The organism is Streptomyces sp. NPDC001351 (assembly GCF_042896045.1).
Lineage (GTDB): Bacteria > Actinomycetota > Actinomycetes > Streptomycetales > Streptomycetaceae > Streptomyces.
Genome location: NZ_JBIAWS010000001.1, coordinates 939,114 through 1,051,056 on the forward strand (window position 1 = coordinate 939,114; position 111,943 = coordinate 1,051,056).

At 70.4% G+C, this 111,943-nt stretch carries 109 protein-coding genes and 2 pseudogenes (2 of these 111 only partly in view); 69 read left to right on the top strand and 42 right to left on the bottom strand.

Features of this window, described 5'->3' with window-relative positions; translation table 11 throughout:
* Together ACFY1U_RS04290 and ACFY1U_RS04295 are read left to right on the top strand one after the other, a co-directional pair.
* A protein-coding gene (locus tag ACFY1U_RS04290; RefSeq protein ID WP_390692603.1) for an aspartate/glutamate racemase family protein crosses the window boundary here: on the top strand, positions 1-496 show its 3' portion. It extends 251 nt beyond the left edge of the window; the window shows 496 of its 747 coding nt (coding positions 252-747); the start codon falls outside the window, past its left edge; it ends in the stop codon at positions 494-496.
* Between the two features lie 5 nt (positions 497-501).
* Entirely contained in the window at positions 502-1,473 is a 972-nt protein-coding gene (locus ACFY1U_RS04295; RefSeq protein ID WP_390692604.1) for an MBL fold metallo-hydrolase, read from the top strand.
* A 22-nt stretch (positions 1,474-1,495) separates the two neighbouring features.
* Here ACFY1U_RS04295 and ACFY1U_RS04300 read toward each other — a convergent pair whose 3' ends face one another.
* The 6 genes from ACFY1U_RS04300 to ACFY1U_RS04325 all read right to left on the bottom strand — a co-directional run bounded on the left by ACFY1U_RS04300 (position 1,496) and on the right by ACFY1U_RS04325 (position 5,145).
* On the bottom strand, positions 1,496-1,945 hold the full coding sequence (locus ACFY1U_RS04300) for a GNAT family N-acetyltransferase (protein WP_390692605.1): 450 nt from the start codon (positions 1,943-1,945) through the stop codon (positions 1,496-1,498).
* 32 nt (positions 1,946-1,977) lie between these two features.
* Positions 1,978-2,577 carry a gamma carbonic anhydrase family protein gene (locus ACFY1U_RS04305; RefSeq protein ID WP_390692606.1) on the bottom strand — a complete coding sequence of 200 codons (600 nt, stop codon included), beginning with the start codon at positions 2,575-2,577 and terminating at the stop codon, positions 1,978-1,980.
* Between the two features lie 8 nt (positions 2,578-2,585).
* Positions 2,586-3,002, bottom strand: coding sequence for a RidA family protein (locus ACFY1U_RS04310; RefSeq protein WP_390692843.1), 417 nt, complete (start codon positions 3,000-3,002; stop codon positions 2,586-2,588).
* Between the two features lie 182 nt (positions 3,003-3,184).
* Positions 3,185-3,409, bottom strand: coding sequence for a translation initiation factor IF-1 (gene infA / locus ACFY1U_RS04315; protein WP_010981942.1), 225 nt, complete (start codon positions 3,407-3,409; stop codon positions 3,185-3,187).
* Positions 3,406-4,197, bottom strand: coding sequence for a GNAT family N-acetyltransferase (locus ACFY1U_RS04320; RefSeq protein WP_390692607.1), 792 nt, complete (start codon positions 4,195-4,197; stop codon positions 3,406-3,408). The genes infA and ACFY1U_RS04320 overlap by 4 nt, the downstream gene beginning before the upstream one ends.
* Positions 4,198-4,371: 174 nt before the next feature.
* Entirely contained in the window at positions 4,372-5,145 is a 774-nt protein-coding gene (locus tag ACFY1U_RS04325) for a class I SAM-dependent methyltransferase (RefSeq protein WP_390692608.1), read from the bottom strand.
* Here ACFY1U_RS04325 and ACFY1U_RS04330 point away from each other — a divergent pair.
* The 4 genes from ACFY1U_RS04330 (at position 5,144) to ACFY1U_RS04345 (ending at position 10,294) form a co-directional block, all read left to right on the top strand.
* Positions 5,144-5,932, top strand: a complete 789-nt coding sequence (locus ACFY1U_RS04330) for a nucleotidyltransferase domain-containing protein (RefSeq protein ID WP_390692609.1) — start codon at positions 5,144-5,146, stop codon at positions 5,930-5,932. The two genes, ACFY1U_RS04325 and ACFY1U_RS04330, sit on opposite strands and share 2 nt — an antisense overlap.
* Before the next feature lie 41 nt (positions 5,933-5,973).
* Positions 5,974-6,705, top strand: a complete 732-nt coding sequence (locus ACFY1U_RS04335; RefSeq protein ID WP_390692610.1) for a hypothetical protein — start codon at positions 5,974-5,976, stop codon at positions 6,703-6,705.
* Between the two features lie 591 nt (positions 6,706-7,296).
* Entirely contained in the window at positions 7,297-9,198 is a 1,902-nt protein-coding gene (locus ACFY1U_RS04340; RefSeq protein ID WP_390692611.1) for an FUSC family protein, read from the top strand.
* A 112-nt stretch (positions 9,199-9,310) separates the two neighbouring features.
* Positions 9,311-10,294, top strand: a complete 984-nt coding sequence (locus ACFY1U_RS04345; RefSeq protein WP_390692612.1) for an SMP-30/gluconolactonase/LRE family protein — start codon at positions 9,311-9,313, stop codon at positions 10,292-10,294.
* A gap of 48 nt (positions 10,295-10,342) precedes the next feature.
* Here the strand turns inward: ACFY1U_RS04345 and ACFY1U_RS04350 are convergent, their stop codons facing one another.
* Entirely contained in the window at positions 10,343-11,296 is a 954-nt protein-coding gene (locus ACFY1U_RS04350; RefSeq protein ID WP_390692613.1) for an endonuclease/exonuclease/phosphatase family protein, read from the bottom strand.
* Between the two features lie 137 nt (positions 11,297-11,433).
* Between ACFY1U_RS04350 and ACFY1U_RS04355 the strand changes: the two are divergent.
* The 4 genes and pseudogenes from ACFY1U_RS04355 (at position 11,434) to ACFY1U_RS04370 (ending at position 14,711) form a co-directional block, all read left to right on the top strand.
* Positions 11,434-12,786: pseudogene (locus tag ACFY1U_RS04355) on the top strand (amidohydrolase).
* Between the two features lie 125 nt (positions 12,787-12,911).
* Positions 12,912-13,124, top strand: a complete 213-nt coding sequence (locus tag ACFY1U_RS04360; RefSeq protein WP_390692614.1) for a hypothetical protein — start codon at positions 12,912-12,914, stop codon at positions 13,122-13,124.
* Between the two features lie 36 nt (positions 13,125-13,160).
* Positions 13,161-14,360: a cytochrome P450 gene (locus tag ACFY1U_RS04365; RefSeq protein WP_390692616.1), complete on the top strand. Its 1,200-nt coding sequence runs from the start codon at positions 13,161-13,163 to the stop codon at positions 14,358-14,360.
* A 165-nt stretch (positions 14,361-14,525) separates the two neighbouring features.
* On the top strand, positions 14,526-14,711 hold the full coding sequence (locus tag ACFY1U_RS04370; protein WP_344403929.1) for a hypothetical protein: 186 nt from the start codon (positions 14,526-14,528) through the stop codon (positions 14,709-14,711).
* Between the two features lie 21 nt (positions 14,712-14,732).
* Here the strand turns inward: ACFY1U_RS04370 and ACFY1U_RS04375 are convergent, their stop codons facing one another.
* The 3 genes from ACFY1U_RS04375 to ACFY1U_RS04385 all read right to left on the bottom strand — a co-directional run bounded on the left by ACFY1U_RS04375 (position 14,733) and on the right by ACFY1U_RS04385 (position 17,953).
* Entirely contained in the window at positions 14,733-16,589 is a 1,857-nt protein-coding gene (locus tag ACFY1U_RS04375; RefSeq protein ID WP_390692844.1) for an ABC transporter ATP-binding protein, read from the bottom strand.
* 273 nt (positions 16,590-16,862) lie between these two features.
* Positions 16,863-17,303 carry a hypothetical protein gene (locus tag ACFY1U_RS04380; RefSeq protein WP_390692617.1) on the bottom strand — a complete coding sequence of 147 codons (441 nt, stop codon included), beginning with the start codon at positions 17,301-17,303 and terminating at the stop codon, positions 16,863-16,865.
* Positions 17,294-17,953, bottom strand: coding sequence for an ATP-binding protein (locus tag ACFY1U_RS04385; protein ID WP_390692618.1), 660 nt, complete (start codon positions 17,951-17,953; stop codon positions 17,294-17,296). The genes ACFY1U_RS04380 and ACFY1U_RS04385 overlap by 10 nt, the downstream gene beginning before the upstream one ends.
* A gap of 228 nt (positions 17,954-18,181) precedes the next feature.
* Between ACFY1U_RS04385 and ACFY1U_RS04390 the strand changes: the two genes are divergently transcribed.
* The 3 genes and pseudogenes from ACFY1U_RS04390 to ACFY1U_RS04400 form a co-directional block, all read left to right on the top strand.
* Positions 18,182-19,042 (top strand): helix-turn-helix domain-containing protein, encoded by an 861-nt coding sequence (locus ACFY1U_RS04390; RefSeq protein WP_390692619.1) that lies wholly within the window; start codon positions 18,182-18,184, stop codon positions 19,040-19,042.
* Entirely contained in the window at positions 19,043-19,297 is a 255-nt protein-coding gene (locus ACFY1U_RS04395; RefSeq protein WP_351469421.1) for a DUF397 domain-containing protein, read from the top strand. It abuts the gene before it with no gap.
* Between the two features lie 77 nt (positions 19,298-19,374).
* Positions 19,375-19,599: pseudogene (locus ACFY1U_RS04400) on the top strand (SAM-dependent methyltransferase); the annotation flags it as partial.
* Between the two features lie 117 nt (positions 19,600-19,716).
* Here the strand turns inward: ACFY1U_RS04400 and ACFY1U_RS04405 are convergent.
* Positions 19,717-21,162, bottom strand: coding sequence for a PLP-dependent aminotransferase family protein (locus ACFY1U_RS04405; RefSeq protein ID WP_390692620.1), 1,446 nt, complete (start codon positions 21,160-21,162; stop codon positions 19,717-19,719).
* Positions 21,163-21,209: 47 nt separating this feature from the next.
* On the opposite strand from ACFY1U_RS04405, the gene ACFY1U_RS04410 reads away from it, so the two are divergent.
* Entirely contained in the window at positions 21,210-21,689 is a 480-nt protein-coding gene (locus ACFY1U_RS04410; protein WP_390692621.1) for a carboxymuconolactone decarboxylase family protein, read from the top strand.
* A 7-nt stretch (positions 21,690-21,696) separates the two neighbouring features.
* Here ACFY1U_RS04410 and ACFY1U_RS04415 read toward each other — a convergent pair whose 3' ends face one another.
* The 3 genes from ACFY1U_RS04415 to ACFY1U_RS04425 form a co-directional block, all read right to left on the bottom strand.
* Positions 21,697-23,184 (bottom strand): glutamate synthase subunit beta, encoded by a 1,488-nt coding sequence (locus tag ACFY1U_RS04415; RefSeq protein WP_390692622.1) that lies wholly within the window; start codon positions 23,182-23,184, stop codon positions 21,697-21,699.
* 139 nt (positions 23,185-23,323) lie between these two features.
* Positions 23,324-23,803 carry a DUF1772 domain-containing protein gene (locus ACFY1U_RS04420; RefSeq protein ID WP_390692623.1) on the bottom strand — a complete coding sequence of 160 codons (480 nt, stop codon included), beginning with the start codon at positions 23,801-23,803 and terminating at the stop codon, positions 23,324-23,326.
* Positions 23,804-23,978: 175 nt separating this feature from the next.
* On the bottom strand, positions 23,979-24,674 hold the full coding sequence (locus tag ACFY1U_RS04425; protein WP_390692624.1) for a DUF2293 domain-containing protein: 696 nt from the start codon (positions 24,672-24,674) through the stop codon (positions 23,979-23,981).
* A gap of 132 nt (positions 24,675-24,806) precedes the next feature.
* On the opposite strand from ACFY1U_RS04425, the gene ACFY1U_RS04430 reads away from it, so the two are divergent.
* From ACFY1U_RS04430 to ACFY1U_RS04440, 3 genes are all read left to right on the top strand, one after another.
* Entirely contained in the window at positions 24,807-25,448 is a 642-nt protein-coding gene (locus tag ACFY1U_RS04430; protein ID WP_185124001.1) for a uridine kinase, read from the top strand.
* Between the two features lie 64 nt (positions 25,449-25,512).
* Complete coding sequence (locus ACFY1U_RS04435; RefSeq protein ID WP_390692625.1) at positions 25,513-25,926, top strand: PPOX class F420-dependent oxidoreductase; 414 nt, start codon at positions 25,513-25,515, stop codon at positions 25,924-25,926.
* 143 nt (positions 25,927-26,069) lie between these two features.
* Positions 26,070-26,498: a CBS domain-containing protein gene (locus tag ACFY1U_RS04440; RefSeq protein WP_390692626.1), complete on the top strand. Its 429-nt coding sequence runs from the start codon at positions 26,070-26,072 to the stop codon at positions 26,496-26,498.
* An 18-nt stretch (positions 26,499-26,516) separates the two neighbouring features.
* Here ACFY1U_RS04440 and corA read toward each other — a convergent pair whose 3' ends face one another.
* Positions 26,517-27,644, bottom strand: a complete 1,128-nt coding sequence (gene corA, locus ACFY1U_RS04445; protein ID WP_390692627.1) for a magnesium/cobalt transporter CorA — start codon at positions 27,642-27,644, stop codon at positions 26,517-26,519.
* 252 nt (positions 27,645-27,896) lie between these two features.
* Between corA and ACFY1U_RS04450 the strand changes: the two genes are divergently transcribed.
* On the top strand, positions 27,897-28,691 hold the full coding sequence (locus ACFY1U_RS04450; protein ID WP_390692628.1) for a methyltransferase domain-containing protein: 795 nt from the start codon (positions 27,897-27,899) through the stop codon (positions 28,689-28,691).
* A gap of 66 nt (positions 28,692-28,757) precedes the next feature.
* Positions 28,758-29,186 carry a VOC family protein gene (locus ACFY1U_RS04455; RefSeq protein WP_390692629.1) on the top strand — a complete coding sequence of 143 codons (429 nt, stop codon included), beginning with the start codon at positions 28,758-28,760 and terminating at the stop codon, positions 29,184-29,186.
* Positions 29,187-29,278: 92 nt separating this feature from the next.
* Here ACFY1U_RS04455 and ACFY1U_RS04460 read toward each other — a convergent pair whose 3' ends face one another.
* Both ACFY1U_RS04460 and ACFY1U_RS04465 read right to left on the bottom strand, forming a co-directional pair.
* Positions 29,279-29,833 (bottom strand): methylated-DNA--[protein]-cysteine S-methyltransferase, encoded by a 555-nt coding sequence (locus ACFY1U_RS04460; protein WP_390692630.1) that lies wholly within the window; start codon positions 29,831-29,833, stop codon positions 29,279-29,281.
* A gap of 46 nt (positions 29,834-29,879) precedes the next feature.
* Entirely contained in the window at positions 29,880-30,755 is an 876-nt protein-coding gene (locus tag ACFY1U_RS04465; protein WP_390692632.1) for a glycerophosphodiester phosphodiesterase, read from the bottom strand.
* 280 nt (positions 30,756-31,035) lie between these two features.
* Between ACFY1U_RS04465 and ACFY1U_RS04470 the strand changes: the two genes are divergently transcribed.
* The 7 genes from ACFY1U_RS04470 (at position 31,036) to ACFY1U_RS04500 (ending at position 39,729) form a co-directional block, all read left to right on the top strand.
* Positions 31,036-31,902, top strand: a complete 867-nt coding sequence (locus ACFY1U_RS04470) for an MHYT domain-containing protein (protein WP_390692633.1) — start codon at positions 31,036-31,038, stop codon at positions 31,900-31,902.
* Positions 31,903-31,942: 40 nt separating this feature from the next.
* On the top strand, positions 31,943-34,081 hold the full coding sequence (gene uvrB / locus ACFY1U_RS04475; protein WP_390692634.1) for an excinuclease ABC subunit UvrB: 2,139 nt from the start codon (positions 31,943-31,945) through the stop codon (positions 34,079-34,081).
* 159 nt (positions 34,082-34,240) lie between these two features.
* Positions 34,241-34,819 carry a TerD family protein gene (locus ACFY1U_RS04480; RefSeq protein WP_115908810.1) on the top strand — a complete coding sequence of 193 codons (579 nt, stop codon included), beginning with the start codon at positions 34,241-34,243 and terminating at the stop codon, positions 34,817-34,819.
* An 84-nt stretch (positions 34,820-34,903) separates the two neighbouring features.
* A complete protein-coding gene (locus tag ACFY1U_RS04485; RefSeq protein ID WP_390692635.1) occupies positions 34,904-36,898 on the top strand; it encodes a TerD family protein in 1,995 nt (664 codons plus the stop codon).
* 227 nt (positions 36,899-37,125) lie between these two features.
* A complete protein-coding gene (locus ACFY1U_RS04490; protein WP_389083228.1) occupies positions 37,126-38,127 on the top strand; it encodes a TerC/Alx family metal homeostasis membrane protein in 1,002 nt (333 codons plus the stop codon).
* A 126-nt stretch (positions 38,128-38,253) separates the two neighbouring features.
* Complete coding sequence (locus ACFY1U_RS04495; protein WP_390692636.1) at positions 38,254-38,568, top strand: hypothetical protein; 315 nt, start codon at positions 38,254-38,256, stop codon at positions 38,566-38,568.
* 60 nt (positions 38,569-38,628) lie between these two features.
* Positions 38,629-39,729, top strand: a complete 1,101-nt coding sequence (locus tag ACFY1U_RS04500) for a calcium:proton antiporter (RefSeq protein ID WP_390692637.1) — start codon at positions 38,629-38,631, stop codon at positions 39,727-39,729.
* Here ACFY1U_RS04500 and ACFY1U_RS04505 read toward each other — a convergent pair.
* Entirely contained in the window at positions 39,719-40,990 is a 1,272-nt protein-coding gene (locus ACFY1U_RS04505; protein WP_390692638.1) for an MFS transporter, read from the bottom strand. The two genes, ACFY1U_RS04500 and ACFY1U_RS04505, sit on opposite strands and share 11 nt — an antisense overlap.
* A 227-nt stretch (positions 40,991-41,217) precedes the next feature.
* Between ACFY1U_RS04505 and aroQ the strand changes: the two genes are divergently transcribed.
* On the top strand, positions 41,218-41,691 hold the full coding sequence (gene aroQ, locus ACFY1U_RS04510; RefSeq protein WP_383587474.1) for a type II 3-dehydroquinate dehydratase: 474 nt from the start codon (positions 41,218-41,220) through the stop codon (positions 41,689-41,691).
* A gap of 25 nt (positions 41,692-41,716) precedes the next feature.
* Here aroQ and ACFY1U_RS04515 read toward each other — a convergent pair whose 3' ends face one another.
* From ACFY1U_RS04515 to ACFY1U_RS04535, 5 genes are all read right to left on the bottom strand, one after another.
* Positions 41,717-42,469, bottom strand: coding sequence for an amino acid ABC transporter ATP-binding protein (locus tag ACFY1U_RS04515; RefSeq protein WP_390692639.1), 753 nt, complete (start codon positions 42,467-42,469; stop codon positions 41,717-41,719).
* The gene (locus ACFY1U_RS04520; RefSeq protein ID WP_115908817.1) at positions 42,466-43,368 is read right to left on the bottom strand and encodes an amino acid ABC transporter permease; all 903 of its coding nucleotides are present in this window, start codon (positions 43,366-43,368) and stop codon (positions 42,466-42,468) included. The genes ACFY1U_RS04515 and ACFY1U_RS04520 overlap by 4 nt, the downstream gene beginning before the upstream one ends.
* Positions 43,365-44,249, bottom strand: a complete 885-nt coding sequence (locus ACFY1U_RS04525; RefSeq protein WP_390692845.1) for an ABC transporter substrate-binding protein — start codon at positions 44,247-44,249, stop codon at positions 43,365-43,367. The genes ACFY1U_RS04520 and ACFY1U_RS04525 overlap by 4 nt, the downstream gene beginning before the upstream one ends.
* A gap of 505 nt (positions 44,250-44,754) precedes the next feature.
* Positions 44,755-45,411, bottom strand: coding sequence for an MBL fold metallo-hydrolase (locus tag ACFY1U_RS04530; RefSeq protein WP_390692640.1), 657 nt, complete (start codon positions 45,409-45,411; stop codon positions 44,755-44,757).
* 55 nt (positions 45,412-45,466) lie between these two features.
* Positions 45,467-46,153, bottom strand: a complete 687-nt coding sequence (locus ACFY1U_RS04535; RefSeq protein WP_390692641.1) for a maleylpyruvate isomerase family mycothiol-dependent enzyme — start codon at positions 46,151-46,153, stop codon at positions 45,467-45,469.
* Between the two features lie 229 nt (positions 46,154-46,382).
* On the opposite strand from ACFY1U_RS04535, the gene uvrA reads away from it, so the two are divergent.
* The gene (gene uvrA, locus ACFY1U_RS04540) at positions 46,383-49,412 is read left to right on the top strand and encodes an excinuclease ABC subunit UvrA (RefSeq protein ID WP_390692642.1); all 3,030 of its coding nucleotides are present in this window, start codon (positions 46,383-46,385) and stop codon (positions 49,410-49,412) included.
* 91 nt (positions 49,413-49,503) lie between these two features.
* Here the strand turns inward: uvrA and ACFY1U_RS04545 are convergent, their stop codons facing one another.
* From ACFY1U_RS04545 to ACFY1U_RS04555, 3 genes are all read right to left on the bottom strand, one after another.
* Positions 49,504-50,415: a carbohydrate kinase gene (locus ACFY1U_RS04545; RefSeq protein WP_390692643.1), complete on the bottom strand. Its 912-nt coding sequence runs from the start codon at positions 50,413-50,415 to the stop codon at positions 49,504-49,506.
* A complete protein-coding gene (locus tag ACFY1U_RS04550; protein ID WP_390692644.1) occupies positions 50,412-51,515 on the bottom strand; it encodes a LacI family DNA-binding transcriptional regulator in 1,104 nt (367 codons plus the stop codon). Before ACFY1U_RS04550 ends, ACFY1U_RS04545 begins: the two co-directional genes overlap by 4 nt.
* 224 nt (positions 51,516-51,739) lie before the next feature.
* A complete protein-coding gene (locus tag ACFY1U_RS04555) occupies positions 51,740-52,696 on the bottom strand; it encodes a hypothetical protein (protein WP_390692645.1) in 957 nt (318 codons plus the stop codon).
* A 328-nt stretch (positions 52,697-53,024) separates the two neighbouring features.
* Here ACFY1U_RS04555 and uvrC point away from each other — a divergent pair, with 328 nt between their 5' ends.
* The 12 genes from uvrC to pgi all read left to right on the top strand — a co-directional run bounded on the left by uvrC (position 53,025) and on the right by pgi (position 68,525).
* Complete coding sequence (gene uvrC, locus ACFY1U_RS04560) at positions 53,025-55,055, top strand: excinuclease ABC subunit UvrC (protein ID WP_390692646.1); 2,031 nt, start codon at positions 53,025-53,027, stop codon at positions 55,053-55,055.
* Positions 55,052-56,008: an RNase adapter RapZ gene (gene rapZ / locus ACFY1U_RS04565; RefSeq protein WP_390692647.1), complete on the top strand. Its 957-nt coding sequence runs from the start codon at positions 55,052-55,054 to the stop codon at positions 56,006-56,008. The genes uvrC and rapZ overlap by 4 nt, the downstream gene beginning before the upstream one ends.
* Positions 56,005-57,072 (top strand): uridine diphosphate-N-acetylglucosamine-binding protein YvcK, encoded by a 1,068-nt coding sequence (yvcK, locus tag ACFY1U_RS04570; protein ID WP_390692648.1) that lies wholly within the window; start codon positions 56,005-56,007, stop codon positions 57,070-57,072. Before rapZ ends, yvcK begins: the two co-directional genes overlap by 4 nt.
* On the top strand, positions 57,063-58,052 hold the full coding sequence (gene whiA, locus ACFY1U_RS04575) for a DNA-binding protein WhiA (protein ID WP_030933313.1): 990 nt from the start codon (positions 57,063-57,065) through the stop codon (positions 58,050-58,052). The genes yvcK and whiA overlap by 10 nt, the downstream gene beginning before the upstream one ends.
* A gap of 149 nt (positions 58,053-58,201) precedes the next feature.
* A complete protein-coding gene (locus tag ACFY1U_RS04580) occupies positions 58,202-61,156 on the top strand; it encodes a M14 family zinc carboxypeptidase (RefSeq protein WP_390692649.1) in 2,955 nt (984 codons plus the stop codon).
* Between the two features lie 228 nt (positions 61,157-61,384).
* Positions 61,385-62,395, top strand: a complete 1,011-nt coding sequence (gap, locus tag ACFY1U_RS04585) for a type I glyceraldehyde-3-phosphate dehydrogenase (RefSeq protein WP_057618359.1) — start codon at positions 61,385-61,387, stop codon at positions 62,393-62,395.
* 131 nt (positions 62,396-62,526) lie between these two features.
* Positions 62,527-63,738, top strand: coding sequence for a phosphoglycerate kinase (locus ACFY1U_RS04590; protein WP_344403890.1), 1,212 nt, complete (start codon positions 62,527-62,529; stop codon positions 63,736-63,738).
* A gap of 5 nt (positions 63,739-63,743) precedes the next feature.
* Complete coding sequence (gene tpiA, locus ACFY1U_RS04595; protein WP_390692650.1) at positions 63,744-64,520, top strand: triose-phosphate isomerase; 777 nt, start codon at positions 63,744-63,746, stop codon at positions 64,518-64,520.
* Between the two features lie 114 nt (positions 64,521-64,634).
* A complete protein-coding gene (gene secG, locus ACFY1U_RS04600) occupies positions 64,635-64,865 on the top strand; it encodes a preprotein translocase subunit SecG (RefSeq protein WP_207228689.1) in 231 nt (76 codons plus the stop codon).
* Positions 64,866-65,076: 211 nt separating this feature from the next.
* Complete coding sequence (locus ACFY1U_RS04605) at positions 65,077-65,412, top strand: RNA polymerase-binding protein RbpA (protein WP_003976875.1); 336 nt, start codon at positions 65,077-65,079, stop codon at positions 65,410-65,412.
* Between the two features lie 132 nt (positions 65,413-65,544).
* Entirely contained in the window at positions 65,545-66,813 is a 1,269-nt protein-coding gene (locus tag ACFY1U_RS04610) for an MFS transporter (protein WP_390692651.1), read from the top strand.
* Between the two features lie 56 nt (positions 66,814-66,869).
* Positions 66,870-68,525, top strand: coding sequence for a glucose-6-phosphate isomerase (pgi, locus tag ACFY1U_RS04615; RefSeq protein WP_390692652.1), 1,656 nt, complete (start codon positions 66,870-66,872; stop codon positions 68,523-68,525).
* Between the two features lie 105 nt (positions 68,526-68,630).
* Here pgi and ACFY1U_RS04620 read toward each other — a convergent pair whose 3' ends face one another.
* Genes ACFY1U_RS04620 through ACFY1U_RS04630 form a run of 3 tightly spaced genes read right to left on the bottom strand, consistent with a single transcriptional unit; the run spans position 68,631 to position 72,328 of the window.
* Entirely contained in the window at positions 68,631-71,024 is a 2,394-nt protein-coding gene (locus ACFY1U_RS04620; RefSeq protein WP_390692653.1) for an ABC transporter permease, read from the bottom strand.
* A 39-nt stretch (positions 71,025-71,063) separates the two neighbouring features.
* On the bottom strand, positions 71,064-71,816 hold the full coding sequence (locus ACFY1U_RS04625) for an ABC transporter ATP-binding protein (RefSeq protein WP_390692654.1): 753 nt from the start codon (positions 71,814-71,816) through the stop codon (positions 71,064-71,066).
* Positions 71,813-72,328, bottom strand: a complete 516-nt coding sequence (locus ACFY1U_RS04630; RefSeq protein WP_030933343.1) for a PadR family transcriptional regulator — start codon at positions 72,326-72,328, stop codon at positions 71,813-71,815. The genes ACFY1U_RS04625 and ACFY1U_RS04630 overlap by 4 nt, the downstream gene beginning before the upstream one ends.
* A 121-nt stretch (positions 72,329-72,449) precedes the next feature.
* Here ACFY1U_RS04630 and ACFY1U_RS04635 point away from each other — a divergent pair, with 121 nt between their 5' ends.
* The 5 genes from ACFY1U_RS04635 (at position 72,450) to ACFY1U_RS04655 (ending at position 79,078) form a co-directional block, all read left to right on the top strand.
* Positions 72,450-73,721: an ABC transporter substrate-binding protein gene (locus ACFY1U_RS04635; RefSeq protein WP_390692655.1), complete on the top strand. Its 1,272-nt coding sequence runs from the start codon at positions 72,450-72,452 to the stop codon at positions 73,719-73,721.
* Between the two features lie 135 nt (positions 73,722-73,856).
* Positions 73,857-75,482: a glycoside hydrolase family 13 protein gene (locus ACFY1U_RS04640; RefSeq protein ID WP_390692656.1), complete on the top strand. Its 1,626-nt coding sequence runs from the start codon at positions 73,857-73,859 to the stop codon at positions 75,480-75,482.
* Positions 75,483-75,545: 63 nt separating this feature from the next.
* Positions 75,546-76,874 carry an ABC transporter substrate-binding protein gene (locus ACFY1U_RS04645; RefSeq protein WP_390692657.1) on the top strand — a complete coding sequence of 443 codons (1,329 nt, stop codon included), beginning with the start codon at positions 75,546-75,548 and terminating at the stop codon, positions 76,872-76,874.
* 6 nt (positions 76,875-76,880) lie between these two features.
* Positions 76,881-78,242: a carbohydrate ABC transporter permease gene (locus ACFY1U_RS04650; RefSeq protein ID WP_390692658.1), complete on the top strand. Its 1,362-nt coding sequence runs from the start codon at positions 76,881-76,883 to the stop codon at positions 78,240-78,242.
* Complete coding sequence (locus ACFY1U_RS04655) at positions 78,239-79,078, top strand: carbohydrate ABC transporter permease (RefSeq protein WP_390692659.1); 840 nt, start codon at positions 78,239-78,241, stop codon at positions 79,076-79,078. Before ACFY1U_RS04650 ends, ACFY1U_RS04655 begins: the two co-directional genes overlap by 4 nt.
* Positions 79,079-79,253: 175 nt before the next feature.
* Here ACFY1U_RS04655 and pgl read toward each other — a convergent pair whose 3' ends face one another.
* Genes pgl through tkt form a run of 5 tightly spaced genes read right to left on the bottom strand, consistent with a single transcriptional unit; the run spans position 79,254 to position 85,897 of the window.
* Positions 79,254-80,036 carry a 6-phosphogluconolactonase gene (pgl, locus tag ACFY1U_RS04660; protein WP_390692660.1) on the bottom strand — a complete coding sequence of 261 codons (783 nt, stop codon included), beginning with the start codon at positions 80,034-80,036 and terminating at the stop codon, positions 79,254-79,256.
* The gene (gene opcA / locus ACFY1U_RS04665) at positions 80,033-81,133 is read right to left on the bottom strand and encodes a glucose-6-phosphate dehydrogenase assembly protein OpcA (protein WP_390692661.1); all 1,101 of its coding nucleotides are present in this window, start codon (positions 81,131-81,133) and stop codon (positions 80,033-80,035) included. The genes pgl and opcA overlap by 4 nt, the downstream gene beginning before the upstream one ends.
* A complete protein-coding gene (gene zwf, locus ACFY1U_RS04670; RefSeq protein WP_390692662.1) occupies positions 81,130-82,653 on the bottom strand; it encodes a glucose-6-phosphate dehydrogenase in 1,524 nt (507 codons plus the stop codon). The genes opcA and zwf overlap by 4 nt, the downstream gene beginning before the upstream one ends.
* A 4-nt stretch (positions 82,654-82,657) precedes the next feature.
* Positions 82,658-83,776 (bottom strand): transaldolase, encoded by a 1,119-nt coding sequence (tal, locus tag ACFY1U_RS04675; protein ID WP_390692663.1) that lies wholly within the window; start codon positions 83,774-83,776, stop codon positions 82,658-82,660.
* Positions 83,777-83,809: 33 nt separating this feature from the next.
* Complete coding sequence (gene tkt / locus ACFY1U_RS04680) at positions 83,810-85,897, bottom strand: transketolase (protein ID WP_390692664.1); 2,088 nt, start codon at positions 85,895-85,897, stop codon at positions 83,810-83,812.
* Positions 85,898-86,253: 356 nt separating this feature from the next.
* Here tkt and ACFY1U_RS04685 point away from each other — a divergent pair, with 356 nt between their 5' ends.
* The 3 genes from ACFY1U_RS04685 (at position 86,254) to ACFY1U_RS04695 (ending at position 88,791) form a co-directional block, all read left to right on the top strand.
* Positions 86,254-87,207, top strand: coding sequence for a heme o synthase (locus tag ACFY1U_RS04685; protein ID WP_390692665.1), 954 nt, complete (start codon positions 86,254-86,256; stop codon positions 87,205-87,207).
* Positions 87,208-87,291: 84 nt separating this feature from the next.
* Positions 87,292-87,624, top strand: coding sequence for a hypothetical protein (locus ACFY1U_RS04690; protein ID WP_390692666.1), 333 nt, complete (start codon positions 87,292-87,294; stop codon positions 87,622-87,624).
* Between the two features lie 60 nt (positions 87,625-87,684).
* On the top strand, positions 87,685-88,791 hold the full coding sequence (locus tag ACFY1U_RS04695) for an amidohydrolase family protein (protein WP_390692667.1): 1,107 nt from the start codon (positions 87,685-87,687) through the stop codon (positions 88,789-88,791).
* A 22-nt stretch (positions 88,792-88,813) separates the two neighbouring features.
* Here the strand turns inward: ACFY1U_RS04695 and ACFY1U_RS04700 are convergent, their stop codons facing one another.
* The 4 genes from ACFY1U_RS04700 to ACFY1U_RS04715 all read right to left on the bottom strand — a co-directional run bounded on the left by ACFY1U_RS04700 (position 88,814) and on the right by ACFY1U_RS04715 (position 92,558).
* Positions 88,814-89,806 carry a heme A synthase gene (locus ACFY1U_RS04700; RefSeq protein ID WP_390692846.1) on the bottom strand — a complete coding sequence of 331 codons (993 nt, stop codon included), beginning with the start codon at positions 89,804-89,806 and terminating at the stop codon, positions 88,814-88,816.
* A 95-nt stretch (positions 89,807-89,901) separates the two neighbouring features.
* Positions 89,902-90,618 carry an ABC transporter permease gene (locus ACFY1U_RS04705; protein ID WP_390692847.1) on the bottom strand — a complete coding sequence of 239 codons (717 nt, stop codon included), beginning with the start codon at positions 90,616-90,618 and terminating at the stop codon, positions 89,902-89,904.
* Between the two features lie 145 nt (positions 90,619-90,763).
* A complete protein-coding gene (locus ACFY1U_RS04710; RefSeq protein WP_390692668.1) occupies positions 90,764-91,687 on the bottom strand; it encodes an ABC transporter ATP-binding protein in 924 nt (307 codons plus the stop codon).
* A 10-nt stretch (positions 91,688-91,697) separates the two neighbouring features.
* Complete coding sequence (locus ACFY1U_RS04715; RefSeq protein ID WP_390692669.1) at positions 91,698-92,558, bottom strand: aminoglycoside N(3)-acetyltransferase; 861 nt, start codon at positions 92,556-92,558, stop codon at positions 91,698-91,700.
* A 172-nt stretch (positions 92,559-92,730) separates the two neighbouring features.
* On the opposite strand from ACFY1U_RS04715, the gene ACFY1U_RS04720 reads away from it, so the two are divergent.
* Genes ACFY1U_RS04720 through ACFY1U_RS04755 form a run of 8 tightly spaced genes read left to right on the top strand, consistent with a single transcriptional unit; the run spans position 92,731 to position 99,294 of the window.
* Positions 92,731-93,483 (top strand): helix-turn-helix transcriptional regulator, encoded by a 753-nt coding sequence (locus ACFY1U_RS04720; RefSeq protein ID WP_390692670.1) that lies wholly within the window; start codon positions 92,731-92,733, stop codon positions 93,481-93,483.
* The gene (sufB, locus tag ACFY1U_RS04725; RefSeq protein ID WP_344403868.1) at positions 93,480-94,901 is read left to right on the top strand and encodes a Fe-S cluster assembly protein SufB; all 1,422 of its coding nucleotides are present in this window, start codon (positions 93,480-93,482) and stop codon (positions 94,899-94,901) included. Before ACFY1U_RS04720 ends, sufB begins: the two co-directional genes overlap by 4 nt.
* 54 nt (positions 94,902-94,955) lie before the next feature.
* Positions 94,956-96,137 carry a Fe-S cluster assembly protein SufD gene (gene sufD, locus ACFY1U_RS04730; protein ID WP_390692671.1) on the top strand — a complete coding sequence of 394 codons (1,182 nt, stop codon included), beginning with the start codon at positions 94,956-94,958 and terminating at the stop codon, positions 96,135-96,137.
* Positions 96,137-96,454: a bifunctional 3-phenylpropionate/cinnamic acid dioxygenase ferredoxin subunit gene (locus ACFY1U_RS04735; RefSeq protein ID WP_099927980.1), complete on the top strand. Its 318-nt coding sequence runs from the start codon at positions 96,137-96,139 to the stop codon at positions 96,452-96,454. The genes sufD and ACFY1U_RS04735 overlap by 1 nt, the downstream gene beginning before the upstream one ends.
* Positions 96,455-96,461: 7 nt before the next feature.
* Entirely contained in the window at positions 96,462-97,226 is a 765-nt protein-coding gene (gene sufC, locus ACFY1U_RS04740; RefSeq protein ID WP_390692672.1) for a Fe-S cluster assembly ATPase SufC, read from the top strand.
* Positions 97,223-98,479, top strand: a complete 1,257-nt coding sequence (locus tag ACFY1U_RS04745; RefSeq protein ID WP_390692673.1) for a cysteine desulfurase — start codon at positions 97,223-97,225, stop codon at positions 98,477-98,479. Before sufC ends, ACFY1U_RS04745 begins: the two co-directional genes overlap by 4 nt.
* 18 nt (positions 98,480-98,497) lie before the next feature.
* On the top strand, positions 98,498-98,965 hold the full coding sequence (gene sufU / locus ACFY1U_RS04750; protein WP_351469244.1) for a Fe-S cluster assembly sulfur transfer protein SufU: 468 nt from the start codon (positions 98,498-98,500) through the stop codon (positions 98,963-98,965).
* Positions 98,962-99,294, top strand: a complete 333-nt coding sequence (locus ACFY1U_RS04755) for a metal-sulfur cluster assembly factor (protein ID WP_132854537.1) — start codon at positions 98,962-98,964, stop codon at positions 99,292-99,294. The genes sufU and ACFY1U_RS04755 overlap by 4 nt, the downstream gene beginning before the upstream one ends.
* A gap of 89 nt (positions 99,295-99,383) precedes the next feature.
* On the opposite strand, the gene ACFY1U_RS04760 is transcribed toward ACFY1U_RS04755, so the two are convergent.
* Entirely contained in the window at positions 99,384-100,214 is an 831-nt protein-coding gene (locus ACFY1U_RS04760; RefSeq protein ID WP_390692674.1) for an AbfB domain-containing protein, read from the bottom strand.
* Positions 100,215-100,438: 224 nt separating this feature from the next.
* Between ACFY1U_RS04760 and ACFY1U_RS04765 the strand changes: the two genes are divergently transcribed.
* Together ACFY1U_RS04765 and ACFY1U_RS04770 are read left to right on the top strand one after the other, a co-directional pair.
* Positions 100,439-100,759, top strand: coding sequence for a DMT family transporter (locus ACFY1U_RS04765; RefSeq protein WP_390692675.1), 321 nt, complete (start codon positions 100,439-100,441; stop codon positions 100,757-100,759).
* Entirely contained in the window at positions 100,759-101,307 is a 549-nt protein-coding gene (locus ACFY1U_RS04770; protein WP_390692676.1) for a TetR/AcrR family transcriptional regulator, read from the top strand. Before ACFY1U_RS04765 ends, ACFY1U_RS04770 begins: the two co-directional genes overlap by 1 nt.
* Positions 101,308-101,323: 16 nt before the next feature.
* Here the strand turns inward: ACFY1U_RS04770 and ACFY1U_RS04775 are convergent, their stop codons facing one another.
* Positions 101,324-102,211, bottom strand: a complete 888-nt coding sequence (locus ACFY1U_RS04775) for a winged helix-turn-helix transcriptional regulator (protein WP_390692677.1) — start codon at positions 102,209-102,211, stop codon at positions 101,324-101,326.
* Positions 102,212-102,312: 101 nt separating this feature from the next.
* On the opposite strand from ACFY1U_RS04775, the gene ACFY1U_RS04780 reads away from it, so the two are divergent.
* The 3 genes from ACFY1U_RS04780 to ACFY1U_RS04790 all read left to right on the top strand — a co-directional run bounded on the left by ACFY1U_RS04780 (position 102,313) and on the right by ACFY1U_RS04790 (position 105,526).
* The gene (locus ACFY1U_RS04780) at positions 102,313-103,587 is read left to right on the top strand and encodes an MFS transporter (protein WP_390692848.1); all 1,275 of its coding nucleotides are present in this window, start codon (positions 102,313-102,315) and stop codon (positions 103,585-103,587) included.
* Between the two features lie 172 nt (positions 103,588-103,759).
* Complete coding sequence (gene dapD, locus ACFY1U_RS04785; RefSeq protein ID WP_390692678.1) at positions 103,760-104,749, top strand: 2,3,4,5-tetrahydropyridine-2,6-dicarboxylate N-succinyltransferase; 990 nt, start codon at positions 103,760-103,762, stop codon at positions 104,747-104,749.
* Between the two features lie 348 nt (positions 104,750-105,097).
* A complete protein-coding gene (locus ACFY1U_RS04790; protein WP_390692679.1) occupies positions 105,098-105,526 on the top strand; it encodes a hypothetical protein in 429 nt (142 codons plus the stop codon).
* Positions 105,527-105,577: 51 nt separating this feature from the next.
* Here ACFY1U_RS04790 and ACFY1U_RS04795 read toward each other — a convergent pair whose 3' ends face one another.
* Positions 105,578-106,081 (bottom strand): hypothetical protein, encoded by a 504-nt coding sequence (locus tag ACFY1U_RS04795; protein WP_390692680.1) that lies wholly within the window; start codon positions 106,079-106,081, stop codon positions 105,578-105,580.
* 116 nt (positions 106,082-106,197) lie between these two features.
* Here ACFY1U_RS04795 and ACFY1U_RS04800 point away from each other — a divergent pair, with 116 nt between their 5' ends.
* Both ACFY1U_RS04800 and ACFY1U_RS04805 read left to right on the top strand, forming a co-directional pair.
* Positions 106,198-106,767, top strand: a complete 570-nt coding sequence (locus tag ACFY1U_RS04800) for a SigE family RNA polymerase sigma factor (protein WP_390692681.1) — start codon at positions 106,198-106,200, stop codon at positions 106,765-106,767.
* Positions 106,764-107,984 (top strand): WD40 repeat domain-containing protein, encoded by a 1,221-nt coding sequence (locus ACFY1U_RS04805; RefSeq protein ID WP_390692682.1) that lies wholly within the window; start codon positions 106,764-106,766, stop codon positions 107,982-107,984. Before ACFY1U_RS04800 ends, ACFY1U_RS04805 begins: the two co-directional genes overlap by 4 nt.
* Positions 107,985-107,987: 3 nt before the next feature.
* Here ACFY1U_RS04805 and dapA read toward each other — a convergent pair whose 3' ends face one another.
* Complete coding sequence (dapA, locus tag ACFY1U_RS04810) at positions 107,988-108,878, bottom strand: 4-hydroxy-tetrahydrodipicolinate synthase (protein WP_390692683.1); 891 nt, start codon at positions 108,876-108,878, stop codon at positions 107,988-107,990.
* A 176-nt stretch (positions 108,879-109,054) separates the two neighbouring features.
* On the opposite strand from dapA, the gene ACFY1U_RS04815 reads away from it, so the two are divergent.
* From ACFY1U_RS04815 to ACFY1U_RS04840, 6 genes are all read left to right on the top strand, one after another.
* Positions 109,055-109,189, top strand: coding sequence for a hypothetical protein (locus ACFY1U_RS04815; protein ID WP_390692684.1), 135 nt, complete (start codon positions 109,055-109,057; stop codon positions 109,187-109,189).
* On the top strand, positions 109,186-109,878 hold the full coding sequence (locus tag ACFY1U_RS04820) for a hypothetical protein (RefSeq protein WP_390692685.1): 693 nt from the start codon (positions 109,186-109,188) through the stop codon (positions 109,876-109,878). The genes ACFY1U_RS04815 and ACFY1U_RS04820 overlap by 4 nt, the downstream gene beginning before the upstream one ends.
* Before the next feature lie 72 nt (positions 109,879-109,950).
* Positions 109,951-110,370, top strand: coding sequence for a phage holin family protein (locus ACFY1U_RS04825; protein WP_390692686.1), 420 nt, complete (start codon positions 109,951-109,953; stop codon positions 110,368-110,370).
* Positions 110,367-110,891 (top strand): DUF3618 domain-containing protein, encoded by a 525-nt coding sequence (locus tag ACFY1U_RS04830; RefSeq protein ID WP_390692687.1) that lies wholly within the window; start codon positions 110,367-110,369, stop codon positions 110,889-110,891. The genes ACFY1U_RS04825 and ACFY1U_RS04830 overlap by 4 nt, the downstream gene beginning before the upstream one ends.
* Before the next feature lie 89 nt (positions 110,892-110,980).
* Positions 110,981-111,577: an ArsR/SmtB family transcription factor gene (locus ACFY1U_RS04835; RefSeq protein WP_390692688.1), complete on the top strand. Its 597-nt coding sequence runs from the start codon at positions 110,981-110,983 to the stop codon at positions 111,575-111,577.
* Positions 111,578-111,591: 14 nt separating this feature from the next.
* Positions 111,592-111,943 carry the 5' end (the start) of an SRPBCC domain-containing protein gene (locus ACFY1U_RS04840; protein WP_390692689.1) on the top strand. 383 nt of this gene lie beyond the right edge of the window, so the window shows 352 of its 735 coding nt (coding positions 1-352); its start codon is at positions 111,592-111,594; its stop codon lies off the right edge, out of view.

The following is a 111,943-nucleotide window of genomic DNA, read 5'->3' on the forward strand; positions in this document are numbered from 1 at the left end:
CGTACGGGAGTTGGTCGACGTACCGGTCGTCGACATCACGGAGGCCGCGGCCCATCTGGCCTGCCTGCTGGGGCGCCGGTACGGGGTCGTGACGACGCTGGAGCGGTCGTGCGGGCAGATCGAGGACAGCCTCGAACTGGCCGGGGTGGGGCGCAACTGCGCCGCCGTCGTCGGGACCGGCCTGGGAGTCCTCGACCTGGCCGACGCGGACCGCACGGAGGCCGCCTTCCTGACGGCTGCCGAACGGGCACGGGAGGCCGGGGCCGAGGTCCTCGTGCTCGGTTGCGCCGGGATGACCGGGCTGCAGCGGATGGTGGGGGAGAAGCTCGGGCTGCCGGTGGTGGACGGGGTCACGGCGGCCGTCAAACTGGCGGAGTCGCTGGTGGCGTTGGAACTGACGACCAGCCGGGCGGGCAGCTACGCGAAACCGGTGCCGAAGAGGCGGACGTGGGGCGCACCCGCCCGCACAACCCCCGGTCACCGTCCCCGACAATGAGCGCCATGAACCTTCCCGACGGACTCGTCCCGGTCGCCGACGGACTCCACCTGTGGTCCCCGGGCCACGCGGGCACCTGGGGCTTCGCGAACTGCCTGCTCATCACCTCCGGCGAGCAGGCCGCCCTGGTCGACACCCCCTACGACCAGCCGATGACCGAGGCCCTGCTCGCCGCGGCCGCCCCGGTCCTGCCCGCGGGCGCGGCAGCCGTGACGACGATCGTCAACACGCACGTCAACGGCGACCACACGTTCGGGAACGGCTGCTTCCCGGGCGCCGAGATCATCGCCACGAAGGCGAGCGCGGAGCACCTCTGCCGCGAACCCTCCCCGCAGCAGATGCACTTCCTCATCCACCAGACACCCGCCGACCAGCCGCTGGGCTGGTACGCGCGCGAGCACTTCGGCCGTTATACGTACGAGGGCGTGGAGGCCGTCGCGCCCACCACCACCTTCTCCGGCCGGTATGCCCTGACGGTGGGCGACATCGAGGCCGAGCTGATCGAGGTGGGTCCCGCGCACTCGGCCGGTGACCTCATAGTGCACCTGCCCCGCCGACGGGTCGTGTGTGCGGGGGACGTCCTGTTCGCCGAGGACCACCCCGTCCACTGGGACGGCCCGCTCGCCCGGGTCGCCGCGGCCTGCGAGACGATCCTCGGCCTGGACCCCGAGGTGGTGATTCCCGGCCACGGGCCGGTGATGAGCGTCGAGGACGTCCGCGGGTACGTCACCTATCTGCGGGAGCTGGAAGCCCTCGTCCACGCCCGTCACGCGGCCGGTGTCCCCGCGGGCGAGGCCGCCGCCGACATCCTCGCCTCCGGCTTCCACGACCACCTGGGCCTGCGGGAACGAGTCGTGATCCTTACGGCGGTGGAGTACCGGCACCTGGACGGCGACACCGCAGAGGTGGACGTGGTCGGGCTCGCGGCGCAGGCGGCGGCCTGGGCGTACCGGGACCACGGGCCTGGGAAGCCCTGAGCACCAAGGCAATCAGGGGCGTTCAGGGGCGCCACACATACTGCACGTCCGGCTCCTGCTCCTCGTTCCCGCTGCCGTCCGTGTACTCGACGGCGACGAAGCCGTGCCGCTCGTAGAACCGGTGGGCCGGCTTGTTGACCTGGAAGGTCCACAGGCTGAGCCCGCCGGGACTGCGCTCCTTGGCGAGCGCTACGAAACGGTCACCGATGCCGCGCCCGCGCCAGTCGGGACGCAGATACAGCTGGGAGAGCTCGTCGTCGTGGAGCACCATCACGCCGACGATGCCGCCCTCCGCTCCGGCGTCCGCGACCCAGGTCTCGCGCAGGGGTACGAGGACGTCCCGGAAATAGCCGTGCACCTCGTCGGCGGAGCGGGGACTGACGACCGTGGGCAGGGCGGCGGCGAAGGACGTCAGCCAGACGTCGGCCGCGGCGGCTGCGTCAGGGGCCGAGACAGCTCGGCGGAGAGTCATGGGAGAGGCTTCGGAAGGCACGTGCGATCCCGTCAGTCGTTGAGGGTGAGGTCGTGGTGATGGGCGCCGTAGTAGTCGACCTGGCGCGCCATGATGTCCCGCATGGAGGTGCCGCGCGGGACGCCGTAGAGCGTGCCGGGGAAGTCCAACTCCTGCTGCACCGCCCATAGTTCGTCGTGCTCGCCGGGCGCGAAGAGCCGAGCGGTGGGCGTCCCGGCCGCGATCCAGCCGATGGGTACCACGGTGCCGGGCGGCAGCACCGAGTTGACGTGCAGCACGCTGTTGATCCGCAACTCGCAGCCGGCGCCCGCGACGGCCCCCGGGAAGACGGAGGCCCCGGTCGCGACGAACACCTCGTCCTCGATGGTCGCGCCGTTGACATGGGCCTGCGGTCCGACGAGCACGGCGTCACCGATGAAGGCGGGGTGCCCGGCCCGCCCGCGCACCAGCGCGTTCTCCATGACGACGACGTCCGAGCCGACGCGGACCTCCCCGTCCTCGGCGGTGAGCACGGCTCCGTGCAGCACCCTGGCCCGCTCGCCGAGGGTCACGGCACCGCACAGGACGGCCGTCGGGGCGACGTACGCGGAATCGGGGACGACGGGACGCCGCCCGCGATGCTCGATCAACATGCGACCCCTTACGAAACGTGGGAAACCTCGGGAACTACGGCGGTGGCTGTAATCTCCACCAGCTGCCCCGTGTACCCCAGACACGCCACGCCGATCAGCGTCGACGAGTGCGGCCCGGCACTGAGCCCGGACGCCTCGACGACGTCCCAGACGGCGGAGAGCACGGCGGTCTCACTGCTGACGACGTACACGTCGGTGGCCACGACATGCGCCAAGTCGCTGCCGACCGCGTGCAGTTGCTCCTCAAGATTGGCCAGCACCTGCTCGGCCTGCCGTACGGGGTCTCCGTCGCCGACGAGCTTTCCTTCGGCGTCGAGGGGGACGGAACCGGCCAGGAAGGCGAGTTTCGTACCGGCCTCCACCACGGAGGCGTGGGAGTAGACGGGCGGCGGGAAGAGGGACGGGACGGTGACGCGGCGGATCATGGGGCGGCTCCCGGAGTGGGCGACGGACAACTCACCGATGGTCCGGTCCGGCCGCTGGGAGCGCATCCGAATTTCCCTCCGGGGCCAGGTTTCGGCCGTGCGAGCCGTTATCGGTGTCCCGGTCACGGAAACGCCGTGACCGGGACACCAGGATCAGCCCCCGTGGAAGGCGGCGATCGCCGCTAGTTCCGGTACCGGAACACGATCCGGCCGCGTGTCAGGTCGTACGGCGGCAGCTCCACCAGCACCCGGTCCTCCAGCATGATCTTGATGTAGTTCTTGCGGATCTTGCCGCTGATGTGCGCGAGCACCTGGTGGCCGTTCTCGAGTTCCACGGTGAACATGGCGCTGCGCAGGCACTCGACGACCTTGCCCTCGACTTCGATGACGTTCTTGTTCTTCGTCATCGCACCAGCTCCAGGTTGCTGCTCGCCGGCCGGGCGCCGATGCCCTCGAACAGCGCCGAGGCCGCTCGGTTGGACTCCTGGACTTCGGTCCAGGCCGTGGCGAACCCGGAGCGGTGCAGCGTCCCCAGCGCGTGGGCGAGCAGCGCACGCGCGATGCCACGGCGCTGTTCACCGGCCCGGACCGCGATCAGCCCGATGCGCGGCCGGATCACCGTCACCACCCGGACCAGACCCAGGTAGCGGTCCGGCGCCGCCGCCACCGCGTACTTCGACGGGTCGACGATGGTGTCGTCAACCGGGCGGGGGATGACCTCCGCGGGCATCGACCGCCACCCGACGGTCGCCTCGACCTCGGCACGGATCGCGCGGTCCACCGCCCGCAGCAAGCCCTCGTCCGCCTGACCGGCGGGCACGATCGTCACCCCCGCGGGCGGCAGGACCGCTTCGAGCCCTGTGACCTGCGGGTCGGTCGGCATGATGTACTCCCACTCGCGGCGCCGGACCGTGAAACCGGCCCGCCGCCAGCCGGCCGTCAGCTCCACGTCGGCTTCGTCCACGACCGTGTACAGCGGCGCCGGAAGCGCGGCCAGCATCGCCTCGGCGAGCCGGTCGAAGGTGGCGTCGTGCCAGGCGTCGATGCTGACGAACAAGCGTCCGTCGGGCCGGTGCTGCGCATGCCCGCGACCGACCACCAGGTCGTCGTCCAGTGCATGCCATTGCCGGTCCGCGACGCGCGTGATCACCACCGCGTTCTCGCCCGGGCCGGATGTGAAAGGCTTTGTGTTCATCGGAGTCTCCCTCCAGGAGTGCCTCGATCTCAGGCGCTCCTGGCGACACCGAACGTCAGCCGCCGGACCGTGACGGGTTGAGGGAGCACCCACGGGTAACTGTGTTCACGGGGCTCACCTCCATACGACGACTTCACGGTCCATCAGGAACGTAGCAGCGGTGCTCGGCCTCGCTCAAACCATTTCCGAGGGCCGGCCACTCGGTTCCGTGTCCGGGACGTGCAGCACCGCCGTTCCCTTCCGGTGCGCGAGGCGTTCGAGGGTCCAGGTGGGGTGCTGCCGGCGCCAGCGGGCGACTATGGCCTGCTCATCGGCGCGATCGTGGTCGTCGAGGAGGACCGCGGCTCCGGGCGTGAGGGCGTCGGCGAGCAGGGGTACGGCCGGGTAGCGGGCGAGGGGCGCGGACCAGCCGGGAGGGCCGTCCACGAACAGCAGGCCGCACCCCCTCAGGTCGCGCCAGGCCGCTTCGGCGTACCAGGGCCAGGTCTCGCCCTGGAGGGTGAACTGCTGCAGCGGAGCAAGCCGTACCTCGGCGAAGTCACCGAGATCCAGGCGGTCGAGCCCCTGCGCGGTCTGCTCGTGATAGCCGGGATCGTGTTCCAGGCTCACCACACGGCCCGGTATGCCGAAGGTGCGCAGGGCCGTCGCAAGCCACAACGTCGAGGTGCCGCTGCCGAGTTCGACGATGAGTGCGGGGCGCCGCGCGCGTATCTGCTCCACGAGGTACAGCAGCAGATCGGGGGCCGCGGCCCAGTTGTCACCCGGCGGGATGGGGCCGGAGGGCTGGAGAGCCTGCTCCAACTGCGCCAGTACCTGTCCGTCTTCGGCCTGCATGCTGTTCCCCTCGGGACGGTCGTCGTCGTACAAGGTGAGCGTGCCGTAGGCGCTGCGGCCGCTGCCGCCGTGGATGAGGTGGTGTCGGTCACGCCCTGGCAGGATGACCGGCATGGTGGAGCCGACCAGAGACGATCAGAAGTTCCTCGACACCGTCGCCGACCGCCTCGCCGCCCTTCCCGCTGTCCGGGCCGTCGCCCTCGGCGGTTCCCGCGCCCAGGGCACGCACCGGCCGGACAGCGACTGGGACCTGGCCGTCTACTACCGCGGGCCGTTCGACCCGGACGATCTGCGCGCCCTCGGCTGGGAGGGTGAGGTCTCGGAGGTCGGCGGTTGGGGCGGGGGTGTCTTCAACGGAGGTGCGTGGCTGACGATCGACGGCCGTCGCGTCGACGTCCACTACCGGGATCTCGACGTCGTCGAGCACGAGTTGGCGGAGGCGGAGGAAGGGCGGTTCCGGGTGGAGCCGTTGATGTTCCATCTCGCCGGGATCCCGAGCTATCTGGTCGTTGCAGAACTGGCGGTCAACCGGGTGCTTCGGGGCGAGGCGCCCCGGCCGGCCGTGTATCCGGAGAAGCTGCGGGCCTCCGCCGCCCAGCGCTGGCGGGGCACCGCCCATGTCACGCTCGCCTACGCGAAGGCCAACCACGCCCCCCACGGTCGCCTCACCGAGGTTGCCGGAACCGTCGCCACGGCCGCCGTACAGACCGGGCACGCGGTGCTGGCGGCACGCGGGGAGTGGGTGACGAATGAGAAGCGGTTGCTGGAGCGGGCCGGACTGCGGGGGATTGACGCGGTACTTGAGCAACTGGGCCCGGACCCGGAGACGTTGGTGCAGGTGATCGATGAAGCGGAGGCTCTCTTCTCTTCCGCAATGCAACCCTTGATCGGCGGCGAATAATCCTTCGAGATTGCGCAGTTGTCGCTGCTACCGTCCCGGACGTGGCGAAACTCAATCAGATCATCGCAGTGGAGAAGGGCATCAAGTCCAAGGCGCACCAGGACCTGACGGCCGCTCATCACGGGCTGCAGAAGCCCGCTTTGCTGGCCGGCATCTCGCGTACGTACCAGCCTAAGGACGAGGAGGGCGAGCAATTGCCGCCCGAGTCGACACGAGTGCAGGTGCAGGCCGAGGACGTGCTGCGGGAGACCGCGGCGACCCTGACCCGGCTGTTCGACGTGACCGCCACGAAGGACTGGGCCAACTGCACCGCCCGTGCCGATGTGAAGGTGGACGGACGGGTGCTTGCGGCGGACGTTCCCGTCTCCTATCTGCTCTTTCTCGAGAAGCAGCTCGTCGATCTCAACACCTTCGTACGGAAGCTGCCCGTTCTCGACGCCTCCGAGTCATGGGTGCGGGATCCGTCCACGGATGCCTGGAAGACGGAGCCGGTACGGACGCTGCGGACCAAGAAGGTGCCGCGCAACCACGTCAAGGCCGAGGCGACCGAGAAGCATCCCGCTCAGGTCGAGGTCTACTACGAGGACATTCCCGTCGGGTACTGGACCACCGTGAAGTTCTCCGGTGCCCTTCCCGCCCGCCGGGTCAATGAACTCCTCGACCGCGTCGAGAAGTTGCAGCAGGCAGTGAAGTTCGCGCGGGAAGAGGCGAACGGCACCGACGTCGTCGACCAGCGGGTCGGTGACGCCGTGTTCGGCTACCTGTTCGGGTAGCCTTTGAGACTCCCCGGTCCTTCGCGGCCGGGGTGCGCGAGGAGCGCAAGCTGAAGCTGAAGCTTGTCGTGACTGCGCGGTTCCAGTGGAGGTTCGAGTCCTCCCCGCGGCATCAAGAGCAATTGCAGTGATTCCCGTGCCGCGGTAGCCCAATTGGCAGAGGCAGACCGCGATCAAACTCAGACTCTCGCTCCAGACTCAGCATTCGCCGTCGATCGCCGGATCGACCGGGCCCAGGCCCCAGCGCGTCGAAATGCTGGTTCAAGTCCAGTCCGCACAGCTCGATGTGCGGTGGTCCAAAGGCAGGACGCGACGACATAACGACTGATCTGGGTTCTCAAGCGTGCCGGCGTGTGAACATGGACGGCATCCCAGGGCCCGGGGGCAGGCTACGCCCCCGGGTCCGCCTGCTTTCATCGGGGAATTGCGTTCATAAAGAACGCGCCCTCCCGGCCAACCGTCACACCCCGGAAACACAATCGTCCCGTTCGCTCCAGGAACGCGACCTACCGTGGACACCACACCCCGCAACTCGGCCACCGTCGCCCGAAGGCACACCCCGCCCTCGTCCGGACAGGAGCCCAGCCCCCCGTGTCCCGCCCCGCCGCCCGCACCGGCTCGCACACCCGTCACCTCGCACTCCCGCCCTGGCTCGCCCACGCCCTCCGCGCCCAGCGCGGTCCCATCCCCTGGAGCGCCGTCGTGCGCGGTGCTCTTGCCGCCGGGCCGCTTCTCCTCGCCGCCGTCCTCCTCGGCCGCACCTCCCTCGGTGTCGTCGCCGCCATCGCGGCCATGCTCGCCGGGATCAACGACCGGCCCGGCAGCCGTCGCGCCTCGGTCAGGCGGCTCGGCGTGCCCGCGCTCGCGGGGGCCGGTGGGCTGCTCGTCGGGACGTATGCCGGGGCGCATGCCGGAGCGGTCGTGCTCACCCTCCTGCTCACCGGCACCGGGCTGATCGCCGGAGGCATCAGCGCCATCGGGCCCGTCGCCTCCGGTGCCGGGACGCAGTTGCTCGTCGCCTCCGCCATCGGTGCAGGGATGCCGGTCCCGGAGGCGGGGTGGCTGCGTGCCCTGGCCTTTCTCACGGGCGCCGGGTGGCTGCTCGCCCTGCGGCTGCTGCTGCCCACCCCCGGCGCCACCGCCGGTGACTTCCGGTTCGACGGGGAACGGGATGCCGTAGCGGCCGTGTACGACGCCGTCGCCGATCTGCTCGAGGCGGCGGGGTCCGAGGACGGCATCGCGCGCCGGGCCGCGCTGACCGCCGCGCTCGACCATGCGCAGGACGCCCTCGCCGGCCCCCGGCTTCGGCGTTACGCCTCCTCCGCCGCGGAGCGACGGCTGCACGCGCAGTACGCCGCCGCCCTCCCGCTCGCCGAGGCCGCCACCGCGCTCGCCTGGGCCGGGGAGGCCGTCCCCGGGCGGGCATCCGAAGGGCCACGACGGCTCGCGGCCGCCGTACGGGAGAACTCGCACACCGGGCCGCTGCCCGCACCCCACCGCTCGGCCGCCGCCCTGCGCGCCCTCGACGACGCCCTGCTCCATGCCGCCGACGCCTTCGACCAGGGCGAAGGGGGCGACCTGCACACCCGGCGGCGTACGGCCAAGGACCTGTTCCGTCTCGCATTCGGGGCCGGCGGGCGGGAGTACGGGCTGCGGGTCGCCCTGTGCTTCGGGGCCAGCGCGGCCGTGGCGCAGGCCCTGCACCACGCCCGCTGGTACGGGCAGCACGCGCACTGGTACTGGCTGCCCGCCACCGCCGTCTTCCTCGTCAAGCCCGACCTCGGGCCGCTGGTCTCGCGGGTGCTGTGCCGGGCGGCCGGGACCGTGTTCGGTGCTCTGGTCTTCGCCGGGTTCGCCGCCGTACTGCCCCGGCCCGAAGGGCTCATCGCGCTCGTGGCCGTCAGCGGGGCCCTCATCCCCGTCGCCACCCGGCACTTCGCCGCGCAGACCGCCGTCGTCACCGTGCTCGTACTCGCCCTGGTGATGGTCGGCGGGGAGCCGCAGGCCTCCGCAGGCCGGATCGGTGAGACCCTGCTGGCCTGCGCGATCGTCCTCATCGTCGGGCATCTGCCGATGCCGGGGCAGCGGGGCGGGACGGTGCAGGCCCGGCTTGTCGCGGCGGGCAGCGCCGCGCACGCGTACCTCGCACATGTTCTGGGTGAGGCCCGCGACCCCCTGGCCGGCGCCGACTCCCGAGCCACCCGCTGGACCCTCCGCCGCGAGGCCTACCGCACACTCGCCGAAGCCCACACCGCCATCGGCCTCGCGGCCGCCGAACTCCCGGCACTCGCCCGGCACTCGGAGGGCGCGGACGAGGTCGTCGCCATCCTCGAACGGCTCGTCGACACGACCACCGCCTGTGCCGTGCAGCTCGACGACTCAGGACGTCTGTCCGCCCGCCAGCGGGAACAACTCGCCGAGCTGCTCGGCCAGTTCAAGGACGGACGCGAACGGACGGGGCTGCGCCTGCCCGAGCTTCCCCTCGCCGTGTAGCACCCGCCTGGTGAACTCCCGGGCGGCGCACGGAAATTCGTACGACAGTTCCTGTCCCGCGACGCACACTGGTGCCTTCGTGTGCCTTCGTGCCCAGTCCCAGGAGAGGTTCATGTTCCAGCAGAGGTTCCCGCACAGACTCCCGCACCTGGTCGGTACCACCACGGCCGCCGTCGCGCTGGCGGTGCTCGCGACCGCTCCCGCGTCCGCGGACGAACCATCCGTGTCCCAGCCCCGCATCCTCGCCCACTTCGACCTCGCCGCAGGGCAGACGCCGGAGAACATCACCGTCGAACCCGACGGCTCCGCCGATCTGACCTTCGCCTCCGCCCGGCAGGTCGCCCACGTCACCCGGGACGGGAACACCACGATCCGTGCGACCCTGCCCGACGAGCCGAACCCGAACACCCCCGTGCTGAAGGCCGCGACCGTCTTCGGCATCGCCCGCGCCCACGACGGCACCCTCTACGTCGACTACGCCACGGGCACCGACAAGACCGGCGTCTGGCGCATCGACCCCGACGGCAGCGCACCCCGGCAGATCGCGCAGCTGCCGACGACCGCCCTGCCCAACGGCCTCGCCCTCGACGAGCGCCACGGCGTGCTCTACGCCGCCGACTCGGCGCAGGGCATCGTGTGGCGGATTCCGCAGGCCGGGGGCACACCGACCGTGTGGGCCGAGGACTCCGCCCTCGACCCGGTCCCGGTCACGGGCGCCGGCTTCGGCGCCAACGGGGTCAAGGTCCACGGCGGAGCCGTCTGGGTGTCCAACAGCGACCGGGGCACGCTGCTGCGCATTCCCGTACGGCCGAACGGCTCCGCGGGCGCGGTCGAGACCCGGGCGACCGGGCTCACCAACGTCGACGACTTCGCCTTCCCCGGACCGCACGACGACACCGTGCTCGCCGCCCTGATCGGCGTCAGCGAGCTCGTCGAGGTACGCCCGGACGGCACCCACTCCGTCGTCCTCACCCAGGCGGACGGGCTGTCCAACCCCACCTCCGTGGCGGTGCGCGGCTGCACGCTCTACGTCAACAGCGCCGCCTACTTCACCCAGCAGGACCCGAACCTGCTCGTCGCCCATCTGGACCGCTAGCGAGCCCGGCGGCGGGGCGTGCCACCCGGGTGCGCCCCGCCGAGCGGATCACTGCCCGACCCGCACCCACACCGGCGCATGGTCCGACCCGGGCTGCTCCCGCCGGTCCGCCGGATCCGGCCCCACCGACGGCAGCCGCAGCGTCCCGTCGCCGGGCAGGCCCGTCCCCGCCGCCGTCACCCGCAGGACCAGGCGGTGGCTGACCAGGATGTGGTCGATCAGTTCGCGGCGCCCGGAGTTGATGCGGGAATAGCGCTGCTCGGCGGGGATCAGCGGGGCCACGTCCCACAGCCGCTGCGCATCGCCCTGGTCGGGATGGTCGTAGCCCGGTGTGCCGATCTCGGAGCCGGGCGGGCCGAGCAGGATCTGCGTGGTCGCGGCCTGCACCTCGTCGTTCAGGTCGCCCAGCACGGCGACGTCCCGGTCACGGCCGTCCCCGGCCAGCAGGGTGTCGGCCAGCGCGCGCAGGGTGGTCGCCTCGGCGGCGCGCCGGTAGAGGGCGTAGGCGCCGTAACGGGCCCGTTCGCCCTCGTCATGGGGGAAGAAACGGTTCCCCGGATAGGTCAGCAGCTTCGACTTGAGGTGGGCCACGGCCACCCGCAGCGGACCGAAGTCCGTCGCGACCTCGACCGCCAGGAAGCCGCGCCCCGCCGACGACACCGGCGCACCGGAGTCGTCCTCCTGCACCGGCCGCAGCTTCGCCGGGAACGCGTTCGTGTCGGCCACCACCTCCACCGCCGTACGGCTGAGGAAGCCGACCCGGATGCCCCGGCCGTCCGGATGCCCGGACAGCGCGACATGCCAGTCGCCGTCCAGCATGCCGACCAGGTCGTCCAGCGCCTCGGGCTCGCCGACCTCCTGCACGCCGAGCAGCGCCGGGTCGAGCTCCGTGATCACGGCGGCGAGAGAGGCGAGCTTCGTCTCGTAGGCGGCCTTGTCCTTGGGCCCGAAGGGGCCGCCGGGCCGGTACAGGTTCTCCAGGTTCCAGGTGCCGAGAAGCATGCCGGGCCCCTTCCAGAAGCCGTGCGGCGAGCTGTGGTGAGGACAGGGTCCCCGAGACCGGCCGTTTCCGCGACCGGACGGGACCGGATGCGCGCATCGGCTCACACCGGCCGACCACGGCGCCGTACGTTGGCGGGATGACCGACTCTCCCGCCGACCTCGTCATCACCGGCTGCACCGTCCTCGTGCATGACGATCAGGAACGGGTCGGGTTCGAGGAGGACGCCGCCGTCGTCGTACGGGACGGGGTCGTCGAGGCGGTGACGGCTGCCTCTGAGGTGCAGCACCTCGCCGCCGCCGAGCGCATCGACGGACGCGGCCAGGTCGCGATGCCCGGCCTGATCAACTGACACACCCACGCGCCGATGGTCACGCTGCGCGGTGTCGCCGAGGACCTGCCCACCGAGGAGTGGTTCAACGACGTCGTCTGGCCCGTCGAGTCCAACCTCACCGAGAAGGACGTGGAGTTGGGGGCGCGGCTCGCCTGCGCCGAGATGATCCGCGGCGGCGTCACCTGTTTCGCCGACCACTACTTCGCCATGGACGCGGTCGCCGCCGTGGTCGAGGAGTGCGGGATCCGGGCCCATCTGGGAGAGGCGTACTTCTCCTCCCAGGGACCCCAAGGCCGGGAGAGGTCCCTGGAGTTCGCGCTACGACACCGGGGTGGCGCCGGCGGCCGCATCACCACCGCGCTCGCCCCGCACGCGCCGTACACCGTCGACGACGCCGACCTTGCCGCCACCGCCGAACTCGCCCGCGCACACGGCCTGCCCGTCCACATCCACGCCGCCGAGAACCGCGACCAGACCGACGTCAGCCTCGAACGCCACGGCGCCACCCCCATCGAGATCCTGCAGCGCACCGGCATCCTCGACACCGACGTCCTCATCGCCCACGGCACCGGCATCACCGAGCGCGACCTGCCCGTGCTCGAAGGCGCCACCGGCCGCGTGGCCGTCGCCACCGCGCCCCGCGGCTACCTCAAGTTCGCCTGGCCCGCCACCACTCCGATCCGCGCCCTGTACGACATCGGGGTCCCCGTCGGCCTGGCCACGGACGGCGCGGCCTCCAACAACTCCCTCGACGTGTGGGAGTCGATGGCGCTCACCGCCCTCATCCAGAAGCAGACCACCGGCGACCCACGCTGGCTGACGGCCCGTCAAGCCCTGCACCACGCGACCCTGCAGAGCGCCAGGGCGGTCGGCCTCGGCCACACCCTCGGCACCCTCGCCCCCGGTCGCCGCGCGGACATCGTCCTCGTCGACCTCACCGGCCCGCACACCCAGCCCGTCCACGACCTCGCCGCCACCCTCGTGCACAGCGCCCGCTCCTGCGACGTACGGACGACCATCGTCGACGGACGGGTACTGATGCGCGACCGGGAGCTGCTCACCCTCGATGTCCCGGCGGTGGTAAGGGAGTTGGGGGAGCGGATGCCCGCACTGCTCGACCGCGGTCATTGCCGCCGGATCCAGGATTACAAGACCTAGAAATCGGTCCAGGAGAAGCGTTTTGCCGCCAACCACGGGTGATCGGGCAGTCACGCCAAGTGGTTTCACGCTACACAGGTAGGCCGGGACGTACGTGACGAATTCGTCTGACGGGAGGCCGACCGGTGGAGCTCACGATCGACGTGGCGGTGCTGCTCGCTGTGATCATCGTCCTGCGGCTGGGGCGCCGCACGGAGGCTCGGAGCCGGAAAGACGAGAAGCTGACCGTAGCCATCGTGTTGGTGTTCGGCATTCTGGTCGCACCCACTGCCTTCGGCCAGGGTGTCTTCCACGTCGTCGGTCAACTCGCCCAGGGCGTAACGCAGTCGGGCAGGTGATCTCGTGAGAGTCCGGCCACCCATACCCTGAACCCCATGGATCCCGCCGACGGCCTCCTCGACCACCCCTACGACGTCTACCGGCGGCTGCGCGAGACCGCGCCCGTGCACCGCATCGCCGGGCCGGACGGCACCCCCGCCTGGCTCGTCACCCGCTACGACGACGTACGCGCCGCCCTCGCCGACCCACGGCTCTCGCTCGACAAACGGCATGCCACCGCGGGCACCTACAAGGGCTTCTCCCTGCCGCCGGCGCTCGACGCCAATCTCCTCAACATGGACCCGCCCGACCACACCCGGGTCCGCCGCCTGGTCGGCCGCGCCTTCACCACGCGCCGCGTCGAGCAACTCCGCACACCGATCCGCCGCACCGCCGACCGGCTCCTCGACGCGCTCGGCCCGCACGGCACCGCCGACCTGATCGCCGCCTACGCCGCGCCGCTGCCCATCACCGTCATCTGCGACCTCCTCGGCATCCCGGGCCAGCACCGCCTCGACTTCCGGATCTGGACCGACACCCTGGTCGCCCCGGCCCCGGACGCCGGACCCGAGGCCGCCAAGGAGGCGGTGGTGGCGATGCTCGGCTACTTCACCCGGCTCCTCGCGGACAAGCGCAGCGAGCCCGCCGACGACCTGCTCTCCGACCTGATCGCCGTGCGCGAGGAGGGCGACCGGCTCAGCGAGGACGAGCTGATGTCCCTCGCCTTCCTCATCCTCTTCGCCGGCTACGAGAACACGGTGCAGCTCATCGGCAACGCCGTTCTCGCCCTGCTGCAACACCCCGAGCAGCTGGCCGCCCTGCGCAAGGACCTGACCCGACTCCCGGCCGCGGTCCAGGAGTTCCTGCGCTACGAAGGCCCCGCGCTGCTGGCCATCCGGCGTTTCCCCGTGGCGGACATGACCATCGGCGGGGTCACGGTCCCCGCCGGCGAGACGGTCTGGGTGTCCCCGTCCGCCGCCGACCGCGATCCCGCCCGCTTCCCCGACCCCGACCGCCTCGACCTGACCCGCGACGCCTCCGGCCATCTCGCCCTCGGCCATGGCATCCACTACTGCCTGGGCGCACCTCTTGCCCGTGCCGAGACCGAGATCGCCGTCGCCGCCCTCCTGGAACGCTTCCCCGAACTCGCACTCGCGGACGACGACCCGCGGTGGCGCCGCTCCCTGCGCGCCCGCGGCCTGGTCGAGCTCCCGGTGACGTATACAAAGCGGCATCACGAAGAGTGCGAGGAATGAAACAGAAAGTAGTCTAAACCCGGCCGGGATCTTCACTAAGTGACCGGATCCTCACACTCCGCGGTGAACGAGTGTCAACTACGTCTCAGTCCGGCAACTGAGCGAGGCGTTCGGCCCCTGGAAGGCGTTAACTCCTACAGGTACGACGCTTTCTGGAGGTGCAGGATGGTGAACGGGCGAACAGTGCTCGAACGCTTTCCCGCGGGCGGGCCGCGGGGATCGTGGCCGGCCGAGGAGTTCGCGCATGCGCGGCGCATGGAAGGGCTGGCCGCCGAGGTCGTCATGGACCTGGCGACGGACACGTTTCTCGTGGTCGTCCGCGGCGAGGCGACCGCCGACGCGGTCGCCTGACCGCTCCGCACCGGCGCTGGCTCATCCGGCCTTCGGGACCGGCGCCGAGTACTGCTCGGCCTGGAGCGAGTACAGCTCCGCGTAGATGCCGCCGCTCGCCAGCAGCTCGTCCGGAGTGCCGGACTCCGCGAGGCGGCCCTGGTCGAGGACGTGCACCAGGTCCGCGTGGCGCACCGACGCCAGCCGGTGGGTGATCAGCACGACGGTCTGCCCGGCCGAGGCCAGGGCGCGGATCTTCTCGAAGACCTCCAGCTCGGCCCGCGCGTCCAGGGCCGCCGTCGGCTCGTCCACGACCAGGATCCGGCCGCGCCGGTAGGCGGCCCGTGCCACGCCGAGCCGCTGCCACTGGCCGCCGGACAGCTCGTGGCCGCCGTTGAACTGGCGGGCCAGCAGGGTGTCCAGGCCGCGCGGCAGATCGGCCACCACGTCCTCCGCGCCGGCCTCGGCGAGCGAGGTGGTCATGCGCTCCTCGGTCAGGGGCACGGAGGAGCGGCCGATGGCCACGTTGACGCGGGCCGTGAACGGCCAGCGCTTGAAGTCCTGGGCCACCATCGCGACCCGCTCGGCGAGCTGGTGCCGGTCCGCGCTCGCCGCGTCGACGCCGTCCCACAGGATCCGTCCGCCGTCCGGCTTGTACAGGCCCGCGAGCAGCTTGACCAGGGTGGTCTTCCCGGAGCCGTTCTCGCCCACCAGCGCGACGATCCGGCCGAGCGGCAGGGTGAGCGTGACGTCGTCGAGGGCGGGGCGGGCTGACTCGCCCGGGTAGCTGAACGTGACGTTCTCGAAGCGGATCTCCCGCGGGTCCTCGGGCAGCGGGTCGCCGCCCACCGGGATGGCCCGCTCGGCCGCCTCGACGTACAGCTTCTGCAGATCGCCCACGAACAGGGCGTCCTCGTGCAGCGAGTTGACCGCCACCACCAGGTTGTCCAGGCTGGACGAGCCCGTGCGGATCGCGATCACCGCCGTACCCGCCACGGACAGGGCCATCGCACCGGCGAGCAGCAGCCCGGCGAGGGTCGCGTACGTCGCCACGCTCGCGAGGCCCGTCCAGGCCGACGCGATCACCCCGGTGCGCGCCGCCAGCCGGGCCAGCCGCGCCTGCTCGGCTTCCGCCGTCTCCGCCATGGCGCGGTAGTGCCGCAGCAGGAAGGGACCGACCCCGTGCACCCTGATCTCGGGCGCCGCCGCCGGTTCGGTGAGCAGACCGCTGAGCAGATAGCCCGCTCGGGCATGCTGCACCCAGGTGTGCCAGGACTCGTAGCGCCGCCGGGCGTTCGTCAGCGCGCTCCACGCCGTCGGCAGCGTCATCGTCGCCAGCAGTGGGAGCAGGACGGGGTGCAGCACGGTCAGCACGCCCGCCGCCGCGATCAGCGAGATCAGCGCGCTCACCACACGTGTGGCGTACGAGATCATCCGTCGCGCCGAACCGGCCCCGTACTGCGCGGTGTCCAGCAGCTTGTGGAAGGCGTGGTCCTCGATCGCGGCCAGCTCCACGGCCGCCGCCCGCTCCAGATACAGCTCGGTCGCGACCCGCTCCACCTTGGGTTCGAGGCGTCCGGTCGCATACGTCGACGCCCCCCGCAGCAGCGCCCCGAGCAGCGCCACGGCGGCCATCGCGGCCAGCACCGGTACGGCGTCGCGCAGCCGGTCCCCGATCGCACCGCCGGTGATCAGCCGCCCCAGCACGCTGTTCATGGCGAGCAGACCCACCGCCTGGGCCACACCCCGGCCCGCCTCGGCCGCCAGGACGATCCGCGCCGCCTGCCGGTCGGCCTGCCAGGCGAGCCGGAAACTGGAGCCCAGCAGGGCCGGCAGCCGCGTCACCATGGCCCGGAAGTTCAGCTCCATGAACGCGTCCCGGTGCTGGTTCCAGCCCAGGTCGTAGCGCAACGGCCCGCCGAAGAGCAGCTGTTCCGACTCGGAGACCTCGGGCGGGCCCTCGCCGCGCTTCTTCCCCCGCCCACCCGGGTTCTGCGTCTTCTTCCGCCCGCCCGACCCCTGTGATTCCGCCACCGTCGGCCTCCCCCGATCCACGTCGACGAACGGCCACTATCGCGGGACCGGACCCCGCGGGGGAGAGCGCGTGGCGCCGCGGGACGAGCGCGCGGGCGTACGCCCTGCGGGGGTGCGATGTTTACGCAACCACGCGGGTCATGCGACGGCCGGCCGCGACCACGTCGGAGTCGTCCCCGTCACCCGGCACAGCGCCAGATACAGCGGGATCGGCGGGGTGTAGGGGAGTGTGCCGGCCGGCCGGTGGATGAGGTCGGGGACCGCCGGGGCGTCCGGAACTAGCGCCCCGGCGGCGTACTGCGCGGGCGTCGGCCACTGAAGTGCGTAGTCGGAGTCGGACGGGACGAGCCACCACCAGTGCGCCGCGTCGGCGTACACGCACCCCACGCGCGGCAGCCGGGACAGCACCAGCGGGCCGAAGCGGGCGGGCACCTCCACGGCGTCGCAGCCCAGCGGGGCCGTCATGCCGTCCGGCACCGGCAGCCGCCGGGGCGTGCCCGGCGTGCGCGCCCCGCGCCCGAGGCGGACCAGCGTGTCCAGGGTCAGCACCCGGCCGCCGGACGCAGCGCTCACCGCCATGCGGCCCCCGTCCCGTGCTGCCCGTGAGGTGCGTCCCCACCGCGTGGTGCGGCCGCCTCGTCCTCGTCACCCGAACCACCGGCCGGACCCGGCTTGGGACGGGCACCCCAGCCCAGGTCGTTGTACGGCCCGTTGGCCTGTGTGCAGGGCCCGCAGTCATGGTGGGGAGTGCCGGCCTTGCGCGGAAGCTCCGCCCAGACCAGCAGCCCCGGACCGTGTTCATGGGCGCCCCATGCGTCGCACAGCGCGTCGATGAGGAGCAGCCCCCTCCCGTGCTCCTCCTCGGGCCGCGCCCGCGACGCATGGGGCGCACCCGGGGAGCAGCCCTCGTCACCCACGGCTATGCGCACCAGTTCGTCGCCGTCGTGCAGCTCGCAGACGATGTGGCTGCTCGCCGTGTGCACAAGGGCGTTGGTGACCAGCTCGGAGATGACCAGAGCCGCGGTGTCGCAGATGTCCTCGCACACCGACCAGACGTTCAGCCGGGCCCTCGTCAGGCGTCTGGCCTGCGCCGGAGAAGCCGGGTGCGCGGCCAGCTCGAAGCGGAACCGGCGCTCGGCAGGGGTCCCCGCGTGGCGTGCACCGAGGCTGTGGGGGCGGCCTTCGGTGGCGTCTGTTCCTAAGGGCGCGGACGGAATCACGCTTGCCACTATCGCCCCGGCGTGAACACTTGGCAAGTGTCACTCTGAAAATTGCAGAGTGCCTGTGACGGTGTGGAAGGCCGTGGCACACTGCTCGCAACAGCACGTCACACGGCGCCAGTTGGGATCGACGGAGATCCGTACGAAACGGTACAGATCTCCGAATAGGTCTTCGAATGGCGCCGTATGGCTGTCAGCATGCTTTTTTGGACTCTGAGCGGCCACGGGAGGTGGAGGGTGAGCGAACCGCGGTCCGCGCCGACGGTCGGTCAAGTCGTCCTCGGCCGCCGTCTGCTGGACCTGCGGGAGCACGCCGGACTCAAGCGCGAGGAGGCCGCCCGCATCCTCCGGGTCGCCCCCGCCACCGTCCGCCGCATGGAGATGGCCGAGGTCGCCCTCAAGATCCCGTACCTCCAGCTGCTCCTGAAGTCCTACGGGGTCTCCGAGGAGGAGACCGAGGTCTTCGTGCAACTGGCCGAGGAGGCCAACAGACCCGGCTGGTGGCAGCGGTTCCACGACATCCTGCCCGGCTGGTTCTCCATGTACGTCAGCCTCGAGGGTGCCGCGAGCCTCATTCGCTCCTACGACCCGCACTTCGTCCCCGGTCTGCTGCAGACCGAGGACTACGCCCGCGGAGTCCTGCGGTCGGGCGCGATCGGCCAGACCAGCCCCGAAGACATCGAGCGCCACGTCGCCCTGCGCATACAACGCCAGGAACTGCTCACCCGTCAGGATGCGCCGCGCTTCTGGGCCGTCCTGGACGAGACCGCACTGCGCCGCCCGGTCGGCGGCCCGGAGGTGATGCGTGCCCAGATCGACAGACTGCTCGAGGCCACGAAGCTGTCCAATGTGACCGTGCAGGTCGCGCCCTTCGCGGGCGGCCCGCACCCCGGTACGTACGGGCCCTTCGTGCTGTTCCGATTTGCCATGTCAGAACTGCCGGACATGGTCTACAGCGAGTACCTGACCGGCGCCGTCTATCTCGACGCGCGCGCCGAGGTGGCCACCCATCTCGAGGTCATGGACCGCATGGCGGCGCAGGCCGCTACGGCACATCGCACGAAGGAGATCCTCGAGGATCTCCGCAAGGAGCTGTGAATGGATCGCATCAAGGCGCGGGGCCGCGTCTACAACGGCATGCCCGCACGGGAGTTGGGCAGCGAGGGCTGGCTCAAGCCGTGGAGCGGCGGCAACGGCGGCAACTGCCTGGAGGCGATGAAGCTGGCGGACGGCCGGATCGCCGTCCGTCAGTCCACCGACCCGGACGGGCCGGCGCTCATCTACACCACCGACGAGATGACGGCGTTCATCGAGGGCGCCAAGGCGGGGGAGGCGGACTTCCTGCTGTCGTGACCTGTTGGTCCGGCGCCTGCTCGGACACTTGATCAACTGCCCGTCCTGATGGTGAACCAAGTCTTGATTGCGAACTGATGGATCATCAATTAATGGTTGAGATCGACACCGGCAAGCCGCACCCCGCCCGGATGTACGACTAGTACTTCGGCGGCAAGGACACCCACCCGGTGGACGAGGCCATGGGCCGCCGCATGCCAGCCCTCGACCCACGGGTGCCGGTGACGGCGCGGGTCAACCGGGCGTTCCTGCACCGCGCCACGCAGTGGATGGCCCGGCACGGGGTACGGCAGTTCCTCGATACGGCGCGGCCGAAGCAGCTCAAGGCCACGGGCGTCACCCTGGCACTGCGCTCCCGCGCGGAGTTCACGCGCGGTGCCGCAGCTGTGGCATCCCGAGCTGGGGGAGCCGGTGCCGGGTCAGGACGACGGGGTACGCGGCTCGTCCGCTTCCGGCGGCAGCGCCCCGCACAGCGCCTCCAACGCCGCCCCGTACGCATGCTCGGAGGGCGTCGCGTACCCCACGACCAGGCCGTCCTGGGCCGCCGTGTCCGCCGCCGGATGACGGAATTCGGCCAGTCCGTCCAGGGCGACGCCCTGCCAGGCGGCGGCCTTGACGGCGGACCGTTCCGTGCCGGGCGGCAGCCGCAGCACCGCGTGCAGGCCCGCCGCGACCCCGGTGACCTCGATGTGCGGCGCGTGCTCGGCGAGCGCCGCGGCGAGGCGGTCGCGGCGGCTGCGGTACCGCTGCCGCATGCGCCGCACATGACGGTCGTACGAGCCGGAGACGATGAAGTCGGCGAGGCTCAGCTGGTCGAGGACGCTCGCCCACGCCTCGCGCTCGCCCTTGGCCGCGAGCACACCGTCCACATACCGCCCGGGCAGCACCATCCAGCCCAGCCGCACGGCCGGCGACAGGCTCTTGCTGACCGAGCCGATCAGGATCACCCGCTCGGGGTCGAGCCCCTGGACCGCCCCGACGGGCCTGCGGTCGTAACGGAACTCCCCGTCGTAGTCGTCCTCCACGATCACCCCGCCACGCGCGCGTGCCCAGTCCACCACCGCGGCCCGGCGTTCCGCGTGCAGCGGACCGCCGGTGGGGAACTGGTGCGCGGGCGTGAGCAGAACGGCCCGCTCCCGCGCCAGCCGGTCCACCCGTGCCCCCTGTTCGTCCAGGGGGAGCGGCACGGTCCGCACGCCCGCGGCCGCGAGCAGCTCACGGTGGAACGGCAGCCCGTACGCCTCGACGGCCAGCGGTCCGGCGAGGCCCCGGTCCGGGCCGCCGAAGAGCAACCGCAGCCCGTGGGCGAAACCGGAGCAGATCACGATCCGGTCCGGCTCGGTGCGCACACCACGCGCGCGTGCCAGATACTCCGTGAGCGCCTCCCTGAGCTCGATCCGGCCGGCGGGATCTCCGGGGCCGAACACCTCGTTGGGTGCCTGCTGCAGGGCCCGCCGATAGGACGCCATCCAGGCCGCACGCGGGAACGCGGACGCGTCCGGGGTGCCCTGGCGCAGATCGTGGCGTGGGCCACGCGCGCGTGGAGGTGCCTCTCGGGGCGTCCGCTCGGACTGCCGCAGGGGTTCGGCACGGTCTGCCACCCGGGTGCCCGAGCCCTGCCGGGCGCTCAGCCAGCCCTCCGCGACCAGCTCCGCGTACGCGTCGGCCACCGTGTTGCGGGCGACACCGAGGTCGGCGGCGAGCGAGCGGTACGGCGGCAGCCGGGTGCCAGGAGCAAGCCGGCCCTCCCGTACGGCGTCGCGCAGCGCCCCGATGAGCGCGGCCCGCCGCCCACCCGCCTCGGCCAGCTCCAGATGCAGGTCGGCCCCGATCCGCTCGGCGGAATTGACCCATGTTTTCGCCATGGAAGTGCACCCTAGCGTGGGTCTTTCCGCCGCATAGGTTGAAGGACATGACGACGAACACGACGCACATCACGACGGCTCGCCTGGACTTCGCGAAGTCCGCTCCGAAGGTCTTCCGTGCCCTCATCGGCTTCGACGCCGCCGCCCGTGAGGGACTCGACCCGGCCCTCGTCGAACTGATCCAGATCCGGGCCTCGCACCTCAACCACTGCGCATACTGCCTGCACATGCACACCAGCGACGCCCGCAAGGCCGGCGAGAGCGAGGACCGGCTGCACATGGTGGCCGTCTGGCGCGAGGCCCGCCACTTCTTCACCGAACGGGAACAGGCCGCCCTCGCCCTGACGGAGGCGGTGACACTGGTGGCCGACGCCGGCGTCCCGGACGAGGTCTACGCGCGGGCCGCAGCCCATTTCGACGAGCAGGAACTGGCCCACGTTCTCGCCCTGATCCTCACGATCAACACCTGGAACCGGGTGGCCCTCTCGACGGGCAAGGTGGCGGGGACGGACGAGCGGCGCCGTTAGCCGGTCGCTACACCGTCATCGGACGGTCGTACGGCCCAATGGGCGCCGGCAGCTGCGAACTCCCCGTCAGATAACGGTCGACGGCCGCCGCCACCGCCCGCCCCTCCGCGATCGCCCACACGATCAGCGACTGCCCCCGTGCGGCGTCCCCGGCCGCGAACACACCGGACACGTTCGTCGCGAACCCCGCATCCCGGGTGATCGTCCCGCGGGGCTCCATCGCCAGCCCCAGCTGGTCGACGAGCCCGTCCTGACGGTCGGGGCCCGAGAAGCCCAGGGCGAGCAGCACGAGGTCGGCGGGGAGCGTCCGGCCGGTGCCGGGCCGTGGACGCCGGGCCGCGTCCACCTCTACCAGGTGCAGCGACCGCACATGCCCGCTCTCGTCGCCGGTGAAGCGGAGCGTGGACGCCGCGAACAGCCGCGCGTCCGCGTCCGCCGCCGGCGCCGTCTCCAGATCCCGGGCCTCCTCGTGTGCGGCCGACAGCCGGTAGATCTTCGGGTACGTCGGCCAGGGCTCGGCGTCCTCGTCGCGCTCGGCGCCGGGCTGGGCGTAGATGTCCAACTGGGTGACGGACGCGGCCCCTTCGCGTACCGCGGTCCCCAGGCAGTCCGCCCCGGTGTCACCGCCGCCGACGATGACGACGTGCTTCCCGGCGGCGGACATCGGGGAGCTCTCCACGTCCCCTTCGCACACCCGGTTGGACAGCGGCAGATACTCCATCGCCTGCTGTATCCCCGCCAACTCCCTCCCGGGCACGGGCAGTTCACGCCACGCTGTCGCTCCCGTCGCGATCACCACGGCGTCGTACCGGGCCCGCAGCTCCGCCGCCCCGACGTCCCGCCCGACCGCCGTCGACGTACGGAACTTGGTTCCCTCGGCCCGCATCTGCTCCAGCCGCCGGTCCAGATGGCGCTTCTCCATCTTGAACTCGGGAATGCCGTACCGCATCAGCCCGCCGAGCCGGTCGTCCTTCTCGTACACGGCGACCGTGTGCCCGGCCCGTGTCAGCTGCTGGGCCGCGGCCAGCCCGGTCGGCCCGGACCCGATCACCGCGACGGTCCGCCCGGACAGCCGGTCCGGCGGCCGCGGGGGCGCGAAGCCCAGCTCCCAGGCCTGGTCCGCGATGGCGGCCTCGACGTTCTTGATCGTGACCGCGGGCTGGTTGATGGCGAGCACGCACCCCGCCTCGCACGGCGCGGGACACAACCGCCCGGTGAACTCGGGGAAGTTGTTCGTGGCATGCAGCCGGTCGGCGGCCTGCCGCCAGTCGTCCCGGCTGACCAGGTCGTTCCACTCCGGTATCAGATTCCCGAGCGGACAGGCGTCGTGGCAGAACGGTATGCCGCAGTCCATACACCGGTCGGCCTGCTTGTTGATGATGGGCAGCAGCGCTCCGGGGACATAGACCTCGTCCCAGTCCTGGACCCGTTCCGCGACCGGGCGGCGGGGCCAGTCCTGGCGAGGCGTGGTCATGAATCCCTTGGGATCGGCCATGGCCGTCTTCCTTGCCTACGCATGTGACGAGCCGTGCGTCATCGGGCGGCACTCTTCCGGCCACGATACGACTCCACGGCCCCGTGCGCAGAGGGGATGGACAGCGCTTTCCGCCCCTCTTTCCGTCCTTCCGTTCCGCTCAGGTCAGCGCCAGTACATACGCCACCGCCGAACCGGCCGAGGCGACCATCCGCACGTGATTCCAGAACGTCCACTCGCGTATGTACGACGGCCAGTACGCGGCGGCTTCCGGGGTGCCCGGGTCCAGCCTGGCCAGCGTGTCGTTGCGCGGTACGTTCGCGACCATGGTCACGCCGAACGAGCCGAACAGATACAGTGCGCTGCCCACCAGCAGCTCCACCCGCCCGTCGTCCGGCCACAGCACGAACGTCACGACGGCGAGCACCGCGCACAGCACCGCCGACCCCACGAACACCATCATGAACGCCGGCATCACCGCGGTCGCGTTGATCGCGTTCATCGCGGCCACGCCCTGCGCGGGCGGGAGCGCGGCGAGCCCCCTCATCACGAACGTCGAGAATCCGCAGAACACCCCGGCCACCAGACCGGTCCCGAGCACCCCCAGCACCGTCAGCCAGAAATAGGGTCCAGCGATCATGTCGTCAACTCCCGCGTAGAGCCGAGATCTTCCCCGGCACCTCCCGTCACCACAAGTGAATTCCCGTACGAGCACAGTGACCATGGCCGAAGGGCGCGGCCACATACGCGAGCGTCCAGCCGATCCCGCCCTTTCGCCGACCGATCCCGCCCCGCACCGGCGGGCCCCGCGGGCGTCAACCGATCCCCGCCTCTTGCGAGCGCCACCCGAGCAGCACCGTCTCCACCGCCGCCCCGATCCGTCGCCGAGCCTCGTGTCGCGGTACTCCGCTCATCAGCAGCTGGTCGTACGGCGTGTCCACGTGCCGTACGGATGCCGCGACCGCCGAGACCACGGCCCCCTCGGACAGCGCCCGCCCCGCCGCGCTCCTGCCCACCCGGCCGCTGCCCCGCACCGACGCATGCGCCGCGATCGCCCGGGCCCGCTCCGCCGGGCATCCGGGAAACAGCCGTCGTATCTCCGCCGCGAACGCCTCCGTGAACCGCAGGTCCTCCGCGATCCGCCGCCGGGCGTCCCGCACCCGGCGCCGCCGCCGCGCCTCCGCGTCCGCCAGGCACCGCTGCTCGGCCCGGGCGAGCCCCGCCTCCTCGACCAGGACGCCCTGCCGCTCGTACCGCGATTTGCGCCGGTTGAAGCGCACCACGACCGCAGACAGCGCACTCTCCTCCCGTGACCGCCTTGTCAGCGCGGTGTCGCCGCGCGGCAGGAAGACCAGATGCCCGAGGTCGGCACAGTCGAGACACCGCGGTGCCCCCTCCTCGAGCACGAGCAGCGGCAACGGCCCCGCATGACACTCCCCGCAGTGCCGTCTCTTGATCGGCTGGAAGACGACAATCCCGGTGCGGGACGCAGGAGTTGCAAGACGTGCCATAGGTGTTTCCTTCCCCCCGGGGGCGCTGCGGACTACCACGAAATCGCGCCCACTGCGCCCTCGCCCTCCTCTCCTCCTCGGCGCCGCCCTTCCGTCGGCGCGAAGCGCGTCCCGGCCCTCGGCTGACGCATCATGGGCCATGTGCGACTCGAAGCGATCACCTGGGACCGGCTCGGCGACCTCCTGGCCGAGCGACTGCTCGACCTCAAGCCCGCCGACGGCAGCCCCTGGCCCCGCATCGCCTTCGACGGAGCCCCGGCAGCCCGCCCGGGAGACCTCGCCGAACGCGTCGCCGAAGCACTGCGCGTACGCGGCCGCCCCTCGCTGACCGTCGGCGCGGAGGGCTTTCTGCGGCCCGCCTCCGTCCGCCTCGAGTACGGCCACCACGACGTCGACGCCTATTACGACGGCTGGCTGGACACCGGCGCCCTGTGGCGCGAGGTCTTCGGCCCCCTCGAACCCGGCGGCGACGGACGCGTCCTGCCCGACCTGTGGGACCCGGTCACCGACCGTGCCACCCGCACTCCCTACGCCCAACTCCCGCCCGGTGGCTTTCTGCTGCTGCACGGCCCCCTCCTGCTGCGCCACTGGTTCCCCTTCGACCTGACCGTCCATGTCCTTCTCTCGCCCGGCGCCCTCCGCCGCCGCACCCCCGAGGCCGACCACTGGACACTTCCCGCCTTCGAGCGGTACGCGGACGAGACCGACCCGGCCGGCACGGCCGACGTCCTGGTGCGAGCCGACGACCCACGCCACCCGGCATGGAGGGGTTGATCCGCCGAGGAGTTGATCGGCAAACCCCCTTTTATATGCACGTGCATGCAGTTACCGTGGTGCCATGACGACCTCCCCGAGTGATCCCGTCCCCTTCGCCGACTCCGTCCGCACCCTTCTCGACGGCAAGAACTTCGCCAGCGTCGCCACCCTCGGCCCCGACGGCGCCCCGCAGAACTCCGTGGTCTGGATCAAGCGCGAGGGCGACACCGTGCTCTTCTCCTCCACCGACGGACGCCAGAAGGTGCGCAACCTCCGCCGCGACCCCCGCATCAGCCTCTCGGTCTTCGATCTCGCCGACCCCTACACCTCGGTCGAGATCCGCGGCACCGCCGAGATCCTCCCCGACGAGGACAAACAGCTCCCGTACGAGCTCTCGCACAAGTACCTCGGCATCGACCCGCCCGGTGAGAAGGACGACGAGGTCCGCGTGATCATCCGCATCGTTCCGCGGAAGATCGTGGGTTTCTCGGCCTGAGGCTTCCGGGACGGCGTTCCCCGGGCGCCCGTTACCGCCGAGTTCCGGGTGCAGGTGCCCGGCCACGCGACGACAATGTAGGGCGCCGGGACTAGCGGTGCCTTCCCGCGCCGCGCCGGCCGTCCGGCACCGGGAGGTACTCCATGACCACCGCCGGAGACATCATGCACCGCGGCGCCCAGTGGATCCCCGCCCACGAGACACTGGACCGCGCGGCCCAGCTGATGCGCGAACTGAACGTCGGGGCCCTGCCCATCAGCGACCAGAACGAGCGGCTCTGCGGAATTCTCACCGACCGCGACATCGTCATCGGCTGCGTGGCCATGGGCCACGACCCGGCCAAGGTCACCGCCGGCGAGATGGCCCACGGCACCCCCCGCTGGATCGACGCGAACGCCGACGTCGGTGACGTGCTCCGGGAGATGCAGGACCACCAGATCCGCCGGCTCCCCGTCATCGAGAACAAGCGGCTGGTCGGCATGATCAGCGAGGCCGATGTGGCCCGCCACCTGACGGAGGAGCAGATCGCCGACTTCGCGCACAGCGTGTACGCGCGGAGCACGACGCACTGACCCGCCCGACGGAGCGCCTCACAGCCAGCCGCTGCGCCGGAAACCGCGGTACAGCACCAGGCAGGCCGCCGCCATCACGCCTATGACCAGGGGGTATCCGAAACTCCAGTGCAGCTCCGGCATGTAATCGAAATTCATGCCGTACACACCGCAGACCATCGTCGGTACGGCGATCACCGCCGCCCAGGCCGTGATCTTCCGCATGTCCTCGTTCTGCGCGACCGTGACCTGCGCGAGATGCGCCTGCAGGATCGAGTTGAGCAGCTCGTCGAAGGACGCGATCTGCTCCTTCGCCCGCATGAGGTGGTCGAGGACGTCCCTGAAGTAGGCCTGTATCTCCGGGTCGACCACCCGGATCGGCCGGGTCGCCAGGTCCTCGACGGGGCGGCCGAGGGGGACCACGGCCCGCTTCAGCTCGAGGAGTTCACGCTTGAGCTGGTAGATCCGGCCGGGGTCGGCCCGCGCGCCGTTCTCCGCGAACACGTCCATCTCCACCTGGTCGATGTCCGCCTGCACCGAGTCGGTGACGAGCAGATAGTCGTCGACCACATGGTCCGCGATCGCGTGCAGCACCGCGGCCGGCCCCTTGGCGAGCTGCTGCGGCTCGGCCTCCAGGCCCTCGCGCAGCGGACCCAGCGAACCGTGCATCCCGTGCCGGACCGTGATCACGAAATCCTCGCCGACGAACACCATGATCTCGCCGGTGTTCACCACCTCGCTGGTCGCCGTCAGCTCCTCGTGCTCGACGTAGCAGACCGTCTTGAACACCGCGAACAGCGTCTCTCCGTACCGCTCCAGCTTCGGGCGCTGATGGGCCTCGACCGCGTCCTCGACCGCCAGCGGATGCAGATCGAAGAGCTCGGCGATGCCCGCGAACTCCTGGTCCGTCGGCTCGTGCAGACCCAGCCACACAAACCCGTCACCGCTTTTGCGCACCCGCTCGACGGCGTCGACCAGGTCGCTGCCCCCGGGCACCCGCACGCCGTCCCGGTATGTCACACAGTTCACCACCGAGGAGCCCAGCGGGGACCGCGCCGGGTGACTCAGGTCGACGCGTGGCCGTCGCCTGGCCAGCCGTGCCACCTTGCGCAGTCCGCCGACCCCGCTGAGGTGGGTGACCTTGCGCAGATTCCCTGCCATGGACATATGGATCTCCTTGCGTGGATCTCCGGGCTTGATACGCGGTTCGCGGTTCGCCCCCGTGGTGAGCCGCCTGTCGGTGCCTTGGCGCGCCAGTGTGCCAGGTCTGTGTAAGGGGTGGGTGAGCCTGTGGGAGCAGGGCATTCCGTTTGGTTCCCGCCTGTGGACGAAGGGGTCTGCCCACGGAACGTCTGCCCGGCTTGCCGAAGGTGACTCGTCGACGCTTCCCGCAAGCCGGGCAACTGGGATGATCGCGTCATGAAGCGATCCGACGGCTATCTCCTCGACAACCGGCAGACCGAGGCAGCAGAGCGCTTCGACGCCTTCGCCACCCTCTTCGACCCCACCACCTTCCGGCACCTCGAAAGGCTCGGCGTCGACTCCGGCCGGCGCTGCTGGGAGGTCGGTGCGGGCGGCACCTCCGTGGTGTCCTGGCTGGCCGAGAAGGTGGGCCCGACCGGACAGGTCGTCGCCACCGACATCGACACGTCGCTGCTCGCGTCCGTGTCCCGCCCGCCGGTGGACGTGCGCGTCCACGACGTGGGCGCCGAGGAACCGCCGGGCGAGGGCTTCGACCTGGTGCACGCCCGGCTGGTCCTCGTCCATGTGCCGGACCGCGAACGGGCGTTGCGTTCGATGATCAAGGCCCTGCGGCCCGGCGGGAGGCTCCTGATCGAGGATGCCGACCCCGCCCTGCAGCCCCTGGTCTGCCCCGACGAGCACGGTCCCGAGCAACGGCTCGCCAACCGTCTGCGGCACGGCTTCCGCCGGCTGCTCGCCGACCGTGGTGCCGACCTCTCCTACGGCCGCCGCCTGCCACGCCTGCTCCGCGAGGCCGGCCTGCACGGCGTCGAGGCCGACGCGTACTTCCCGATCGCCTCCCCGGCCTGCGCCGCCCTCGAGTCGGCCACGATCCGCCAGATCCGCGAGACCCTCGTCACCGCGAACCTCGCCACCGACGAGGAGATCGACCGCCACCTGGCGAACATCGAGGCCGGCGGGATGGACCTGGCCACGGCCCCGATGATCTCGGCCTGGGGGAGCAAGGAATAGTCCCGCGACCGGGACCTCCGGTCACACCCTTGCGGCCCGGGCGGAGCCGGTACCAGCCTGAAGAACATGACGGACAACGCGACACGTCTCGACCATGTCGTCCTGTGGGTGCACGACCCGGTCGCCTCGGCAGACTTCTACGAGAAGGCAGTCGGGCTGCGTCCCCTGAGGATCACCGAGTTCTCCGCGGGGAGGGCGTCGTTCCCCTCGGTACGGCTCAACGACGAAACCATCCTCGACCTCATGCCCCGTTCCATGGCGGAGCACATGAAGGTGCTCCCCGGCGCCGCCGACAGCGCGGGCCACCCCGTCAACCACGTCTGCCTCGCGCTGTCCGGCGACGACTTCGACGCCCTGCACGGCCGCCTCGAGGAACGCGCCGTCCCCGTCTCCGAGTTCTCCTACGACTCCTTCGGCGCCCGCGGAAAGGCCAGGCGCAGCTTCTACTTCCGCGACCCGGACGGAAACATCCTCGAGGCCCGGCACTACGCCTAGCGAGGTGCCCGGGCGGGCCAGCGAGGTGCCCCGGAGTCTGCTACCGCCTTCGCTTCCCGGCCACCTTCGCGCCTCCCCGGAGCCCGGGTCTCTCAGAACAGCGGCTCGGGCAGCACCCCCTCCAGCGCGAGCAGCTTGCGCTTCGTCTCCAGCCCGCCCCCGAACCCGCCGATGCCCCCGTCGCTCTCCACCACCCGGTGACAGGGCACGACCACCGGCAGCGGATTGGACCCCATGGCCACCCCCACCGCCTGGGCCGCGCCCGGCTGACCCACTCGCCCGGCCAGGTCGCCGTAGCCCACGACCGCGCCGTACGGCACTCCCGCGGCCAGTTCGCGCAGCACCTGCCGGTTGAAGCCCGAGATCAGCGACCAGTCCAGCGGCAGTTCGAAGGCGCGCCGCTCGCCCGCGAAGTACGCCTCGACCTGCCCTATCGCCTCGGCCAGCAGGGGCGAGTCGGGTGCCTCGACGGGCTCGCCGCCCAGCCGGGACGCCAACCGCTCGAGTGCCCGGTCACGCACCGCGTCCGTGGCGTGGAACACGACGTTCACCAGGCCCTCGCGGGTCGCGGCCAGCAGCAGCGGACCGATCCCGGTACCGACCACCGCCCACACGACCTGCTGCTCGTACTGCCCATCGCTGTCCATGCGCCCACCGTACGGCCCGCCACTGACAACGCCCGGAGAACGGGGCTCAGGGCGCCTGCAGCGCGGCTCGGACCACGTCGGGCTCGTTGGTGATGATGCCGTCCACGCCGTACCGGGTGACCTGCCGGGCGGTGTCGGCGTCGTTCACGGTCCATGTGAAGACGTTGAGCGGCTTCCCGTGCGGTCCCGTGAAGGCGTGCACGGCGGCGACGTAACCCGTGGAGATGGAGCCGAAGGAGGGATTGATCCCGTCGGTGAAGCGCGCGTAGGCGGGCAGCTCCGAGGCGTGCGGTGTACCGAGGAAGCTCGTCCTGACGGCGGGCTTCAGGCCGTGGACGATCCGCAGGCTGTCCGCGCTGAAGCTCTGTACGACAAGCCGGTCGGCCAGGTGCTGCGGGTCGAGCCAGCCGTCGTTGGCGAGCACCTTCAGGGTCTGCTGTTCGATGCCCGGATACAGCTCGGGATTCTTGATCTCCAGCAGCAGCTTCTGGTGGTTGTGCTCGACCCGGCGCATGTACGCGTCGAGCGTCGGCACGCGCTCGCCCGCATAGCGGCGGCCGAACCAGCTCCCCGCGTCGAGCCGTGCGATCTCGGCCGCGGTGAAGTCCTTCACCTCCCAGGACGTGCGGCAGGGGAAGACCTCCTCGACGTCGGTCGTGCGCTGCAGGCTGTCGTCGTGGATGACGACGAGCTCGCCGTCCTTGGTGCGCTGGACGTCGTTCTCCACCCAGGGGATGCCCAGCCGGGCCGCCTTGTCGATGGAGGCCAGGGTGTTCTCGGGCGCGTAGGCGGACGCCCCCCGGTGCCCGATGACCAGTGGTCGTTCGTCGACGTCGCCGGCCCGCGCGGCGGAGCCGGGCAGCAGGAGGGCGGCGGTCCCCAGGAGCGCGGTGGTGAAGGCGGCGACTGCGCGCGCGTGCATGCGTACTCCTCGCGTCGTGTGAACACGGACAGCTCAACTGTGACAGCAGAGCGTCAGCGACGGTGGGCTACAGAACGACCACACATTGAATGGAGTCGCCCAAGTCCGCTCACTGCGGCCGCACAACTGGGGCAACGACGTGTTTCTTTGCCGGAAAATCGTTCGACCATTCTGGTGGGAGTCATACTCTCTGCCTCAACCCTGACCGCTCGGGCGGTCCTGGGAGGGGGCGCATTTCAGGGAATTCCGGGACGTAAGAGGGCGGGAAGGGCAGCCGCGCATGCAAGGCACGGTCGACGGATTCAGCTACGGACTCGTCACACCGGTGGTGGCCTATCTCATGGCCTCCCTCGGTGGCGCCCTGGGGCTGCGCTGCACGACCAGATCCATGCTCGTCGCCCACTCCTGGCGGCCGGGCTGGCTGGCCCTCGGATCGGCGGCCATCGGCTCCGGCATATGGACCATGCACTTCGTCGCGATGATGGGGTTCACGGTCAGACAGGCCCCGATCCACTACGACAAGCCGATCACGTTCGCCAGCCTCGGTGTCGCCATTGTCATGGTGGGTGTCGGGATCTTCATCGTCGGCTACAAGGGCGCGAGGGGAACGGCCCTGTTCACCGGGGGCACGATCACCGGCCTGGGAATCGCCTCGATGCACTATCTGGGCATGGCCGGAATGCGCCTGAACGGAAAGCTGGAATACAACACGATGACCGTCGGCGCCTCCGTCGTCATCGCGATGGTGGCCGCGACCGCCGCCCTGTGGGCGGCCGGACAGGTCAGGGGCTTCCTGTGGAGCGTGGGCGCGAGCCTCGTCATGGGGCTCGCCGTCAGCGGCATGCACTACACCGGTATGGCGGCCCTCAGCGTCCACCTCCACGACACTGCCGCCCCGGCCGCCGGCGACTCGCCCGCCGCGGCGCTGTGGCCCATGCTGGTGGGCCCCCTCGCCTTCCTCCTGCTCGCCGCGGTGGTCGTGATGTTCGACCCGCTGATGGTCATGGGCAAGCCCGCCCTGACCCCCGTCGAGGCCAAGCCGGGCGTCCCGGCCCACCCGGCCGTCCACCACCCGGCCCACCGCCCCCCGCTCCGCCCGGCCAGGCAGCCGGGCCGACGCAGCGCCCGCACCCCGCAAAACCGCTGATCGGCCGGCGTTGTCAGTGCCGGGTCGTACGGTTGATTCCATGCGGCCCGTTTCCAACATCGAACGCACGGTGGCGCCCTTCGAGGTCGTCAGCCCCTACCAGCCCAGCGGCGACCAGCCGCAGGCCATCGCCGAGCTCGCCCGGCGCATCGAGGCAGGCGAGAAGGACGTCGTCCTGCTCGGTGCGACCGGCACCGGCAAGTCCGCCACCACCGCGTGGATGATCGAGAAGCTTCAGCGCCCCACCCTGGTGATGGCGCCGAACAAGACCCTGGCCGCCCAGCTGGCGAACGAGTTCCGCGAGCTGCTGCCGAACAACGCGGTCGAGTACTTCGTCTCGTACTACGACTACTACCAGCCCGAGGCCTACGTCCCGCAGTCGGACACCTACATCGAGAAGGACTCCTCGATCAACGAGGAGGTCGAGCGCCTGCGCCACTCGGCGACGAACTCGCTGCTCACCCGTCGCGACGTCGTCGTGGTCGCCTCCGTCTCCTGCATCTACGGCCTCGGCACGCCACAGGAGTACGTGGACCGCATGGTCCCCCTCAAAGTCGGCGACGAGATCGACCGCGACCAGCTGCTGCGCCGCTTCGTCGACATCCAGTACACACGCAACGACCTGGCCTTCACCCGGGGCACCTTCCGCGTCCGCGGTGACACCATCGAGATCTTCCCGGTCTACGAGGAACTCGCCGTCCGCATCGAGATGTTCGGCGACGAGATCGAGGCGCTCTCCACGCTCCACCCGATCACCGGCGAGATCATCAGCGACGACCAGCAGCTGTACGTCTTCCCGGCCTCCCACTACGTCGCGGGCCCCGAGCGCATGGCGCGAGCGGTCAACGACATCGAGAAGGAGCTCGGCGAGCGCCTGGCCGAGCTGGAGAAGCAGGGCAAGCTGCTGGAGGCCCAGCGCCTGCGGATGCGGACGACGTACGACCTCGAGATGCTCCGCCAGATCGGCTCCTGCTCCGGCGTGGAGAACTACTCGATGCACTTCGACGGCCGGCAGCCCGGCTCTCCGCCCAACACCCTGCTGGACTACTTCCCGGACGACTTCCTGCTGGTCATCGACGAGTCCCACAACACGGTCCCGCAGATCGGCGCGATGTACGAGGGTGACGCCTCCCGCAAGCGCACCCTCGTCGACCACGGCTTCCGGCTGCCCTCCGCCCTCGACAACCGGCCGCTGAAGTGGGAGGAGTTCCAGGAGCGCATCGGGCAGACGGTCTATCTGTCGGCGACCCCGGGCAAGTACGAGCTCTCGCGCGCGGACGGCGCCGTGGAGCAGATCATCCGCCCCACCGGCCTGATCGACCCGGAGGTCGTCGTCAAGCCCACCGAGGGCCAGATCGACGACCTGGTGCACGAGATCCGCACCCGCACCGAGAAGGACGAGCGCGTCCTGGTCACCACCCTCACCAAGAAGATGGCCGAGGACCTCACGGACTACTTCCTGGAGCTCGGCATCCAGGTCCGCTATCTACACAGCGACGTCGACACCCTGCGCCGTGTCGAGCTGCTGCGCGAACTGCGCTCCGGCGAGTTCGACGTCCTGGTCGGCATCAACCTGCTGCGCGAGGGTCTCGACCTGCCCGAGGTGTCCCTGGTGGCCATCCTCGACGCCGACAAGGAAGGCTTCCTGCGTTCCGGTACGTCGCTGATCCAGACCATCGGCCGCGCCGCGCGCAACGTCTCCGGCCAGGTCCACATGTACGCCGACAAGATCACGCCGGCGATGGAGAAGGCCATCGAGGAGACCAACCGCCGCCGGGAGAAGCAGGTCGCGTACAACACGGCCCACGGCATCGACCCCCAGCCGCTCCGCAAGAAGATCAACGACATCGTCGCCCAGATCGCCCGAGAGGACGTCGACACGGAGCAGCTGCTCGGCTCGGGCTACCGCAAGCTGAAGGACGGCAAGGGCGCCAAGGCACCGGTACCCGCCCTCGGCTCCAAGGCGGCCGGCGGTGCCAAGTCCGCCAAGGGCAAGGCCAAGGAGACGGTCCCGACCGACCGTCCCGCCGCCGAACTCGCCGAGCAGATCGAGGAGATGACGGCGCGCATGCGGGCGGCCGCCGCCGACCTCCAGTTCGAGATCGCGGCCCGGCTGCGCGACGAGGTCTCCGAGATGAAGAAGGAACTGCGTCAGATGAGGGAGGCGGGGCTGGCCTGACCACCCGCTGCCGCTGCCGGACCTCGGCCCATCCGTTCTGTGTTGCAAGACCGACACAAAGTACGGGCCGGGGTGCGGCAGTCTCGGCGGCCCTGCGTAGGGTTTTGGGCAACCGCGGACTTTGCGGCAACAGGGGACAGTTCGAGAGGGGAACAGCGCGTGACCGTCAACATGACCAAGGGTCAGGCCATCAGTCTGCAGAAGAACGACGGAGGCAGCCTGACCGCGGTCCGTATGGGTCTCGGCTGGCAGGCGGCTCCCCGGCGCGGCCTGTTCGGCTCGCGCACCCGGGAGATCGACCTGGACGCCTCCGCCGTCCTGTTCGCCGACAAGCAGCCGGTCGACGTCGTCTTCTTCCGCCATCTGGTGAGCGACGACGGCTCCGTGCGCCACACCGGTGACAACCTGGTCGGCGGCGTGGGCCAGGGCGGCGACGACGAGGCGATCCTCGTGGACCTGGCACGTGTCCCGGTCCACATCGACCAGATCGTCTTCACCGTGAACTCCTTCACCGGCCAGACGTTCCAGGAGGTGCAGAACGCGTTCTGCCGCCTGGTCGACGAGACCAACGGCCAGGAGCTCGCCCGCTACACGCTGGCGGGCGGCGGCGCCTACACGGCGCAGATCATGGCGAAGGTGCACCGCTCGGGCCCGGGCTGGACGATGACGGCCCTCGGCACCCCGGCCAACGGCCGCACCTTCCAGGACCTGATGCCGGCGATCCTGCCGCACCTGTAGAGCCCACCCCGCCAGGGCCCGCCACGAAGACCGGCCCTGGCGGCACTCGACACGACACACCAGCGACACAGGGGGACGAGGGCGATGACGGCCGAGCTGGTGCGGGGGCAGAACCACCCGCTCTCCCAGTCCCGTCTGGAGATCCGGGTCGCGGCCGGCACGCCGCTCGTGGCCTCGGCCACGCTCAGCGACGAAAACGGCAAGGCACGCGGCGTCGACTGGGTGGCCCACCCGGGCGCGCCCACCCTGCCCGGGCTCGAGGTCTCCAAGCAGGCGGCCGCCGACCACCGTCTCGCGGTGGACCTGGACGCCATGCCGGAGGCCGTGCACCGGGTCAACGTGCTGCTTGCCCTGCCCACGGCGGGCGGACAGGGCCCGGTCCGCTTCGGTACGGTCGCCGCCCCCTTCGTGGCGGTCACCGGCCTGGACGGCACCGAGGTCGCCAGCTACACCATCACCGGTCTGGACGCCGAGTGCGCCGTCGTCGCCCTGGAGCTCTACCGCCGGCAGGGCGCCTGGAAGGTGCGTGCCGTCGGCCAGGGGTATGCGGGCGGCCTCGCCGAGCTCTTCGCCGACCAGGGCCTGACCGAGGCCCACCGCCTGGCGGGCATCATCAACGAGGCGGTGGCCCAGGGCCTTGCCCGATCGGTGCCGGCACCCCCGCAGCGCACCGCGGAGGGGGATCGCACCCGCCAGGCCGCCGCGCCGGCGTACGGACCCGACCAGGCCGCGGCGCCCCAGGGCGCCCCCGGCCCCGTACCCCCGCAACCCACATCTCCGTACGGACCACAGGGCACCCAGCCCGGCTACCCGGCGGATCCTTCCGCGGTCACGCAGCCGTCCTCGCCCACTGCCGGTGGCCCGGTCGACTACAGCCACCCGGGCCGGCAGGCCGCCGCTCCGCCACCGCCCCCGCCGACCGCGCCCCCGGCCCCGCCCGGACAGCCCGCGCCGCCGGTCGCGGGCGACGCGACCGGCTGGTCCATGGACGAGCGGCTGTACAACCAGGTCTGGGGGATGTTCGAGGACCTGGCCCGCACCACGGCCGCCTACCGCAGCGCCGTCGACTTCGCCGACTCGCGCATGGAGAAGGAACTCGACCAGGCCCTGTCCGACCCGCGCAGCAGAATCGGCGGACAGGGCGACGCCGCGCGTGAGGCGGCCCGCGCCAAGCACGCGCAACTCGTCGACCAGGCCAGGGCGGCGCTCGACCGGGACCTCGCCCAGCTTGCCGCCGAGGCCGAGGTCGTCGAGCCCGCGCTGCCGCCCGCGTACGCGCGCTGGGACAACCCCGTGTGGCACGGCTACCGGGTGCCGATGGAGATCCCCATGGCCCTGCGCCTGGGCGACCTCTCGCTGCCCGAGAGCGAGCTGCTGCGCATCCCGATGCTGGTCCGCCTGCCGCTCGAACGCGGCCTGTGGATCGACAGCGGACGTCCCGCGTCCCTCGACGACTCGTCCGTAAACGCCGATGAGCTGGGACGCCTTGCGATGGACACGGCGGTGGCACTCGCGGCACGACTGCTCGCGGTCTACCCCGCGGGCGAGTTCACCGTGCATGTCATCGACCCGGCCGGCTCCGCAGCCCAGGCGCTCACGCCGCTGGTGCACAGCGGCGTGCTCGCGACCCCGCCCGCCCTGGGCGCGGCAGGCGTGGCGGACGTCCTGACCCGGCTCACCCAGCGCGTCGACCTGGTGCAGATGGCGGTGCGCGGCGGTGCGGCCGACTCGCTCCCGCCCGGCCTGGACACCGCCGAGCAGCTCCTGATCGTCAACGACTTCCCGCACGGCTTCGACGACCGGGCGGTGACCCAGCTGCGCTACCTCGCGGACGAGGGCCCGGCCGTGGGCGTCCATCTGATGATGGTCGCGGACCGCGAGGAGGCCGCCGGCTACGGGCCTCTGCTCGACCCCCTGTGGCGTTCGCTGCTGCGTCTCACCCCGCTGCCCGACGACCATCTCGCCGACCCGTGGGTCGGCCATGCCTGGACCTACGAGCCGGCCCTCGTGCCGCCCGGCAGCCAGGTGCTCCAGCAGGTCCTCACCCAGGTGGCAACGGCTCGCACCAAGTACCGGTAAGGGTGTCCTGAACTGGCACTTTGACCTTTACTTTGCTAATCGCTTTACCTTCCCTTGGTGATTGGGGTACTGTAGTCCTCACGGAGGGGAGTACTCCCTGTCGACTGCGGCGTACCCGTCAATACGGATCAGAGCTGATCCCGGGGCGTCGGCCCACCCTGGGTGGAAGAGACCTCCGGCAGCGCGACGACGCTGGTCATCTGCCGTTACGTATTGCCGGAGGCACAGTGGATGTTTCCCCGACCCTGTGGGTCCTGACCATCGTGGGCCTTGCCGCCCTGATCGCGGTCGACTTCTTCATCGGCCGCAAGCCGCACGACGTCTCGATCAAGGAAGCCGGAATCTGGACGGTCGTCTGGATCGCCCTGGCCGGTCTCTTCGGCCTCGGTCTGCTCCTCTTCGGTGGCGGCCAGGCCGGCGGCGAGTTCTTCGCGGGCTTCATCACCGAGAAGTCCCTGAGCGTCGACAACCTCTTCGTCTTCGTCCTGATCATGGCGAAGTTCGCGGTGCCCTCCCAGTACCAGCAGCGGGTGCTGCTCGTCGGAGTCCTCATAGCCCTGGTCCTGCGGGCGATCTTCATCGCGGCCGGTGCGGCGATCCTCGCCAGCTTCGCGTGGGTCTTCTACCTCTTCGGCGCCTTCCTCATCTGGACCGCCTGGAAGCTCATCCAGGAGGCCCGGGCCGATGAGGAGGACGAGGAGTTCGAGGAGAACAAGCTGCTCAAGGCCGCCGAGCGCCGCTTCGGCGTTGCCGACCGCTACCACGGCACCAAGCTGTGGATCCAGCAGAACGGCAAGCGGGTCATGACGCCGATGCTGGTCGTGATGCTCGCGATCGGCACCACCGACGTCCTGTTCGCGCTCGACTCGATCCCCGCGATCTTCGGCCTGACCCAGGACCCGTACATCGTCTTCACCGCCAACGCCTTCGCGCTGATGGGCCTCAGGCAGCTGTACTTCCTGATCGGCGGACTGCTGAAGAAGCTGGTCCACCTCAGCTACGGCCTGTCGATCATCCTCGGCTTCATCGGCGTCAAGCTGGTGCTGCACGCGCTGCACGAGTCCGGCGTGCACGTCCCGGAGATCTCCATCCCGGTCTCCCTCGGCGTGATCTGCTCGGTCCTCGTGGTCACCACCATCACCAGCCTGCGGGCATCGAAGAAGCAGGCGGCGGCTCAGGCGGCGCACGGCGAGAGCGAAGGCGCTGCGAAGGACAGCATCCAGGCCTGACTGCGACGGACGTAGAAACAACCAGCACCGGGAGCGGTGCGCGGCGAATTGCCGACCACCCCTCCCGGTGCTTCGTTGAGTGCTGAGCGCTTCCGCCCGGGAGCGCCGCTGCCGGGTGGAGGCATCGTGGAAGCACCGATGAAGTTCGCGCAGATCATCGACTTCGAAACCGAGCGCATCGAGGAGATGCGGGCGCTGGTCCAGGAAGCGGACAAGCGTGCCTCGAGCCGCAGCGGCGGCCCGACGCACCGCCTGGTCCTCGAGGACAGGAATCAGCCGGGCCGCTACCTCGTCGTGATCGAGTTCGACTCGTACGACGAGGCCATGCGCAACAACAGCGATCCCGAGACGAGCAGGATGGCGGAGCAGATGGCCGCGCTGTGCAGCCGGCCACCCTCCTTCACCGACTGCGACGTCCGGGAGATGACCGAGCTGAAGTGACCGGCCCGGGCCCCGTACCGCCAGGGTGCGGGGCCCGTACGCCTCTGCGACGATCGCTGCATGATCGCTCGGCTCGGGTCGCTCACGACGCAGTGGACGTCCGTCGTGCCGGTGCTCGCGATCGTGCTGCTTGCCTTCACCTGGGGGCGTGATCTGCCCGCCGCGGTGGTCGTTGTGGTCACCCTCGTCCTCGCCGGCGCCGTCCTCGCCGCCGTGCACCATGCCGAGGTGGTCGCCCACCGGGTCGGCGAACCCTTCGGTTCGCTCGTGCTCGCCGTCGCCGTCACGGTCATCGAGGTCGCTCTGATCGTGACCCTGATGGCAGATGGCGGCGGCAAGAGCTCGACCCTGGCCAGGGACACGGTCTTCGCGGCGGTGATGATCACCTGCAACGGCATCGTCGGCCTCTGTCTGCTGGTCGCCTCCGTGCGCCACGGCACCGCGGTCTTCAACCCTGAAGGGACCGGAGCCGCGCTCGCCACCGTCGCCACCCTGGCCACGCTCAGCCTGGTACTGCCGACGTTCACCACCAGCAAGCCGGGCCCGGAGTTCTCCGGCGTACAGCTCACCTTCGCCGCGGTCTCCTCACTGATCCTCTACGGCCTGTTCGTCGCGACCCAGACCGTGCGGCACCGCGACTACTTCCTGCCCATCAGCCGCCAGGGCGGGGTGATCACCGGGGACGACCACGCGGACACCCCGGCCGTCCGCACCGCCTGGATCAGCCTGGGCCTGCTCGGTCTCGCGCTGATCGGCGTGGTCGGACTGGCCAAGGGCGTGTCGCCCACCATCGAGTCCGCAGTGGAGGCCGCCGGACTGCACCACGCGGTCGTCGGCGTGATCATCGCCCTGCTGGTGCTGCTCCCGGAGACCATCGCGGCCCTGCGCTCCGCCCGCCGCGACCGCGTGCAGACCAGCCTGAACCTCGCCCTCGGCTCCGCCATGGCCAGCATCGGCCTGACCATCCCCGCCGTCGCTCTGGCCTCCGTCTGGCTCTCCGGCCCGCTCGTCCTCGGCCTCGGCTCCACGGCCATGGTGCTGCTCGCCCTGACCGTGGTGGTGAGCTCGCTGACGGTGGTGCCGGGCCGGGCCACACCGCTGCAGGGCGGGGTCCATCTGGTGCTGTTCGCGGCGTACTTGGAGCTCGCGGTCAATCCATGACCGGCTCCGCGACGACCACCGCCGCCGGCCGTGTCTCCGGCAGCAGCGCGAAGCACCCCAGGCTCAACAGCGCGATTGCCGTCAGATACGCGCCCACGCCCCACGGCACCCGGCCCCCGTGCGCGGCCAGCGCCGTCGCCGCGATCGGCGTGAGCGCGCCCCCGAGCACCCCACCGAGGTTGTAGCCGACGGCCGCTCCTGTGCAGCGCACCCGCGGCTCGTACAGCTCGGGCAGATACGCGGCGATCACTCCGAACATCGTGACGAACGCGAGCAGCGCCCCCAGGAAGCCGGCGAACATCAGCAGCGGCTGACCGGTCGCGAGGAGGTAGACCGTCGGAAACATCCACGCGGTGGCGGCGGCGCACCCCACCAGGCACATCGGCCGCCGCCCGTAGCGGTCCCCGAGCAGCGCGGCCAGCGGGGTGAGCGCGCCCTTCACCACCACCGCGGCCATGACGCAGGTCAACATGACGGTACGGCTGACTCCGAGCCGCTCCGTCGCATACGCGAGGGACCAGGTCGTCACGGTGTAGAAGATCGCGTACCCGACCGAGAGCGCTCCGGCCGTGAGCAGGACGAGCCGCCAGTGGTCGCGTACGACCTCCGCGAGCGGCACGCGCGCGTGGTCCTCGATCTCGAGGAAGCTGGGGCTCTCGGCGAGCGACGACCGCAGCCACAGCCCCGCCGCGGCCGGCACACCCGCCGCCCAGAACGGCACCCGCCATCCCCACTGGGCGAACTGCGCGTCGGACAGCGTCACGGACAGTGCCAGCACCACACCATTGGCGAGCAGGAACCCCAGGGCGGGCCCGACCTGCGGGAAGCTCGACCACAGGGCACGCCGTTCGGCGGGCGCGTGCTCGGCGGTCAGCAGCACGGCCCCGCCCCACTCCCCGCCGAGCCCCAGCCCCTGAAGAAAACGCAGCACCAGGAGCAGCACGGGGGCGGCCACACCGATCGACTCGTACGCCGGCACACAGCCGACCGCGACCGTGGCGGCGCCGGTCAGCAGCAACGAGCCGACCAGGACCGGCCGGCGCCCGCGCCGATCCCCGATGTGCCCGAACAGCACCGAGCCCAGCGGCCGCGCCACGAAGCCCACGCCGAAGGTGACGAAGGCGGCGAGCGTCCCCGCCACCGGTGAGAACGCCGGGAAGAACAGTGGGCCCAGGACCAGTGCCGCGGCGGTCCCGTAGACGAAGAAGTCGTAGAACTCGATGGCTGTCCCGGCGAGCGAGGCGGCCGCGAGCCGCAGCATGGAGGGTCTCATTACGGTGCGTACGTCGTGCATGTCGCGTCAACTACCCACGGTGACAGCGGGTTACGGGGGCGCACGGGCGTGCTCGGGCCTCGCCGGTACGTGACGGTGATGCGCCGGGCGTCCCGTCGGGAGTGCGGGCCGTCCCGCCGCGAAGGCACCGTGATAAACCGGGTGCGAACAGCGGTCCTCGACGGATCGCCGCACACCACCGGACCGGAGGAACCGTGCCCCGTACCCTGGCCAACGCCCCGATCATGATCCTCAACGGGCCCAACCTGAACCTGCTCGGCCAGCGCCAGCCGGAGATCTACGGCAAGGACACCCTCGCCGACGTCGAGGCCCTGTGCGCCAAGGCGGCCGCCGCGCACGGCGGCACGGTGGACTTCCGGCAGTCCAACCACGAGGGCGAGTTGGTCGACTGGATCCACGAGGCACGGCTGAACCACTGCGGGATCGTCATCAACCCCGGGGCCTACTCCCACACGTCAGTCGCGATTCTGGACGCGCTCAACACGTGCGACGGACTGCCCGTGCTGGAGGTGCACATCTCCAACATCCACCGGCGCGAGTCGTTCCGGCACCACTCCTACGTCTCCCTGCGCGCCGACGGCGTCATCGCCGGATGCGGAGTGCAGGGGTACGTGTTCGGCGTGGAGCGCGTCGCGGCGCTGGCGGGGGCCGCTCAGGCCGACGCGTAAGCCCCGCTCACCAGGCGCGCGAGTCTTACAGCCGGCCCGCTTCCACGATCCGTCGCAGGAACCGCTGTGTGCGTTCCTGCTGCGGGTCGCCGAAGACCTGCTCGGCGGTTCCGCGCTCCAGGACCACCCCCGAGTCCAGGAAACAAACCTGGTCGGCGACGTCCCGGGCGAAGCCCATCTCGTGCGTGGCCAGCACCATGGTCATGCCGTCGACCTTAAGGTCTCGCACCACGGTGAGGACCTCGCCGACGAGCTCGGGGTCGAGGGCGGCGGTGATCTCGTCGAGCAGCAGCAGCCGCGGCCGTACGGCCAGGGCGCGCACGATCGCCACACGCTGCTGCTGACCGCCGCTCAGCCGGTCCGGGTACTCGCCCGCCTTGCCGCCGAGCCCGAGCCGCTCCAGCAACTCCCGGGCACGCTCCTCGGCCTCCGCACGGGAGGCGCCGTGCACCCGCCGCGGGGCGAGGGTGATGTTGTCCAGGACCGTCATGTGCGGGAACAGGTTGTAGGCCTGGAAGACCACGCCGATACGGCGGCGTACCGCGTCCTGGTCGGCGCGCGGATCGGTGATCTCCTCGCCGTCCAGCCAGATCGCCCCGTCGTCGATCTCCTCCAGGAGGTTCGCGCACCGCAGCAGCGTCGACTTGCCCGAGCCGGAGGCGCCGATCAGCGCGGTCACCGTGTGCGGCGCGACCTCCAGGTCGACGTCGCGCAGGACGACCGAGTCGCCGAAGGTCTTGCGCACGGACTCCATGCGCAGCACGGGCGCGTCGCTCATATCGATCCTCCCTGGGCCCGCCGGCGGTCCATCCGTGCCGTCACCCAGTCCGTGAAGCGGGTCATCGGGATGGTCAGCGCCACGAAGACCAGGCCCGCGACGATGTACGGCGTGTAGTTCAGGCTCCGCTGGGCGATGATGTCGGACGCCCGGACGGCGTCGATCGCACCGCCGATCGACACCAGCCCGGTGTCCTTCTGGAGCGACACCAGGTCGTTCAGCAGGGGCGGCACCTGACGGCGTACCGCCTGGGGCAGCACCACGTGCCGCAGCGCCTGCCGGTTGGTCAGGCCCAGCGAGCGGGCTGCGGCGCGCTGCGACGGATGCACCGACTCGATGCCTGCGCGGAACACCTCGGCGACGTACGCCGAGTACGTCAGGGTCAGCGCCGTACCGCCCAGCCACACGGGATCGACGGTCACGCCCTGGAGGCGCAGCGCAGGAACGCCGAAGACGACGATCATCAGGTTGATGATCAGCGGCAGACCGCGGAAGAAGTCCGTGTACGCGGCCGCGAGCGCCCGCAGGGGGAAGAACACCGGCCCCGGCAGGGTCCGTGCGACGGCGATCAGCATGCCCAGGACAAGCACCAGCACACCGCAGATCAGCAGCAGCCGGATGTTGAGCCACAGCCCTTCGAGGACCTTGGGGAACGCCTCGCGTGCGTAGCCCGCGTCGAAGAAGGTCTCCTTGGTGCGCTCCCAGCCGGGAGCGCTGACGACGACCAGGTAGAGGACGACGGCGGTGACGAGCGTCGAGACGGCGGCGATGGCCGTCGCACGACGGGCACGCGCGCGCTTGTAGCGCTCGCGTGCCAGCCGCCGCTCGGACGGGGTGTACCCGTCGGGCATGTCACCCTGGCCCGCGTCCTGCCCGGACTCCTCCTTCGTGACCGTCACTTGAGTACCGGGGCGTCGACGGCGTCGGACAGCCACTGCTTCTCCAGCTTCGCCAGCGTGCCGTCCTTGCGGAGGGCGTCCACGGCCGACGACACGCACGAGGTGAGGTCACTGCCCTTGTCGAGGACGAGACCGAACTGCTCGGGCGTACCGCCCTGGTTCTCGAACTGACCGACGATCTTGGCGTCGGTCACCTGGGCGGCGGTGACGTAGAAGGCGGTGGGCAGGTCGGTGACGATCGCGTCCACCTGGCCGTTCTTGAGCGCGGAGATGGCCTGGTCGTTCTTGGAGTACGCGGCCGCCTCCTGCGAGGGCTTCACCACGTCGCTGATGTAGTTCAGGCTCGTGGTGCCCACCTGGGCGCCCAGCTTGAGGCCCTTGAGATCCGCGATGCTGGTCGCCTTCGCGGCCTTCGAGCCCTTCAGTGCGATGACGGCCTGGCGCACGTCGTAGTAGCCGGAGGAGAAGTCCACGGCCTTCTTGCGCTCGTTGCTGATGGACACCTGATTGATGTCGAAGTCGAACGTCTTCACGCCGGGTGCGAAGGCCTTGTTGAAGGGCACCTGCTGCCAGACGACGGCGCTCTTGTCGTAGCCCAGCTGCTGCGCCACCGCATAGGCGACGGCCGACTCGAAGCCCTTGCCGTTGGCGGGCTTGTCGTCCTTGAACCACGGCTCGTAGGCGGGCTCGTCCGTGGCGATCGTCAGCTTGCCGGACGCCTTGGTGGCCAACTTGCCCTTGGCGCAGGTCTTCGAGGCCGAACCGGACGGTGTGGCCGCCGCCTTGTCCTCCGGCTGCGGAGCGCAGCCGACAGCGGTGGCGAGCAGGCCTATGGTTGCCGCGGCGACGGCGCGGCGCAGTGCGCGAGGGGCGAGGTGCATGGCGGGAGAGTGGCAGTCCGGCGTCCCGTTTGTCGAGGTCACGACGGGAATTGTCCGCATAGTGGGAACACGTGTTGCGATCTTGTGAAATCTTCCGGAGAGAACGCCGGGGCCGCCGGTCGAGGGCGGGGATGGAAAGACCGGCGGCCCATACCGCGCAGGAGCCGTCATCCTGTGCGGGGCTGCTTCCAGTTGACTGCGCAACAAGGTGCCCGGGGAGCGCGCGCAGGACTTCGGCTCGTGTGAATGGTTCACACGGGGCGCGTGCGTCAAGTCGGCGCGGGTGTACGGGGAGTTCGCGCCGGAGCGCGGACCGAGCGCGGGGCGCTCCCCTGCACATCACGAGGTCTGCGCCACCGGGATGTGACGCATCGGCCGCCCTGCGCGCTGTAGGGCATGACTCCCATGGGTCAGGGCCCGTCCTCTCGAGGCGGCAAGCGGGCCGAGGCGTACAGGGGCGGTCAGGTCGTAGTGCCTGACCGCCCCTGTGTGCCGTTCGGCGTTCTCACCACCCGCGCGCGTGCCACTCCGGCAGCTGCGGCCGCTCCGCGCCCAGCGTCGTGTCGTTGCCGTGCCCGGGATAGACCCAGGTCTCGTCCGGAAGCACGTCGAAGATCTTCGTCTCGACGTCGTGGATCAGACTGGCGAACGCTTTCGGATCCTTACGGGTGTTGCCGACGCCCCCGGGGAAGAGGCAGTCCCCCGTGAAGACATGGGGATGCCCGTGCGGGTCGTCGTAGACGAGGGCGATCGAGCCCGGCGTGTGCCCGACCAGGTGGCGAGCGGTGAGCTCCACGCGCCCCACCCGGATGGTGTCGCCGTCGTCGACCAGGACGTCGGTCGGCACCGGGATGCCGACGGCGTCCTCCCGGCCCGCGTAGGTGCGGGCGCCGGTGGCCGTGACGACCTGGGCGAGCGCCTGCCAGTGGTCGCCGTGCTGATGGGTGGTGACGACGGAGGCGATGCCGTCGTCACCGATCATGCCGAGCAGCGTGTCCGCGTCGTTGGCCGCGTCGATCAGCAACTGCTCATCGGTGGCCCGGCAGCGCAGCAGATAGGCGTTGTTGTCCATCGGGCCGACCGCGATCTTGGTGATCATCAGGTCCTTCAGCTCGTGCACATCCGCCGGGCCGCCGACCGTCACCTGTCCGCTGTACGTCATGGCGGCAGCCTATAGCGGGGGAGCGCGGCAGGAGCCCCCGCCATGGGCCGCGCGGTCACAACGGGGGGAGCGCCGGCAGCGGGCCGCCCTGCACGGTGAGTCCGGAGCCGTCGCGGCGGCCGGCCAGCCAGCCGAGCAGCTCCGGCCCCGGGCCCGAGACGGTGACCTCCGGCTCCGTGGCCTCCCGGCCCGTCCGCCACGTGCGCGTACCGTCCGTCAGCTCTGTGGGGGGCACATCGGGATGCCCGGAGAAGCGTGCGGCGAGGAAATCGATCTCCCGCTGTGAGAACTCGGACGGCAGATCCTCCAGCTCGTACCCGATGCCGAGGTCCACATGGTGCAGTTCCACCTCGACCCACCGGCGGAACGGCACCCTGGACGCCGAGTCGGTGACTCCGTTGCGCAGCTCCACCGTGCGCGACCAGTCCGCCGGCGCCGCGCCCGTCTCCTGGAAGCGGGCCGCGCTGTCGCGCAGGTCGGTGAGCTGGACGTCGAGGGGGCGTGGGGCGTCCCGCTCGATGTCGGCGTCGCGGGCCTCCCCGGACGGATACATGGGACGGCCCTCGAGGACGTTCACCAGGGCGTCCGCGTTGCGGGCGAGGTGGGCGAGGACATGGCCGCGGCTCCAACCAGGAAGCCGTGACGGCTCGGCCACCGATGCGTTGTCCAGCTTGGCGGCTGCGCTGAGCAGCCGGTCCGTTGCGTCACGTACAGACGCCAGGTCATGACCGTGATCAATCATGCTGCTGACCTTAGCTCCGCCACACCTTTGGGTGAAGGTGGTGAAGCCGTGCCGTAAATCGAATGCGCGTGCTATATGGTCGGGCGTGGCGTCGGGCATGCTGGAGTGCCGGGGATTGTTATGCAACCCGGGAATCCGACCGGCGTTGTCAGTGGCTCCCCCTAGTCTGAGAAAGCACGGGGGCCTCGCCCCTGTCACTCCTCTCAAGCCAAGAAAGGTGCGGACCGGCGTGGCCGACCGTCTCATCGTCCGTGGCGCGCGCGAGCACAACCTCAAGAATGTCTCGCTCGACCTGCCGCGCGACTCGCTCATCGTCTTCACGGGCCTGTCGGGGTCGGGCAAGTCCTCGCTGGCCTTCGACACCATCTTCGCCGAGGGGCAGCGGCGCTACGTGGAGTCGCTCTCCTCGTACGCCCGCCAGTTCCTCGGTCAGATGGACAAGCCGGACGTCGACTTCATCGAGGGTCTGTCCCCGGCCGTCTCCATCGACCAGAAGTCGACCTCGCGCAACCCGCGCTCGACGGTCGGCACCATCACCGAGGTCTACGACTACCTGCGTCTGCTCTTCGCGCGCATCGGCAAGCCGCACTGCCCCGAGTGCGGCCGCCCGATCTCGCGCCAGTCGCCGCAGGCCATCGTCGACAAGGTCCTGGAGCTGCCGGAGGGAAGCCGCTTCCAGGTGCTGTCGCCGCTGGTGCGCGAGCGCAAGGGTGAGTTCGTCGATCTCTTCGCCGATCTCCAGACGAAGGGCTACTCACGCGCGCGCGTGGACGGCGAGACCATCCAGCTCTCCAGCCCGCCCACACTGAAGAAGCAGGAGAAGCACACCATCGAGGTGGTCGTCGACCGCCTCACGGTCAAGGACTCCGCCAAGCGCCGGCTCACCGACTCCGTGGAGACCGCCCTCGGCCTGTCCGGCGGCATGGTCGTGCTCGACTTCGTCGACCTCCCGGAGGGCGACCCCGAGCGCGAGCGCATGTACTCGGAGCACCTGTACTGCGCGTACGACGACCTGTCCTTCGAGGAGCTGGAGCCGCGCTCCTTCTCCTTCAACTCGCCCTTCGGCGCCTGCCCCGACTGCACCGGCATCGGTACGCGCATGGAGGTCGACCCCGAGCTGATCGTCCCTGACGAGGACAAGTCCCTCGACGAGGGCGCCATCCACCCCTGGTCGCACGGCCACACCAAGGACTACTTCGGCCGCCTGATCGGCGCCCTGGCGGACGCGCTGGGATTCCGCACCGACATCCCCTTCGCGGGTCTGCCGCAGCGCGCCAAGAAGGCGCTGCTGCACGGCCACAAGACGCAGATCGAGGTCCGCTACCGCAACCGGTACGGGCGCGAGCGCGTCTACACCACGCCCTTTGAAGGTGCCGTCCCCTTCGTCAAGCGCCGGCACAGCGAGGCCGAGAGCGACGCCAGCCGCGAGCGCTTCGAGGGCTATATGCGCGAGGTGCCCTGCCCCACCTGTGAGGGCACCCGCCTGAAGCCGATCGTCCTCGCGGTCACGATCATGGGGAAGTCGATCGCCGAGGTCTCCGGCATGTCCATCAGTGACTGCGCCGACTTCCTGGGCGAGCTGAAGCTCAACGCCCGCGACAAGAAGATCGCCGAGCGGGTCCTGAAGGAGGTCAACGAACGGCTGCGGTTCCTGGTCGACGTCGGCCTGGACTACCTCTCGCTGAACCGCGCGGCCGGCACCCTCTCCGGCGGTGAGGCCCAGCGCATCCGCCTGGCCACCCAGATCGGCTCCGGCCTCGTCGGCGTCCTGTACGTCCTGGACGAGCCGTCCATCGGCCTGCACCAGCGTGACAACCACCGGCTGATCGAGACCCTGGTCAGACTGCGCGACATGGGCAACACGCTCATCGTCGTCGAGCACGACGAGGACACCATCAAGGTCGCCGACTGGGTCGTCGACATCGGCCCCGGCGCCGGCGAGCACGGCGGCAAGGTCGTGCACAGCGGCTCCCTGAAGGAGCTGCTCGCCAACGCCGAGTCCATGACCGGCCAGTACCTGGCCGGCAAGAAGTCGATCCCGCTGCCCGACATCCGCCGCCCGCAGGACCCCTCCCGCAGGCTCACGGTGCACGGTGCCCGCGAGAACAACCTCCAGGACATCGACGTCTCCTTCCCGCTGGGCGTGTTCACGGCCGTCACGGGTGTGTCCGGCTCCGGCAAGTCCACGCTGGTCAACGACATCCTGTACACCCACCTGGCCCGCGAGCTGAACGGCGCGCGGAGTGTTCCCGGGCGGCACACGCGCGTGGACGGCGACGACCTCGTCGACAAGGTCGTGCACGTCGACCAGTCGCCCATCGGCCGCACCCCGCGCTCCAACCCGGCGACGTACACCGGCGTCTTCGACCACATCCGCAAGCTGTTCGCCGAGACCACCGAGGCGAAGGTCCGCGGCTATCTGCCCGGACGCTTCTCCTTCAACGTCAAGGGCGGCCGCTGCGAGAACTGCGCGGGCGACGGCACCATCAAGATCGAGATGAACTTCCTCCCGGACGTGTACGTCCCCTGCGAGGTCTGCCACGGCGCCCGCTACAACCGGGAGACCCTGGAGGTCCACTACAAGGGCAAGTCCATCGCCGAGGTCCTGAACATGCCCATCGAGGAAGCCATGAACTTCTTCGAGGCGGTCCCGGCGATCAACCGCCACCTCAAGACGCTGAACGACGTCGGTCTCGGCTATGTCCGGCTCGGCCAGTCCGCCACCACCCTGTCCGGTGGTGAGGCACAGCGCGTGAAGCTCGCCAGCGAGCTGCAGAAGCGCTCCACCGGCCGCACGGTCTACGTCCTGGACGAGCCGACCACCGGTCTGCACTTCGAGGACATCAGCAAGCTGCTGACGGTGCTCGCCGGACTGGTCGACAAGGGCAACACGGTCATCGTCATCGAGCACAACCTCGACGTGATCAAGACCGCCGACTGGATCGTCGACATGGGCCCCGAGGGCGGCGCCGGCGGCGGACTCGTCGTCGCCGAGGGCACGCCCGAGGAGGTCGCGGGGATCCCCGCCAGCCACACCGGCAAGTTCCTGCGGGAGATCCTCGGCGCCGACCGGATCAGCGACGCCAGTTCGGTACCGGCCCCGCGCAAGACCGCGGCCAGGAAGACGGTCGCGGCCGGGTCGGCGGCGAAGAAGACGGCGACGGCCAGGACCGCCAACAACACGGCCACGAAGAAGGCTGCCGGCGCCACGAAGAAGGCCACGCCCGCGAAGAAGACGACGCGGGCACGCAAGGCCTGAGCGGATCCAGAAGAGTGCGGCGCCCCGCGGGAGAACTTCCCGCGGGGCGCCTGCCCGTTGCAAGCCGGGCTCGCACGCGCGTTACGGCCTCCTACACCTCGTCCAGTTCGGAGGCATACGGCGGCTCCGCGCCCGCCCGGGAACAGGTGATCGCGGCGGCCCGCGCCGCGAAGCGCAGCAGTCTGGTCCAGCCGCCGGCGCCCAGTCCCACAAGCGCCTCGGCGGACAGGGCGTCCTGGGCGGCCAGACCGTGCAGGAGAGCCGCGTTCACCGTGTCGCCGGCGCCGATGGTGTCGACGACGTCGACCTTCTCGCCCGGTACGGGATACACGGCCCCGTCTCGGGTGAAGGCGCTGAGCCCGTCGCCGCCATGGGTGATCACGACGGCCGCGGGTCCGGCGGCCAGCCACTCCCGCGGGGAGCCGCCCAGCCACAGGGCGTCCTCCTCGGAGAGCTTGAGCAGCGAGACCGAGGGCAGCCAGCTCCGAAAACGCGCCCGGTAGGCGTCCGCGTCAGGAATCAGGCCCGCCCGGATGTTGGGGTCGAGCGCGGTGAACACGCCCTGCGCGGCCGCGGTCCGCAGCAGGGTCTCGTAGGCCGTCGCCCCGGGCTCCAGGACGAGCGAGCAGGTGCCGAAGGACACGGCCCGCGTGTCGGCGGGGAGCGCCTCGGGCGCCACGAACAGCCGGTCGGCGGTGCCCTCGACGTAGAAGGAGTAGGCGGCGGATCCGTCCCCGTCGATCGTGGCGACCGCGAGGGTGGTCGGCTCCGCACCGCGCTGCACCGCCGAGACGTCCACGCCCGCTGACCGGAGCCCGTCGAGCAGCGCCTCGCCGAAGGCGTCGCGCGAGGTGCGGGAGCAGAACGCCGTGGGGGAGCCGAGACGGCCGAGGGCCACGGCCGTGTTGTACGGGCCGCCGCCGAGCGCCGGCTTCAGGCCCGCGAGGGCACCCGTGCCCTGCGGTACCAGGTCGATCAGGGCCTCACCGGCGACGACGATCACGAGGCGGTTCCTTTCTGGCGCTTGCCGAACGTCTCGGGCTTCTCGAATGTCTCGGGCTGTTCGGGGTGTTCGGACCGCGCCGTCTCCTCCGGGCAGCCGCACGAGGTCCGGTGGACGAGGGTGCAGGGCAGACGCAGGGTGCGGGCGGGACGGTCCGGGGAGGCGAGGCGTTCCAGGAGCACCCGCACCGCCTGGGCACCGATCTCCCGGCTGGGCTGGGCGACGGCGGTCAGCCGGGGCGAGAACACATCGGCCCAGGCGAAGTCGTCGAAGCAGCACAGGGCCATGTCCTCGGGCACCGACAGACCGCGCTCGCGCAGGGCGCGCAGCGCACCGATGGTCATCGCGTTGTTGGCGGTGACGAGTGCGGTGGGCGGAGTGGCGAGGGAGAGAAGAGCCGTGGTGGCGCGCTCGGCGTCGGCGGACTCGGAGTCGCCGTGCACCAGGAGGCGTTCGTCGTGGGGGAGCCCGGAGGCGGCGAGGCCGTGGCGGTATCCGGCGACGCGTTCGCGGGTGGTGCTGAGCCCGGGCCGGCCTGCTACCAGGGCGATCCGGCGGTGGCCGAGCTCGGCGAGATGGGTGACCAGCCGGGCGGTCGGTTCGACGCTCTCGGCGCACACCTGGTCGTAGGCGGGTGTGCCGTCGGCGGGGGTGGCGACGAGCCGGTCGAGGAAGACGGCCGGCACGCCGTGGCGGCCGAGGTAGGCGAGGAGGTCGCCCGGGTTCGCGGAGGGGGCGACGATCATGCCGTCGACCCGGCGTTCGTGCAGCAGCTGGACGACCTTGCGCTCGTGCTCCGGGTCGTCGTGCGGATCGGCGATGAGCAGGCTGTAGCCGTGTTCCAGGGCACCGGCCTCGACGCCCTGGAGGATCTCCGTGAAGTACGGGTTGCTGATCGCCGACACCGCGAGCCCGATGGAGCGGGTGCGCGCGGTCACCAGGGAGCGGGCGAGGGTGTTCGGGGTGTAGCCGAGCCGGTCGACGGCGTCCAGGACGGCCTGGCGGGTGTGGGGGAGGACGGGCCGGGTGTCGTTCAGGACGTGCGAGACGGTCGCCACGGAGACCCCGGCGCTTCGAGCGACGTCGGCCATGGTCGCCATCGCGTCCCCTTCCTGGGCCCCGCCCCTTCCTGGGCCCCGCCCCTTCCTGGGGCCCGCCCCTTCCTGGGGCCCGCCCCTTCCTGGGCCCCGCCCCTTCCGGCGGCACGGCGTGCCTTCGGCCAGGACGGTATCCCATCGAGGGCTCCGCGTAAACGCTTGCGCAAACGTTTACGTCCCGTAGTGGCGGAGAGGTGCGTCGATCCGGCCGGCCCGTGGGGCAGGGCTCACTCCCAGTCCCACCCGATGCCCACGATCCCCGTCCGTACCCGGGGCTCGACGAGGTGGACCGAGCGGTGGCGGCCGCTCATGGCCAGTTCCTGGCGGCCGCTGCGCGGGGCCGCGGGCGAGTGCTGGGCGAAGCGGTGGCAGCGGGAGGGCAAGGCCTGCTCGTGGAAATGCACCTGGAGCGCGTACTGCCCGCCGGCCGGGCCGAAGCCGCGGATGTACTCACGGGACACACCGGCGGTGCCGTCCTCGATGCCGTAGCGGAAGAGGAAGGTGTCCCCGGCCCGCAGGCGGGTGTCGAAGAGGAACTCGGCCACGAGCACGCCGGTGTCGTGGTGCACGCGCACGCGTCCCGTGCGGCAGTTCTCCAGTGCGTGCACCCGCATGCGGTCCGGCGCGCAGCCAGGGTCGCCGTGGTGGACGGCCACGAAGCGGTCGACCCCGTCCTTGTGGGCGCGCACTATGTGGTGGGACTCGCGCCCCGCCAGTTCGCGGTGCGCGCCGATGCGTACCCGCTCGTGGTGGCCCAGGGTGTGCAGACCCCCGTCCAGGGGCGAGCCCAGCTCGGCCAGCAGCCGCTCCAGGACGCCCGACGCCTCCACCAGTGAGCGGTAGGAACGGCCCGCGGACCGCCCCGCGCACGAGGGTTCGTCGGTCTCCGCGAGCAGCCGGATCAGGGATTCCTCCGGCAGCTGGAGGATCTCCTCCAGCGCGCGTACGGCCCGCAGGGACTCGGGGCGCTGCGGGCGTCGGGCACCCTGCTGCCAGTAACTCAGGCTCGTCACACCGACCTTGACGCCGTAGCGTGACAGATGGTGCTGCACGCGCTGCAGCGGCAGTCCGCGGGCGGCGATCGCGGCACGCAGCGCGACGTGGAAGGGGCCGCCCCGCAGGGCCGAGTCCAGTTCCGCGGTCACGACGGCGGCGACGTCCGCGTGCTGTGTGGCGTGCGGCATGCAGGGGCCTTTCTGTGAATGCTCGCTACGGCTGGTCGGGCCGGGTTGTGCGTGTTTCGGGGCCACCCCGTCGGCGCCGTGGAGTCTTCACATCCGTACGCCGTCGTTCCCGGTCCCGAGTTCCCCCGCATTGAAGCGTGTTGACCTAGTCCCGACAACACCTGAGACCCAACAGCGGCGCACTCCTGGCCGAGACGCGATCGGTGCCTCAAGTCGGCGCGCCGGCGTGGATCACCGAGGGTGACGTCCCCCGAGGCCCGGTGACCCGCGCGGCGGCGTTGTCCACAGGCCCGCCGCACTGTCAGCCCTCGCCAGTAGGGTGTGAGACATGGCCGATCCCTCCAGCTACCGCCCCAAGCCGGGACAGATCCCGGACTCGCCAGGGGTGTACAGGTTCCGTGACGAGCACCGCCGGGTGATCTACGTCGGAAAGGCGAAGAGCCTGCGCCAGCGCCTGGCGAACTACTTCCAGGACCTGGCCGGACTCCACCCCCGCACCCGCAGCATGGTCACCACGGCCGCGTCCGTGGAATGGACCGTGGTGTCCACGGAGGTCGAGGCCCTGCAGCTGGAGTACTCCTGGATCAAGGAGTTCGACCCCCGGTTCAACGTCAAGTACCGCGACGACAAGAGCTACCCGTACCTCGCGGTGACGATGAACGAGGAGTTCCCGCGCGTCCAGGTGATGCGCGGCCACAAGCGCAAGGGCGTGCGCTACTTCGGGCCGTACGGGCACGCCTGGGCGATCCGCGACACCGTGGACCTCCTGCTGCGCGTCTTCCCGGTGCGCACCTGCTCGGCGGGTGTCTTCAAGAACGCCGCCCGCACCGGCCGGCCCTGTCTGCTCGGCTACATCGGCAAGTGCTCCGCCCCCTGCGTCGAGCGCGTCTCCGCCGACGAACACCGCGAACTGGCCGAGGAGTTCTGCGACTTCATGGCCGGGCGTACGGGGACGTACCTGCGCCGCCTCGAGAAGCAGATGACCCAGGCGGCCGAGGAGATGGAGTACGAGCGGGCGGCCCGCCTGCGCGACGACATCGAGGCCCTGAAGAAGGCCATGGAGAAGAACGCGGTCGTGCTCGCCGACGCGACCGACGCCGACCTGATCGCGGTCGCCGAGGACGAGCTGGAGGCGGCCGTCCAGATCTTCCACGTCCGCGGCGGACGCGTGCGCGGGCAGCGCGGCTGGGTCACCGACAAGGTCGAGGAGATCACCACCGGTGCCCTCGTCGAACACGCGCTGCAGCAGCTCTACGGCGAGGAGAAGGGCGACTCCGTCCCCAAGGAGGTCCTCGTCCCGGCCCTGCCCGACCCCGTCGAGCCCGTCCAGGAGTGGCTCACCGAGCGCCGCGGCTCCGCGGTCTCGCTGCGCATCCCGCAGCGCGGCGACAAGAAGGCCCTGATGGAGACGGTGGAGCGCAACGCCCAGCAGGCGCTCGTGCTGCACAAGACCAAGCGGGCCTCCGACCTGACCACGCGCTCGCGTGCCCTGGAGGAGATCGCCGAGGCCCTCGACCTGGACAGCGCCCCCCTCCGCATCGAGTGCTACGACATCTCCCACCTCCAGGGCGACGACGTGGTGGCCTCCATGGTCGTCTTCGAGGACGGCCTGCAGCGCAAGAGCGAGTACCGCCGCTTCCAGATCAAGGGCTTCGAGGGGCAGGACGACGTCCGCTCGATGCACGAGGTGATCAACCGTCGCTTCCGGCGCTACCTCGCGGAGAAGGAGAAGACGGGGGAGTGGGCCGACGGCGAGAACACGCTCACCGAGGAGGACGGCCGCCCCAAGAAGTTCGCCTACCCGCCCCAGCTCGTCGTCGTGGACGGCGGACAGCCCCAGGTCGCCGCGGCCAAGAAGGCCCTGGACGAGCTCGGTATCGACGACGTCGCCGTGTGCGGCCTCGCCAAGCGCCTGGAGGAGGTGTGGCTGCCGGACGAGGACGACCCGGTGGTCCTGCCCCGCACCAGCGAGGGCCTCTACCTGCTGCAGCGCGTCCGTGACGAGGCGCACCGCTTCGCGATCACCTACCAGCGCACCAAACGGGCCAAGCGCTTCAGGTCGAGCCCCCTGGACGACGTGCCGGGACTCGGGGACACACGCAAGCAGGCACTGCTGAAACATTTCGGTTCGCTCAAGAAACTACGATCCGCCACCATCGACCAGATCTGCGAGGTCCCCGGCATAGGCCGCAAGACGGCCGAGACGATCGCCGTCGCCCTCGCCCAGGCGGCCCCGGCCGCGCCCGCCGTGAACACGGCGACTGGAGAGATCATGGAGGAGGAACCCTCCAGCAAGGGTTCCAGCGGGCAGCCCGTAGCCATGGGTGCCCCGGACGAACGACGGGGGCAGGAGACATGAATGTGAACGAGCACGACGGGCAAGAAAGCCAGGCCGGAGACGGAGTACAGGTGAGTACGGGCAGCGACACACCCGGGGCGGTCCCCGAGGCGGCCATCCCGGAGCTGGTGATCATTTCGGGCATGTCGGGTGCGGGCAGGTCGACCGCCGCCAAGTGTCTGGAGGACCTCGGCTGGTTCGTCGTCGACAACCTGCCGCCCGCGCTGATCCCCACCATGGTGGAGCTCGGCGCCCGCTCGCAGGGCAACGTCGCCAGGATCGCGGTCGTCGTCGACGTCCGCGGCCGCCGCTTCTTCGACAACCTCCGCGAGTCCCTCGCCGACCTGGAGGCCAAGCACGTCACCCGGCGGATCGTGTTCCTGGAGTCCTCCGACGACGCCCTGGTGCGTCGCTTCGAGTCGGTCCGCCGCCCGCACCCCCTCCAGGGCGACGGCCGCATCGTCGACGGCATCGCCGCCGAGCGCGAGCTGCTGCGCGAGCTGCGCGGCGACGCCGACCTGGTGATCGACACCTCCAGCCTGAACGTGCACGAGCTGCGCGCCAAGATGGACGCCCAGTTCGCCGGCGAGGAGGAGCCCGAGCTGCGGGCCACCGTCATGTCCTTCGGCTTCAAGTACGGCCTCCCGGTCGACGCCGACCTGGTCGCGGACATGCGCTTTTTGCCCAACCCGCACTGGGTCCCGGAGCTGCGCCCCTTCACCGGCCTGAACGAAGAGGTCGCGGCGTACGTCTTCAACCAGCCCGGCGCCAAGGAGTTCCTCGACCGCTATGCCGAGCTGCTGCGCCTCATCGCGGCCGGCTACCGCCGCGAGGGCAAGCGGTACGTGACCATCGCCATCGGCTGCACGGGCGGCAAGCACCGCTCGGTGGCCATGTCGGAGAAGCTCGCCGCACGTCTTGCGGCCGAGGGCGTGGAGACGGTGGTCGTGCACCGGGACATGGGACGCGAATGACGGAGCGTTCTCCGCGGCTGAGCAGGCTGCGCCGGGTCGTGCCCGAGTCCCGCTCGGGCCGGCCCGTGGAGGCCCGCGGCGCCCGGCCGCGCCGCCGCGGCGCCCAGCCCAAGGTGGTCGCCCTCGGCGGCGGCATGGGCCTGTCCGCCTCGCTCGCCGCGCTGCGCCGGATCACCGGCGACCTCACCGCCGTCGTCACCGTGGCCGACGACGGCGGCTCCAGCGGCCGCCTGCGTGACGAACTGGGCGTGCTCCCGCCCGGCGACCTGCGCAAGGCGCTGGCCGCGCTGTGCGGCGACGACGACTGGGGACAGACCTGGGCCCGCGTCATCCAGCACCGCTTCCAGTCCAAGGGCGACCTGCACGAACACGCGGTCGGCAACCTTCTGATCGTCGCCCTGTGGGAGCAGCTGGGCGACCATGTCCAGGCCCTCGACCTGGTCGGCAAGCTGCTCGGCGCGCACGGGCGCGTGCTGCCCATGTCCGCCGTACCCCTGGAGCTGCAGGCTCTGGTCAAGGGGCACGACCCGGAGCGGCCCGAGGACGTCGACACCGTGCGGGGACAGGCGACTGTGGCGCTCACGCCGGGCGAGGTGCAGTCCGTGCACCTCGTTCCGAACGACCCGCCCGCCGTCCCCGAGGCCGTCGAGGCGGTCCTGGACGCCGACTGGGTCGTCCTCGGCCCCGGTTCCTGGTTCTCCTCGGTCATCCCGCACCTGCTCGTGCCCGAACTCCTGGACGCCCTCACCGAGACGAAGGCACGCCGGGTACTCTCGCTGAACCTCGCGCCGCAGCCCGGAGAAACCGAGGGCTTCTCCCCGCAGCGTCATTTGGAGGTTTTGGGACGACACGCCCCTAAACTCGCCCTGGACGTGGTGCTGGCCGACGAGGCCGCGGTGCCCGACCGCGACGTGCTCACCGAGGCCGCCGAGCGGTTCGGTGCCGCGGTCGAGCTGGCGCCGGTGGCCCGGAGGGACGGAACTCCGCGGCACGACCCGGAGCTGCTGGCCGCCGCGTACGACCGTATTTTTCGGATGCATGGAAGGATCGGCCCATGGCGATGACGGCAGCGGTGAAGGACGAGATCTCCCGGCTCCCCGTCACCCGGACCTGCTGCAGAAAGGCGGAGGTCTCCGCCATTCTGCGGTTCGCCGGCGGCCTCCACCTGGTCAGCGGGCGCATCGTGATCGAAGCGGAGCTGGACACCGCGATGGCGGCGCGGCGCCTGAAGCGGGACATCCTGGAGATCTTCGGCCACAGTTCCGAACTGATCGTGATGGCGCCGGGCGGACTGCGCCGCGGTTCGCGCTACGTCGTACGGGTCGTCGCCGGCGGTGACCAGCTGGCCCGGCAGACCGGCCTGGTCGACGGCCGCGGCCGCCCGATCCGGGGTCTGCCCCCGCAGGTGGTCTCGGGGGCCACCTGCGACGCGGAGGCCGCCTGGCGCGGCGCCTTCCTGGCGCACGGCTCCCTGACCGAGCCCGGCCGCTCCTCCTCCCTGGAGGTGACCTGCCCCGGCCCGGAGGCCGCGCTCGCCCTGGTCGGCGCCGCCCGCCGGCTGTCGATCGCCGCGAAGGCGCGCGAGGTGCGCGGCGTGGACCGCGTGGTCGTCCGTGACGGCGACGCGATCGGTGCCCTGCTCACCCGCCTCGGCGCGCACGAGTCGGTGCTGGCCTGGGAGGAGCGCCGGATGCGCCGCGAGGTGCGGGCCACGGCGAACCGTCTCGCCAACTTCGACGACGCCAATCTGCGCCGCTCCGCACGCGCGGCCGTCGCCGCCGGCGCCCGCGTCCAGCGCGCCCTGGAGATCCTCGGCGACGAGGTGCCCGAGCACCTCGCGGCCGCAGGACGGCTGCGCATGGAGCACAAGCAGGCCTCGCTGGAGGAGCTGGGCGCGCTCGCCGACCCGCCGCTGACCAAGGACGCCGTCGCCGGCCGTATCCGCCGGCTCCTCGCGATGGCCGACAAGCGCGCCTCCGACCTCGGCATCCCGGGCACGGAGTCCAGCATCACCGAGGAGATGGCCGACAACCTGGTCGGCTGAGCCCCGCAGTCCAACACACCGGTGCCGACGCCCACTTGGGCCGTCGGCACCGGTTTTCTCTGTCTTTGAGGCGCCCTTGACTCGGCCGTGTAGTGGCATGAGCCTGGCAAGACTTTCGTCACCGTGACGAAGGACTGCTAGGGGGGTTCATGAGACACAGAGCGAGATCGATCCTCGCTGTCGGCGCGCTCCTGCTCGGCGGAGCGGGCCTCGCACCCATCGCCCAGGCACAGAACGGAAGTTCGCAGGGATCCGACCCCACCGAGGTCAAGGTCTACCGCGCCGACGTCACCGCCCAGCAGGTACCCCTGCTGCTGGCCGCCGGACAGGACGGCGACGAACTCAGCGACCAGGTCCCGGAGAAGGGCACCGCCTCGGTCGAGCTCTACCTCACCGGTCAACAGGCCCACAAGCTGGAGAAGCAGGGCGTCGCCCTGACCGAGCACACGCTTTCGGCCAGGGCCGCGAGGCGCGTGGAGGCCGCCGGCCAAGGCGTCTTCCGCCCGTACAGCGGAAGCGGCGGCCTCAAGGAGGAGATCGTCCGGACCGGTCAGCAGAATCCCGGCCTCACCAAGGTCGTCTCCATCGGCAAGACCGTCAACGGACAGGACATCCTCGCCCTGAAACTCACCAAGGACGCGAAGAAGTCCAAGGACGGCTCGAAGCCCTCCGTCCTCTACCTGTCCAACCAGCACGCGCGCGAGTGGATCACGCCGGAGATGACCCGCCGGCTGATGCACTACTACCTGGACCACTACAAGACCGACCAGCGCATCAAGAAGATCGTGGACTCCACCGAGCTGTGGTTCGTGATCTCGGCCAACCCCGACGGCTACGACTACACCTTCAAGAACTCCGAGACCCGCCTGTGGCGCAAGAACCTGCGGGACGTCAACGGCGACGGCGTCATATCCACCGGTGACGGCGTCGACCTCAACCGCAACTTCGCCTACAAGTGGGGCTACGACGACGAGGGTTCGTCCCCCAACCCCACCAGCGAGACCTATCGCGGCGCGAGCCCGGCCTCCGAGCCCGAGACCAGGGCGCTGGACGCCTTCGAGAAGCGCATCGGCTTCACGTACGCCATCAACTACCACTCCGCCGCCGAACTCCTCCTCTACGGCGTCGGCTGGCAGGTCGCCACCCCGACCCCCGACGACGTGGTCTACAAGGCCCTCGCCGGTTCGCCGGACCACTCCGCGATCCCCGGTTACCGCCCGCAGGTCTCCTCCGAGCTGTACACCACCAACGGCGAGGCGGACGGACACGCGGCGAACGTCAACGGCATATCGATGTTCACCCCGGAGATGTCGACGTGTCAGACCGCGTCGAACATCGACCCGAACGACCAGTGGAACGCGGCCGACTGCCAGTCCGTCTTCAACTTCCCGGACGACGAGAAGCTGATCCAGCAGGAGTTCGAGAAGAACATCCCGTTCGCGCTGTCGGTCGCCGAGACCGCCCCGCACCCCGACACACCGTCCTCCTCGCTCGGCCTGACCGCCGCCGACTTCACCCCGGCGAAGTTCGCCACGTCGTACGCGCGCGGCGCCGACCAGGAGGTCTCCGTCGTCGTACGCAAGGCCGTGCGCGACAAGGAGCTCAAGTACCGCGTCAACGGCGGCCGTACGCAGGATGAGGGGCTCAGGGCCTGGAAGGGCGGCGAGACCTACGGCGGTGACGACAACCTGCACTTCGACGAGTACCGGGCCAAGGTCAGGGACGGCGCCCCGGGCGACAAGGTCGAGGTGTGGTTCACCGGCAAGGCCAGGAACGGCAAGAAGGTCTCCAGCGAGCACTTCACCTACACCGTCGCCCAGCGGGCCAAGGCCGACACGCTCGTCGTCGCCGAGGAAGGCGCGACCGCCACGCAGGCGCAGACGTACGTGGACGCGCTGAAGGCGAACGGCCGCAAGGCGATCGTCTGGGACGTCGCCACCCAGGGCGCACCCGACGCGCTCGGCGTGCTGAAGCACTTCAAGACCGTCGTCCACTACACCGGGGCGAGCGTCCCGGGCAACGCCACCCAGCTCCAGCTGCGCGCCTATCTCAACGAGGGCGGCAAGCTGATCGAGGCGGGCGAGCAGGCCGGCGGCAGCGTCGACCTCGGCGGGGGCACCCTGTCGAACGACTTCAGCCAGTACTACCTGGGCGCCTACTCCCGTACGTCGACCCCCGGGGCCACCGGCTTCACCGGCTCCGGCAAGCTCGACGGCTTCAGCGGGGCGCTCGGTGCCGCCACCGGCAACCCGCTCGACAAGGCGGGCACCTACAGCGTCACATCCGACTCGCTGCCCGCCGACAAGTACCCGCAGTTCGCCAGTGCGGGCGCAGGCCAGTTCGCCGGGACCGTCAACCCGTACGGGCCGTACGCAGGCTCGTACATGGCGGCCGCCGTCCACACCGATGACGCCTACAAGCGCCTCACCCGCACCATCGACCTCACGGGTGTCACCGCGGCCCAGCAGCCCACCCTGCGCAGCCAGTTGCTCTGGGACACCGAGCCCGGCTACGACCACGTCATCGTCGAGGCCCACACCACCGGCGCCGACGACTGGACGACCCTGCCGGAGAAGGGCGGAGCGACCCGCCAGACCGTACCGAGCGAGTGCGGGGCGGGCTTCCTGGTGAACGAGCACCCGTGGCTCAAGCACTACCTGACCATCGCGAACAACGACTGCACCGCGACCGGCACGAGCGGTTCCTGGAACAGCCTCACCGGCGCCTCCAACGGCTGGGAGCAGGTCAACTTCGACCTGAGCGCCTACGCCGGCAAGTCCGTCGAGGTCTCCCTCAGCTACGTCACCGACCCGGGCACCGGCGGCCACGGCGTCCTCGCCGACGACGCCTCGCTCGTCATCGGCGGCACGCCGACCCAGACCGAGGGCTTCGAGACGTCGCTCGGCGCCTGGAGCGTGTCCGGACCGCCCGCGGGCAGCCCGGCCGTCCTCAAGGACTGGGCGCGCACCGGAGCCCTGTTCAGGACATACGGAGCGATCACCACCGACCGGACCGTGCTGCTGGGCTTCGGCCTGGAGCACGTCAGCGCGGCGGCCGACCGCAACAGCCTCGTCAAGAAGGCGCTCGCGGCCCTGGAAGGGTGAACACCCCGGTCAACGATGACTAGCTCTCCGTAGTCAAAAAGAGTGATCAGAACTTTCGTCCCGGGCGGTCCGTACCCCTACTGGCGGGTACGGACCGCCTGCCCATGTATGGGGCGTCTCGATGTCACTCCGGGGCCCTCAGGGAGGTAGGGTCGGGGGTGGTCGGGGACATCCCAAACAGAGCTCGCCGGCACCGCATGGCCGGCGTACCAACGAGGAGATCGGTTCGTGACGATCCGCGTAGGCATCAACGGCTTCGGTCGTATCGGTCGCAACTACTTCCGCGCGCTGCTGGAGCAGGGTGCAGACATCGAGATCGTGGCTGTCAACGACCTGGGTGACACCGCGACCACCGCCCACCTGCTCAAATACGACACCATCCTAGGCCGCCTCAAGGCCGAGGTGTCGCACACCGCCGACACGATCACCGTCGACGGGCACACCATCAAGGTTCTTTCCGAGCGCAACCCCGCCGACATCCCGTGGGGCGAGCTCGGCGTCGACATCGTCGTCGAGTCGACGGGCATCTTCACGAAGAAGGCCGACGCCGAGAAGCACATCGCCGGCGGCGCCAAGAAGGTCCTCATCTCGGCTCCGGCCAAGGACGAGGACATCACCATCGTGATGGGCGTCAACCAGGACAAGTACGACGCGGCCAACCACCACGTCATCTCCAACGCCTCCTGCACCACCAACTGTGTGGCGCCGATGGCGAAGGTCCTCGACGAGAACTTCGGCATCGTCAAGGGCCTGATGACGACGGTCCACGCGTACACCAACGACCAGCGCATCCTCGACTTCCCGCACTCGGACCTGCGCCGCGCCCGCGCCGCCGCCGAGAACATCATCCCGACCACCACCGGTGCCGCCAAGGCCACCGCCCTGGTCCTGCCGCAGCTCAAGGGCAAGCTGGACGGCATCGCCATGCGCGTCCCGGTCCCCACCGGCTCGGCCACCGACCTGGTCGTGACGCTGCAGCGCGAGGTCACCAAGGACGAGGTCAACGCCGCGTTCAAGAAGGCCTCCGAGGACGGCGACCTCAAGGGCTACCTGTCGTACACCGAGGACCCGATCGTCTCCTCGGACATCGTCAGCGACCCGGCCTCCTGCACCTTCGACTCCTCCCTGACCATGGTCCAGGAGGGCAACTCGGTGAAGATCCTCGGCTGGTACGACAACGAGTGGGGCTACTCCAACCGCCTCGTCGACCTGACGGTCTTCGTCGGCAACCAGCTCTGATCTGACCCACAGAGCAGGCAACTCGATGTGAACGCAGGGCTCGGGCAGCGCAGGGACGCGCCGCCCGGGCCCTGACTCACGTACGGATCAGCCCTCGTACGATCAGAGCAGCCCTCACCAGGAGTCCTCACATGAAGACGATCGACGAACTTCTCGCCGACGGCGTGGACGGCAAGCGGGTCTTCGTCCGCGCCGACCTCAACGTGCCGCTCGCCGACGGCCTCATCACCGACGACGGCCGCATCCGCGCCGTCCTGCCCACCGTCAAGGCCCTCGCGGACGCGGGCGCCAAGGTGGTCGTGGCCTCGCACCTCGGCCGCCCCAAGGGCGCGCCGGACCCGGCCTTCTCCCTGCTTCCGGCCGCCGAGCGGCTCGGTGAACTCCTGGGCGCCCCCGTGGCCTTCGCCCAGGACACCGTCGGCCCCGCCGCCCACGCGGCCGTCGACGGCCTCGAGCCGGGCCAGGTCGCGGTCATCGAGAACCTGCGCTTCAACGCGGGCGAAACCTCCAAGGACGACGCCGAGCGCGGCGAGTTCGCGGACCAGCTGGCCGCCCTCGCGGACGTCTACGTCGGCGACGGCTTCGGCGCTGTGCACCGTAAGCACGCCTCGGTATTCGACCTCCCGGCGCGTCTGCCGCACGCCGCCGGCTACCTCATCGCGAACGAGGTCGCCGTACTGAAGAAGCTCACCGAAGACGTGCAGCGCCCGTACGTCGTCGCCCTCGGCGGCGCCAAGGTCTCCGACAAGCTCGCCGTCATCGACCAGCTGCTCGGCAAGGCCGACCGCCTGCTCATCGGCGGCGGCATGGCGTACACCTTCCTCAAGGCCAAGGGCTACGAGATCGGCAAGTCCCTCCTGCAGGAGGACCAGATCCCGGCGGTCCTCGAGTACATCGAGCGCGCCGAGAAGACCGGCGTCGAGCTGGTGCTGCCCGTCGACACCCTGGTCTCCACGGACTTCCCCGACCTCAAGACCAAGGCCCCGGCCAACCCCACCACCGTCGCCGCGGACGCCATCCCGGCCGACCAGGAGGGCCTGGACATCGGTCCGGAGACCCGCAAGCTGTACGCCTCGAAGATCGCCGACGCCGCCACCGTCTTCTGGAACGGCCCGATGGGCGTCTTCGAGCACCCCGATTTCGCCGAGGGCACCAAGGCGGTCGCCCAGGCCCTCCTCGACTCCCCGGCCTTCACGGTCGTCGGCGGCGGCGACTCCGCCGCGGCCGTGCGCCTCCTGGGCTTCGACGAGAACGCATTCGGCCACATCTCGACCGGCGGCGGCGCCTCCCTCGAATACCTCGAGGGCAAGACGCTCCCCGGCCTCGCCGCACTGGAGGACTGACCTACATGAGCACGCGCACGCCGCTGATGGCGGGCAACTGGAAGATGAACCTCAACCACCTCGAGGCCATCGCCCACGTCCAGAAGCTCGCCTTCGCCCTCGCGGACAAGGACTACGAGGCCGTCGAGGTCGCCGTCCTGCCGCCCTTCACCGACCTGCGCTCCGTGCAGACCCTGGTCGACGGCGACAAGCTCAAGATCAAGTACGGTGCCCAGGACCTCTCGGCGCACGACTCCGGCGCCTACACCGGCGAGATCTCCGGCGCCATGCTGGCCAAGCTGAAGTGCACGTTCGTGGCGATCGGCCACTCCGAGCGCCGCCAGTACCACAACGAGACCGACGAGCTGGTCAACGCCAAGGTCAAGGCCGCCTACAAGCACGGCCTGACCCCGATCCTGTGCGTCGGCGAGGAGCTCGAGGTCCGCGAGGCGGGCAACCACGTCACGCACACGCTCGCCCAGGTCGAGGGCGGTCTGAAGGACCTCCCGGCCGAACAGGCCGAGTCGATCGTGATCGCCTACGAGCCCGTCTGGGCCATCGGCACCGGCAAGGTCTGCGGCGCCGAGGACGCCCAGGAGGTCTGCGCCGCCATCCGCGGCAAGATCGCCGAGCTGTACACCCAGGAGCTGGCCGACCAGGTCCGCATCCAGTACGGCGGCTCCGTCAAGGCCGGCAACGTCGCCGAGATCATGGCGCAGGCCGACATCGACGGCGCCCTGGTCGGCGGTGCCTCGCTGGACGCGGACGAGTTCGTCAAGATCGTGCGCTTCCGCGACCAGTGACACGAGCTGGGAGTATGCGGTAGCGGCGATACGTCGTACCCTTGCGGGGGCACAGCCTGGTCGCTGTGCCCCCGTCGTCCATCCGAATCCGAGGAAGTTGGTCCAGCCGTGGTTTTGGGGTTCTCGATCGCCCTGATCGTCTTCAGCCTGCTGCTGATGCTGCTGGTGCTGATGCACAAGGGGAAGGGCGGCGGCCTCTCCGACATGTTCGGTGGCGGCATGCAGTCGTCCGTCGGCGGCTCCTCGGTCGCCGAGCGCAACCTCGACCGGATCACCGTGGTGATCGGTCTGCTCTGGTTCGCGTGCATTGTCGTACTCGGCATCCTCATGAAGACGAACAGCTGAGCAGCGACGCACACAGCACGTACATTCCGCACGTAAGGCCCCATGTTCGGTACGCGCAGCTGAGCGCGGCCTATCATGGGGCTTGCGTCTAGGTGTGGGGGGTGTAACTCCAATCACTGGACGCGCGTTGGGCCTTACGTAGACTGAGGCGCTCGCAACGAAGCGAAACGCCGACTCGCTTCGCGGCACCATCACGCAGGGAGTTACGACCGTGGCAAGTGGCAACGCGATCCGAGGAAGCCGGGTCGGGGCGGGGCCGATGGGCGAGGCCGAGCGCGGCGAGTCCGCGCCGCGTCTGCGCATCTCCTTCTGGTGCTCGAACGGGCACGAGACGCAGCCCAGCTTCGCCAGCGACGCGCAGGTTCCCGAGACCTGGGACTGCCCGCGCTGCGGCTTCCCCGCCGGACAGGACCGGGACAACCCGCCGGACCCGCCGCGCACCGAGCCCTACAAGACGCACCTCGCGTACGTCAGGGAGCGGCGCAGTGACGCGGACGGCGAGGCGATCCTCGCCGAGGCGCTCGCCAAACTGCGGGGCGAGATCTAGGAGTTGAGAGCCGGCCGGGCACCGAGGGGTGCCTGGCCGGAGCTGTTTCGTACCCGGCCCCCGGCCGCCTGAGGACCGATTGTCAGTGCTGCCCTCTACGGTTTGTGCATCGGCAGATCGTGAGGGGGAGTTGTGGCGACGGTCGAGGAGGCGGGCAGCCCTGCGCCCGCGTGGCGCGGGGGATTCGGGCGGCTGTGGACGGCCGCGGTGGTGTCCCGGTTCGGAGACGCGCTGCGAGGTGCGGCACTGCCCCTGCTCGCCGCTTCCCTGACCGACAGCCCCCTGCTCATCGCGTCCGTGACAGCCTGCGGCTATCTGCCCTGGATCGTCTTCGGACTGCTCGGCGGCGCGGTCGCGGACCGGGTGGACCAGCGGCGCGCCATGTGGACGGTGGATGCGCTTCGAGGACTGCTCGTCGCCGCCTTCGCCGTGGCCGTCGCGCTCGGCCATGCCTCGATCGCGCTGCTCATCGTGCTGGCCTTCGTGCTGACCACCCTCCAGACGCTCTTCGACAACGCTTCCACGGCCCTGCTGCCCGTCCTGGTGGATCAGGAGGCGCTCGGCAGTGCCAATGCCCGGCTGATGACGGGACAGCAGATCGCGGGCGGCCTGATAGGGGCACCGGCGGTGCCGCTGCTGCTGGCCGCCGGAGCCGCCGTCCCCTTCATGGCCGACGCGGGTACGTTCCTGGTGGCCGCCGCGCTGGTCGCCTCGCTGCGCACCGCCGCACCGGAGCGCGGGCCGAAGCGGGCGGGCAGCACACTGCGCCGGGAGATCGCGGAGGGGCTGCGGACCCTGTGGCGCGACCGGGCCCTGCGCGGGCTGTGCGCCGCGACCGCGCTGTGCAACATCGGCATGGGCGCTCTCATCGCCACCCTGGTCGTCCTGGTCACCCGCCGGCTGGACGCGGGCACCGCCGGATACGCGGTGGCGACCACCGCCTACACGGTCGGCGGCCTGGCCGGGGGAGTCGTGAACCGGCAGCTCACCACCCGCCTCGGGTCCATGCGGGCCGTACTGCTCGCAGGCCTCGTACAGATAGCCGCCCTCGTCGTCATGGGCAGCGTGCCCAGCCTGACCGCGACGGCGGCGGCACTCGCCGTGTTCGGCTTCATGGGAATGGTGTGGAACGTCAACACGACCACACTGATGCAGCAGCGCACCCCCGCCGACCTGCTCGGCCGGGTCAGCTCCGCCTTCCGTACCCTGGCCGTCGCCGGGGCTCCGCTGGGCGCCCTGCTCGGCGGCGCGGTCGCCACCGCCTGGGGCCCGAACACACCGCCCCTGCTCACCGCCGCCTTCTTCGTCCTGTCGGTCCTCGCGCTGATACCCGCCCGCAAGCCGGACGTACCTGTGGATGCGCCGCACGGCGACACCACGACGGCCCATGTCACGCGCTGATCAACTAGGTTGGGACCGGCAGCGGGGCACGGCAGGAAAGAAGGCTGAAGTCCGAAATGAACGCAGACGTCCGTAACAGGCTCAACCAGACGCCCGAGTGGACCGCGCTGGCCAAGCACCGTGAGGAGCTCGGCGAAGTGCGGCTGCGGGACCTGTTCGCCGCCGACCCGGGACGCGGCGCCGGGTACACACTCCAGGTCGGCGACCTGTACATCGACTACTCCAAGCACCTCGTCACCGACGAGACCCTGCGGCTGCTGCGCGAGCTGGCCGCCGCCACCGACGTGTTCGGACTGCGGGACGCCATGTTCCGCGGCGAGAAGATCAACACGACCGAGAACCGCGCCGTACTGCACACCGCGCTGCGCGCCCCGCGCGAGGCGGTGGTCGAGGTCGACGGGGAGAACGTCGTCCCGGGTGTGCACGCCGTGCTCGACAAGATGGCCGAGTTCGCCGAGCGGGTCCGCTCCGGTGCCTGGACGGGCCACACCGGCAAGCGCATCAAGAACGTCGTCAACATCGGTATCGGCGGCTCCGACCTGGGCCCGGCGATGGCCTACGAGGTGCTGCGCAGCTACACCGACCGCGATCTCACGGTCCGCTTCGTGTCGAACGTCGACGGCGCCGACCTGCACGAGGCGATCCGTGATCTGGACGCGGCGGAGACCCTGTTCGTCATCGCCTCCAAGACCTTCACCACCATCGAGACGATCACGAACGCGACCTCGGCGCGGGAGTGGCTGCTCGGTGAGCTGAAAGCCGGTCAGGAGGCCGTCGCCCGGCACTTCGTGGCGCTGTCGACGAACGCCGGGAAGGTGTCGGAGTTCGGCATCGACACGGCCAACATGTTCGAGTTCTGGGACTGGGTCGGCGGCCGGTACTCGTATGACTCAGCGATCGGGCTGGCGCTGATGATCGCCATCGGCCCGGATCGCTTCCGGGAGATGCTCGACGGGTTCCGGCTGGTGGACGAGCACTTCAGGTCGGCGCCCGCCGAGTCCAACGTGCCCTTGCTGCTGGGCCTGTTGGGCATCTGGTACGGCAACTTCCATGACGCCCAGTCGCATGCGGTGCTGCCGTACAGCCACTACCTCTCCAGGTTCACCGCCTATCTGCAGCAGCTGGACATGGAGTCCAACGGCAAGTACGTGGGCCGGGACGGGCGGGAGGTGGAGTGGCAGACGGGGCCGGTGGTGTGGGGCACGCCGGGCACCAACGGACAGCACGCCTACTACCAGCTGATCCATCAGGGCACAAAGCTGATCCCGGCCGATTTCATCGGGTTCGCCGAACCGGTGGCCGAGCTGAGCGAGGGGCTCAAGGCGCAGCACGACCTGCTGATGGCGAACTTCTTCGCGCAGACGCAGGCCCTCGCCTTCGGCAAGACACCGGACGAAGTGCGGGCCGAGGGCGTGCCGGAGGAGCTGGTGGCGCACAAGACGTTCAAGGGCAATCACCCGACGACGACGATCCTGGCGCGCGAGCTGACGCCGTCCGTGCTGGGTCAGTTGGTCGCGCTGTACGAGCACAAGGTGTTCGTGCAGGGTGCGGTGTGGAACATCGACTCCTTCGACCAGTGGGGCGTCGAGCTCGGCAAGGTACTGGCCAAGCGGGTCGAGCCCGCACTGACTGAGGGAGCTGAGGTGGCGGGCCTGGACGAGTCCAGCAAGGCGCTGGTCGCCAAGTACCGGGAGCTGCGGGGGCGGGCGTAGCGCTGCCGCTACGGCTGGGGGAAGCGAGCGGTGCCTGACCGTTCGCTTTCCGGCGCCGTGCAACTCGCGGGAAAACCCAGGGCAGTTGAGGTGCAGCCTTCAGCGTCAGGCCACCGCGCTGAGGGTGTCCGCGAGCCGTCGTCTTGCCGCGCGTGCCGCCGGGAGGGCGGCGAGTGCGGCCGCGCCGAGCACCGCGGCGGCGGCGAGGAGCACGAGCAGGACCGGCGGCGGGTTCTGGGCGATCCCGGCGCCGATGCCGCTGGACCTGCCCTGGGAGTTGATGAGCCAGTGCGCGAGCGGAGTGCCCAGGGCCGTACCGAGGAGGACGGCGGCCAGGGCGGTGCAGCCGGTGGCCGTGACGGTGATCGCGGTGATCTGGCGCGGGGACAGACCGATGGCCTTGAGGGCGAGCAGATCGCGTTCGCCCTCGCGGACGGTACCGCCGATCGCGGTGAGCAGTTCGACGAGCCCGATGAGAGCCAGGACGGCGATCAGGCCGAGGACGACCGAGCGCAGGGGGGAGAGCCCGTCGGCCGGGTTGGTGACGGCGTGCACGTCGAGCCGGCCGTGTCCGGCGGCGGCCAGTCGGCCGGCGACCGCGTGCGGGTCGGATCCGGGGCGCAGGCGGAGCTGGTAGAGGGTGGGAGTGAGGCGCGGGTCGTTCTCGCGGAGGGTGTCGAGGGAGGTGGAGATGACCCGGCCGGCGTTCTCCGGTTCGATGCTGCGGCCCACGATGTGCAGGATCTGCGGCTGGTCGCCGACCGTCATCCGCACCCAGTCGCCGACGCGGACGTCCAGCAGGTCCAGGAGCCCCTGCCCGGCCACCGCCTCGTCGCTGCCGCGGGCGGGCCGGCCCTCGGCCAGGGTGTACGGGTAGGGGTTGTGGCTGGTGCCGAGACCGCGCAGGGCGATCGTGGCCGTCTGGCCCGGCACCAGGGCGGCGACCTCGACACCCGGGTAGACGGCGGCGACCTGCGGGTCGCGCTGCAGCAGGGCACGGGCGTCCCGGTCGCTCAGACCCGCGTCGGCGTGGACGGTGAGTGCGGCCGGCAGCCCGATCTGCTCGGGCCTGCTGTGGAAGCGGTCGATGGTGGTCCAGGCACTCATCGCCACGACGATCAGCAACAGCGGCAGGGCCAGCCGGGCCACGGTGGCCAGGGACCGCAGCCGACGGACCGAGGCAGTGTGCCAGCCCAGCACCAAAGCGGGCGGCACCCCCAGCCCCAGCGCCCGTCGGGCCAGGCCGGAGAGATGCCCGCCGGAGGGTGTGATCTGCTGCAGGCTCGTGGTGCGGCGGGCGGGAGCGCCGGGTGGCGGTGGGGCTGCGGCTTCCAGGCCCAGTGCCCGACGGGCCAGGCCCAGGCCTCTGCCGCCCGTGCTCGCAGGTCGGGCCGCCGGGACCGGTGGTACGCGGCCCGCTCGCCAGGCTGCGAGGGCCGTCGTTGCGCCGATGAAGAGGACGGCGCCCGCCGGGATGGCGACGAGGGTCGGGGTGTGGCCGGGCAGGCCCTGCCATACGCCGAGGGCGTCTCCGAGGCGGCCGGGGAAGCGGCTGCCCAGGGACTGGGTGAGCGTTGCCGCGGCCGCGGCGCCGAGGACGGCGTAGGCGATGTGCTGGAACAGGAACACGCGGACGACCTGGGCCGGGGTGAAGCCGATCGCCTTCAGTACCGAGATGTCGCGCAGGTGACCGCGGATGCGGGTGGCTATCGCGCCGTGGACGGCGAGACCCGCGGCGACCAGTGCGCCCAGGCCGAACAGGCCCAGGACCTGGCCAAGGAGCCGGTTGTCGCCCTGTGCCTCGGCGCGGGCCTGCTGCCAGGTGGAGACCTCGCCGATGGCGCCCGCGCCGAGGGCGGTGACGGCGCGCTGGACGGCGTAGTCCGTGTCCTCGGGATCCGTCAGGCGCAGACCGATGACCTGGCCGGTGGGGTGGGGCACCGCGGAGGGGAGGGCCCAGACCAGGCCCGGCTGCTCGTTCGCGCGGTAGCGGGGCTCCGCGCTGTCGGCCACGCCCACGACGGTCACCGTCCGGGCCGTACCCGGCAGGGTGAGCGTGTCGCCCGGCTCGGCGAGCAGGGCGCGGGCGAGGCGGCTCTCCAGGACCACGCCGTCGGGGGTGGCCGGGTTCAGCCAGTGGCCTGCGGTGAGCAGCGGACGGCCGACGGTGGGGCGCTCGGCAGTGGCGCGCAGTTCGACCGAGGCGCGGGTGCCGCGTGAGGCGAGGGTGGCGACGGCGGTGGGGTAGGGGCCGGCGACGGACTCCACACCGTCCAGGCCGGTCAGCTTTCCCACCTGGGCGGACCTGCCCGTGTGGATCCAGACGTGCGCGCCGCGCTCCTGGGTGAAGATCCGCTGCCAGGGGTTGGTGGCGTACCCGAACAGAGCCGTGGCCAGCAGCAGCGACACGACGATCCCGGCGGTGGCGAGGACCAGGAACAGCGCCTCGCCGCGGTGTGTGCGCAGATCGGAGTGCGCCCAGCGCAGAGTTGCTCGCATACGGCTCAGGCCTTCCGGGGATCGTCGTACACCCGCATGTCAGTCCCTGAGCTCCAGCACCCCGGATATCCCGCTGCGGCGGGACGCCCCGGTGCCGTCCAGCTCGGCGTCGTCGGCGATCCGGCCGTCGAAGAAGCTGATCACACGGTCCGCGGCGCTCGCCAGCCGGGCGTCATGGGTGACCAGCACGATCGTCTGGCCGCGCTGGTGGAAGCGGGACAGCAGCCGCATCACCTCACGGGTGCCCTTGCTGTCCAGGCTGCCCGCGGGTTCGTCGGCCAGGAGGAGGGGAGGGTGGTTGACCAGGGCGCGGGCCAGCGCGACCCGCTGCTGCTCGCCGCCGGACAGCTCGCCCGGCATGCTCCGCTCCTTGCCGTCCAGCCCCAGTTCGCCGAGCAGCTGCTCCCGCTCGGCCCGCGCCTGCTTCGGAGCGACCCCCGCGAGCAGTGCCGGCAGCTCCACGTTGTCGGAAACCGACAGATTGGAGACGAGGTTGAAGAACTGGAAGACGATCCCGATCCGCTTCCTGCGCTCCACCGCCCAGCGTGCCTCGCTCCACGCGTCCGTGCGCTCACCGTCCAGCCGGATGCTGCCGCCGTCCGGCCGCTGCAGCCCGCCCAGCAGATGCAGCAAGGTCGACTTTCCGGCCCCGGAGGGACCGGTGACGGCCACGAACTCGCCCTGCCGGACGCACAGGTCGACCCCGCGCACGGCATGCGCCGGCGCGCCCTCGCCGTAGTGCGTCTTGACCAGGCCTTCTGCGTACAGCACGGGAGCGGGACTGTCGCTCACTCCAGCTCCTCCAGCTCTTCCTGGCACCTCTCCAGCCAGTCGAGGTCGGCCTGCAGGTGCAGCATCGCGCCCTCGATCAGCAGATGGGCGATGCGGTTGTCGCGGTCTTCGGCGGCGGCCAGCTTCGACAGGTCGCGCATGGTGTTGAGGTACTGGCGCCGCTGCTTGTTGATCAGGGCGATCTGCTCGGCGAGACCGGTCTGCGGAGCGAGCGCCAGCTTCATGAAGAACTCGTCCCGCACCCGCGGCTCGTCCTCCGGCTCCTCGAACCAGGCGCGCAGCGCCTCCCGCCCGGTGTCGGTGAGGTGGTAGACCTTTTTGTTGGGCCGGCTCGACTGCTCGACGTCCTCGCCCTCGATCAGGCCTTGCTTCTCGAGGCGACCGAGGGTTACGTAGATCTGGCCGACGTTCGGCTGAGGGTACGCGGAGCCCAGCAGTTGCTCAAGGTCCTGTTTGAGCTCGTAGCCGTGGGCCGGACCGCGTGCCAGGAGTGCCAGGAGGGGCAGGCGCACTCGTGCTGTCCTCCTGTCCTCGGAATGTGCTCCAGGCCCTAGTATCGCGCATACCTAACAGGTATACATGGCCTCTGACTCCGGGCGAAGATGCCCGGCGCCGGTGTACAGGGAGGAACCTATGCGGTGGATCCATGCCGCGGGTAGGGGCCTCCTCGTTCTCGTCGTGGTCATGGCCGGGTACGTCACCTCGGGCGCGCGCGCCGAGGAGGGCACGGCGGGCGGCCGCGGGCCCTTGACGCTCGCCACGGCCGGAGACCTCACCAACTACCTCGATCCCCTCCTCCAGGGCTGGAACCGCACTCACCCCGGCGAGAAGGTCACCCTCGTCGAGCTTCCCGACTCCGCCGACGAGACCCATGCGCAGATGGTCACCGACCTGCGCGGCGGGGACCGCAGCCGGTTCGACGTCCTCAACATCGACGTCAGCTGGACCTCGGAGTTCGCGGCCGCGGGCTGGATACGGCCGCTGCCCCGCGACCGCTTCCCGATGAAGGGCTTCCTGAAGCCGGTCGTCGACACGGCGACCTACGACAATCATCTGTACGCCGTCCCGTACGTCACCAACGCCGGACTGCTCCTCTACCGCAAGGACATCCTCGCCAAGGAGGGCGTCCCGCCGCCGCGCACCTGGGCCGAGCTGGAGTACGACGCGAAGACGATCGCGCCGAAGTACGGACTCGACGGCTACGCGGGGCAGTTCCTCCCGTACGAGGGCCTCACCGTCAACGCCGCCGAGGCCGTCTACTCCGCGGGCGGCAGCATCCTCGGCGACGAGGGCGCACGCGTCACCGTCGACTCGGCCGCCGCACGCGAGGGCATCGGCTTCCTCGCCCGGGGCGTACGCGAGGGCTGGATCCCGAAGAAGGCGCTCACCTACAAGGAAGAAGAGTCCAAACAGGCCTTCCAGGACGGCCGTCTGCTCTTCCTGCGCAACTGGCCCTACGCCTATGTCGGCGCCTCGGCCAAGGGCTCCCCGGTCGCCGGCAAAATCGGCGCCGTACCGCTGCCCGGCCCTGACGGACCCGGCAGAAGCGTCCTCGGCGGCTCCAACCTGGCCGTCAACACGCACACCCGGCACCCCGACTCCGCCGCGCGCCTGCTCGCGTACCTCACCGGCGAGCCCGTCCAGCGCCAGGTCCTCACCCGCGGCGCGCTGCCGCCCGTACGGGCCGCGCTGTACGAAGATCCCGAGCTGATACGGCGGTTCCCGTATCTGCCGACCCTGCGCACGAGCGTCCTGCATGCCGCGCCGCGCCCCAAGAGCCCGCGCTACGACCAGGTCAGCCTGGTTGTGCAGGCGGTCGTGCACGACGCGATGACCGGCCACGAGACACCGGCCGCGGCGGTGCAGAGGCTGGCGCGGGAGCTGGCTGCCGTCTCCAGCCGCTAGTTACTTGTTAAGTAACGCGGAAGTCTCATCTGGCCGCAGGATGCCCCTGTAAGTCCGCTTTTGCCATGCCAACTCAGCAGTAGCTTCTGTTTCTTTCATTGACACCCTCACGACACGCCTACCTAACATGCATGCATGTTGAGTAAGTACCGCTGGTGGCGTGACGCGGTGATCTACCAGGTGTATGTCCGCAGCTTCCTGGACAGCACCGGAGACGGCATCGGCGATCTGGCCGGGGTCCGCGCCGGACTGCCGTATCTGAAGAAGCTGGGCGTCGACGGGATCTGGCTGAGCCCCTTCTATCCGTCCCCGCAGCACGACCACGGCTACGACGTGGCCGACTACTGCGACGTCGACCCGCTCTTCGGCGACCTCGCCGAGTTCGACCTGCTGATGGCGTCCGCCCGGAAGCTCGGCGTCAAGGTGCTGCTGGACGTCGTGCCCAACCACTGCTCCAGCGAGCACCCGTGGTTCCAGGAGGCGCTCGCCTCGAAGCCCGGCAGCGCGGCCCGCGCCCGCTTCCACTTCGCCGACGGCCGCGGCGTCGACGGCTCGGAGCCGCCCAACAACTGGCACTCCATGTTCGGCGGCCCCGCCTGGACCCGGGTGACCGAGCCGGACGGCCGCCCCGGCCAGTGGTACCTGCACATGTTCGCGCCCGAGCAGCCCGACTGGAACTGGCGCAACCCCGCCACCGGCGCCGAGTTCGACCGGATCCTGCGCTTCTGGCTCGACCGGGGCATCGACGGCTTCCGCATCGACGTGGCGGCCGGCCTCTACAAGCACCCCGAACTGCCCGACTCCGACGACCCCGAGGCCGACGCCCGCACCCGCGACTCCGTCAACCCGCTCGCCTGGAACCAGCCCGAGGTGCACGACGTGTGGCGGCACTGGCGGGCGGTGTGCGAGGAGTACACGGCACGCGACGGCCGTGAGCGGCTGCTGGTCGGCGAGGTGTCGGTGCCGACCGCCCGCGAACACGCGCAGTACGTCCGCCCCGACGAACTGCACCAGGCCTTCTTCTTCGACCTGCTCAGCGCCCCCTGGAACGCCGACGCCTTCCGCAAGGTCATCACCGAGGCCATGCAGGACATAGCCGGCACGGGCTCCACGGTCACCTGGGTCCTCAACAACCACGACCAGGTCCGCACCGTCACCCGCTACGGCGAACCCGCCCCTGAGGGCAGCGGCCTGGGCACCGCCCGCGCCCGCGCTGCCGCGCTGCTGATGCTGGCGCTGCCCGGAGCCGCGTACATCTACCAGGGCGAGGAACTGGGCCTGCCCGAGGTCGTCGACCTGCCCGACGACGTGCTCACCGACCCGATCTTCCGCCGCACCGGTAGCCGCGCCCGCATCCGCGACGGCTGCCGGGTGCCGCTGCCGTGGTCCGGACAGGCCTCGCCCTTCGGCTTCACCTCCGGCGCCGAAAGCGCGCGGCCGTGGCTGCCGCAGCCGTCCTACTTCGCCGAGTACGCCACCGACCGCGCCCTGGCCGACACCCGCTCCTTCTGGCACCTGTACCGCGACGGCCTCCAACTGCGGGCCGCACTGCCCCAGTTGGGTGAGGGAACGCTCGACTGGCTGGAGACCCCGCCCGGCGTCCTCGCCTTCATCCGCGGCGACGGCCTCGTCTGCGCCGTCAACTTCGGTACGGCGCCCATGCCCGCACCGGTCTCCGGCACCCCGCTGCTCTCCAGCGGCCCCTGCACGGCCGGGGTGCTGCCCGGTTCGACGGCGGCCTGGTGGATCAACGACCTCTGACCATCACTGCCCCATCACCCCTGATTGTTCGTCAGTTCTCCACCCTTTGAAGGGACATCAACGATGATGCGACGACGCACGACCCTGCTCGCGAGCTGCACCGCCCTCGCCCTCTCCCTCGGCGCGACCGCCTGCGGAGGCGGCGGACCGGTCTCCGCGGGCGGCGGCGACAAGGCGCTCAGCGGGCAGACGGTCACCGTGGCCGGCGTCTGGACCGGCAGCGAGCAGAAGAACTTCCAGAAGGTGCTCGACGCCTTCAGCGCGAAGACCGGCGCCAAGACCCAGTTCATCTCCACCGGCGACAACGTCTCCACCGTCGTCGGCAGCAAGATCGAAGGCGGCAACGCGCCCGACGTGGTGATGGTCCCGCAGGTCGGAGTGTTGCAGCAGTTCGCCAAGAAGGGCTGGCTCAAGCCCCTGTCCGCCACCACCGAGAAGGCCGTGGACACGGGCTACGCCCCCGTCTGGAAGAAGTACGGCAGCGTCGACGGCCGCCTCTACGGCCTCTACTTCAAGGCCGCCCACAAGTCGACGGTCTGGTACAGCCCCGCCGCCCTCACCCAGGCGGGCGTCAAGCCGCCGAAGACGTACGACGAGATGCTGAAGGCCGGGCACACCGTCTCCGACTCCGGGCTCGCCGCCTTCTCGGTCGCCGGGCAGGACGGCTGGACCCTCACCGACTGGTTCGAGAACATCTACCTCTCGCAGGCCGGTCCCGAGAAGTACGACGCCCTGGCCGCCCACAAGCTGAAGTGGACCGACGCCTCGGTGATCAAGGCGCTCGGCACCCTCGGCAAGCTGTTCAAGGACAAGCAGCTGATAGCGGGCGGTCAGAAGGAGGCCCTCAACACCGACTTCCCGGGCTCGGTGGAGAAGGTCTTCGGACCCAAGCCCGAGGCCGGCATGGTCTACGAGGGCGACTTCGTCGCCGGGGTCGCCCACGACCAGTTCGGCAAGACCATCGGCACGGACGCGAACTTCTTCCCCTTCCCCGCGGTCGACGGCGGCAAGGCCCCGGTGGTCAGCGGCGGTGACGCGGCCGTCGTCCTCAAGGACGGCAAGAACGCCACGGCCGGCATGAAGCTCCTGGAGTACCTGGCCACCCCGGAGGCGGCGGCCGTATGGGCGAAGGCGGGCGGCTTCCTGTCCCCGAACAAGAAGCTGTCTCTCGACTCCTACGGCGACGACGTCACCCGCGCCACCGCCAAGTCCCTTGTCTCGGCCGGTGATTCGGTCCGCTTCGACATGTCCGACCAGGCGCCTGCGGCGTTCGGCGGCACGAAGGGCGCGGGGGAGTGGAAGCTGCTCCAGGACTTCCTGAGCGACCCGTCGAACCCGAAGGGCACCGCGGCACAGCTGGAGGCCGCGGCGGCCAAGGCCTACAAGGGCTGACGCGCCATGACCGCGACTCTGGTGAAAGAGGCAAGTCCGCCCCCGGTCGCGGGCGTCGAGCGGGCCCGGCGCTCCCGCCGCCGGGCCCGGCTCATCGCCCTGCTCTTCGTCTTCCCGGCGCTGCTCCTGCTGGGCGCGCTCGTCGTGTACCCCGTGCTGTTCTCGGTCGGCCGCAGCTTCTTCGACGCGTCCGGGACGCGCTTCGTGGGCGGCGAGAACTACACCGAGATGTTCCGGGACCCGGCGACCCTCAAAGCCGTACGGAACACGGCCATCTGGGTCGTCGTGGCGCCCGCGCTGCTGACCGGCCTCGGCCTCATCCTCGCCGTACTGGTGGAGAAGGTCCGCTGGGCGACGGCCTTCAAGCTCCTGCTGTTCATGCCGATGGCCGTGTCCTTCCTGGCGGCGGGCATCATCTTCCGGCTCGCCTACGACGAGGACCCGAACAAGGGGGTGCTGAACGCGGCCGTGGTCTCGGTGCACGACGCCTTCAAGGGCGCCTCGGAGTACCCGACGGCGCGGGCCCGGGTGGGCCAGGGGCTGAAGGCGGAGCCGGACGGCTCGTACAGGACGAGCGGGAGCGTGTCCCCGGGGCAGTCGGTGGCGCTCGGGCTCGTCGGCGTCGCCCCGAAGGACCTGCCGGGCGGTGCCGAGCCCGCGTACGGCGCCGCCCACCGCAAGGCCGCGGCCGACGAGGTGAGCGGGGTCGTCTACCTGGACTTCACCCCCGGCGGGGGCGGGAAGCAGGGCCAGGTCGACCCGCGGGAGAGCGGGCTGCCGGAGATGAAGGTCGAGGCGGTGCGGGACGACGGGACGACGGCCGGGAGCACGACGACTGCCGCTGACGGCTCCTTCCGCTTCTCGGGGCTGAAGTCCGGCTCGTACACGGTGGAGCTGCCCGCGTCGAACTTCGCGCAGCCGTACCAGGGCGTCTCCTGGCTCGGGCCGATGCTCGTCACGCCGGCGATCATCGGGGCGTATCTGTGGATCTGGACCGGGTTCGCGATGGTCCTGATCGGCGCCGGGCTCGCGACGCTGCCGCGCGATGCGCTGGAGGCGGCGCGGATGGACGGCGCGAACGAGTGGCAGATCTTCCGGCGGATCACGGTGCCGCTGCTGGCGCCGGTGCTCACGGTCGTCTTCGTGACCCTCGTGATCAACGTGATGAAGGTCTTCGACCTCGTCTACATCATCGCGCCCGGGCCGGTGCAGGAGGACGCGACCGTGCTCGCCACCCAGATGTGGCTGGTGTCCTTCGGCGGCGGCAACAACCAGGGGCTCGGCAGTGCGCTGGGTGTGCTGCTCCTGCTGCTCGTGGTCCCCGCCATGGTCTTCAACGTCCGTCGTTTCCGGAGGAGTCAGCGATGAACGCGGTCAGGCGCGGCCTGGGCAATGGGCTTGTGCAGGCTTTCCTGGTGGTGATCGGTCTGGTGTGGGTCACACCGCTGGCGGGGCTGTTCCTGTCGTCGCTGCGGTCCAGTCAGGACTCGGCGAGCAGTGGCTGGTGGAAGGTGTTCACCAGCCCCGGCCAGCTGTCCTTCGACAACTACTCGGCGCTGCTGAAGAACTCCGGGATGACGCAGGCCTTCTGGAACACGGTGCTGATCTCCGTGCCGGCGACCGTGCTGGTCGTGGTGCTGGCGGCGCTGGCCGGATATGCCTTCGCCTGGCTGGACTTCCCCGGGCGGGAGGCCGTCTTCCTGGTCGTGGTGGCCCTGCTGGTGGTGCCGGTGCAGATCGGGCTGCTGCCGGTGGCCAAACTCTTCGGTCAGCTGGGGCTGTTCGGGACGATTCCGGGGGTCGTGCTGTTCCATGTGGCCTACGGGCTGCCGTTCGCGGTGTTCCTGCTGAGGAACTACTTCGCCGAGATGCCGAAGGAGATGCTGGAGGCCGCTCGTATGGACGGCGGGAGCGAGTGGCGGATCTTCACGCGGCTGGTGCTGCCGGTGGGGCGGCCGGCGATCGCCTCGCTGGCGATCTTCCAGTTCCTGTGGGTGTGGAACGACATGCTGGTGGCGCTGTTGTTCGCGGACAGTTCGTCGCAGCCGTTGACTGTGCAGCTTCAGTCGCAGATACGGCAGTTCGGGAGCAACATCGATGTGCTGGCGCCGGGGGCGTTTGTGTCGCTGGTGGTGCCGGTGGTGGTGTTCTTCGCGTTCCAGAAGCACTTTGTGCAGGGGGTTATGGCGGGGTCCGTGAAGTGAGGAGGCCGGGGGGTGTTTCGCCCCCGCCGCCCCTGCCCCTTCCCGTCCCCTGGGGGCTTCGCCCCCAGACCCCCGTTTCGGCCTGAACGGCCTCGTCCTCAAACGCCGGACGGGCTGAGTTGGCTGAGCCAAATTCAGCCCCTCCGGCGTTTGAGGAGCGGGGGTCCGGGGTGCCTCAGGGTGAAGCCGGCGGATACAGGGACCGCGGCAGTTGGGAAGCCGCCGCCGCGTCCAGCAGCCACAGGGTGCGCTGCCGGCCCGTCGCGCCCGCTGCCGGGGCCTGGATCTCACCGGCGCCGGACAGGGCGATCGCGGCCGCCTCCGCCTTGTCCTCCCCTGCTGCGAGCAGCCACACCTCGCGGGCCGCGCGGATGGCGGGCAGGGTGAGCGTGACCCGGGTGGGCGGTGGCTTCGGCGCGCCATGGACGCCCACCACCGTCCGCTCCGTCTCCCGCACCGCGGGCAGCTCCGGGAAGAGCGAGGCCACGTGGGTGTCAGGGCCCACGCCCAGCATCAGGACGTCGAAGGTCGGCACGGCACCGTGGTTCTCCGGCCCGGCCGCCAGGGCCAGCTCCTGCGCATAGCCCTCCGCCGCCGCCTCGACATCGGCCCCGTACGGACCGTCCGACGCCGGCATGGCATGCACCCGCTTCGGATCCAGCGGGACGGAGTCCAGCAGGGCCTCCCGGGCCTGCGTGACATTGCGGTCCGGGTCGCCCTCCGGCAGGAAGCGCTCGTCCCCCCACCACAGGTCGAGCCGGCCCCAGTCGATCGCGTCCCGGGCCGGAGCGGCAGCGAGGGCGGCCAGCAGGCCGTTGCCGTTGCGGCCGCCCGTCAGGACCACGGACGCATAGCCACGGGAGGCCTGCGCGTCCACGACCTTCGTGATGAGCCGGGCCGCGGCGGCCTGCGCCATCAGCTCCTTGTCGTGGTGCACGACCAGCTGCGGAGTACTCACTTCGCCGCCGCCTTCGTCGCCTTGTTCTCCGCCGCGTCGTTCACCGGCGCCTCCGCCTCCGCCTGCGGTGCGGAAGCTTCCTCGGGGGCTTCGACGGCGGCCTCTTCTCCTTTGGGAGCCACGGCCTCCCCTTTGGGGGCCACGGCCTCCGAGAGGTCCGCCGTGGGCAGCGAAGGGTTCAGCCGGTCCACCCCGAACCGCAGCGCCGACGCATAGGTGTCGTCCGGATCCAGCCGCCGCAGCTCCTCCGCGATCAGCTCGGCCGTCTCACGCCGCTTCAGCGCCACCGCACGGTCCGGCTGGCCCTGGATGGACAGGGTTGCCAGGGCTCCGTCCGCCCGGTCCAGGACTATCTGGCCGGTGTCCGTCGCCATGCGGACCGCCGTGAGGCCCGGCCCGCTCGACAGCGACCGCTTCACCGGCACGTCCAGCCGGTCCGCGAGCCACATCGCCAGCAGCTCGCAGCTCGGGTTGAACTCCTCGCCCTCCACCTCGACGGCCTCCACCTCGCAGGTGACCTGGTCGAGCGCGGCGGCCAGCATCGAACGCCAGGGCGTGATGCGGGTCCAGGACAGGTCGGTGTCGCCGGGGGTGTACGTGTCGGCGCGGGCCGACAGCTCCCGTACCGGCTGCTCCGCGGCGTACGTGTCGGTCACCCGGCGCTGGGCGAGCGCGCCCAGCGGGTCGTTCGCCGGGTCGAGCGGCGCGTTCACCGGCCACCAGACGACCACGGGGGCGTCCGGCAGCAGCAGGGGCAGGACGACGGACTGGGCGTGGTCCGCGACCTCGCCGTACAGACGGAGCACCACCGTCTCGCCCGTCCCCGCGTCCGCGCCCACCCGCACCTCGGCGTCCAGCCGGGACTGCGTACGGTCGCGGGGCGAGCGCGAGACGCGCTTGATGACCACGAGGGTGCGCGAGGGGTGCTCGTGCGAGGCGTCGTTCGCGGCCTTCAGGGCGTCGTACGCGTTCTCCTCGTCCGTCACGATGACCAGCGTGAGCACCATGCCGACGGCCGGTGTGCCGATGGCACGGCGGCCCTGCACCAGCGCCTTGTTGATCTTGCTGGCCGTGGTGTCCGTGAGGTCTATCTTCATGGCCGGCGCCAGCTCCGTCCGTCTCGCTCGAGCATTTCGTCCGCCTCGACGGGCCCCCAGGTGCCGGAGGGGTACTGGGCGGGCCTGCCGTTCTGGTCCCAGTACTGCTCGATCGGGTCGAGGATCTTCCAGGACAGCTCGACCTCCTCGGTGCGCGGGAAGAGGTTCGAGTCGCCGAGCAGGACGTCCAGGATCAGACGCTCGTACGCCTCCGGGGAGGACTCGGTGAAGGACTCGCCGTAGGCGAAGTCCATCGACACGTCACGGATCTCCATCGAGGTGCCCGGCACCTTCGAACCGAAGCGGACCGTCACGCCCTCGTCCGGCTGGACGCGGATGACGATCGCGTTCTTGCCGAGCTCCTCCGTCGCCGTGTGGTCGAAGGGGGAGTGCGGGGCCCGCTGGAAGACGACCGCGATCTCGGTGACGCGGCGGCCCAGGCGCTTGCCGGTGCGCAGGTAGAACGGGACGCCCGCCCAACGGCGGTTGTCGATCTCGACCTTGATGGCCGCGTACGTGTCCGTCTTCGACTTGGGGTCGATGCCCTCCTCCTGGAGGTACCCGACCGCCTTCTCGCCGCCCTGCCAGCCTGCCGCGTACTGGCCGCGCACGGTGTCCCGGCCCAGGTCCTTCGGCAGCCGTACCGCGCCGAGCACCTTGGTCTTCTCGGCGGCCAGCGCGTCCGCGTCGAAGGAGGCGGGCTCCTCCATGGCCGTGAGCGCCATGAGCTGGAGGAGGTGGTTCTGGATGACGTCACGGGCGGCGCCGATGCCGTCGTAGTAACCGGCCCGGCCGCCGATGCCGATGTCCTCGGCCATGGTGATCTGCACATGGTCCACGAAGGACCGGTTCCAGATCGGCTCGAACATCGTGTTGGCGAAGCGCAGCGCCAGGATGTTCTGGACGGTCTCCTTGCCCAGGTAGTGGTCGATGCGGAAGACCTGGTCCGGGGCGAAGACCTCGTGGACGACCTTGTTGAGCTCCTCGGCCGACTTCAGGTCGTGGCCGAACGGCTTCTCGATGACCGCGCGGCGCCAGGAGCCGCCCGTCTGATCGGCGAGGCCGTGCTTCTTCAGCTGCTGGATGACCACGGGGAAGGAGCGCGGTGGCACGGAGAGGTAGAAGGCGAAGTTGCCGCCCGTGCCCTGTGCCTTGTCGAGCTCCTCGATGGTGCCGCGCAGCCGCTCGAAGGCGTCGTCGTCGTCGAAGGTGCCCTGCACGAAGCGCATCCCCTGGATGAGCTGCTGCCAGACCTCCTCACGGAACGGCGTACGGGCGTGCTCCTTGACGGCGTCGTGGACCTCGGCCGCGAAGTCCTCGTGCTGCCACTCGCGGCGCGCGAAGCCGACGAGGGAGAAGCCCGGCGGCAGCAGACCCCTGTTGGCGAGGTCGTACACGGCGGGCATGAGCTTCTTCCGTGACAGATCGCCCGTGACCCCGAAGATGACCAGGCCCGACGGCCCCGCGATACGCGGGAGCCGTCGGTCGGCGGGGTCACGCAGCGGGTTGCTGCTCGACAAAGTTTCAGCCCTCCGAGGGGGCGAGGCGCTCCAGCTCCGCCTCGGTCGACTTGAGCAGGTCGTTCCAGGACGCCTCGAACTTCTCGACGCCCTCGTCCTCGAGGAGCTGCACCACGTCGTCGTACGAGATCCCGAGCTTCTCGACGGCGTCGATGTCGGCGCGGGCCTGCTCGTAGGTGCCGGCGACGGTGTTGCCGGTGATCGAGCCGTGCTCCTCGGTGGCCTGCAGGGTGGCCTCCGGCATGGTGTTGACCGTGTTCGGCGCCACCAGGTCGTCGACGTAGAGGGTCGGCTTGTAGGCCGGGTCCTTCACACCGGTGGAGGCCCACAGCGGACGCTGCTTGCGGGCGCCCGCGTTCTCCAGCTTGCTCCAGCGGTCGGAGGCGAAGACCTCCTCGTACGCCTGGTAGGCGAGGCGCGCGTTGGCGACGGCGGCCTTGCCGCGCAGCGCCTTGGCCTCGTCGGTGCCCAGGCCGTCGAGCCGCTTGTCGATCTCGGTGTCCACACGGGACACGAAGAAGGACGCGACCGAGCGGATCAGGGAGAGGTCCAGGCCGCGCTCCTTGGCCTTCTCCAGGCCGGAGAGGTAGGCGTCCATGACCTCGCGGTAGCGCTCCAGCGAGAAGATCAGCGTGACGTTGACGCTGATGCCGAGGCCGATGACCTCGGTGATCGCCGGCAGGCCCGCCTTGGTGGCCGGGATCTTGATGAGCGTGTTCGGGCGGTCGACCAGCCAGGCCAGCTGCTTGGCCTCGGCGACCGTCGCCCTGGTGTTGTGGGCCAGACGCGGGTCGACCTCGATCGACACGCGGCCGTCCTGGCCGTCGGTGGCGTCGAAGACCGGGCGCAGGATGTCGGCGGCGTCCCGGACGTCCGCCGTGGTGATCATACGGACGGCCTCTTCGACGGTGACCTTGCGGGCGGCGAGGTCGGCGAGCTGCTGCTCGTAACCGTCGCCCGAGGAGATCGCCTTCTGGAAGATCGTCGGGTTGGTGGTGACGCCCACGACGTGCTGCTGGTCGATCAGCTCGGCGAGATTGCCGGACGTGATCCGCTTGCGCGACAGGTCGTCCAGCCAGATCGCGACGCCTTCTTCGGAGAGGCGCTTGAGTGCGTCTGTCATGGAATTACATCTCCTACGTGTCGTATATGGGCGTCAGCGCTGGGCGGCGGCGAGGGATTCCCGGGCCTTGGCGGCCACGTTCTCCGCAGTGAACCCGAACTCGCGGAAGAGGACCTTGCCGTCGGCGGAAGCACCGAAGTGCTCCAGGGAAACGATGCGACCGGCGTCCCCGACGTACTTGTGCCAGGTGAGACCGATGCCCGCCTCGACCGCGACCCGCGCCTTCACCTGCGGCGGCAGGACGCTGTCCCGGTACCCCTGGTCCTGCTCCTCGAACCACTCCACGGACGGCATGGACACGACCCGCGTCGGCACCCCGTCGGCCTGCAGCTGCTCGCGCGCCTCGACGGCGACGTGCACCTCGGAACCGGTGGCGATCAGGATGACCTGCGCCTCGCCGCCCTCGGCCTCGAACAGGACGTAACCACCCTTGGCGGCATCCTCGTTGGGCTCGTACGTCGGCACTCCCTGACGGGTCAGCGCCAGGCCGTGCGGGGCGCCCTTGCCGAACTCCTTGGTGTACCGCTTGAGGATCTCGCGCCAGGCGATCGCGGTCTCGTTGGCGTCGGCCGGGCGGACCACGTTCAGGCCCGGGATGGCACGCAGAGACGCGAGGTGCTCGATCGGCTGGTGCGTCGGGCCGTCCTCGCCGAGACCGATGGAGTCGTGCGTCCACACGTACGTCACCGGCAGGTGCATCAGCGCCGACAGACGCACGGCGTTACGCATGTAGTCGGAGAACACCAGGAACGTGCCGCCGTAGATACGGGTGTGGCCGTGCAGCGCGATGCCGTTCATCTCCGCGGCCATGGAGTGCTCGCGGATGCCGTAGTGGATCGTGCGGCCGTAGGGGTTCGCCTCCGGCAGCGGGTTGTCCGCCGGCAGGAACGAACTGTTCTTGTCGATGGTCGTGTTGTTCGACCCGGCGAGGTCGGCGGAGCCGCCCCACAGCTCGGGGATGACCGCACCCAGCGCCTGCAGCACCTTGCCGGAGGCGGCACGCGTCGCGACACCCTTGCCCGGCTCGAAGACGGGGAGCTTGTCCTCCCAGCCGGCCGGCAGCTCACCCGCGTTGATGCGGTCGAAATCGGCGGCGCGCTCGGGGTTGTTCTGCCGCCACAGCTGGAAGGACTTCTCCCACTCGGCCTTCGCCTCGCGGCCCCGCTCCAGCGCCTGACGGGTGTGCTTGATGACGTCGTCGGAGACCTCGAAGGACTGCTCCGGGTCGAAGCCGAGGACGCGCTTGGTGGCCGCGACCTCGTCGTCGCCGAGCGCCGAGCCGTGCGCGGCCTCGGTGTTCTGCGCGTTCGGGGCGGGCCAGGCGATGATCGAGCGCATCGCGATGAAGGACGGCTTGTCCGTCACCTGCTTCGCGGCCTCGATCGCGTTGTAGATGGCGTGCGGGTCCAGGTCGCCGTCGGGCTTCGGGGCGATGCGCTGGACGTGCCAGCCGTAGGCCTCGTAGCGCTTGACGGTGTCCTCGGAGACGGCCGTCTCGGTGTCGCCCTCGATCGAGATGTGGTTGTCGTCCCACAGCAGGATCAGATTGCCGAGCTTCTGGTGGCCGGCCAGCGAGGAGGCCTCCGCGGAGATGCCCTCCTGCAGGCAGCCGTCACCGGCGATCGCGAAGACGAAGTGGTCGAACGGGGACTCGCCCTGCGGGGCCTCCGGGTCGAACAGGCCGCGCTCGTAACGGGCGGCCATCGCCATGCCCACGGCGTTGGCGACACCCTGGCCGAGCGGGCCGGTCGTCGTCTCGACGCCCTTGGTGTGGCCGTACTCCGGGTGGCCCGGGGTCTTCGAGCCCCAGGTGCGGAAGGCCTTGAGGTCGTCCAGCTCCAGGCCGAAGCCGGCCAGGTAGAGCTGCGTGTAGAGGGTCAGGGACGAGTGGCCGGCGGACAGCACGAAGCGGTCGCGCGCGACCCAGTCCGGGTCGGCGGGGTCGTGCCGCATCACCTTCTGGAAGAGGGTGTAGGCGGCGGGCGCCAGGCTCATCGCCGTACCCGGATGGCCGTTGCCGACCTTCTGTACGGCGTCGGCGGCCAGGACGCGGGCGGTGTCCACGGCCCGCTGGTCCAACTCGGTCCACTCGAGGTCTGTGGTGGTCGGCTTGGTGCTCACCCTGAGTCAGGGCTCCTCTCCACATGTCACGCATGTCGAATGCCGGCGCACTGGACGCCCACCGGCCGCTGTCGAGCCTACCCCTGTAAGTACGTGCAATTTTTCGAGTCATTCCAGACTGCCGGGCCTACGGGGGATCCGCCTCCCGACTGGGCAGATCGCATTCGGCAACTGAATACGGAGCGGCTCATCCGAGTGCTCAATCGAGCTCTCGAACGAGCTTCTGTACGGCCCCTCCCAACACGACCCCACCCCCGCGAAGGCCGGGGTATGGGCAACGTCTACAGTGGCGTGGTACGCGCGAGCCTTTACCGGGACTTCACACGGGTGAGGCTTGCTGGGATGTCTCTGTAGGGGTGTGCGTGACGGCCGTCGAATCCCGTCCAGCGGGTGTGCTGGGGGAGAGCAGGAGCTCGAGTCACCGGCCGTTCGGGGCCCGTGTCAAGGCGTTCGTGGCGCTCACCAAGCCGCGGATCATCGAGCTGCTGCTCATCACCACCGTTCCGGTGATGTTCCTTGCACAGCAGGGTGTGCCGGACCTGACGCTGGTGCTGCTCACCTGCGTCGGCGGCTACCTCTCGGCGGGCGGCGCCAACGCGCTGAACATGTACATCGACCGCGACATCGACGCCCTCATGGACCGCACCTCGCAGCGCCCGCTGGTCACCGGCATGGTCAGCCCGCGCGAGTGCCTCGCCTTCGGCATCACCCTCGCGGTCGTCTCGACGCTCCTGTTCGGCTTCACCGTCAACTGGCTGAGCGCCTGGCTCTCCCTCGGCGCGCTCCTCTTCTACGTGGTCGTCTACACGATGATCCTCAAGCGCCGTACCTCGCAGAACATCGTGTGGGGCGGCATCGCCGGCTGCCTGCCGGTGCTCATCGGCTGGTCCTCGGTCACGAACTCGATGTCCTGGGCGCCGATCATCCTGTTCCTCGTCATGTTCTTCTGGACACCGGCGCATTACTGGCCGCTGTCCATGAAGGTCAAGGAGGATTACGCGCGCGTGGGCGTGCCGATGCTCCCGGTCGTCGCCTCCAACAAGGTCGTCGCCCGGCAGATCGTCATCTACAGCTGGGTGATGGTCCTGGTCTCGCTGCTCCCCACCCCGCTCGGCTACACCGGCTGGCTCTACACGGTGGTCGCCCTCGCGGCCGGCGGCTTCTGGCTGTGGGAGGCGCACGGCCTGCAGAACCGGGCCAAGGCCGAGGTGACGGGCGCGAAGCTGAAGGAGATGCGCCTGTTCCACTGGTCCATCACCTACGTGTCGATCCTGTTCGTCGCCGTCGCGGTGGACCCCTTCCTGCGCTAGTGGCCGCAGACGGGCGGGGTGCGTGGTCAAGGCCACGCACCCCGCCCGTCGCCGTTTGATCTACCCGTCGGTAGCATCCTGGCCATGGCAGAGACTCAGCAGGTTGACCCGAAGGCCGAGCGCAAGGTGGCCCGGCTCGCCAAGCAGATCAGCGCCTTCTCCAAGGCGCACGGCGGGGCCGAGGGCCAGGTGGCCTACATCGGCGAGCGCGGCGCGCGCATCGTCCTCGTCGGCGAGGACGGCGGCTGGGGCGACCTGGTGGCGCCCTCGTACGAGCTGGCCGAGAAGGCGGTGGAGAAGGCCGGCATCACCGTCCACGAGGACTTCGACGGCGAGTTCGCGGCCAAGGTGAGGACGGGCCGGTACGAGTGGACGCGCATGGCGGGGATCCAGGTGGGCGGTCCCAGCAACACCTAGTGCCGGGTTCACCCGTTAGGCCCTGTGACGAAGCCATGGGCCAGTACACGGGGAGTCCGGATGATCGAAACGCCGTCCCTCGTGGACCAGTACTGCCACGGCGTACTGAGGACGGAGCTGGGCCTCGGCACCTTCGAGGCCCAGCTGTCCCGCACCGAGGGCCCGCCCGCGCCCGGCACCACCCTCTTCGACACACAGACCGGTTTCGCCGTACGACGCTGGTGCCCTCCGCTGCTCGGCCTGGAACCGCACTGTCCGCCCGCCCGCTATCTCGCCCGCCGTCGTGAACTCGGCGTACTGGAAACGGGCCGCAGGCTGCTGCGCGGCAGCGGCATCACGACGTATCTGGTCGACACGGGGCTGCCCGGCGATCTGACCGGGCCCTCGGAGCTGGCGTCCGCCGGGGCCGCGGAGGCCCGCGAGATCGTCCGCCTGGAGTTACTGGCCGAACAGGTCGCCGACACCTCCGGCACCGTGGAGTCCTTCCTCGCCAACCTCGCCGAATCGGTGCACGCCGCGGCCGCGAACGCCGTGGCCTTCACCTCGGTCGCGGGCGTACGGCACGGTCTGGCGCTCGCGCCCGAGCCGCCGGGGCCGGGGGAGGTGCGGGGCGCCGCCGGCCGGTGGCTGGCCCGGCGCAGGGTGGGCGGCGAGCTGACCGACGCCGTACTCCTCCGGCACCTGCTGTGGATCGCCGTCGCCTCCGGCCTGCCGCTCCAGCTCCACGCGGGCCTCGGCGAACCGGGCCAGCGCATCGACCGCACCGACCCGGTGCTGCTCACGGACTTCGTCCGCGCGACGGCAGGCCTGGGCACCGACCTCGTCCTGCTGCACGGCTACCCCTACCACCGCCACGCCGCCCACCTGGCCGGCGCCTTCCCGCACGTCTACGCCGACTCGGGCGCCGCCCTGGTCCGCACCGGCGCCCGCGCCGCGACCGTCCTCGCCGAGACCCTGGAACTGGCCCCCTTCGGCAAGATCCTCTTCTCCAGCGGCGCCCATGGCCTGCCCGAACTGCACGTCGTGGGGGCACGACTGTTCCGTGAGGCCCTGGGGCGGGTCCTGGGCGGCTGGGTCGCCGAGGGGGCGTGGTCGCTTGCGGATGCCCAGCGGGTGGCGGGGATGGTGGCGGCGGGAAACGCGCGCCGGGTGTACGGGCTGGGGTGAGCCCTACCGGGACGCGGACCGGTCAGGCCCGCGTGCCCACCGTCACCTCGGTCGAGGGGCCGGGCAGGCCGACAACCGCCTCCGGCCGCTCCCGCAGGGCCAGCAGCACCCGCAGCACCCAGATCCAGATCAGGCAGGAGCCGAACATGTGCAGTCCGACGAGCACCTCGGGCAGGTGCGTGAAGTACTGGACATAGCCGATGACGCCCTGCGCGAGCAGCACCAGGAACAGCTCGCGGGTGCGGGCCAGCGGGTCCTTGGGGGCGTCGACCGCCTTCAGGACGAACCACAGGGCGAAGGTCAGCGTCACCACGATCCACGCGAGCACCGCGTGCAGCTTGGCGACCGTCTCCCAGTCGATCGGGATCCGCTCGACCTCCTTGGAGTCGCCCGCGTGCGGTCCCGCGCCGGTGACCACCGTGCCCACCGCGATCAGCAGCACGGTGGCGAGGACCAGGAACCACACCATCTGCTGCACCGGCTTGCCGACCAGCGGGCGGGGCGCCCCGTCGCCCTCACGGGTGCGCTGCCACATCACCACGGCGACCGCGATCAGCGCGGAGGCGAGCAGGAAGTGGGCGGCGACCGTGTACGGGTTGAGGCCGACCAGGACCACGACGCCGCCGAGCACCGCGTTGCTCATGACCAGCCAGAACTGCGCCCAGCCCAGACGCGTCAGGCTGCGCCGGTATGGCTTCTCCGAGCGCGCCGCGACGATCGCCCAGCCGATGGCGGCGCACAGCACATACGTCAGCATGCGGTTGCCGAACTCGATGGCGCTGTGGAAGTTCATCTCGCCCGTGGGCGCGAGCGAGGTCGCGGTGCACTTGGGCCAGGTCGGGCAGCCGAGCCCGGAGCCGGTCAGCCGCACCGCACCGCCGGTGACCACGATGACCACCGACATGACGAGCGCGGAAAGAGCCGACCGCTGGACCGTCCGGGGCTCGGGGGTCCAGCGTCCGGCGATGAAGGAGAGCGGGTTGCGCAGGGCCGCCACGGCGTCGGCGCGGGTCACGTTTGGCACGGGCCCATCGTAGGCGGGCCGCTTGTGCACGCGTTCACGAGGGTCCGTGAAGTCCCTGTCCCCCCACGTCCCCCCACTGCTGGGGGCTACTCCCAGCGGAAGAACCTGCCGGCCACCGCGAGCCCCACGACCGCCCACACGCCCAGAATCCCCAGGTCACCCCACGGCATCGCGGCCCCGTGCTGCAGCACGTCCCGCAACCCGTCCGACAGCGCCGAGATGGGCAGCAGCCCCAGCACGTCCTGCGCCCCCTGCGGGAACTTGTCCATCGGCACGATCACACCGCCGCCCACGAGCAGCAGCAGGAAGACCAGGTTGGCGGCGGCCAGCGTCGCCTCCGCCTTCAGCGTGCCCGCCATGAGCAGACCAAGGCCGGAGAAGGCCGCCGTGCCCAGGATCAGCAACAACAGGACCGCGGCCGGGTTTCCGTGCGGCGACCAGCCCAGCGCGAAGGCGATCACCGTCAGGAGGATCACCTGGAGGATCTCCGTGACCAGCACCGACGCCGTCTTCGCGGTCATCAGGCCCCAGCGGGGGAGCGGCGAGGAGGCCAGGCGCTTGAGGACGCCGTAGCGGCGCTCGAAGCCCGTGGCGATCGCCTGGCCGGTGAACGCCGTGGACATCACGGCCAGCGCCAGGATGCCGGGGGCGAGGAAGTCGACGGACTTGCCCGCGCCGGTGTCGACGATGTCCACCGAGCTGAACAGGACCAGCAGGAGGGTCGGGATCACGACCGTCAGCAGGAGCTGCTCGCCGTTGCGCAGCAGCATCTTCGTCTCGAGCGCGGCCTGGGCCGCGATCATGCGGGGGAGGGGGGTCGCGCCGGGCTTCGGCGTGTACGTACCGGTGGCCGTAGTCACGAGCGCAGCTCCTTGCCGGTGAGCTCCAGGCTGTGTCTTCCCGGGGGGTAACCCCCGGACCCCCAGCAGATCGTTGTGTGAGCCCGATTCATGAGCGCAGCTCCTTGCCGGTGAGCTCCAGAAAGACGTCTTCGAGGGTGTGCCGTTCGACCGAGATCTTGTCCGGCATCACTCCGTGCTGTGCGCACCAGGACGCCACCGTCGCCAGCAGTTGCGGGTCGACCTTGCCGACGACCCGGTAGGAGCCCGGGGTCAGCTCCGCCGCCGAGCAGTCCGCGGGGAGCGCCTTGAGGAGGGAGCCCACGTCCAGGCCGGGGCGGCCGGTGAAGCGGAGCGTGTTCTCGGCGCCGCCTCGGCACAGCTCCTCCGGGGAGCCCTGGGCGATGACCCGGCCGGCGTCGATGATCGCGACGTCGTCGGCGAGCTGTTCGGCCTCGTCCATGTAGTGCGTGGTGAGGATGACCGAGACGCCGTCGGCGCGCAGGTCGCGGACCAGGTCCCAGGTGGCGTGCCGGGCCTGCGGGTCGAGGCCCGCGGTCGGCTCGTCCAGGAACACCAGCTCCGGGCGGCCCACCACGGCCATCGCGAGCGCGAGGCGCTGCTGCTGGCCGCCGGAGAGGCGGCGGTATGTCGTACGGCCGCAGGAGCCGAGGCCGAGCCGTTCTATCAGGGCGTCCACGTCCAGCGGGTCGGCGTGCAGCTTCGCCACGTGCCGCAGCATCTCGTCCGCCCGGGCGCCCGAGTAGACGCCGCCGGACTGCAGCATCACGCCGATGCGCGGGTGCAGCTGACGCGCCTGCCGCACCGGGTCGAGCCCCAGGACGCGCACGGTGCCCGAGTCCGGTCTGCGGTATCCCTCGCAGGTCTCGACGGTCGTGGTCTTGCCCGCGCCGTTCGGGCCGAGTACGGCGGTCACGCCCGCCTGGGCCACCAGGTCGAGGCCGTCCACAGCGGTTTTGGTGCCGTACCGCTTCACCAGGGCCTGAACCTGGACCACGGGCTCACTTCGCATGGGCCAGAGTCTAGGTACGCCTTCCACGGCCCGGGCGGGCGGGTGCAGGATCTCCACTCCCAGGGGGTGCGGGGATCTCGTCCTCACGGGACCGGTGCACCGCGAGCCACCGCTCCGCGTACGCCACCGCGTCCGCCACACGGAACAGCCGGACCTCGGCGGCGCCCACCTTCCCGCGTACGACGGCACGGTCCCGCTCGAAGTCGTACCCCAGCTCGTCGAACCGCTCGGAGGTGATCGACACCTCCGTCACCGTCTCCCAGCCGCCCCCGGGCGCGGGGCGCCCCACCGCGACGAGCGGCGACGGTATCCGGTACTCGGCGAGGTGGAAGCTGGTGCACGAGCCGTACCCGGCGCCGAGCAGCAGCACCCGGGCGCCCAGCGCCTCCAGCCGCGCCAGCGGGCTGCGCTCGCCGAGGCGGCAGTCGGTCGCGTGGCCGTCGACGATCTCCGCCGCGCGCGGGCCGAGGGCCGCGAAGGAGGTCTGCGGGTGCGCGCTGCGCCGGGCGCCCGGCCAGGTGCGCAGGGTCTCCGGGATCACGCCGACCCCGCGTGAGGGCGTGACCAGCGGGTCGTAGGCGGGCATGGTGGCCCGAATCCGCTCCCACCACTCCTCGGGCACCGGCGGGTTCGCCCACAGCGCCGGGTCCGAGAGGTCGCCGGTCTGGGTCGGGACGACGAGCGTGCCCTCCGGGCCGACCGCGTCGAGCAGTCCCTGGACGACCGCGACGGCACCACCGCACACCCAGCCGAGGCTGCTGAGGGAGGAGTGCACGAGAAGGATCTCGCCGGTCTCGACGCCCAGCAGGCGAAGCTGGGTTGCGACCGTGTCGCGGGTGACAAGAGGGCCGGTCGGAGGGGGTGTCGGCATGGTTGGGGAGTGTTCCCGAAGGGGCCCCGGGGCGCCACCGAATTGGCACCGCTTTGATCGATCAAAGATCGTTTCCGCAGGTCAGGTTAGGGGTGCCTAAGTGACGCAGGGCACCGTCCAGCAGCCGGGACGCGGCTTGCCCGGTCCTGAGGAATTACGCAACAATGGCGTTGTGAAAAACGTCGGCGAGGCTCTGGAAGCCCCCACGGGGGCGCACCAGGAAGAGCACGCGACCGGTGAGCGCTCCACGCGCAACCGGGTCGCGCGGTCGATCCTGGACCACGGGCCGTCGACCGTCACCGAGCTGGCCGGGCGCCTCGGGCTCACGCCCGCGGCCGTACGACGGCATCTGGACGCCCTGGTCGCGGACGACGTCGTCGAGGCACGGGAGCAGCGGGTGTACGGCACGCGCACACGCGGCCGTCCCGCCAAGGTGTTCGCGCTGACCGACTGCGGCCGTGACGCCTTCGACCAGTCCTACGACAAGCTCGCCGCGGACGCCCTGCGCTGGATCGCGGAGCGCTTCGGCGGGGACGAGGCGGTGGTGGCCTTCGCGCGCGCGAGGATCGCGGAGCAGGCCGCCGCCTACCGCGCGGCGATCGAGGCCGCCGCCCCCGAGCAGCGCACCGAAGCCCTGGCCAAGGCCCTGAGCGCGGACGGGTACGCTGCTACGGCGCGCAGCGCCCCCCTCCCGCAAAAAGGTGAGCAGCTCTGCCAGCACCACTGCCCGGTGGCCCATGTCGCGGAGAAGTTCCCGCAGCTGTGCGAGGCGGAGACCGAGATCTTCTCCCAGCTGCTCGGCACACACGTCCAGCGGCTGGCGACCATCGCGCACGGCGACGGCGTCTGCACGACGTTCATCCCAAAGATTTCCAAGACCACTGACAACGCAACCGCAAGCACGGCCGGGAGGAACCCCGCATGACTCTCCCCACGGAGACTGCCCACCCTGAGCTCGAGGGCCTGGGCAAGTACGAATACGGCTGGGCCGACTCCGACGAGGCCGGTGCCTCTGCCAAGCGCGGTCTCAGCGAGGACGTCGTCCGGGACATCTCCGCCAAGAAGAACGAGCCGGAGTGGATGACCAAGCTCCGTCTCAAGGGCCTGCGCCTGTTCGAGAAGAAGCCCATGCCGAACTGGGGCTCCGACCTCTCGGGCATCGACTTCGACAACATCAAGTACTTCGTGCGCTCCACGGAGAAGCAGGCGGAGTCCTGGGAGGACCTGCCCGAGGACATCAAGAACACGTACGACAAGCTCGGCATCCCCGAGGCGGAGAAGCAGCGCCTCGTCGCCGGTGTCGCGGCCCAGTACGAGTCCGAGGTCGTCTACCACCAGATCCGCGAGGACCTGGAGGAGCAGGGCGTCATCTTCCTGGACACCGACACCGCCCTGAAGGAGCACCCCGAGCTCTTCAAGGAGTACTTCGGCACGGTCATCCCGGTCGGCGACAACAAGTTCGCGTCGCTGAACACCGCGGTGTGGTCCGGCGGCTCCTTCATCTACGTGCCGAAGGGCGTGCACGTGGAGATCCCGCTCCAGGCCTACTTCCGCATCAACACGGAGAACATGGGCCAGTTCGAGCGGACGCTGATCATCGTCGACGAGGACGCCTACGTCCACTACGTCGAGGGTTGTACGGCCCCGATCTACAAGTCGGACTCCCTGCACTCCGCGGTCGTCGAGATCATCGTGAAGAAGGGCGCCCGCTGCCGCTACACGACCATCCAGAACTGGTCGAACAACGTCTACAACCTGGTCACCAAGCGCGCCGTGGCGTACGAGGGCGCGACCATGGAGTGGATCGACGGCAACATCGGCTCCAAGGTGACGATGAAGTACCCGGCCGTCTACCTGATGGGCGAGCACGCCAAGGGCGAGACCCTGTCCATCGCCTTCGCGGGCGAGGGCCAGCACCAGGACGCGGGCTCCAAGATGGTCCACATGGCGCCGAACACCTCCTCCAACATCGTCTCCAAGTCGGTGGCGCGCGGTGGCGGCCGTACGTCCTACCGCGGTCTGGTCGAGATCGGTGAGGGCGCCGCCGGATCCAAGTCGAACGTGCTGTGCGACGCGCTGCTCGTCGACACCATCTCCCGCTCCGACACGTACCCCTACGTGGACGTCCGCGAGGACGACGTGTCCATGGGCCACGAGGCCACCGTCTCCAAGGTCTCCGAGGACCAGCTCTTCTACCTGATGAGCCGCGGTCTCTCCGAGTTCGAGGCGATGGCGATGATCGTGCGCGGCTTCGTCGAGCCCATCGCGAAGGAGCTGCCCATGGAGTACGCGCTGGAACTCAACCGGCTGATCGAGCTCCAGATGGAAGGCGCGGTCGGCTAAGCAACGGCCGCCCCCATCAAGTCACTTACGTAGGAAGAGAGCAGACCGACAGCCATGGCTGAGGCTCAGAACATCCCCGTGGGGTCCACCACCGCGGGCCAGATCGCGGTGGCCGCCGAGTCGACCGTCGCCACGCGCATGAGCGCCCCCCCGTCCTTCGACGTGGCGGACTTCCCGGTCCCGCACGGCCGCGAGGAGGAGTGGCGGTTCACCCCGCTGGAGCGCCTGCGCGGGCTGCACGACGGCACCGCCGTCGCGACCGGCGAGGGCGTGAAGGTCGCCGTCGAGGCCCCCGAGGGCGTCACCGTCGAGCTCGTCGACCGTGACGACGCCCGGATCGGCAAGGCCGGCACCCCGGTGGACCGCGTCGCCGCGCAGGCGTACTCGGCGTTCGAGAAGGCCGGCGTGGTCACCGTCCCCAAGGAGACGGTGCTCACCGAGCCGATCCGCATCGCCGTGCACGGCGAGGGCGGGGTCGCCTACGGCCACCAGGTCGTGGAGCTCGGAGCCTTCGCCGAGGCCGTCGTCGTCATCGACCACACCGGTGACGCGGTGCTCGCCGCCAACGTCGACTACATCCTGGGCGACGGCGCCAAGCTGACCGTCGTCTCCGTCCAGGACTGGGACGACAAGGCCGTGCACGTGGCCCAGCACAACGCCCTCATCGGGCGCGACGCGAGCTTCAAGTCGGTCGTGGTGACCTTCGGCGGTGACGTCGTACGGCTGCACCCGCGCGTCTCCTACGCCGGCACCGGCGGCGAGGCCGAGCTGTTCGGGCTGTACTTCACGGACGCCGGCCAGCACCAGGAGCACCGCCTCCTGGTCGACCACAACGTCCCGCACTGCAAGTCGAACGTCGTCTACAAGGGCGCGCTGCAGGGCGAGGGCGCCCACGCGGTGTGGATCGGCGACGTCCTCATCGAGGCCAAGGCCGAGGGCACGGACACGTACGAGATGAACCGGAACCTCGTCCTCACGGACGGCGCCCGGGTCGACTCCGTGCCGAACCTCGAGATCGAGACCGGCGAGATCGTCGGCGCGGGGCACGCGAGCGCCACCGGCCGCTTCGACGACGAGCAGCTCTTCTACCTGATGGCCCGCGGCATCCCGGCCGACGAGGCCCGTCGCCTGGTGGTCCGCGGCTTCTTCGCCGAACTGGTCCAGCAGATCGGCGTCGACGACATCCAAGAGCGCCTTCTCGTGAAGATCGACGAGGAGCTGGAGGCCACGGTCTGATGGCCTTCGTACGCGCCTGTGCGCTGAGCGAGCTGGAGGAGGACACCCCGAAGCGGGTGGAACTCGACGGCACGCCCATCTCGGTCGTGCAGACCGAGGGCGAAGTGTTCGCGATCCACGACATCTGCTCGCACGCGAACGTCTCGCTCTCCGAGGGCGAGGTGGAGGACTGCCAGATCGAGTGCTGGCTGCACGGCTCCAGCTTCGACCTGCGCACCGGCAAGCCGTCCGGCCTGCCCGCGACGCGCCCCGTCCCCGTATACCCCGTAAAGATCGAAGGGGACGACGTGCTCGTCTCCCTCAACCAGGAGTCCTGAGGCACCCATGGCAACGCTTGAAATCCGAGACCTGCGCGTCACCGTCGAGGCCGACAACGCCACGAAGGAGATCCTCAAGGGCGTCGACCTGACCGTGAAGCAGGGCGAGACGCACGCCATCATGGGCCCCAACGGCTCCGGCAAGTCGACCCTCGCCTACTCCCTCGCGGGCCACCCCAAGTACACGATCACCGGCGGCACCGTCACCCTCGACGGCGAGGACGTCCTGGAGATGTCCGTCGACGAGCGCGCCCGCGCCGGCCTGTTCCTCGCGATGCAGTACCCGGTCGAGGTTCCCGGCGTCTCCGTGTCGAACTTCCTCCGTACGTCCGCCACGGCCATCCGCGGCGAGGCCCCCAAGCTGCGTCTTTGGGTGAAGGAGGTCAAGGAGGCCATGGAGCGCCTCAACATGGACCCCTCCTTCGCCGAGCGCAACGTCAACGAGGGCTTCTCCGGCGGTGAGAAGAAGCGCCACGAGATCCTCCAGCTCGAACTGCTCAAGCCGAAGATCGCGATCCTCGACGAGACCGACTCCGGCCTCGACGTCGACGCGCTGCGGGTCGTCTCCGAGGGCGTCAACCGCGTCCGCGAGACCGGCGAGGTCGGCACCCTGCTGATCACGCACTACACGCGCATCCTGCGCTACATCAAGCCCGACCACGTGCACGTGTTCGCCGGCGGCAGGATCGTCGAGTCCGGCGGTGCCGAGCTCGCCGACAAGCTGGAGAACGAGGGCTACGAGGCTTACACGAAGGGCGGCGCATCCGAGTGACGCAGATGCCGGGCCTCCTCGACACCGAGGCGATCCGCAAGGACTTCCCCATCCTGGACCGTCAGGTTCACGACGGGCAGAAGCTCGTGTACCTGGACAACGCGGCGACCTCGCAGAAGCCGCGCCAGGTGCTGGACGCCCTGAACGAGTACTACGAGCGCTACAACGCCAACGTCCACCGCGGTGTGCATGTGCTCGCCGAGGAGGCCACGGCGCTGTACGAGGGAGCGCGTGACAAGGTCGCTTCCTTCATCAACGCACCCAGCCGCGACGAGGTGATCTTCACCAAGAACGCCTCCGAGTCGCTCAATCTCGTGGCGAACATGCTCGGTTGGGCCGACGAGCCCTACCGCGTGGACCACGAGACCGAGATCGTCATCACGGAGATGGAGCACCACTCCAACATCGTGCCCTGGCAGCTGCTGTCGCAGCGCACGGGCGCGAAGCTGAAGTGGTTCGGCCTGACCGACGACGGCCGTCTCGACCTCTCCAACATCGACGAGGTCATCACCGAGAAGACGAAGATCGTCTCCTTCGTGCTGGTGTCGAACATCCTCGGCACGGTCAACCCGGTCGAGGCGATAGTCCGCCGCGCCCAGGAGGTCGGTGCGCTGGTCTGCATCGACGCCTCGCAGGCCGCCCCGCACATGCCGCTGGACGTGCAGTCGCTGCAGGCCGACTTCGTGGCCTTCACCGGCCACAAGATGTGCGGCCCGACCGGCATCGGTGTCCTGTGGGGCCGGCAGGAACTCCTGGAGGACCTGCCGCCGTTCCTCGGCGGCGGCGAGATGATCGAGACCGTGTCGATGCACTCGTCGACGTACGCTCCCGCCCCGCACAAGTTCGAGGCGGGCACCCCGCCGATCGCGCAGGCGGTCGGCCTCGGAGCGGCGATCGACTATCTCCAGTCGATCGGCATGGACAAGATCCTGGCCCACGAGCACGCACTCACCGAGTACGCGGTGAAGAAGCTGGGCGAGGTCCCGGACCTGCGGATCATCGGCCCGACCACGGCCGAGGACCGCGGCGCGGCGATCTCCTTCACGCTCGGCGACATCCACCCGCACGACGTGGGCCAGGTCCTCGACGAGCAGGGCATCGCGGTCCGCGTGGGTCACCACTGCGCGCGGCCCGTCTGCCTCCGCTACGGAATTCCTGCGACCACGCGAGCGTCGTTCTATCTGTACTCCACGCCGGCCGAGATCGACGCACTGGTCGAGGGGCTGGAGCACGTACGGAACTTCTTCGGCTGAAGGGCGTGAGCTGAGACCGTGAAGCTGGACTCGATGTACCAGGAAGTCATCCTGGACCACTACAAGAACCCGCACGGGCGTGGTCTTCGGGATGGCGACGCCGAGGTGCACCACGTGAACCCGACGTGCGGCGACGAGATCACCCTGCGCGTGAAGTACGACGGCACGAAGATCGAGGACGTCTCCTACGAGGGGCAGGGCTGCTCGATCAGCCAGGCCTCGGCCTCCGTCCTGAACGAACTGCTGGTCGGCAAGGACCTGACGGACGCCCAGAAGATCCAGGAGACCTTCCTTGAGCTGATGCAGTCCAAGGGCCGGATCGAGCCGGACGACGCGATGGAGGAGGTGCTGGAGGACGCGGTCGCGTTCTCCGGTGTCTCCAAGTACCCGGCCCGGGTCAAGTGCGCCCTCCTCAGCTGGATGGCGTGGAAGGACGCGACGGCCCAGGCCCTGGGCGGAGCCGACGCCGAAAGGAAGACGGCATGAGCGACACCGTTGAGATCAAGCCCGCCTCGGAGGAGGAGCTCCGCGAGGCCCTGATGGACGTCGTCGACCCCGAGCTGGGCATCGACGTCGTCAACCTCGGCCTGATCTACGGCATCCACGTCGACGACGCGAACATCGCGACCGTCGACATGACCCTGACCTCGGCGGCCTGCCCGCTGACGGATGTCATCGAGGACCAGGCCAAGTCCGCCACGGACGGCCTCGTCAGCGAGCTGCGCATCAACTGGGTGTGGATGCCGCCGTGGGGCCCCGACAAGATCACGGACGACGGGCGGGAGCAGTTGCGGGCGCTCGGGTTCAACGTCTGAGGTCCACGCACTCGTTCACGACAACGGCGACGCCTGAGGGCGTCGCCGTTGTCGTGTCATCAGGTGCTGTGTCCGCAGGTGTGGTGTCCTCAGGCCAGCCCGGTCACCAAGCGGAACGCCGAATCCGCCTGGTAGGCGCCGCTGTACTGGTAAGGGTCAAGCTGCAGCTGGAAGTTCTGGTGCCGCAGGAACCGGCCCGGGTAGTTCACCGACTCCAGCATCACCGCGCCCGAGTACGCCGACGCCCGGGGGCAGAAGGTGGCGTCCTGCTTGAAGAGGTAGGAGCCGTCGCTCGGTTCGTCGCGGAGCAGGAAGTCGCGGTGGCGCAGGTACTTGCCGTCGTGCGTGGCGAAGGAATAACAGGAGCTGTCCGCCAGGCCCTTGACCACCTTGAAGGTGGAGTCCTGACGGGACTCCGAGCCGGCCGGCGGGTCGAGCTTCACGTAGTCGCCGCTCACGTGCCAGTAGCGGTCGGGGTAGTTCACCGACTGGAGGGACCGGTAGGTGGCCGACGGTTTCGAGTGGCTCGGCGAACTCGCGTGGGGCTTGGGTGACGTGGACGGCTTGCCGCCGCCGGCCGCCGAGTCGTGCGGACTCGGCGAGGGGGACGTACGGGACTGCGTGGACGACGGGCCGCTCTTGCCGGCCGGTGCGGTGACGCCGTCCGTGGACGGGGTGGCGAAGGAGATCAGGCCGGGCGGCGTTTCGGCGACGGACGACGACGGGATCCCGGACGCCCGTAACGGGCGGTCGGAGTCCTTGTCCATCACGGCGATCGCCGTGGCGCACGCGACGATCGTCGACAGGGCCAGCACGCCGGCCAGCCAGAGTCTTCGGGTTCCCGGGGCTCGGGAGGTGTCGGGGGACCAGCCGTTCTCCCAGGGCTGGTTCCGGGGTGGCTCGGGGATGGTTTCTGGCATGCGCTGTTTCTCCAGCGGCGCCCGAGGCGGCGGCCGGGGGTGAGGTGAGGGTGACGTGAGTGAGCGGTGAAACCTTAGTGGAGCGGAGAGATCGCGGGGAGTCGTTTGAGTGAGCGATTTCTATGAAAGTTGAACCTCCTCATGTGGAATGCGGGCCTACGGATCTCCCGGTGCCGACCTGTCGTTGTGTACGGACGTACGCATCATTGTGTACGCTTGTACACATGGCATTCCTGATGCTCCTCGCGGCCATCGCCGCCGAGGTGGGCGGTACCACCGCCATGAAGTTCAGCCACGGCTTCAGCCGGCTGTGGCCCTCCGTGCTGACGCTGGCCGGATACGGCGTCTCCTTCTGGCTGCTCGCCCAGACGCTGAAGAGCATGTCGGTCGGCACGGCCTACGCGATCTGGGCCGGCCTCGGCACCGCTGCCATCGCGGCCATCGGCATCCTCTACCTCGGCGAGGGGATGACCGTCCCGAAGGCCGTGGGGATCGGGCTGATCATCGTCGGGGTCGTCGTGCTCAACCTGGGAGGGGCGCACTGATGGCCCGCCGCTACGACCCCGACCGGCGGCAGCGGATCATCGACGCGGCGATCCGGGTGGTGGGCGAGAAGGGCCTGACCGGGCTGAGCCACCGCTCCGCCGCCGCCGAGGCCGACGTGCCGCTCGGCTCGACGACGTACCACTTCAAGACCCTCGACGAGCTGATGGTCGCCGCCCTGCGGCAGGCGAGCGAGGGCTTCGCCGAGGTCGTCGCCTCGCGCGGCGGCCTGGAGGACCCGCCGCCCGACCTCGCCGCCGAACTCGCGGGCTGCCTGGGCGAGTGGCTCGCGGGCGACCGCACCGGCGTCGAGCTGGAGTACGAGCTCTATCTCGCCGCCCTGCGCCGCCCCGCCCTGCGCCCGGTGGCCGCGGAATGGGCCGATGACGTCGCCCGGCAGATCGCCCGGCACACCGACCCGGTGACGGCCCGGGCGCTGGTCGCGCTGATGGACGGCATCTGCCTGCAGGTGCTGCTGACGGGGGTGCCCTACGACGAGGAGTACGCGCGCGAGGTGCTGGCGCGGATGATCCCCCGGCCCCGTTCCTGAGCCGGCGCCGCCCGCGTCATTCCTCCGAGGCGAGACGCCGGACCGTGGCCAGTGCGGCCGCCACACTCCCGGCGATGTCCGTCACCGGATACTGCACCTCCCGTACGACCCGCTCCCGGTCCACGACCAGCGTGAGCCGCTTCAGCCGGCTGGCCCCCGCCGCGCGGAAGGTCGGCAGCCGCAGCGCGGCGATGAGCGACAGTCCGGCGTCCGAGAGCAGCGGGAAGCGCAGCCCCTCCTTCTCCGCGAACGCCCGCTGTTCGTCCGGGCGTTGGGTGGAGACGCCGTGCACGGCGGCCCCCGCGGCGGTGAACTCGGCCAGCCGGTCGCGATAGGTGCAGGACTCCAGGGTGCAGCCGGGCGTGCCGGGGATGTCCGTCCAGCCCGGCGGGTAGGAGTCGGCGCGGGCGTAGGCGCCGGGGAAGCAGTACAGGACGGTGTACGGGCTGTCGGCGGCGACCGGGTCCAGCAACCCGCCCGTGTGCCCGGGGAGCCGGAGCTCGGGGATCCGCTCGCCGACCAGTTCGTGCACCCGCTGGGCCTCCGCGGAGGCCTCCGCCGTCGTGGCCGTCGTGCTCCCGTCGCCCAGGACCCAGGCGTCACCCCAGTCCTGCAGGGCGATCAGAACGGGGAGCAGGGCGCGGCCGCGCGGGGTGAGGCGGTACTCGTGGCGGACGGGGCGCTCCTGATACGGCACCCGGGACAGCACGTCCGCCTCGACGAGAAGGCGCAACCGCTCGGTCAACACCTTTCTGGACACGCCGAGTTCGGCCTGCAGCGCGTCGAAGCGGTGCACGCCGCGTGCCGCGTCCCGGACGATCAGCAGCGTCCACCAGTCGCCGACCACGTCCAGGGCCTGGGCGATGGCGCAGGTGGCGTCCTCCAGGCTCGTCCTGCGGGCCATGGCTTCCCGTCCCTTCGTGCACAGGTCGTGGTTGACCTGACATTGTCATGCCTCCATAGTAAGTTCCTAAAAGGAACTCACTGGGGGGACGAGTGCGAGGTCTGCGAGAAGTGCCGCCGACGGTCTGGCTGCTGGCCTGCGGGACCTTCGTGAACATGGTCGTGAGCGTGAGCTTCGCCTACACGTTCCTGTATCTGACCGGGCCGCGGGGGCTCGGGACGGGCCAGGCGGGTCTGCTCAGCGGGGTCGCGGGGGCCGGGCTGGTCGCGGGCAACTTCACCGGCGGCTGGTACGGAGACCGGTTCGGGCACCGGCGGGTGCTGCTCGCGGGCGCCGCGGTGTCCGGGCTCGTCCTGGCCGCCGTGCCGCTGCTGCCGAGCTCGCTGCTGTTCGTCGCGCTGCCGCTGTCCCAGTACGCGTCCGGGGTGCAGCGCGCGGCCAACTCGGCGCTCGTCGCGGTCATCGTGCCCGAGGGGGCGCGGCGGCAGGCGTTCGCGGTGGTGCGGGCCGCGGCGAACGGGGGGTTCACCTTGGGCCCGGTGCTCGGGGCGCTGGTCGCCACACGCTTCTCGTACGACTGGCTGTACGTCGCCGAGGGGCTCGGGAGCGTGGGGCTGGCGTGCTGGACGGCACGGGTGGTGCCGGCGCGGGGGGCTGCCGGGCGGGGGCGGGCGGGGCGTGTCGAGCGGGGTGGGGTGTGGACGGCGCTTCGGGCTCGGCCCGGGGTGTTGGTGCTGTTGCCGGCGATCCTGGTGATCGATGTGGTCTATCGGCAGCAGTACTCCACGTTTCCGCTCTTCCTCGCCGATCACGGGATGGATGCGCGGGTGTACGGGGCGCTGCTCGCGATCAACGGGGGAGTGCTGCTGTGTCTGGAGCTGCCGGTCGCGGTGGTGCTGCGGCGGCTGTCGCCGTTGCGGATCGTGGGATGCGGGTTGTTGTTGGTGGGTGGGGGGTATGGGGTGCTGCTGGTGGGGGCCGGGGTTGGGGCGGCGGTGGTGATGATGGGGCTGCTGACGGTGGGGGAGGTGTTGTACAAGACGACCGCTACGGCTTATGTCGCTGATCAAGCGCCGGAGCATGTGCTCGGGCGGTTCCAGTCGCTGTATGCCGGGGTGTCGATCAGTGGGGTGGTGTTGGCCGCGCCGTTGGGCGGGGTGCTGTATGCGGCGGCGCCGGGGGTGTTGTGGCCGGTGTGCGCGGGGTTGGGGGTGGTGGCCGGGGGTGCGGTGCTGCTGGCCGGGGGCCGGACCGCCGGCCCTGTGTCCGCCGCCGCAGAAATTTCTCGCCCCCGCCGCCCCTACCCGTCCCGTCCCAGGGGCGCCGCCCCTTCGGCCCCGCTGGGGGCTGCGCCCCCAGACACCCCGTCGGCCTGAACGGCCTCGTCCTCAAACTCCCCCACTCTCGGCTTCTCCCCCACTCTCGGCTTCGCTCGAGCGGGGGGACCCCACGACGGGCTGGATGGGCTGGGCGGGGTGTCCGCTCGTTACCTGAGACGGGTGGGTTGTCGGTTGGCCTGGGTGGGGTCCGGGCGGTTAGGTTGCCCTCATGACCGACACGACTGCTCCTCGTACCACCGGCGCCGTGGGCGCCGGGCTCGCCACGATCGCCGCCGACGGCACTGTTCTCGACACCTGGTTCCCCGCGCCCGCGCTGAGCGAGGAGGCCGGTCCGGCCGGTACCGAGCGGCTGTCCGCGGAGAAGGCCGTGGAGCTGCTCGGGGACGGTGCGGCGAAGGCGATCGGGACGGACGCCCGTCGGGGTGTCGAGGTCGTAGCGGTGCGCACGGTCATCTCCTCGCTCGACGAGAAGCCGATCGACACGCACGACGCCTACCTGCGGCTGCACCTGCTCTCGCACCGTCTGGTCCAGCCGCACGGCCAGAGCCTGGACGGCATCTTCGGCCTGCTGCCCAACGTCGCCTGGACCTCGCTCGGCCCGGTCGCCGTCGACGAGATCGAGAAGGTGCGGCTCAACGCCCGCGCCGAGGGCCTGCACCTGCAGGTGACCTCCGTCGACAAGTTCCCGCGCATGACGGACTACGTCGCCCCCAAGGGCGTCCGCATCGCCGACGCCGACCGGGTGCGGCTCGGTGCGCACCTCGCCGCGGGCACCACCGTGATGCACGAGGGCTTCGTCAACTTCAACGCCGGCACGCTCGGCACGTCGATGGTCGAGGGCCGTATCTCCGCGGGTGTCGTGATCGGCGACGGCTCCGACATCGGCGGCGGTGCCTCCACCATGGGCACGCTCTCCGGCGGCGGCAACGTCCGCATCACCATCGGCGAGCGCTGCCTGATCGGCGCCGAGGCGGGCGTCGGGATCGCGCTCGGCGACGAGTGCGTCGTCGAGGCGGGCCTGTACGTCACCGCGGGCACCCGCGTGACCATGCCCGACGGGCAGATCGTCAAGGCCCGTGAACTCTCCGGCGCCTCCAACATCCTCTTCCGCCGCAACTCGGTCACCGGCACGGTCGAGGCCCGCCCGAACAACGCGGTCTGGGGCGGTCTGAACGAGATCCTGCACAGCCACAACTGATCACCGGCGGCCGTCACCGGGCGCCTTGCAGACCCCATAGGGGGGCGTAACGTCAGTTATGCCCCCCTTGCGGCATTTCCTGGGTCGTTCCCGGGACGCCTCGTGACCTCGAGGCGCCGCCAGGGGGAGGTGGCGGACTTGATCGGGAACGGAGTCGCGGGGCTGGACACGGGCACCCGCAGGGGCAGGGCGAGGCCACTGGCGTCTCGTCCGCTCGGCGTGCCCCGACAGTGCGGTCCGCCGCAGCGCGTGAAGCGGCCGAGGGCGGGGTTCCCGTGGCCGGGCATCCGGCCGACGCCTTCGGGTACATCCACACTTCGCATCGTGCAGCGAATGAGGCGATTCCCCATGCGGCGAAGCGCACTGTTCCTCCTCCCCGCGGCGACGGCGATGACCGCCGTGTCGCTGCTCTCGGGGCCCGCCTACGCAGGCAGCCCGCACTTGGTGAACAGCGCCACCTCCGTGAGCAGGTCGGGCAACACTCTGACCGTCAGCGGCAGGGAGGCCGGGCTCGGTGACGAGGCACAGGTCCACGTCGTCCTGAGCACCACCGCTCTGTGCATCAACGGCGGCGGCAGCCACCCGAAGGCCGTCAACAAGGAGTTCCTCAACAGCGCCGATGACTTCCCGGTGCAGAACGGCAAGGCCGACCTCTCGCTGTCGGTGACGGCTGCCTTCCAGCCGTCGTGCAGCCCGCCGATGACCGTCTCGTTCATCAACATCATGCTCACGGACACCACCAACAACATCTCGGTCAGCGTCCCCGGCACCTTCTGAGTGCGCCGAGTCCCCTTTGGCGCGCAAGGTCCGCGTCAAAGGGGGGCCCTTTCATGTCCGGACGGCAGCCGCGAACTCCGCCAGGGCCCTGAAGTCGTCCCCACGCAGGCCGAGGCGCGGGCTGACGTGGTGGAGGAGTGCGGGGCCGGCGTGGCGCGCGCTCACGTACTCCTCGTCCGCCGGGCTCTGCTCGTCGTCCACCCAGGCAAAGGGGCGACCCCCGGCGTACGTCACGATCGCCTCCGTCTTCCAGTGGACCCCGTCGGGCCGGAGCGCGAACAGGCCCGCGCCGAAGTCGACGTACGGCAGCTCCGGCAGGCCGATGACCGGGGCGATCCAGCGGTTGGCGGCGTCCATCCAGGTCGTGGCCCAGCACAGGTCGTAGTCGAGGGAGAGCAGTGCCGGGCCGTGGGACGGGTTCAGCCAGACCCGCAGGGCCCTGCCGGGGTGCAGGGCCACCCGGATCGTCGTGTAACCCTCGGGGCGTCGTTCCGGCTGTGCGGCCCACGGGTTGAGCGGGCCGTCGACGTCGAGGAACAGCAGGGGGCGGCTCACAGCAACAACGTACGGAAAATTTCTTCGTCCGGCAGGCATAGCCGCGGGCGGCGGGACGCGTCACAAGGGGCACAGGGGCGGGCACAGAGGCAGCCGCCGGGGAAGAGAAGGTGACGATGAATGCCGAAGGGCTGGACAGCTTCCGCGAGTTCGTGGACAGCAGGTCGTCGGCTCTGCTGAAGACGGCCGTGCTGCTCTGCGGGGGAGATCAGCACGCCGGCGAGGACCTGCTGCAGAACGCGCTCGTCAAGGCGGCGGGCAGGTGGCAGCGGATCGACGAGCCCGAGGCGTACGTACGCCGGATCCTGTACCGCCAGCAGGTCAGCCGCTGGCGGCTGAAGTGGCGCAGACGGGAGGTCAGCGTCGCCGAACCGCCCGAAGGGGGCGGGCAGTTGGGGCATTCCGGTGACTCGGCCGCCGCGGCCGAGCTGCGCGTCGTGATGCGGGCGGCGCTCGCCCGGCTCACCGCCCGCCAGCGCACCGTGCTGGTGCTGCGCTACTTCGAGGACCTGCCGGAGGCCGACGTGGCCCGCCTGCTGGGCTGCTCCGTCGGCACCGTCCGGTCCACCACCCACCGCTCCCTCGCCCGCCTGCGCGCCCTGGCGCCGGAGCTCGCCGCCCTCGGCCCGGCGGACGCCGAACAGCAGCCGTCCCGCGACTACTCACCCGTGGAGGTGCGTCCGTGAACGTCGACGAACTCGTGCGCGACGCCCTGCGCGAGCAGGCCGCCGGACAGCACCCGGCGGCAGCGGGGTTCGCCGACCGTGTCCTGGCCGTCCGCAGGCGCCGCCGTACCCGCAGGGTCGCGGTCGCCGCCCTCACCACGGCGGCCGTGGTCGCCGCAGGGATCGCGGTGCCGCTGCTCGACTCCGGCAAGAAGGACGTACGTCCGTCGGACGTCGTGGAACAGAGGAAGACCAAGGCCCACCCGAACCAGTCGCCGCCGCGCGATCTGATCGCGGCCGGGGGAACGGCGCTGGCCGCCTACTACAGTTCGCAGACGGTCAAGAGGACCGCGACCACCGCCGTCGGCCGGCGGACCTACTACCTGCTGAACCCGAGGACCGGCAAGTACGAGAAGTCCCCGAAGTGGTCCTGGGTCGCCGTCGCGCCGGGCCTGAGGACCGCCGCCGTCCTGGAGCAGGATCTGCCCGCCTCGCGGATCGGTCTGCTCGACCTGGCCTCCGGCGAGGTGAAGCGGTGGATCCAGGTCGACCACGGGGTCGGCGGGCTCGCCTTCTCCCGCGACGGCCGGCAGCTCGTCGCGACGACCTACAGCGAGAACCCCGACCTCAAGCCCATCCCCAAGAAGGTGAAGGGGGGCGGCGAAGTGAGCGTGGAGACGGGTTCGCACCGCACTGGCTTCTACGTCATCGACGTGGCGTCCGGCAAGGCGCGCTGGAGCCGGGTCGACGCGGGCGGCGGCCGCGGTTTTCTCGACGTGGTCAACTCCCGCCAGGACTTCGCCCTCACCGACGACGGCCGGTACGTCTGGGCCGGGAACCCGAACGGCGACATCGGCAAGGAGTTCTGGGACCTCACGGGCAGGAAGGTCGCCGTACCGGCGGGCTACAAGTACCTGGAGTGGTTCGTCGACGCCGGGAAGTCGCCGAACGGGAAGCTGGTCGCCGGGGACTTCGCCGGCGAGGGATGGAAGACCGCCTCCTGGGTCGTCGACGCCTACACCGGCAAGAAGACCAAGGTGCGCGGGCAGCAGCTGCTCGCCTGGGTCGGCAACGACCGGCTCATCGCCTGGGACATCGGCAAGGACGTCAAGAACGAGTTCCACAACCGGTTGGTGCTGGTCACCATCGGCAGCAACAAGGAGGTGCCGCTCAGCGGCTTCCGCACGGGTGGCGACGCGGATGCCGGGCGCTGGGAGCCGATCTTCGCCCAGCCCTGACGGTCACCCGGCCGTGAGCTCCTGGTAGGCCGCCAGCAGCCCGTCGACCGTCTCGCGGCCGGCGGGCCGCAGCGGGGCGCGGACGGTTCCCGCCGGCAGGCCGAGCTCGTTGAGGAGCGCCTTCGTGGTGACGGTGCCGGGCAGACCGGCCGACATCATCAACTCGATGAGCGGCGTGGCGCGTTGCTGGAGGCGGGCGGACACGGGGGTGTCGCCCGCCTCGAACGCGTCCAGCACGGCACGGAGTTCGGACGGTACGACGTTCGCCACGGTGCTGATGTATCCGGCGCCGCCCACCGCGTACAGGGCGAGGTTGTGCTCGTCGCAGCCCGCGTAGTACGCCAACTCGGTGCGGGAGAGCACCTTTTGGGCGGCGAGGAAGTCGTAGGAGCAGTCCTTGACCGCCACGATCCGGGGGTGCTCGGCGAGCCGGATCATCGTGTCGGACTCGATACGGGTGCCGGTGCGGCCCGGGATGTCGTACAGCACGACCGGCAGCCCGGACGCGTCCGCGACCGTCCGGAAGTGCTCCTCCAGCGCGTCCTGCGGGGGCCTGCTGTAGTACGGGCTGACCACCAGCACACCGTCCGCGCCCGCCTTTTCGGCCTCCCGGGCGAGTTCCACGGTGTGCCGGGTGTCGAAGGTGCCGACACCCGCCACGACCGAAGCGCGGCCGCCCACCGCCTCCCGTACCGCCTCGACCAGTGCCGCCTTCTCGGCGTCCGTGGTGGTCGGCGACTCGCCCGTCGTACCGGAGAGCACGAGACCGTCGCACCCCCGGGAGACCAGGTGGTCGGCGAGCCGCTGCGCCCCGCCGAGATCGAGCGCGCCCTCCTCGGTGAAGGGGGTGATCATCGCGCAGAGGGCACGGCCGAACGGGGCGGTAGTCGTCATGCTCCCAGTCTCGGCAGACCGACAGTGAAGCTCCACTTAATTCTTCTACGAGATATCGATAAGCGTTGCTGTGGTGCGGACGGCCAGACCCAGGTCCGGCCAGGCCCTATGTCCATTTCGCCCGCCATGGGTCAGCATGGTCGTGACGGTCATCGGCACCGGCCCATGGAGGCGTCATGAAGCTCGGCAAGGCACTGGCCACCGGAGTCGCGGAGGAACAGCCGCAGACCCATGAGGAAGAGCTCGAACTGCCCGAGGAGATCCAGGACGTCGAGGCGTCCGCGCGCGAAGAGGTTCCGGCGGCCCGATGAGACTGCGGCTTCCGGAGGAACGCCCGACGGAGCCGCCGACCGGATACAAGATCGCCCACCCGGTGCTGTCCCAGGACGGCACCCGGGCCGGGTTCACCGGTGTGTCGCTGGGCGGCGCGCTGCCGTACGGAGTCCTGGCCGACGCGTCCTGTGTCTACGGGCTGCGCCACCGGGCACCGCACCGCCGCTGCGACTGCGGCTTCCACTGCGTGCACGAGCGCACGGCGGCCGAGGCGCTGCTGTGCACGGCCGAGCACCGGGCCGCCGTCCTGCTGGAGGTCCTGGTCCTCGGCCGCTACATCCGCTTCGAGCGCGGCTTCCGCTACGCCCGCCAGCGGGTACGGACCGCCACGGTCGGCCCCTGTGTGTGCGGCGCGGTCGCAGCCGCCCTGGCCGACGCGGGCTGGGGCCGGCCCGGCTGGCGCGCGCTGGCCCCCTCCTGCGGGGGCTGCGTCCGCGGCCGTACGTCCGTCTCGCTCGCCTCCTTCGCGCGACTGGCCGGGGAGGGGCTGCGGGTGGTGGCGGGCAGCGGCGCCGCGCTGCCGGCGGCGGATCTCGCGGTGCCCGAGGGGCTCGGGGTGCCCGAACTCGTCGCCGAGGCAGCCCTGTTGCAGGCCCGCCTCGACTGGTTCCAGACCCAGCTCGGCCGGCTCGGCGAGCGCGGGCCGGGCGGTGGCCGGCAGGGGTAGCGGAGGTCGGCAGGGGTACCCGGAGTGTTCCGAACGGAGGAAGCCGAGAGAAACGCGAGAGGAGGCGACCCCGTGACCGGGACCATGCACCCCCAGCCGGTGCGCGACGGGCACCGCTCGGTGGGCGAGCTCGTCGGACAGGCCACCGAACAGCTATCCCGGCTCGTACGACAGGAAGTGGCCCTCGCCAAGGAGGAGTTGTCCGCGAAGGGCAGGCGCGCCGGGCGCGGTGGCGGACTGCTCGGCGCCGCGGCCGCGTTCGCCTACGCCGGTCTGCTGGCTCTGGCCGGCACGGGCGTCGCCGCCCTCTCGCTGGTGCTGTCGGTCTGGGCCGCGGCGCTCATCGTGACCGCCGTGCTGTTCGTGATCGCGGGCGTGCTGGCCGTGACCGGCCGCGCCCAGCTGCGCCGCGCCGCACCGCCGACGCCCGAGGAGACCCTCGTGAGCGTCCGGGCCGATGTCGAGGAGATCAGGGAAAGGGCGCACCGATGACGGACAGGACGGGGCCGACCGGCGCCAAGGGACCCGATGAGCTGAGGCGGCAGATCGAGCAGACACGCAACCAACTCGGCGAAACAGTGGAGGAGTTGGCCAAGAAGATGGATGTGAAGGGACGCGCAAGGGCCCGCGCGGCCGACCTCAAGGACAAGGCGAGCGCCATGACCGTGCAACTGCGCAGCACGGCCGCGCACGCCGGCCATGCGGTCCAGGACCGGGCCACGCAGGCGGGCCATCAGGTGCACGACAGGGCCACGCAGGCGGGCCACCAGGTCCAGGACAGGGCGACGAGGGCCGGTCACCAGGTGCACGACCGAGCCCTGACGGCAGGCCACGCCGCCCAGGACAGGGCCTCCCGGACGGGACACACGCTGCAGCACAAGGCGGAGCACGACGTCCCCTGGCCGGCCGGCCCCGTCGTCAGGGCTGCGGTACGGCATCCGGGGCCCGCGCTGGTCATCGGTGCGGCGCTGGCCTTTGTCGTGGTGGTGGGCTGGCGGTACCCCAAGCGGTAGCAGATCGCTCCTGCCTCTGGCCCTGACGCCCTCCCACCGAAAATCTCAGTCTTCTGGACAAAAAAAGTTTTCGGTGGGACGGTGGACGCATGCTGGACGTCACCGTCATCGAGGACCCCGAGGCCGCAGCCGTCTCCCTGGACCCCGTCAGGGCCAGGCTGCTCGCCGAGCTGGCGGCCGGACCCGCGTCGGCGGCGATGCTGGCCGGCCGGGTCGGTCTGCCGCGCCAGAAGGTGAACTACCACCTCAAGGCGCTGGAGCGGCACGGCCTGGTCGAGCTGGCCGGGGAGCGCCGCAAGGGCAATGTCACCGAGCGGCTGATGCAGGCCACTGCGGCCTCGTACGTCATCTCGCCGCTCGCGCTCGCCGCCGTACAGCCGGACCCGGACCGTTTCCGGGACCAGCTGTCCGCGCGGTGGCTGCTGGCGCTCGGCGCCCGGCTCGTGCGGGACGTCGGCTCGCTGATCACCGGCGCCGCGAAGGCCCGCAAACGGCTGGCCACGTATGCGCTCGACGGCGAGGTGCGCTTCGCCTCGGCCGCCGAACGGGCCGCGTTCGTCCAGGAGTTGACGGCCGGCGTCACCGCGCTGATCCGCAAGTACGACGCGCCCGAGGCCGAGGGCGGGCGTGACCACCGGATCGTCGTGGCCGTCCATCCCACCCTCAAGGCAACCGAGCAGGACTAGGCAGGAGCCCCACCATGTCCAAGGAATTCGAGATCGTCAGAGAGTTCGAGGTCGACGCCACTCCGGAGGAGGTGTGGGCGGCGATCACCACCGGCACCGGCGGGTATCTGTGGCCGATGGAGCCGCCCGAGCCCCGGGTCGGCGGCAAGGGACCCTTCGGGTCCGAGGTCACGGCCTGGGATCCGCCGCACCGCTACACGAACCGCGTGGCGGACGTCGAGGGAATCTCCCAGCAGACCCTCAACCAGCTCGACTACACGGTCGAACCGCGTGACGAGGGCCGCCGGGCCTGGGTGCGGTACGTGCACAGCGGCATCTTCGTCGACGACTGGGACAACCAGTACGACGGCGCCGCCAAGCACACCG

Excerpts from the sequence above, each read along its gene's own strand:
- ACFY1U_RS04640 (WP_390692656.1), top strand. The coding sequence starts at position 73,857 with ATGTTGAGTAAGTACCGCTGGTGGCGTGACGCGGTGATCTACCAGGTG.
- whiA (WP_030933313.1), top strand. The coding sequence starts at position 57,063 with ATGGCGATGACGGCAGCGGTGAAGGACGAGATCTCCCGGCTCCCCGTC.
- ACFY1U_RS04380 (WP_390692617.1), bottom strand. The coding sequence starts at position 17,303 with ATGGCGGTGAGCGCTGCGTCCGGCGGCCGGGTGCTGACCCTGGACACG.
- ACFY1U_RS04835 (WP_390692688.1), top strand. The coding sequence starts at position 110,981 with ATGCTGGACGTCACCGTCATCGAGGACCCCGAGGCCGCAGCCGTCTCC.
- ACFY1U_RS04650 (WP_390692658.1), top strand. The coding sequence starts at position 76,881 with ATGACCGCGACTCTGGTGAAAGAGGCAAGTCCGCCCCCGGTCGCGGGC.
- ACFY1U_RS04760 (WP_390692674.1), bottom strand. The coding sequence starts at position 100,214 with ATGCCAGAAACCATCCCCGAGCCACCCCGGAACCAGCCCTGGGAGAAC.
- ACFY1U_RS04790 (WP_390692679.1), top strand. The coding sequence starts at position 105,098 with ATGCGGCGAAGCGCACTGTTCCTCCTCCCCGCGGCGACGGCGATGACC.
- ACFY1U_RS04830 (WP_390692687.1), top strand. The coding sequence starts at position 110,367 with ATGACGGACAGGACGGGGCCGACCGGCGCCAAGGGACCCGATGAGCTG.
- ACFY1U_RS04310 (WP_390692843.1), bottom strand. The coding sequence starts at position 3,002 with ATGATCCGCCGCGTCACCGTCCCGTCCCTCTTCCCGCCGCCCGTCTAC.
- sufD (WP_390692671.1), top strand. The coding sequence starts at position 94,956 with ATGGCTGAGGCTCAGAACATCCCCGTGGGGTCCACCACCGCGGGCCAG.
- ACFY1U_RS04450 (WP_390692628.1), top strand. The coding sequence starts at position 27,897 with ATGAAGCGATCCGACGGCTATCTCCTCGACAACCGGCAGACCGAGGCA.
- ACFY1U_RS04370 (WP_344403929.1), top strand. The coding sequence starts at position 14,526 with ATGGTGAACGGGCGAACAGTGCTCGAACGCTTTCCCGCGGGCGGGCCG.
- ACFY1U_RS04735 (WP_099927980.1), top strand. The coding sequence starts at position 96,137 with ATGGCCTTCGTACGCGCCTGTGCGCTGAGCGAGCTGGAGGAGGACACC.
- ACFY1U_RS04765 (WP_390692675.1), top strand. The coding sequence starts at position 100,439 with ATGGCATTCCTGATGCTCCTCGCGGCCATCGCCGCCGAGGTGGGCGGT.
- ACFY1U_RS04535 (WP_390692641.1), bottom strand. The coding sequence starts at position 46,153 with ATGATTGATCACGGTCATGACCTGGCGTCTGTACGTGACGCAACGGAC.
- ACFY1U_RS04590 (WP_344403890.1), top strand. The coding sequence starts at position 62,527 with ATGAAGACGATCGACGAACTTCTCGCCGACGGCGTGGACGGCAAGCGG.
- ACFY1U_RS04295 (WP_390692604.1), top strand. The coding sequence starts at position 502 with ATGAACCTTCCCGACGGACTCGTCCCGGTCGCCGACGGACTCCACCTG.
- ACFY1U_RS04555 (WP_390692645.1), bottom strand. The coding sequence starts at position 52,696 with ATGCCGCACGCCACACAGCACGCGGACGTCGCCGCCGTCGTGACCGCG.
- ACFY1U_RS04710 (WP_390692668.1), bottom strand. The coding sequence starts at position 91,687 with ATGCGAAGTGAGCCCGTGGTCCAGGTTCAGGCCCTGGTGAAGCGGTAC.
- ACFY1U_RS04695 (WP_390692667.1), top strand. The coding sequence starts at position 87,685 with ATGATCGAAACGCCGTCCCTCGTGGACCAGTACTGCCACGGCGTACTG.
- ACFY1U_RS04415 (WP_390692622.1), bottom strand. The coding sequence starts at position 23,184 with ATGGCCGATCCCAAGGGATTCATGACCACGCCTCGCCAGGACTGGCCC.
- ACFY1U_RS04500 (WP_390692637.1), top strand. The coding sequence starts at position 38,629 with ATGATCGCTCGGCTCGGGTCGCTCACGACGCAGTGGACGTCCGTCGTG.
- ACFY1U_RS04305 (WP_390692606.1), bottom strand. The coding sequence starts at position 2,577 with ATGTTGATCGAGCATCGCGGGCGGCGTCCCGTCGTCCCCGATTCCGCG.
- ACFY1U_RS04775 (WP_390692677.1), bottom strand. The coding sequence starts at position 102,211 with ATGGCCCGCAGGACGAGCCTGGAGGACGCCACCTGCGCCATCGCCCAG.
- uvrB (WP_390692634.1), top strand. The coding sequence starts at position 31,943 with ATGCGGCCCGTTTCCAACATCGAACGCACGGTGGCGCCCTTCGAGGTC.
- opcA (WP_390692661.1), bottom strand. The coding sequence starts at position 81,133 with ATGAAGATAGACCTCACGGACACCACGGCCAGCAAGATCAACAAGGCG.
- dapA (WP_390692683.1), bottom strand. The coding sequence starts at position 108,878 with ATGACGACTACCGCCCCGTTCGGCCGTGCCCTCTGCGCGATGATCACC.
- ACFY1U_RS04325 (WP_390692608.1), bottom strand. The coding sequence starts at position 5,145 with ATGCCGGTCATCCTGCCAGGGCGTGACCGACACCACCTCATCCACGGC.
- ACFY1U_RS04300 (WP_390692605.1), bottom strand. The coding sequence starts at position 1,945 with ATGACTCTCCGCCGAGCTGTCTCGGCCCCTGACGCAGCCGCCGCGGCC.
- ACFY1U_RS04460 (WP_390692630.1), bottom strand. The coding sequence starts at position 29,833 with ATGGACAGCGATGGGCAGTACGAGCAGCAGGTCGTGTGGGCGGTGGTC.
- ACFY1U_RS04465 (WP_390692632.1), bottom strand. The coding sequence starts at position 30,755 with ATGCACGCGCGCGCAGTCGCCGCCTTCACCACCGCGCTCCTGGGGACC.
- ACFY1U_RS04365 (WP_390692616.1), top strand. The coding sequence starts at position 13,161 with ATGGATCCCGCCGACGGCCTCCTCGACCACCCCTACGACGTCTACCGG.
- ACFY1U_RS04320 (WP_390692607.1), bottom strand. The coding sequence starts at position 4,197 with ATGAACACAAAGCCTTTCACATCCGGCCCGGGCGAGAACGCGGTGGTG.
- ACFY1U_RS04470 (WP_390692633.1), top strand. The coding sequence starts at position 31,036 with ATGCAAGGCACGGTCGACGGATTCAGCTACGGACTCGTCACACCGGTG.
- ACFY1U_RS04430 (WP_185124001.1), top strand. The coding sequence starts at position 24,807 with ATGGGCCATGTGCGACTCGAAGCGATCACCTGGGACCGGCTCGGCGAC.
- ACFY1U_RS04420 (WP_390692623.1), bottom strand. The coding sequence starts at position 23,803 with ATGATCGCTGGACCCTATTTCTGGCTGACGGTGCTGGGGGTGCTCGGG.
- ACFY1U_RS04410 (WP_390692621.1), top strand. The coding sequence starts at position 21,210 with ATGACGACGAACACGACGCACATCACGACGGCTCGCCTGGACTTCGCG.
- ACFY1U_RS04705 (WP_390692847.1), bottom strand. The coding sequence starts at position 90,618 with ATGATCGCGGCCCAGGCCGCGCTCGAGACGAAGATGCTGCTGCGCAAC.
- ACFY1U_RS04440 (WP_390692626.1), top strand. The coding sequence starts at position 26,070 with ATGACCACCGCCGGAGACATCATGCACCGCGGCGCCCAGTGGATCCCC.
- ACFY1U_RS04330 (WP_390692609.1), top strand. The coding sequence starts at position 5,144 with ATGGTGGAGCCGACCAGAGACGATCAGAAGTTCCTCGACACCGTCGCC.
- ACFY1U_RS04350 (WP_390692613.1), bottom strand. The coding sequence starts at position 11,296 with ATGCTTCTCGGCACCTGGAACCTGGAGAACCTGTACCGGCCCGGCGGC.
- ACFY1U_RS04620 (WP_390692653.1), bottom strand. The coding sequence starts at position 71,024 with ATGCGAGCAACTCTGCGCTGGGCGCACTCCGATCTGCGCACACACCGC.
- dapD (WP_390692678.1), top strand. The coding sequence starts at position 103,760 with ATGACCGACACGACTGCTCCTCGTACCACCGGCGCCGTGGGCGCCGGG.
- ACFY1U_RS04455 (WP_390692629.1), top strand. The coding sequence starts at position 28,758 with ATGACGGACAACGCGACACGTCTCGACCATGTCGTCCTGTGGGTGCAC.
- ACFY1U_RS04530 (WP_390692640.1), bottom strand. The coding sequence starts at position 45,411 with ATGACGTACAGCGGACAGGTGACGGTCGGCGGCCCGGCGGATGTGCAC.
- ACFY1U_RS04655 (WP_390692659.1), top strand. The coding sequence starts at position 78,239 with ATGAACGCGGTCAGGCGCGGCCTGGGCAATGGGCTTGTGCAGGCTTTC.
- ACFY1U_RS04425 (WP_390692624.1), bottom strand. The coding sequence starts at position 24,674 with ATGGCACGTCTTGCAACTCCTGCGTCCCGCACCGGGATTGTCGTCTTC.
- ACFY1U_RS04525 (WP_390692845.1), bottom strand. The coding sequence starts at position 44,249 with ATGCACCTCGCCCCTCGCGCACTGCGCCGCGCCGTCGCCGCGGCAACC.
- ACFY1U_RS04505 (WP_390692638.1), bottom strand. The coding sequence starts at position 40,990 with ATGCTGCGGCTCGCGGCCGCCTCGCTCGCCGGGACAGCCATCGAGTTC.
- corA (WP_390692627.1), bottom strand. The coding sequence starts at position 27,644 with ATGTCCATGGCAGGGAATCTGCGCAAGGTCACCCACCTCAGCGGGGTC.
- ACFY1U_RS04345 (WP_390692612.1), top strand. The coding sequence starts at position 9,311 with ATGTTCCAGCAGAGGTTCCCGCACAGACTCCCGCACCTGGTCGGTACC.
- rapZ (WP_390692647.1), top strand. The coding sequence starts at position 55,052 with ATGAATGTGAACGAGCACGACGGGCAAGAAAGCCAGGCCGGAGACGGA.
- ACFY1U_RS04800 (WP_390692681.1), top strand. The coding sequence starts at position 106,198 with ATGAATGCCGAAGGGCTGGACAGCTTCCGCGAGTTCGTGGACAGCAGG.
- ACFY1U_RS04820 (WP_390692685.1), top strand. The coding sequence starts at position 109,186 with ATGAGACTGCGGCTTCCGGAGGAACGCCCGACGGAGCCGCCGACCGGA.
- tpiA (WP_390692650.1), top strand. The coding sequence starts at position 63,744 with ATGAGCACGCGCACGCCGCTGATGGCGGGCAACTGGAAGATGAACCTC.
- uvrC (WP_390692646.1), top strand. The coding sequence starts at position 53,025 with ATGGCCGATCCCTCCAGCTACCGCCCCAAGCCGGGACAGATCCCGGAC.
- ACFY1U_RS04550 (WP_390692644.1), bottom strand. The coding sequence starts at position 51,515 with ATGGCGACCATGGCCGACGTCGCTCGAAGCGCCGGGGTCTCCGTGGCG.
- ACFY1U_RS04635 (WP_390692655.1), top strand. The coding sequence starts at position 72,450 with ATGCGGTGGATCCATGCCGCGGGTAGGGGCCTCCTCGTTCTCGTCGTG.
- ACFY1U_RS04485 (WP_390692635.1), top strand. The coding sequence starts at position 34,904 with ATGACGGCCGAGCTGGTGCGGGGGCAGAACCACCCGCTCTCCCAGTCC.
- ACFY1U_RS04580 (WP_390692649.1), top strand. The coding sequence starts at position 58,202 with ATGAGACACAGAGCGAGATCGATCCTCGCTGTCGGCGCGCTCCTGCTC.
- pgi (WP_390692652.1), top strand. The coding sequence starts at position 66,870 with ATGAACGCAGACGTCCGTAACAGGCTCAACCAGACGCCCGAGTGGACC.
- ACFY1U_RS04755 (WP_132854537.1), top strand. The coding sequence starts at position 98,962 with ATGAGCGACACCGTTGAGATCAAGCCCGCCTCGGAGGAGGAGCTCCGC.
- infA (WP_010981942.1), bottom strand. The coding sequence starts at position 3,409 with ATGACGAAGAACAAGAACGTCATCGAAGTCGAGGGCAAGGTCGTCGAG.
- sufB (WP_344403868.1), top strand. The coding sequence starts at position 93,480 with ATGACTCTCCCCACGGAGACTGCCCACCCTGAGCTCGAGGGCCTGGGC.
- ACFY1U_RS04515 (WP_390692639.1), bottom strand. The coding sequence starts at position 42,469 with ATGAGCGACGCGCCCGTGCTGCGCATGGAGTCCGTGCGCAAGACCTTC.
- ACFY1U_RS04815 (WP_390692684.1), top strand. The coding sequence starts at position 109,055 with ATGAAGCTCGGCAAGGCACTGGCCACCGGAGTCGCGGAGGAACAGCCG.
- tal (WP_390692663.1), bottom strand. The coding sequence starts at position 83,776 with ATGACAGACGCACTCAAGCGCCTCTCCGAAGAAGGCGTCGCGATCTGG.
- ACFY1U_RS04690 (WP_390692666.1), top strand. The coding sequence starts at position 87,292 with ATGGCAGAGACTCAGCAGGTTGACCCGAAGGCCGAGCGCAAGGTGGCC.
- ACFY1U_RS04405 (WP_390692620.1), bottom strand. The coding sequence starts at position 21,162 with ATGGCGAAAACATGGGTCAATTCCGCCGAGCGGATCGGGGCCGACCTG.
- ACFY1U_RS04770 (WP_390692676.1), top strand. The coding sequence starts at position 100,759 with ATGGCCCGCCGCTACGACCCCGACCGGCGGCAGCGGATCATCGACGCG.
- sufC (WP_390692672.1), top strand. The coding sequence starts at position 96,462 with ATGGCAACGCTTGAAATCCGAGACCTGCGCGTCACCGTCGAGGCCGAC.
- ACFY1U_RS04395 (WP_351469421.1), top strand. The coding sequence starts at position 19,043 with ATGGATCGCATCAAGGCGCGGGGCCGCGTCTACAACGGCATGCCCGCA.
- yvcK (WP_390692648.1), top strand. The coding sequence starts at position 56,005 with ATGACGGAGCGTTCTCCGCGGCTGAGCAGGCTGCGCCGGGTCGTGCCC.
- ACFY1U_RS04645 (WP_390692657.1), top strand. The coding sequence starts at position 75,546 with ATGATGCGACGACGCACGACCCTGCTCGCGAGCTGCACCGCCCTCGCC.
- ACFY1U_RS04435 (WP_390692625.1), top strand. The coding sequence starts at position 25,513 with ATGACGACCTCCCCGAGTGATCCCGTCCCCTTCGCCGACTCCGTCCGC.
- ACFY1U_RS04715 (WP_390692669.1), bottom strand. The coding sequence starts at position 92,558 with ATGCCGACACCCCCTCCGACCGGCCCTCTTGTCACCCGCGACACGGTC.